Annotated in this window: 102 protein-coding genes and 7 pseudogenes (2 of these 109 cut by a window edge); 49 read left to right on the forward strand and 60 right to left on the reverse strand. The window is 69.0% G+C overall.

Features of this window, described 5'->3' with window-relative positions; genetic code table 11:
- From ACVHNB_RS19025 to ACVHNB_RS19055, 7 genes are all read left to right on the forward strand, one after another.
- A protein-coding gene (locus tag ACVHNB_RS19025; RefSeq protein ID WP_428949942.1) for a LysE family translocator crosses the window boundary here: on the forward strand, nt 1–516 show its 3' portion. It extends 117 nt beyond the left edge of the window; the window shows 516 of its 633 coding nt (coding positions 118–633); the start codon falls outside the window, past its left edge; the stop codon is at nt 514–516.
- 365 nt (nt 517–881) lie between these two features.
- The gene (locus ACVHNB_RS19030; RefSeq protein ID WP_428949941.1) at nt 882–1,292 is read left to right on the forward strand and encodes a DUF1622 domain-containing protein; all 411 of its coding nucleotides are present in this window, start codon (nt 882–884) and stop codon (nt 1,290–1,292) included.
- Between the two features lie 729 nt (nt 1,293–2,021).
- Nucleotides 2,022–2,426, forward strand: coding sequence for a hypothetical protein (locus ACVHNB_RS19035; RefSeq protein WP_428949940.1), 405 nt, complete (start codon nt 2,022–2,024; stop codon nt 2,424–2,426).
- A gap of 215 nt (nt 2,427–2,641) precedes the next feature.
- Nucleotides 2,642–3,034, forward strand: a complete 393-nt coding sequence (locus ACVHNB_RS19040; protein WP_428949939.1) for a hypothetical protein — start codon at nt 2,642–2,644, stop codon at nt 3,032–3,034.
- 260 nt (nt 3,035–3,294) lie between these two features.
- Nucleotides 3,295–4,176 (forward strand): alpha/beta fold hydrolase, encoded by an 882-nt coding sequence (locus tag ACVHNB_RS19045; protein WP_456228712.1) that lies wholly within the window; start codon nt 3,295–3,297, stop codon nt 4,174–4,176.
- Between the two features lie 192 nt (nt 4,177–4,368).
- Nucleotides 4,369–5,751 carry a mycothione reductase gene (locus tag ACVHNB_RS19050; protein WP_428949937.1) on the forward strand — a complete coding sequence of 461 codons (1,383 nt, stop codon included), beginning with the start codon at nt 4,369–4,371 and terminating at the stop codon, nt 5,749–5,751.
- A 167-nt stretch (nt 5,752–5,918) separates the two neighbouring features.
- Nucleotides 5,919–6,476: a Dps family protein gene (locus tag ACVHNB_RS19055; RefSeq protein ID WP_428949936.1), complete on the forward strand. Its 558-nt coding sequence runs from the start codon at nt 5,919–5,921 to the stop codon at nt 6,474–6,476.
- A gap of 243 nt (nt 6,477–6,719) precedes the next feature.
- On the opposite strand, the gene ACVHNB_RS19060 is transcribed toward ACVHNB_RS19055, so the two are convergent.
- From ACVHNB_RS19060 to ACVHNB_RS19080, 5 genes and pseudogenes are all read right to left on the reverse strand, one after another.
- Nucleotides 6,720–7,283, reverse strand: coding sequence for a dihydrofolate reductase family protein (locus ACVHNB_RS19060; RefSeq protein ID WP_428949935.1), 564 nt, complete (start codon nt 7,281–7,283; stop codon nt 6,720–6,722).
- 54 nt (nt 7,284–7,337) lie between these two features.
- Nucleotides 7,338–7,676, reverse strand: coding sequence for a hypothetical protein (locus ACVHNB_RS19065; RefSeq protein WP_428949934.1), 339 nt, complete (start codon nt 7,674–7,676; stop codon nt 7,338–7,340).
- Nucleotides 7,677–8,310: 634 nt separating this feature from the next.
- A pseudogene (locus tag ACVHNB_RS19070) lies at nt 8,311–8,460 on the reverse strand (IS5/IS1182 family transposase); the annotation flags it as partial.
- A gap of 52 nt (nt 8,461–8,512) precedes the next feature.
- The gene (locus ACVHNB_RS19075; protein ID WP_456228713.1) at nt 8,513–9,151 is read right to left on the reverse strand and encodes a DUF6518 family protein; all 639 of its coding nucleotides are present in this window, start codon (nt 9,149–9,151) and stop codon (nt 8,513–8,515) included.
- Between the two features lie 255 nt (nt 9,152–9,406).
- Nucleotides 9,407–10,501: a DUF4184 family protein gene (locus ACVHNB_RS19080; protein ID WP_456228714.1), complete on the reverse strand. Its 1,095-nt coding sequence runs from the start codon at nt 10,499–10,501 to the stop codon at nt 9,407–9,409.
- Between the two features lie 243 nt (nt 10,502–10,744).
- Between ACVHNB_RS19080 and ACVHNB_RS19085 the strand changes: the two genes are divergently transcribed.
- The 3 genes from ACVHNB_RS19085 to ACVHNB_RS19095 all read left to right on the forward strand — a co-directional run bounded on the left by ACVHNB_RS19085 (nt 10,745) and on the right by ACVHNB_RS19095 (nt 13,254).
- Nucleotides 10,745–11,470 carry an ANTAR domain-containing protein gene (locus ACVHNB_RS19085; protein WP_456228715.1) on the forward strand — a complete coding sequence of 242 codons (726 nt, stop codon included), beginning with the start codon at nt 10,745–10,747 and terminating at the stop codon, nt 11,468–11,470.
- A gap of 616 nt (nt 11,471–12,086) precedes the next feature.
- On the forward strand, nt 12,087–12,776 hold the full coding sequence (locus ACVHNB_RS19090) for a restriction endonuclease (RefSeq protein WP_428949919.1): 690 nt from the start codon (nt 12,087–12,089) through the stop codon (nt 12,774–12,776).
- A gap of 283 nt (nt 12,777–13,059) precedes the next feature.
- Nucleotides 13,060–13,254 (forward strand): hypothetical protein, encoded by a 195-nt coding sequence (locus ACVHNB_RS19095; RefSeq protein WP_428949918.1) that lies wholly within the window; start codon nt 13,060–13,062, stop codon nt 13,252–13,254.
- Between the two features lie 56 nt (nt 13,255–13,310).
- Here ACVHNB_RS19095 and ACVHNB_RS19100 read toward each other — a convergent pair whose 3' ends face one another.
- Nucleotides 13,311–14,144, reverse strand: a complete 834-nt coding sequence (locus ACVHNB_RS19100) for a PIG-L family deacetylase (protein ID WP_428949917.1) — start codon at nt 14,142–14,144, stop codon at nt 13,311–13,313.
- Nucleotides 14,145–14,396: 252 nt separating this feature from the next.
- Here ACVHNB_RS19100 and ACVHNB_RS19105 point away from each other — a divergent pair, with 252 nt between their 5' ends.
- Entirely contained in the window at nt 14,397–14,882 is a 486-nt protein-coding gene (locus tag ACVHNB_RS19105) for a DUF2975 domain-containing protein (protein WP_428949916.1), read from the forward strand.
- Nucleotides 14,882–15,103, forward strand: coding sequence for a helix-turn-helix domain-containing protein (locus tag ACVHNB_RS19110; RefSeq protein ID WP_428949915.1), 222 nt, complete (start codon nt 14,882–14,884; stop codon nt 15,101–15,103). The genes ACVHNB_RS19105 and ACVHNB_RS19110 overlap by 1 nt, the downstream gene beginning before the upstream one ends.
- Before the next feature lie 175 nt (nt 15,104–15,278).
- On the opposite strand, the gene ACVHNB_RS19115 is transcribed toward ACVHNB_RS19110, so the two are convergent.
- The 11 genes from ACVHNB_RS19115 to ACVHNB_RS19165 form a co-directional block, all read right to left on the reverse strand.
- On the reverse strand, nt 15,279–17,198 hold the full coding sequence (locus tag ACVHNB_RS19115) for an NAD-binding protein (RefSeq protein ID WP_456228910.1): 1,920 nt from the start codon (nt 17,196–17,198) through the stop codon (nt 15,279–15,281).
- 864 nt (nt 17,199–18,062) lie between these two features.
- A complete protein-coding gene (locus tag ACVHNB_RS19120) occupies nt 18,063–18,659 on the reverse strand; it encodes a GTP-binding protein (protein WP_428949914.1) in 597 nt (198 codons plus the stop codon).
- On the reverse strand, nt 18,640–19,074 hold the full coding sequence (locus tag ACVHNB_RS19125) for a DUF742 domain-containing protein (RefSeq protein WP_456228716.1): 435 nt from the start codon (nt 19,072–19,074) through the stop codon (nt 18,640–18,642). The genes ACVHNB_RS19120 and ACVHNB_RS19125 overlap by 20 nt, the downstream gene beginning before the upstream one ends.
- Nucleotides 19,071–19,535 carry a roadblock/LC7 domain-containing protein gene (locus tag ACVHNB_RS19130; RefSeq protein ID WP_428949913.1) on the reverse strand — a complete coding sequence of 155 codons (465 nt, stop codon included), beginning with the start codon at nt 19,533–19,535 and terminating at the stop codon, nt 19,071–19,073. Before ACVHNB_RS19130 ends, ACVHNB_RS19125 begins: the two co-directional genes overlap by 4 nt.
- Nucleotides 19,532–21,973, reverse strand: a complete 2,442-nt coding sequence (locus ACVHNB_RS19135) for a nitrate- and nitrite sensing domain-containing protein (RefSeq protein WP_456228717.1) — start codon at nt 21,971–21,973, stop codon at nt 19,532–19,534. Before ACVHNB_RS19135 ends, ACVHNB_RS19130 begins: the two co-directional genes overlap by 4 nt.
- Before the next feature lie 146 nt (nt 21,974–22,119).
- Nucleotides 22,120–22,902: an MHYT domain-containing protein gene (locus ACVHNB_RS19140; protein ID WP_428949911.1), complete on the reverse strand. Its 783-nt coding sequence runs from the start codon at nt 22,900–22,902 to the stop codon at nt 22,120–22,122.
- Nucleotides 22,903–23,339: 437 nt separating this feature from the next.
- Nucleotides 23,340–23,681 (reverse strand): chaplin, encoded by a 342-nt coding sequence (locus tag ACVHNB_RS19145; protein ID WP_428949910.1) that lies wholly within the window; start codon nt 23,679–23,681, stop codon nt 23,340–23,342.
- A 251-nt stretch (nt 23,682–23,932) separates the two neighbouring features.
- Nucleotides 23,933–24,718: an aminotransferase class IV family protein gene (locus tag ACVHNB_RS19150; RefSeq protein ID WP_428949909.1), complete on the reverse strand. Its 786-nt coding sequence runs from the start codon at nt 24,716–24,718 to the stop codon at nt 23,933–23,935.
- Nucleotides 24,719–25,008: 290 nt separating this feature from the next.
- Nucleotides 25,009–25,569: a hypothetical protein gene (locus tag ACVHNB_RS19155; protein WP_456228718.1), complete on the reverse strand. Its 561-nt coding sequence runs from the start codon at nt 25,567–25,569 to the stop codon at nt 25,009–25,011.
- A 177-nt stretch (nt 25,570–25,746) separates the two neighbouring features.
- On the reverse strand, nt 25,747–26,454 hold the full coding sequence (locus ACVHNB_RS19160) for a GAF and ANTAR domain-containing protein (protein WP_428949907.1): 708 nt from the start codon (nt 26,452–26,454) through the stop codon (nt 25,747–25,749).
- A gap of 45 nt (nt 26,455–26,499) precedes the next feature.
- Entirely contained in the window at nt 26,500–27,240 is a 741-nt protein-coding gene (locus tag ACVHNB_RS19165; protein WP_428949906.1) for an ANTAR domain-containing protein, read from the reverse strand.
- Between the two features lie 372 nt (nt 27,241–27,612).
- Here ACVHNB_RS19165 and ACVHNB_RS19170 point away from each other — a divergent pair, with 372 nt between their 5' ends.
- Complete coding sequence (locus ACVHNB_RS19170; protein ID WP_456228719.1) at nt 27,613–28,059, forward strand: hypothetical protein; 447 nt, start codon at nt 27,613–27,615, stop codon at nt 28,057–28,059.
- Nucleotides 28,060–28,143: 84 nt separating this feature from the next.
- On the opposite strand, the gene ACVHNB_RS19175 is transcribed toward ACVHNB_RS19170, so the two are convergent.
- The 4 genes from ACVHNB_RS19175 to ACVHNB_RS19190 form a co-directional block, all read right to left on the reverse strand.
- On the reverse strand, nt 28,144–28,692 hold the full coding sequence (locus ACVHNB_RS19175; protein WP_428949904.1) for a GNAT family N-acetyltransferase: 549 nt from the start codon (nt 28,690–28,692) through the stop codon (nt 28,144–28,146).
- A gap of 37 nt (nt 28,693–28,729) precedes the next feature.
- On the reverse strand, nt 28,730–29,014 hold the full coding sequence (locus ACVHNB_RS19180) for a hypothetical protein (RefSeq protein ID WP_428949903.1): 285 nt from the start codon (nt 29,012–29,014) through the stop codon (nt 28,730–28,732).
- Nucleotides 29,015–29,019: 5 nt separating this feature from the next.
- A complete protein-coding gene (locus ACVHNB_RS19185; RefSeq protein WP_456228720.1) occupies nt 29,020–29,514 on the reverse strand; it encodes a DUF5994 family protein in 495 nt (164 codons plus the stop codon).
- Between the two features lie 227 nt (nt 29,515–29,741).
- Nucleotides 29,742–30,710: a DUF5994 family protein gene (locus ACVHNB_RS19190; RefSeq protein WP_456228911.1), complete on the reverse strand. Its 969-nt coding sequence runs from the start codon at nt 30,708–30,710 to the stop codon at nt 29,742–29,744.
- A gap of 459 nt (nt 30,711–31,169) precedes the next feature.
- Here ACVHNB_RS19190 and ACVHNB_RS19195 point away from each other — a divergent pair, with 459 nt between their 5' ends.
- Nucleotides 31,170–31,583: a DUF5994 family protein gene (locus tag ACVHNB_RS19195; protein WP_456228721.1), complete on the forward strand. Its 414-nt coding sequence runs from the start codon at nt 31,170–31,172 to the stop codon at nt 31,581–31,583.
- A 224-nt stretch (nt 31,584–31,807) separates the two neighbouring features.
- Nucleotides 31,808–33,136 carry an MFS transporter gene (locus ACVHNB_RS19200; RefSeq protein ID WP_456228722.1) on the forward strand — a complete coding sequence of 443 codons (1,329 nt, stop codon included), beginning with the start codon at nt 31,808–31,810 and terminating at the stop codon, nt 33,134–33,136.
- Nucleotides 33,137–33,700: 564 nt separating this feature from the next.
- Here ACVHNB_RS19200 and ACVHNB_RS19205 read toward each other — a convergent pair.
- Both ACVHNB_RS19205 and ACVHNB_RS19210 read right to left on the reverse strand, forming a co-directional pair.
- Entirely contained in the window at nt 33,701–34,864 is a 1,164-nt protein-coding gene (locus tag ACVHNB_RS19205) for a hypothetical protein (RefSeq protein WP_456228723.1), read from the reverse strand.
- A gap of 325 nt (nt 34,865–35,189) precedes the next feature.
- The gene (locus ACVHNB_RS19210; RefSeq protein WP_428949897.1) at nt 35,190–35,321 is read right to left on the reverse strand and encodes a hypothetical protein; all 132 of its coding nucleotides are present in this window, start codon (nt 35,319–35,321) and stop codon (nt 35,190–35,192) included.
- Nucleotides 35,322–35,678: 357 nt separating this feature from the next.
- Here ACVHNB_RS19210 and ACVHNB_RS19215 point away from each other — a divergent pair, with 357 nt between their 5' ends.
- Nucleotides 35,679–36,401, forward strand: a complete 723-nt coding sequence (locus tag ACVHNB_RS19215; protein WP_456228724.1) for a dienelactone hydrolase family protein — start codon at nt 35,679–35,681, stop codon at nt 36,399–36,401.
- A gap of 195 nt (nt 36,402–36,596) precedes the next feature.
- Here ACVHNB_RS19215 and ACVHNB_RS19220 read toward each other — a convergent pair whose 3' ends face one another.
- The 4 genes from ACVHNB_RS19220 to ACVHNB_RS19235 form a co-directional block, all read right to left on the reverse strand.
- Complete coding sequence (locus ACVHNB_RS19220; RefSeq protein WP_456228725.1) at nt 36,597–37,625, reverse strand: ABC transporter substrate-binding protein; 1,029 nt, start codon at nt 37,623–37,625, stop codon at nt 36,597–36,599.
- Between the two features lie 41 nt (nt 37,626–37,666).
- Nucleotides 37,667–38,440, reverse strand: coding sequence for an ABC transporter ATP-binding protein (locus ACVHNB_RS19225; RefSeq protein WP_456228726.1), 774 nt, complete (start codon nt 38,438–38,440; stop codon nt 37,667–37,669).
- A complete protein-coding gene (locus ACVHNB_RS19230) occupies nt 38,440–39,540 on the reverse strand; it encodes a FecCD family ABC transporter permease (RefSeq protein WP_456228727.1) in 1,101 nt (366 codons plus the stop codon). The genes ACVHNB_RS19225 and ACVHNB_RS19230 overlap by 1 nt, the downstream gene beginning before the upstream one ends.
- 355 nt (nt 39,541–39,895) lie before the next feature.
- The gene (locus tag ACVHNB_RS19235; RefSeq protein ID WP_428949892.1) at nt 39,896–40,336 is read right to left on the reverse strand and encodes a PPOX class F420-dependent oxidoreductase; all 441 of its coding nucleotides are present in this window, start codon (nt 40,334–40,336) and stop codon (nt 39,896–39,898) included.
- A 127-nt stretch (nt 40,337–40,463) separates the two neighbouring features.
- On the opposite strand from ACVHNB_RS19235, the gene ACVHNB_RS19240 reads away from it, so the two are divergent.
- Nucleotides 40,464–40,862, forward strand: a complete 399-nt coding sequence (locus ACVHNB_RS19240; RefSeq protein ID WP_428949891.1) for a DUF2809 domain-containing protein — start codon at nt 40,464–40,466, stop codon at nt 40,860–40,862.
- 209 nt (nt 40,863–41,071) lie between these two features.
- Entirely contained in the window at nt 41,072–41,578 is a 507-nt protein-coding gene (locus ACVHNB_RS19245) for a DinB family protein (RefSeq protein ID WP_428949890.1), read from the forward strand.
- Nucleotides 41,579–41,580: 2 nt separating this feature from the next.
- Here ACVHNB_RS19245 and ACVHNB_RS19250 read toward each other — a convergent pair.
- Both ACVHNB_RS19250 and ACVHNB_RS19255 read right to left on the reverse strand, forming a co-directional pair.
- Nucleotides 41,581–41,792 (reverse strand): annotated as a pseudogene (locus ACVHNB_RS19250) (IS5/IS1182 family transposase); the annotation flags it as partial.
- A gap of 83 nt (nt 41,793–41,875) precedes the next feature.
- Nucleotides 41,876–42,442, reverse strand: coding sequence for a hypothetical protein (locus ACVHNB_RS19255; protein ID WP_456228728.1), 567 nt, complete (start codon nt 42,440–42,442; stop codon nt 41,876–41,878).
- Nucleotides 42,443–42,660: 218 nt separating this feature from the next.
- On the opposite strand from ACVHNB_RS19255, the gene ACVHNB_RS19260 reads away from it, so the two are divergent.
- Nucleotides 42,661–43,284, forward strand: coding sequence for a TetR/AcrR family transcriptional regulator (locus ACVHNB_RS19260; RefSeq protein ID WP_456228729.1), 624 nt, complete (start codon nt 42,661–42,663; stop codon nt 43,282–43,284).
- Between the two features lie 193 nt (nt 43,285–43,477).
- Here the strand turns inward: ACVHNB_RS19260 and ACVHNB_RS19265 are convergent, their stop codons facing one another.
- Complete coding sequence (locus ACVHNB_RS19265; protein ID WP_428957409.1) at nt 43,478–44,125, reverse strand: TetR/AcrR family transcriptional regulator; 648 nt, start codon at nt 44,123–44,125, stop codon at nt 43,478–43,480.
- A 155-nt stretch (nt 44,126–44,280) separates the two neighbouring features.
- Here ACVHNB_RS19265 and ACVHNB_RS19270 point away from each other — a divergent pair, with 155 nt between their 5' ends.
- Nucleotides 44,281–45,750, forward strand: a complete 1,470-nt coding sequence (locus ACVHNB_RS19270; protein WP_428949887.1) for an MFS transporter — start codon at nt 44,281–44,283, stop codon at nt 45,748–45,750.
- A 201-nt stretch (nt 45,751–45,951) separates the two neighbouring features.
- On the opposite strand, the gene ACVHNB_RS19275 is transcribed toward ACVHNB_RS19270, so the two are convergent.
- Entirely contained in the window at nt 45,952–46,122 is a 171-nt protein-coding gene (locus ACVHNB_RS19275) for a hypothetical protein (protein ID WP_456228730.1), read from the reverse strand.
- Between the two features lie 256 nt (nt 46,123–46,378).
- Entirely contained in the window at nt 46,379–46,999 is a 621-nt protein-coding gene (locus ACVHNB_RS19280) for a TetR/AcrR family transcriptional regulator (RefSeq protein ID WP_428949886.1), read from the reverse strand.
- Nucleotides 47,000–47,223: 224 nt separating this feature from the next.
- On the opposite strand from ACVHNB_RS19280, the gene ACVHNB_RS19285 reads away from it, so the two are divergent.
- Nucleotides 47,224–48,360 carry an oxygenase MpaB family protein gene (locus ACVHNB_RS19285; RefSeq protein WP_456228731.1) on the forward strand — a complete coding sequence of 379 codons (1,137 nt, stop codon included), beginning with the start codon at nt 47,224–47,226 and terminating at the stop codon, nt 48,358–48,360.
- 100 nt (nt 48,361–48,460) lie between these two features.
- Here ACVHNB_RS19285 and ACVHNB_RS19290 read toward each other — a convergent pair.
- A pseudogene (locus ACVHNB_RS19290) lies at nt 48,461–48,742 on the reverse strand (LD-carboxypeptidase); the annotation flags it as partial.
- 225 nt (nt 48,743–48,967) lie between these two features.
- Here ACVHNB_RS19290 and ACVHNB_RS19295 point away from each other — a divergent pair.
- The 4 genes from ACVHNB_RS19295 (at nt 48,968) to ACVHNB_RS19310 (ending at nt 53,340) form a co-directional block, all read left to right on the forward strand.
- Nucleotides 48,968–49,573, forward strand: coding sequence for a hypothetical protein (locus ACVHNB_RS19295; protein ID WP_456228732.1), 606 nt, complete (start codon nt 48,968–48,970; stop codon nt 49,571–49,573).
- Nucleotides 49,574–49,666: 93 nt separating this feature from the next.
- Entirely contained in the window at nt 49,667–50,230 is a 564-nt protein-coding gene (locus tag ACVHNB_RS19300) for an N-acetyltransferase family protein (protein WP_456228912.1), read from the forward strand.
- Nucleotides 50,231–50,450: 220 nt separating this feature from the next.
- Nucleotides 50,451–52,331, forward strand: a complete 1,881-nt coding sequence (locus tag ACVHNB_RS19305; RefSeq protein ID WP_456228733.1) for a glycoside hydrolase family 5 protein — start codon at nt 50,451–50,453, stop codon at nt 52,329–52,331.
- Nucleotides 52,332–52,611: 280 nt separating this feature from the next.
- Entirely contained in the window at nt 52,612–53,340 is a 729-nt protein-coding gene (locus tag ACVHNB_RS19310; RefSeq protein ID WP_428949882.1) for a glycoside hydrolase family 16 protein, read from the forward strand.
- Between the two features lie 66 nt (nt 53,341–53,406).
- On the opposite strand, the gene glgB is transcribed toward ACVHNB_RS19310, so the two are convergent.
- From glgB to ACVHNB_RS19335, 5 genes are read right to left on the reverse strand one after another with little or no spacing between them, the layout of a single operon-like run.
- Nucleotides 53,407–55,659 carry a 1,4-alpha-glucan branching protein GlgB gene (glgB, locus tag ACVHNB_RS19315; protein ID WP_456228734.1) on the reverse strand — a complete coding sequence of 751 codons (2,253 nt, stop codon included), beginning with the start codon at nt 55,657–55,659 and terminating at the stop codon, nt 53,407–53,409.
- Nucleotides 55,660–55,696: 37 nt separating this feature from the next.
- On the reverse strand, nt 55,697–57,025 hold the full coding sequence (locus ACVHNB_RS19320) for a maltokinase N-terminal cap-like domain-containing protein (protein WP_428949880.1): 1,329 nt from the start codon (nt 57,023–57,025) through the stop codon (nt 55,697–55,699).
- A gap of 6 nt (nt 57,026–57,031) precedes the next feature.
- Entirely contained in the window at nt 57,032–58,756 is a 1,725-nt protein-coding gene (gene treS, locus ACVHNB_RS19325; RefSeq protein WP_456228735.1) for a maltose alpha-D-glucosyltransferase, read from the reverse strand.
- A gap of 56 nt (nt 58,757–58,812) precedes the next feature.
- On the reverse strand, nt 58,813–60,786 hold the full coding sequence (locus tag ACVHNB_RS19330) for a maltotransferase domain-containing protein (RefSeq protein ID WP_456228736.1): 1,974 nt from the start codon (nt 60,784–60,786) through the stop codon (nt 58,813–58,815).
- A 36-nt stretch (nt 60,787–60,822) separates the two neighbouring features.
- Entirely contained in the window at nt 60,823–61,062 is a 240-nt protein-coding gene (locus ACVHNB_RS19335; protein WP_428949877.1) for a DUF5133 domain-containing protein, read from the reverse strand.
- Between the two features lie 287 nt (nt 61,063–61,349).
- Between ACVHNB_RS19335 and ACVHNB_RS19340 the strand changes: the two genes are divergently transcribed.
- Nucleotides 61,350–61,832 (forward strand): pep a2, encoded by a 483-nt coding sequence (locus ACVHNB_RS19340; protein WP_428949876.1) that lies wholly within the window; start codon nt 61,350–61,352, stop codon nt 61,830–61,832.
- A complete protein-coding gene (gene glgX / locus ACVHNB_RS19345; protein WP_428949875.1) occupies nt 61,829–63,907 on the forward strand; it encodes a glycogen debranching protein GlgX in 2,079 nt (692 codons plus the stop codon). The genes ACVHNB_RS19340 and glgX overlap by 4 nt, the downstream gene beginning before the upstream one ends.
- Before the next feature lie 54 nt (nt 63,908–63,961).
- Here the strand turns inward: glgX and ACVHNB_RS19350 are convergent, their stop codons facing one another.
- On the reverse strand, nt 63,962–64,585 hold the full coding sequence (locus ACVHNB_RS19350; RefSeq protein WP_428949874.1) for a hypothetical protein: 624 nt from the start codon (nt 64,583–64,585) through the stop codon (nt 63,962–63,964).
- An 89-nt stretch (nt 64,586–64,674) separates the two neighbouring features.
- Entirely contained in the window at nt 64,675–65,412 is a 738-nt protein-coding gene (locus tag ACVHNB_RS19355) for an SDR family oxidoreductase (RefSeq protein ID WP_428949873.1), read from the reverse strand.
- Between the two features lie 270 nt (nt 65,413–65,682).
- Between ACVHNB_RS19355 and ACVHNB_RS19360 the strand changes: the two genes are divergently transcribed.
- A complete protein-coding gene (locus ACVHNB_RS19360) occupies nt 65,683–66,492 on the forward strand; it encodes a hypothetical protein (RefSeq protein ID WP_456228737.1) in 810 nt (269 codons plus the stop codon).
- On the opposite strand, the pseudogene ACVHNB_RS19365 reads toward ACVHNB_RS19360, so the two are convergent.
- The 3 genes and pseudogenes from ACVHNB_RS19365 to ACVHNB_RS19375 all read right to left on the reverse strand — a co-directional run.
- Nucleotides 66,476–67,308 (reverse strand): annotated as a pseudogene (locus ACVHNB_RS19365) (IS5 family transposase); the annotation flags it as partial. The gene ACVHNB_RS19360 and the pseudogene ACVHNB_RS19365 sit on opposite strands and share 17 nt — an antisense overlap.
- A gap of 90 nt (nt 67,309–67,398) precedes the next feature.
- Nucleotides 67,399–67,638, reverse strand: coding sequence for a hypothetical protein (locus tag ACVHNB_RS19370; protein WP_456228738.1), 240 nt, complete (start codon nt 67,636–67,638; stop codon nt 67,399–67,401).
- Between the two features lie 300 nt (nt 67,639–67,938).
- Entirely contained in the window at nt 67,939–70,683 is a 2,745-nt protein-coding gene (locus ACVHNB_RS19375; protein ID WP_456228739.1) for a DUF6585 family protein, read from the reverse strand.
- A 129-nt stretch (nt 70,684–70,812) separates the two neighbouring features.
- Here ACVHNB_RS19375 and ACVHNB_RS19380 point away from each other — a divergent pair, with 129 nt between their 5' ends.
- Together ACVHNB_RS19380 and ACVHNB_RS19385 are read left to right on the forward strand one after the other, a co-directional pair.
- Nucleotides 70,813–71,268 carry a VOC family protein gene (locus tag ACVHNB_RS19380; protein ID WP_428949869.1) on the forward strand — a complete coding sequence of 152 codons (456 nt, stop codon included), beginning with the start codon at nt 70,813–70,815 and terminating at the stop codon, nt 71,266–71,268.
- Nucleotides 71,269–71,705: 437 nt separating this feature from the next.
- On the forward strand, nt 71,706–72,383 hold the full coding sequence (locus tag ACVHNB_RS19385) for a DUF4232 domain-containing protein (protein ID WP_456228740.1): 678 nt from the start codon (nt 71,706–71,708) through the stop codon (nt 72,381–72,383).
- Between the two features lie 168 nt (nt 72,384–72,551).
- Here the strand turns inward: ACVHNB_RS19385 and ACVHNB_RS19390 are convergent.
- Nucleotides 72,552–72,695 (reverse strand): annotated as a pseudogene (locus tag ACVHNB_RS19390) (MmyB family transcriptional regulator); the annotation flags it as partial.
- Nucleotides 72,696–73,052: 357 nt separating this feature from the next.
- Here ACVHNB_RS19390 and ACVHNB_RS19395 point away from each other — a divergent pair.
- The 3 genes from ACVHNB_RS19395 (at nt 73,053) to ACVHNB_RS19405 (ending at nt 75,165) form a co-directional block, all read left to right on the forward strand.
- Nucleotides 73,053–73,541, forward strand: coding sequence for a hypothetical protein (locus ACVHNB_RS19395; RefSeq protein ID WP_456228741.1), 489 nt, complete (start codon nt 73,053–73,055; stop codon nt 73,539–73,541).
- 302 nt (nt 73,542–73,843) lie between these two features.
- Nucleotides 73,844–74,581: an SAM-dependent methyltransferase gene (locus ACVHNB_RS19400; RefSeq protein WP_456228913.1), complete on the forward strand. Its 738-nt coding sequence runs from the start codon at nt 73,844–73,846 to the stop codon at nt 74,579–74,581.
- A gap of 290 nt (nt 74,582–74,871) precedes the next feature.
- Complete coding sequence (locus ACVHNB_RS19405; protein WP_456228742.1) at nt 74,872–75,165, forward strand: hypothetical protein; 294 nt, start codon at nt 74,872–74,874, stop codon at nt 75,163–75,165.
- Between the two features lie 209 nt (nt 75,166–75,374).
- On the opposite strand, the gene ACVHNB_RS19410 is transcribed toward ACVHNB_RS19405, so the two are convergent.
- The gene (locus ACVHNB_RS19410) at nt 75,375–75,962 is read right to left on the reverse strand and encodes a TetR family transcriptional regulator (protein ID WP_456228743.1); all 588 of its coding nucleotides are present in this window, start codon (nt 75,960–75,962) and stop codon (nt 75,375–75,377) included.
- Between the two features lie 95 nt (nt 75,963–76,057).
- On the opposite strand from ACVHNB_RS19410, the gene ACVHNB_RS19415 reads away from it, so the two are divergent.
- On the forward strand, nt 76,058–77,098 hold the full coding sequence (locus ACVHNB_RS19415) for an NAD(P)-dependent alcohol dehydrogenase (RefSeq protein WP_456228744.1): 1,041 nt from the start codon (nt 76,058–76,060) through the stop codon (nt 77,096–77,098).
- Between the two features lie 119 nt (nt 77,099–77,217).
- Here the strand turns inward: ACVHNB_RS19415 and ACVHNB_RS19420 are convergent, their stop codons facing one another.
- Nucleotides 77,218–78,720: an MFS transporter gene (locus ACVHNB_RS19420; protein ID WP_456228745.1), complete on the reverse strand. Its 1,503-nt coding sequence runs from the start codon at nt 78,718–78,720 to the stop codon at nt 77,218–77,220.
- A gap of 280 nt (nt 78,721–79,000) precedes the next feature.
- Here ACVHNB_RS19420 and ACVHNB_RS19425 point away from each other — a divergent pair, with 280 nt between their 5' ends.
- Nucleotides 79,001–79,483 (forward strand): MarR family winged helix-turn-helix transcriptional regulator, encoded by a 483-nt coding sequence (locus tag ACVHNB_RS19425; protein WP_428949862.1) that lies wholly within the window; start codon nt 79,001–79,003, stop codon nt 79,481–79,483.
- Between the two features lie 332 nt (nt 79,484–79,815).
- Here ACVHNB_RS19425 and ACVHNB_RS19430 read toward each other — a convergent pair whose 3' ends face one another.
- From ACVHNB_RS19430 to ACVHNB_RS19450, 5 genes are all read right to left on the reverse strand, one after another.
- A complete protein-coding gene (locus tag ACVHNB_RS19430) occupies nt 79,816–80,433 on the reverse strand; it encodes an SUKH-4 family immunity protein (protein WP_456228746.1) in 618 nt (205 codons plus the stop codon).
- A 134-nt stretch (nt 80,434–80,567) separates the two neighbouring features.
- Nucleotides 80,568–82,277 (reverse strand): WXG100-like domain-containing protein, encoded by a 1,710-nt coding sequence (locus ACVHNB_RS19435; protein ID WP_428949860.1) that lies wholly within the window; start codon nt 82,275–82,277, stop codon nt 80,568–80,570.
- A gap of 246 nt (nt 82,278–82,523) precedes the next feature.
- Complete coding sequence (locus tag ACVHNB_RS19440) at nt 82,524–84,212, reverse strand: WD40 repeat domain-containing protein (protein ID WP_456228747.1); 1,689 nt, start codon at nt 84,210–84,212, stop codon at nt 82,524–82,526.
- 37 nt (nt 84,213–84,249) lie between these two features.
- Nucleotides 84,250–85,119: a nucleic acid/nucleotide deaminase domain-containing protein gene (locus tag ACVHNB_RS19445; protein ID WP_428949858.1), complete on the reverse strand. Its 870-nt coding sequence runs from the start codon at nt 85,117–85,119 to the stop codon at nt 84,250–84,252.
- 241 nt (nt 85,120–85,360) lie between these two features.
- Complete coding sequence (locus tag ACVHNB_RS19450; protein ID WP_428949857.1) at nt 85,361–85,879, reverse strand: hypothetical protein; 519 nt, start codon at nt 85,877–85,879, stop codon at nt 85,361–85,363.
- 460 nt (nt 85,880–86,339) lie between these two features.
- Here ACVHNB_RS19450 and ACVHNB_RS19455 point away from each other — a divergent pair, with 460 nt between their 5' ends.
- From ACVHNB_RS19455 to ACVHNB_RS19465, 3 genes are all read left to right on the forward strand, one after another.
- Nucleotides 86,340–87,317 (forward strand): phage baseplate protein, encoded by a 978-nt coding sequence (locus ACVHNB_RS19455; protein WP_428949856.1) that lies wholly within the window; start codon nt 86,340–86,342, stop codon nt 87,315–87,317.
- A 90-nt stretch (nt 87,318–87,407) separates the two neighbouring features.
- On the forward strand, nt 87,408–88,406 hold the full coding sequence (locus ACVHNB_RS19460; RefSeq protein ID WP_456228748.1) for a sigma-70 family RNA polymerase sigma factor: 999 nt from the start codon (nt 87,408–87,410) through the stop codon (nt 88,404–88,406).
- Nucleotides 88,407–88,520: 114 nt separating this feature from the next.
- Entirely contained in the window at nt 88,521–89,717 is a 1,197-nt protein-coding gene (locus tag ACVHNB_RS19465) for an NAD(P)/FAD-dependent oxidoreductase (RefSeq protein WP_456228749.1), read from the forward strand.
- A 255-nt stretch (nt 89,718–89,972) separates the two neighbouring features.
- On the opposite strand, the gene ACVHNB_RS19470 is transcribed toward ACVHNB_RS19465, so the two are convergent.
- The gene (locus ACVHNB_RS19470; protein WP_428949853.1) at nt 89,973–91,613 is read right to left on the reverse strand and encodes a GMC oxidoreductase; all 1,641 of its coding nucleotides are present in this window, start codon (nt 91,611–91,613) and stop codon (nt 89,973–89,975) included.
- A gap of 407 nt (nt 91,614–92,020) precedes the next feature.
- On the opposite strand from ACVHNB_RS19470, the gene ACVHNB_RS19475 reads away from it, so the two are divergent.
- The 7 genes from ACVHNB_RS19475 (at nt 92,021) to ACVHNB_RS19505 (ending at nt 98,680) form a co-directional block, all read left to right on the forward strand.
- Entirely contained in the window at nt 92,021–93,013 is a 993-nt protein-coding gene (locus tag ACVHNB_RS19475; RefSeq protein WP_456228750.1) for an extracellular catalytic domain type 1 short-chain-length polyhydroxyalkanoate depolymerase, read from the forward strand.
- A 459-nt stretch (nt 93,014–93,472) separates the two neighbouring features.
- On the forward strand, nt 93,473–93,874 hold the full coding sequence (locus ACVHNB_RS19480; protein ID WP_456228751.1) for a hypothetical protein: 402 nt from the start codon (nt 93,473–93,475) through the stop codon (nt 93,872–93,874).
- 351 nt (nt 93,875–94,225) lie between these two features.
- Nucleotides 94,226–94,615 (forward strand): hypothetical protein, encoded by a 390-nt coding sequence (locus tag ACVHNB_RS19485; RefSeq protein ID WP_456228752.1) that lies wholly within the window; start codon nt 94,226–94,228, stop codon nt 94,613–94,615.
- 283 nt (nt 94,616–94,898) lie between these two features.
- Nucleotides 94,899–95,909, forward strand: coding sequence for an SPFH domain-containing protein (locus tag ACVHNB_RS19490; RefSeq protein WP_456228753.1), 1,011 nt, complete (start codon nt 94,899–94,901; stop codon nt 95,907–95,909).
- The gene (locus ACVHNB_RS19495) at nt 95,906–96,805 is read left to right on the forward strand and encodes an NAD(+)/NADH kinase (RefSeq protein WP_428949848.1); all 900 of its coding nucleotides are present in this window, start codon (nt 95,906–95,908) and stop codon (nt 96,803–96,805) included. The genes ACVHNB_RS19490 and ACVHNB_RS19495 overlap by 4 nt, the downstream gene beginning before the upstream one ends.
- 198 nt (nt 96,806–97,003) lie before the next feature.
- Entirely contained in the window at nt 97,004–98,128 is a 1,125-nt protein-coding gene (locus ACVHNB_RS19500) for an NADH:flavin oxidoreductase (protein ID WP_428949847.1), read from the forward strand.
- A gap of 261 nt (nt 98,129–98,389) precedes the next feature.
- The gene (locus ACVHNB_RS19505) at nt 98,390–98,680 is read left to right on the forward strand and encodes a hypothetical protein (RefSeq protein WP_428949846.1); all 291 of its coding nucleotides are present in this window, start codon (nt 98,390–98,392) and stop codon (nt 98,678–98,680) included.
- A gap of 180 nt (nt 98,681–98,860) precedes the next feature.
- Here the strand turns inward: ACVHNB_RS19505 and ACVHNB_RS19510 are convergent, their stop codons facing one another.
- The 3 genes from ACVHNB_RS19510 to ACVHNB_RS19520 form a co-directional block, all read right to left on the reverse strand.
- Complete coding sequence (locus ACVHNB_RS19510) at nt 98,861–99,271, reverse strand: hypothetical protein (protein WP_428949845.1); 411 nt, start codon at nt 99,269–99,271, stop codon at nt 98,861–98,863.
- Nucleotides 99,272–99,521: 250 nt separating this feature from the next.
- Nucleotides 99,522–100,184, reverse strand: a complete 663-nt coding sequence (locus tag ACVHNB_RS19515; protein WP_456228754.1) for a VanZ family protein — start codon at nt 100,182–100,184, stop codon at nt 99,522–99,524.
- Between the two features lie 87 nt (nt 100,185–100,271).
- Nucleotides 100,272–100,844 carry a hypothetical protein gene (locus ACVHNB_RS19520; protein ID WP_456228755.1) on the reverse strand — a complete coding sequence of 191 codons (573 nt, stop codon included), beginning with the start codon at nt 100,842–100,844 and terminating at the stop codon, nt 100,272–100,274.
- Nucleotides 100,845–100,904: 60 nt separating this feature from the next.
- Between ACVHNB_RS19520 and ACVHNB_RS19525 the strand changes: the two genes are divergently transcribed.
- The 3 genes and pseudogenes from ACVHNB_RS19525 to ACVHNB_RS19535 all read left to right on the forward strand — a co-directional run.
- On the forward strand, nt 100,905–101,126 hold the full coding sequence (locus tag ACVHNB_RS19525; protein ID WP_456228756.1) for a DUF7489 domain-containing protein: 222 nt from the start codon (nt 100,905–100,907) through the stop codon (nt 101,124–101,126).
- A gap of 76 nt (nt 101,127–101,202) precedes the next feature.
- Nucleotides 101,203–102,630: a serine hydrolase domain-containing protein gene (locus tag ACVHNB_RS19530; RefSeq protein WP_428949841.1), complete on the forward strand. Its 1,428-nt coding sequence runs from the start codon at nt 101,203–101,205 to the stop codon at nt 102,628–102,630.
- Nucleotides 102,631–102,833: 203 nt separating this feature from the next.
- Nucleotides 102,834–103,088 (forward strand): annotated as a pseudogene (locus ACVHNB_RS19535) (DNA mismatch repair protein MutT); the annotation flags it as partial.
- 64 nt (nt 103,089–103,152) lie between these two features.
- On the opposite strand, the gene ACVHNB_RS19540 reads toward ACVHNB_RS19535, so the two are convergent.
- Nucleotides 103,153–103,533, reverse strand: a complete 381-nt coding sequence (locus ACVHNB_RS19540; protein WP_428949840.1) for a hypothetical protein — start codon at nt 103,531–103,533, stop codon at nt 103,153–103,155.
- A gap of 170 nt (nt 103,534–103,703) precedes the next feature.
- Here ACVHNB_RS19540 and ACVHNB_RS19545 point away from each other — a divergent pair.
- Nucleotides 103,704–104,044: pseudogene (locus tag ACVHNB_RS19545) on the forward strand (oxygenase MpaB family protein); the annotation flags it as partial.
- Between the two features lie 190 nt (nt 104,045–104,234).
- On the opposite strand, the gene ACVHNB_RS19550 reads toward ACVHNB_RS19545, so the two are convergent.
- The 4 genes from ACVHNB_RS19550 to ACVHNB_RS19565 all read right to left on the reverse strand — a co-directional run.
- Nucleotides 104,235–106,766 (reverse strand): ABC transporter permease, encoded by a 2,532-nt coding sequence (locus ACVHNB_RS19550; protein ID WP_456228757.1) that lies wholly within the window; start codon nt 106,764–106,766, stop codon nt 104,235–104,237.
- Nucleotides 106,763–107,560, reverse strand: coding sequence for an ABC transporter ATP-binding protein (locus ACVHNB_RS19555; RefSeq protein ID WP_428949838.1), 798 nt, complete (start codon nt 107,558–107,560; stop codon nt 106,763–106,765). The genes ACVHNB_RS19550 and ACVHNB_RS19555 overlap by 4 nt, the downstream gene beginning before the upstream one ends.
- A gap of 512 nt (nt 107,561–108,072) precedes the next feature.
- The gene (locus ACVHNB_RS19560) at nt 108,073–111,120 is read right to left on the reverse strand and encodes a hypothetical protein (protein ID WP_456228758.1); all 3,048 of its coding nucleotides are present in this window, start codon (nt 111,118–111,120) and stop codon (nt 108,073–108,075) included.
- 155 nt (nt 111,121–111,275) lie between these two features.
- Nucleotides 111,276–112,423, reverse strand: the 3' portion of a protein-coding gene (locus ACVHNB_RS19565; protein WP_456228759.1) for an acyltransferase family protein. It continues 880 nt past the right edge of the window; only the last 1,148 of its 2,028 coding nucleotides appear in the window; its start codon lies off the right edge, out of view; the stop codon is at nt 111,276–111,278.

The following is a 112,423-nucleotide window of genomic DNA, read 5'->3' on the forward strand; positions in this document are numbered from 1 at the left end:
GGTCTGCTCTCCGCGACGGGCATGGCGCTGGGCATGGTCGTCCACGTCACGGCCGCCGTACTCGGCCTTGCCGTACTGCTGCAGTCCACACCCGTGGCGCTGGCGGTAGTGGAGCTGGCGGGCGGCCTCTACCTCGGCCGACTCGCCGTGATCACCCTGCGCACGGCGACGAAAGCTCCCGAGCACTCGCCGGGACCGCCGCCCGAACGCGAGATCCTGCGCCGGGCGGTGCTCACCAACCTGCTCAACCCCAAGACCGTCCTCTTCTTCGCCGCGTTCCTCCCGCGGTTCACCAGCCCGGAGCACGGGCCGCTCTGGCTCCAACTCCTCACACTCGGGCTGATCTTCCTGGCCATGGGCCTCATCTGGGACAGTACGATCGGCCTCTGCGCCGGCCGCTTGGGCCAGGGCCTGATGCACGGCCGCAAGGCGGCCACCGCGGTCAACGTCGCAGCGGGCACTACCTTCGCGACGCTCGCCGTACTCCTGCTGAAGGACGCGGTCGCGGCGCTGTGAGACCCGCTGAGGCCGGGACGAGCAGCCCGCTGTCCGGGCGCGCATCGAGCACCCTGCTCGTCTGCCCGGCGTCACGCGGCGAGGGGACGCGCATCTTCGAGGATCGGCAGAACCTGAAGGTGGCGGAGGCCGCAGCCTTCGAGAACGGCGAGGAGGGCAGTCTCCTCCAGCAGCCTGCCGGGCTATTGCGATTGCCCCGTCACCGCGTTCCTCCAGCAACCGCGGGTGCCGTCCCCTCGTACTCCGTACTCCCGAGTCATCTGTCGCCACCCGAGGCATTGCCACAGAGGCCGTCGGCCCTCCGTGGCCCGGACGGGCGTGAACTCGTCCTTGCCTCTTGGCTATTGGGAGAAGAGCCTCCACCAATGACCCCGTTGGTGGAAAAGCTGCCCGAGTCGAGCCTGCACGAAGTGATCGGTCTGCTGGTCAGGCTGGTGGAGTCCGCGGGCGCACTGGTCATCTTCATCGGTGCTGCGTGGGCGTTCGGGCAGTTCATCCGGGCGGGTGTGCGCGGGCGCGGCAAAGTGGCGGAGTTCAACCGAATCAGGCTGGGCCTGGGGCGGTTCCTCGTCCTGGGCCTCGAGTTCCAGCTGGCCGGCGATGTGCTGCGCACGTCGGTCGCACCGAGTTTCGCCGAAATCGGCCAGATGGCAGCCATCGCGGCCATCCGGACCGGGCTGAACTTCTTCCTCGGACGGGAGATCGCCCAGGAGCAGGCCGAGATCGAACGAGGTGCAACGGCGCGCTCACAGGGACCGGGGGGACTGCCGAAATGAACGGATGGCTGCGTGCCAGCCCGCTCGCACGATTCGACAGGGCGTCGTGGCCGCATCGAAGCGGCTCGTCCTGCCACCCCGCGTAGGACATGATCTTCAGATTCCTGACGCGGCCTCCTACTGATAGCAGTTGCCAGAGCACAGCACGGATACCGTGCCGCTGTCGCCGACCACCGTCGTGGAGACGCTGATGTGGGTGGTGATCGTGGGGATCTTGCTGGTCTCCCAGGGCATGGGAGCGGCCACAGCCTGGGGAGCGAGACCCGCGAAAGCTGCGCCGGCCACGAACACGGCGGCAACTGCTCGCTTGGGCAGACGCGTGTTGACTCCTTGATCGACGAGTGGTCGGCGAGGTCCAGCGGCTGGCGCGCCGAGCGGAATGGCCGCCGTGGCCGGCCGTCAGTCTCGCGGTGCCCGCAGCCACAAGCCAGGATCAGCGGAGGAGTTCGGCGCATCTCCATGCGATCGACGCGAACGGCAGACCGTGTTCCGGCCAGACCCGGTAGCAGCCGAGGTGACTCCCGGATCGCCGCCCGCTGGTACGCCCGCAACAGACTTCACGACGCGACCACTGTCATGTCACGAACGTGTCCTGAGAACGATCAAGGTGCAACGTGGGCAACCACACCACCTGTCTAAGGGGACAGAACCCCACACGGGCGAACACTCGCCCCGCTCACTCGCCCGCCCGCTCCCCAGGAGCGACGGCCCCACGCAGAGGACACCAGCATGCGCACTCGGAAGATCTCGGCACTGACCATGACCGCAGTGGCCCTCTCACTGGCACTGACGGCGTGCGGCAACAACGGCGCCGACCACGCCTCCTCCCCGAGCAGCTCATCGGTGGCCACGAGCACCCCGTCGTCCGGCACGGCGGAGAGCAAGCCGTCGAGCACGCCTGCCACGTCGGACACCAAGTGCACGGACCGGCTCAACTACGCGGGCGACCCGCGTTCCAACGCTGAGATCAACTCCATTGGTGCGGACACGGGTACGTGCCCGCCGGTTCAGAAGGAGCCGTCCGACACCAAGTGCACGGACCAGCTCAACTACGCGGGCGATCCCCGTTCCAACGCTGAGATCAACTCCATCGGCGAGGACACGGGCTCCTGCCCTCCCGTCAAGCAGAAGTGAAGCGCCACAAGTGAAGCGCCAGTACCCCTCGCGCCGGGCCCTCCGCCACAGTTCGCGGGCGAGGTGAGGGACCCGATTCCGCCGCTCTCTGCCGTTCGGGTGAGCGTCTGGTCTGTTGGGGTGGTGTGACGTGACGTTTCTGCCGTGGGCCGAGTTTGGGCAGGTCGGCAGGGTGCACGATGCTCCCACCACGCCCCCCCATACTTGGAGTAACCATGATCCGTAAGGTTCTGGCCGGTGCCGCTCTCGCGTCCGCCGCTGCCGCTGCGACGGTCGGCGCGACGGGCGTTGCCTCGGCGACCGAGGGCGGTCCGCAGGCGGAGACGATGACCAGCGCACACGACGCGAACCAGGCCGCCCGCGCCTCTGTCGGCTCGACCTCCTACGGCACCGGTGCCTCGGAGTTCGCCACCGACAACGGGGACGTCGCCATCGCCGGTGACCCGGGCGGCATCGCCAACTCCTACGGCGCCCCGTTCGTCGACGTCGACCTGCGCTGCGCGGTCCCCGCGGCCCAGGGCGTTGGCGGCAACGTGCTCGGCGGCCCGGTCGCCGCCTGCACGAACGAGCCGGTCGACCAGTTCGACGCGCCTGAGCGCATCCTCTGATACCCCCACTCCCCGGACTCTTCCCTTCGTCCGGGGCATGGGAGCACCGGGTAGGGCCCTTGCGATGATCCGTGTTACTCCTTGCACGGATCGTCGCGAGGGCCCTGCTGTGTCACGGCACACGCAACACAAGGTGGTGGCGGAGTGGGCTGACGTGGCCGGGCCCTGTCCGGCAGATCATGTGCGGACAGGGGCGGGACGTGCAGGTCAGGCGCCATATTCTTGGTGCGCTTTATGGGCGGCCGTGGCAGGCTCCGTGCATGTCGATCGTTGGTGTGTCTCCCGAGGTGTCCATCGCGTACGAGAGCTTCGGCGACCCTGGGGATCCGCCAGTTCTCCTCGTGATGGGTTTCGGCGCGCAGATGATCGCCTGGCACGAGGACTTCTGCCGGGCGCTCGCAGAGCGCGGCCGCTACGTGATCCGATTCGACAACCGCGACTGCGGGCTGTCCACCAAGTTCGACGATCACCCCGTCGACATGGGCGAGTTCATCGACGCCGTCAGCTCGGGTGACATTGCCACCGCCCTTGCGATGGTTCCCTACCGGCTTCGCGACATGGCCGACGACGGCCTTGGCTTGCTCACCGCGCTCGGTATCGAACGCGCCCACGTGGTCGGCGCCTCGATGGGAGGAATGATCGCCCAGACCATGGCTCTCTCCTCCCCGGAGCGGGTGCTGACCTTGACGTCGATGATGTCCTCGACGGGCGAGAGTGAATACGGCCGGCCCAGCCCGGAGGCCCAGGCTGTGCTGTTCAGTCCGAAGCCGGCGGACCGTGAGGGATACGTCGAGGCCGCGGGGGGGGAACTGGTGTGGGCCTCCAAGCGATACGGCAACGCCGCGGTACTGCATGAACTGGCCGCCGAAAGCTACGACCGCGCCTACTGTCCCGCCGGGATCGGACGACAGCTCGGCGCGATGATCCTCAGTGGTTCACGCGCGGATGCACTCCGCGAACTGCGCGTGCCGACCCTGGTGATCCATGGCCTGGACGACACGCTGATCGACCCCAGCGGCGGGAAACGCACCGCGGAGCTGGTGCCCGGTGCCGAACTCCTGCTGGTCCCCGACATGGGCCACGACCGTCCACGCGAACTCTGGCCCGATCTCATCGATGCCGTGGTGGCCCACTCCGGTTGAGCATGCGTCCGCGCATCGCCGCGTCCTGCGCGGGGACGGCTTCAACTCCTGCGCGTGGGGTCGCAGTATCTTCGCCAGCCGTGCCTGGCGTTGACGATGCACGGACACGGCTGCCAGGGACGGGCTGCCTCCTGTCGGAGGCGATCGTGCGCGCGAGGGTGTGAAGGCGGACGATTCGGCTAGGGATCTTTCATGCCACACCATGATCTCGTCGTGCTCGGTGCGGGCACCGGCAATGCCCTCATCGATGACCGGTTCGCCGACCTGGACGTCGCCATCGTCTCGGAAGGCCCATTCGGAGGCACCTGCCTGAATGCGGGCTGTATCCCCAGCAAGATGCTCGCCGCCACCGCCGAAGTGGCTGACACCGTACGCGCCAGCGGACGGCACAACGTGCGGGCCCGTCTCGACGCAATCGTCTGGCCACAGGTTCAGGAGCGTGTCTTCGACCGACTCGACACGCAGTCCCGCGAGGGCGAACAGGGCCGCGCAGACACCGCATGGATCACTGTCTATCGGGGCGCCGCGCGGTTCACCGGAGAACGCGAACTCCTCGTGCAGACGTCGTCCGGCAGCGAGACGATCACCGCTGACCGGATCGTCGTCGTCGCAGGCGGACGCCCCGCTGTGCCGCCTGTCGTGGCCGATTCAGGAGTTGCGTACGAGACCTCGGACACGGTGATGCGACTCGATGAGGTTCCCGCTCGGATGATCGTGCTCGGCGGTGGATACATTGCCGCTGAGCTGGCTCATGTCTTCCACTCCGCGGGCACCGCCGTCACCGTGGTCGAGCAGCGCAACTCCTTGCTGGCCCAGCAGGACGAGTCCCTCGCTCGCGCCTTCACCGACATCGCTGACCGACAGTGGGATCTGCGCTTGGGGAGTGAGGTCACCGGGGTAGCCGGAAACCGGGGCAACGTCACCGTGACGCTCGACGACGGCAGCGAGATCGAGGCGGACACCCTCCTCGTCGCAGTGGGACGACGCCCCAACACCGACAGCCTGGAAGTCGAGAACGCCGGCATCGCCTGCGATGACGAGGGGCTGATCCACGTCGACCCGCAGATGCGCACCAGCGCGACCGGCGTTTGGGCGCTCGGTGACATCGCCGACGCCGGAGCGCCGCTGAAGCACGTTGCCAACCGCCAGGCGGAGATCGTCGCCCATAACCTGCTGCACCCGGACCGGCCGCGTGAGATGTCATACGACGTAGTGCCCTCGGCGGTCTTCGCGCATCCTCAGATCGCCCAGGTCGGTCTCACCGAACAGGACGCGCGTACGCAGGGGCTCGACTACGTCGTCGGAGAGCGCCGCTACGAGGACGTGGCCTACGGGTGGGCTCTCGAGGACACCGACGGATTTTGCAAGGTGCTCGTCGACCGCGCCTCCGGCCGCCTCATCGGAGCCCATGTGCTCGGCCAGGAAGCGGCCGCGCTCCTGCAGCCACTGGTCATCGCCATGACGTTCGACCTGAGCGTGCAGGACGTCGCTGAGCGGCCGTTGTGGATCCATCCGGCCCTGAGCGAGGTCGTGGAAAACGCGCTGCGCAACGCGATCGGGAAGATGGCCGGGTAGCGACGCAGCCCGAGGCTCTGCCATCCGACCCGGCCGAATCGCCGAGGACAGCGTGACTGCGGGCGCCAGTGTTCGCTGTCGTGGTGGACTTCGGCCCGGCTGCTGAGTGTGAACAGCTCGGTCTCGGGTACCGAGAGGTGATATTGCCCTAGATAGGAGTAAGAAAAGTGACATCTTCGCCTGCTCCCCGTTACACGGTGCCTGGCGTCTCCGTTGAGGACGCGCACCTGATCATCGGATTGCTGCAGCAGCGCTTGCACGCTCTCAACGATCTGCACCTCACCCTCAAGCACGTGCACTGGAACGTGGTCGGACCGCACTTCATCGCGGTGCACGAGATGCTGGACCCGCAAGTGAACCGGGTCCGTGACATGGCAGACGACGTGGCCGAGCGCCTGGCCGCTCTCGGTGGTGTGGCCCAGGGAACCCCGGGCGCTCTGGTGCGCGAGCGGACGTGGGAGGACTACAGCGTGGGACGGGCGGATGCCATCGCCCACCTGGGCGCACTCGATCTCGTCTATACCGGGGTCATCGAGTCGCTTCGTGACGCAGTCAAGCAGGTCGGGGCGATCGACCCAGCCACTGAAGATCTCCTGATCGGGCAGCTGCGAGACCTTGAGCAGTTCCAGTGGTTCGTTCGCGCACACCTGGAAACGGCCGGCGGCCGGCTCACCACTGCTGGAGCGGAGACGGAAGCGGAGGCGGCGTCGTCCGCACAGCGGTGATTCGGTGATGGCGTAGCTTCGGGCCCTCGCGTGACAACCCGGGCTCGAAGCTACGCGGACGGGTTACGCGGCCGGTAGCGGTGATGCTCTCCGCCATCGTGGTACGTGCGCCTGCGGGCGGGCGTGGTCCGTCCGACTCGCCTCCACCAGGAGCTGGTTCACGCCGCCTCGCGCAGGTCATGGTGCTGAGAGAACGTCACCGGCCGGCCTGTTCTTGCCAGGACTCGGCGGATCATCAGCCGGCTAGCGCGCCACGCGGTAGCGGAGGTAGACGACTTTCGAGCTGAAGGTGCGGGTCTCGACGAGTTCGAGATCCACCCGGCGCTCGTGCTGGGGGAAGAACGGAATGCCGCCGCCGACGAGCACCGGGTAGACCCTGGCACGGTACTCGTCGATCAGACCCAACTCGGCCGCCTCGGCGGCGAGAGTCGCGCCGCCGATCGCGATGTTGCCGTCCCCCGGCTCGGCTCGCAATCGCTCGATTTCCTCCCCCAGGCCGCCGGAGGCCAGGCGGGCATGGCCCTGTACCGCGGACAGCGTGGTGGAGAACACCACCTTGGGGAGCTGCTTCCAGACCGCGGCAAACTCGAGCGTTGAGAAGTCGAGTGACGGATTCTGGTCAACGGTCTCCCAGTACAGCATCGTCTCGTACAGCCGCCGCCCCAACAGGTGGACACTGGCCTCCCGTACCTCGTCGGTGGCGAAGCGAAAGACCTCCTCGTTGGGCGCCGTCCAGTCGAAGCCGCCGCCCGGCCCGACGATGTAGCCGTCCAGTGAGACGCTCATGGAGTAGGTCACGCTGCGCATCAGAAGTCCTCCTGGGTGACGGGTTCGACAGTACGGTCTGCCGCATTGCAAGCGTCACTCATGGGGACCATCGGGTGCGGGCTCATCGAGATGGCGCAATCCCTCTTCCCACCTCCGCCTACGCGCCTCCTCGTCCTGTTCCCACCATGGCGGCGTACCCCGCTCCCCAAGAGCGACCTTCGCGGCGTTCACCTTCTTGCGCGCGGCGCGCTCCGCCGTGGCGTTCTTCTCTCGGAGCGCGACACCGACCGCCCGGCGAGCGGCCATGAGATGCGAACGTAGGCGTGTCGCGGCGTCTTCGGGCACGGCTGGGTCGGTGGCTCGCCACTTGCGTCCGCGGATCACCACGTAGTGACCGTCGGTTGTGTGCTCGGGTTCGGTGTGTCGGTTCACCTACGGCGTATTCCATGGTTGCCGGATTCCTGAACCCAAGGCGCCGCCTCCGTGTCGTGGAAGAAGGTGGACGGCTTGTTTGTGGGAACGACGAGGGCGCGACGATCCGTATTGGGGACCACAGGGGCGCCATGAACTGTGTCCCTGCGTAGAGATCTGGAACCGGGCGCATGTGTCAGGTCTGTATGGCCAGGACGGGGCTCTGCGGCAGGGGTGGCAGAAGGCGAACTTGAGGGGATTCATTTCGGGAGACCGGCGCTCCGTCGAGCGAGCGACCAACTCAGCGAGCCCGTGCACACCTGCTGCGACGCCGGGCCCTGCAACGGAAGCGCGGCGTGCACGATCTTCGACCTCACCAACGCCGACGTACCCACCGCCCTGAGCGAGCGAGTACGCCTAGCACTTGATCAACGACGTTCTGATTCGCCCATGATTTACACGTTCGACCCGTCACGGCACGGCGCCGGGAACGCGGTCAGTGCCGACAGCATTGCCTTCGGGGCTTCCTCGGCGGGGTAGTGCCCGCACTCGACAAGGACGAGGCTCTGCACGTCGGCGGCGGCCAGCCTCATCGTTGCGCCGACCGACGCGCCCAGGTTCTCCGCGCCCCCGATCGCAAGGACGGGGAGGGACAGCCGTCGACGGCAATCTGGTCGAGCGTGAGCCCAACGATCTGGTCGTAGGACTCCAACGCGATCTCCTTGAGCCGGGCGAAGATGCCGAGCCGGATCCACTCGTTGCGGCCGTTGCGGGTGGTGGTCGCCGAAGAGGTCGTGTCGGAGATCGGGTGCTCACCTTTCCTCGCGGCCCCCCATATCTCCTATCTGCGCAAGTTCTTAGGCGGAGATCTTGTCGAGCAGCCCGTACACGGCCGCGTAGGCGAGGGGAGAGGCGAGGAACGCCGCAGCCACGCTCAAACCTCGCTCTCTCCATGTGCCTGCAAGTAGAAGCGGGAGTGCGCAGGCAACCGAGCCAGTGGCCACCGCCTGACCTGTGTACCCGAGGGTGAGCCATGCATGCAGGCATTCGCTCCCGAACAGGCCACCGAGTGCGCCCAACCCGGCGACTCGCTGCCAACGGAGAGGACTCCGCCGCCACCAGGCGCCAGCGACACCGAACACAGGACCCGCAATGCAGGCCATGACCAGCCAGACCAGCGGAAAGACGAGGCTCCCCATGCCGCCTCGGCCGACTTCCGCGTAGCCGTAGTAGCCGACAACGAGGCCGATCTCTGTCAGTGCTCCGGCTGCAGCGAGACTCCGCAAGCTGCGTATGCGGTGCGCGAGGACTGCGCCGGTGACGAAAGCGAACGCCGACCACACGCCGCCCGAGTTCGCTAGCTGACTCCACGGCCATGGCAGCCAGCCTTGAAGCAGGTTCGTCAGGACACCGAGGCCGAGACCAGCGACGACACAGGCAGTCAGCGTGGTCGTGGTGAGGTTCGTGGCACGTCGCAAAGTCATCGTGGGGGTCACGAGGAAGACTGTACCTTCGATGTATACACGTGGTTCATAGTGGGGTCCTGTGATGCTGGACCTTCTGTTGTGGTATCGCGTTCGGCGCGCAGCCTCGCAGTTCAATCCCGGTCGGCTGCAGTGTGACGGCGGCCGCGAATCTCCGGCCCAAGGAAGCCCTCAAGGCAAGCACAAAAGGCCGCAAGTAGTCGATCATGGTTTGGCCTTTGCAGGGCACCTGTCCTCCCACGACGTTTCCGAATGGCAAGGGGAGATTCAGTGGCGATGCGAGAGCCCGACAGCGTGACAGGTGCGACATTCACCAGCACAAGTGCTGCCGCCACCCGTGGCGAAGGAGGGCGCATGACCGGGCTCGTGGTCCCCCTCGCGCTGATCGGGTTCGTGTTCTGCGCCGGCCTGTTGCTCTTCGTGCGCTTCGCCCATTGGGTCGGGGCACATCCGATGGCGGGGGCCTTCGTCATGCTGCTCACTGGCCCCGTGTTCTACGTGGCGCTGCGGGCGATGCCCCGGGCGCGCGAGCTGCGCCGGGCTGCCCGCGCCGGAATGGCCCAGGCCGACCGTGAGCTGGCGGTGGACCCAACCCGTGCATCGCCACCGGTCCGAGCGGTGGCACGCAACGACGCGGCCGTGCCCGGCCCGGATGCCACGGATGCGGTGCATGACGGGCTGACGGTCGAACTCCACCATCGCCGCCCTGACTTCGGGTAGCCGGCCGGCGCGGTAGATGTCGACCCGCGGGTGGATCACCTCCGCGGCGACACCCGCCAGCGCGTAGCCCAACAGCACCGCCCGGGCTGCGGTTCGGGCCGCGCGCGGCATCGCGGGCAACAAGGCGCCGGGGTCCACGACGTGGGGAGCTGTCCGGTACCAGGACCTGTACGCCAGGACCAGTGCGACCAGCCCCAGAAGAGAGAGCCCTTCCTGGACGAGCTGGGTTCCGCTGTAGGTGCCGATGACCGGGGTGAGACCCCAGTCGACGTACCGGCCGTGAGTGATGTCATAGAACAGCAGATGGGTGGCCGTTCCCAGGACGGCCGACAGCCACAGCCAGCCGAACGCGGCGGGCCCGCGAAGCCGGAACCCGGTGGCCGGCCCGGCAAGCCTGCCCCGCAGCCGAGGTCCGGCCAGGTCCACCAGCGGGCGCTTGAGCAGCGCGTGGAAGACCACCAGCATCAGCGCCGTCTGCAGCGGACAGAAGAGGAGACCCGGAACCCAGTCGTGCATGCCGAGGTTCGGGAACGGCAGTTGGTAGACGTCCGGCATCATCGAGCCGATGACCAGAGCGGACGGCACGAGTCTGCCTCTGAACAGCGGGACGACGGCGGCAGGATGTACAAAGGTCGCGGGCATGCGGGGCTCCGGGGAAGGGGGGACTGGCCCTTCCATCCTCGAAGCGCCCGACCGTCCCTCTCTCGTCCCCGGGCAGGAAAACGACCCTGGACCTTCGGCATAGGTTCCACCGCGACGCTGTGGACCCAGGGCCACTGGCCTGTTCCCCGAGCCCGGCAGGGAGCCTCCGGACGGATTTCGCAGGGTGGCTTGTTCGTGTCACATCCCCTGCGCAGGCGGTGTTGCTGGCCCTAGTCTCAGGAGATGACGCCCCGACAGACGGATATTGCAGAGGTTTTCACGCGGGTGCTGGAACAGGCCGCGGCAGATCCGCTGGATGTGCAGGGTGCGCTGGCCGTGTTCGTGGAGAGCAGCCGGTGGCTTTACGGGGCCCGCGCCGCGCTCGTCCGCTACACGCCGCTCGGCACGACAGTGGTGTGGACGGACGGCACCGACAGCGCGGTCCGGTCTCTGGCGGCGGACGCTGCCGGCTGGGGCGAGGGCCCGGGCCACGACGTACAGGGCTCGGGCTGCGCACTGCTCGACGTGGACGTGACCACGCACTCGGCCTGGGAGCGCTGGCCGCGGTGGGCGCCGCGAGCCGCGAGCCTGGGCTTCGGGCGAGTCACGGTGCTGCCCCTCAGCGGCGATGACGGTTTGGTCGGCGCCGTGGTGCTGCTGGGCGCGCCGGGCAGCCCATTGGATGAACCGGCCCTGGAGCTGGTCCGTTCTCTTGCCGAGGCGGCAGCCGGCATGTGGAAGTTGCAGCGTGAGGTAGAGGAAAGCCGCTCTCACGCAAGCGACCTGCAGCAGAGCCTGTCCACGCGCGTGGTGGTCGAACAGGCCAAGGGGATCCTGGCCGCACGGCACAACATCAGTCTCGAAGTCGCCTTCGCCCGCCTGCGCCTCCGTGCAACCACCGGGCAGCGCACCATCTTGGAGGCGGCCCACGACGTCGTGGAAGGCCGGCAAGAAGCAGTCGGACCGTAGAAAGACGCCTGCGGCTGACGGTGCGACGATTCACGTGGGGCTGCTCAGGGAGTATGTCCTGATGCAGAAACGGGATGAGGACGGCAGCCCGCTGGCTCTCCGTCGATGATGCTCTCGTAGAGCGACCCTGGCCGCAGGGCGCTGTGGAGTGTTCCTCGAGAAGGCCTCGGAGCGCGGCGGAGCCTCCCCGTGAATCCGGGCTGCCACGGTTCTGGCTTGGCGATCACTGCGACGCAGAATCCCTGACCACTTGTCAGTGGGTGATGCCAGCATGGGTAGTTCGTCGGGCAAGCAGTCTCGGAGGGGGAGCCGTGGTCTGGATCGACAGGTGCTGGCGAAGAGACGGTACGGAGGTCAGGGCGCACTCCAGGTGGGCCGCCGGAGCCCGCCGTGAGGTGGCCCTCTTCGTCGGCGTAGCCGTGGTGGTCGTGGCCGCGGGAAGTTCCATGAGCACCACCACCGATTCGCCCGGATCGAAGCCGGGTCCCTCGGGGCGTACGCCCGGACCGACGTCCACGGCGGCCTATCCGGTGCACTTCCCGGGGTGGGAGAAACCGAGGAGACCCACGCCGACGGTCTCGTACCCGATCCGTTTCTCGCGCGGCGGTGAACAGTAATGGGGCGGGCGCCTGCGCGGCGTCGTCGGCCGACCAAGCGTCAGCAGCGCCTGCAGGCGCAACTGCTGACCGTCTTACTAGGAGCAGTGGCCGCGCTCTGGCTGATCGGCGCGGTGGTCGGCTGGCTGCTGGCTCACTGGTGGGTCCTGCTCGTGCTCGCTGCGCTGGCGGGACTGGCAGGCGCGGGGTTCTTCCAGCAGCGGCAGCAGCGGGCCGCGTGGGCGGACGCCCGGCGCCAAGGGCTGCGTTACGCGCTGTCCCAGCTGGACCGGCTTCACCACCGTGAGTTCGAGTACGCGGTGCGGGACCTGATGCTTCGCGACGGCTGCACCGACGCGAAGCAGGTCGGCGGCGCCGGCGACAACGGCGCCGACGTGCTCGCCACCGACCCGCTGGGGCGCAGATGGGTCATTCAGTGCAAGCATCGCAAGGCTGGTGCGGAAGGTTCAGCGGTGGGAACCCCGGATCTGCAGCGGCTGAACGGGACGGCCCGGCCGCTTCACCATGCGGACGTGGTGGTGCTGGTGACCAATGGAAGGTTCTCGTCGAAGTGCCCGCCACTTGCGCAGCAGTTGTCCATTGCTCTGGTGGATCGGCAGGTGCTGGCGGCCTGGGCTGCGGGGTCGCGGCCCTTGTGGGAGGTGTTGCCGAAGGTGCCGCCCCCACGGCGATCGACTCCCCTGAGTTGAGAGAAAGGCAGGCCAGAGCGGCGTTGAAGAGCGAGGCTCCGGGGCGTGTGGCCGCGGAACGCACCAGCCCCTGTTCTTCCGACCGATCTCGCTGACCGGCCCGCGGGGCAGGCCCTCAGAGCCTGCCCCGCGTCGGAAGCCCCGCTTTCACCGTCCGTGTTCGCTCGAGTAGCGGGAGTGATCGTGCGGTCATAGCCTGGCCGTTGTGGCAGCGGCTGGCGTGAGGCTGCCACCGGCGACCGCGGGGCGCACCCGCGACAAGCCGGGACGCGAGGTGAGACCCATGAACGCCCTGCATCTGCCGGTGTTCCTCGTCCTGATCGTGGCAGTGATCTTCCTGCTGCGAAAAGGCGAGGGCAAGCTCTCCCACATCGTGGTGGGCGCCGCATTCGGCTTCTATCTGGCGGGCACGTCGGCAGCGTCCGCCGTGTCCTCGACGCTCGACTCCGCAGTCACGGCCATCAGCTCGCTCATGTGACGACACAGGCGTGTGCCCCGCCTCCAGGTGCGAGCACGCTCGACAGCGCTTGCGGATCAGCGCAGCCCGTCGAAGAGATCGTTCTCGGGTACGGGCGCGCCGGTGGTGTCCTGGACGCGGAGGAAGGTCTCCATGCCCATGAACTCGCCGAACCTCTCCTTGCCCATCTTGAGGAAGAAGATGTTCTCGCCCTGGCTCGCGTGCGCGGCCAGCGCGTCGAACTTCTGATCGCTGAACGCGGTGGTGTCCACCCACGTGGTGATCTCGTCATCGGGCAGGCCGATCTCGGCCATCGCGGCGGCCTCGGCAGGATCGGGCTCCGGCATGTCCGGATGGAACTCGCGCATGATCTCACCGAACCGCTGCATCCCCGAGCGGGGCATCGTCGTCCAGTACACCTTCGGTGTCAGCCCGGTCATCTCCAGCGCTGCCATCGTGATGCGGTGGGCCTGGATGTGGTCGGGGTGGCCGTAGAAACCGTTCTCGTCGTACGTGACGACCACATCGGGTCGGTAGTGGCGCATGAGTTCCGCGAGTCGCGCGGCGCCTTCCTCCACGGGTGTCTGCCAGAAGGATCCGGGGGCGTCGTTGCTCGGCCAGCCCATCATTCCGGAGTCGGCGTAGTCCAGCGTCTCCAGATCGCTGATCTTCAGCGCTTCACAGCTCGCCTCGAGTTCCTGACGGCGCATCGTGGCGACGGCCGCCGGGTCGTGCCCGGGGTCGCCCGGCTTGACGCCCCCCGGCCCGTCGCCGCAACCGCCGTCGGTACACGTCACCAGAACCGTGCGGATTCCCTCCGCCGCATACCGCGCGAGGACCCCTCCGGTTCCGGTGGCCTCGTCGTCGGGGTGGGCGTGCACGGCCATGAGCGTCAAGGGTCGGTCAGTCATGAAACGTCCTTCTGCAGAAAGTGCGTATCGGTGCGGGTGCGCGATGGGCGTACCGCGATCCCAGGGTCCGGAGTCTGTCAGGCGGGCGACCTTGTGGTCCGTGTGTATCCCGTCCGTAGAGCGCCGGCCCCTCGGTCGATGCAACAGTGCCGGGCGGACCAGCTGTTCCCGACGACCCGCCTTCACCTCGACTCTTGATACATCTATCGAGATTCGATAGATTCCCATCGTGAATCGATGGGAGGGTGGGCTGTGGGACAGCTGACAGTGGGGGCGCTGCGCGCCGTGATCGTGGTGGTGCTCGCCGGAACCGTGTTCGTGCAGACGTCGATGGTGTGGGCGTTGGCCTCCGATCCGGAAGACGGGTCGCTCCCGCTCACCCCGCTGCGCGTGATCATGATCCTGGGCATGGTGGCGGCGCAGGTCGCCCTGGTCTGCGTGTGGCGGCTGGTCATGATGGTGCGGCGCGGAACCGTGTTCTCCCACGCTGCCTTCCGGTACGTCGACACCGTGATCGGCGCGATCGTGGCGGCGGCTCTCCTCTGGTTCGCGGTCACGGGCATCAATGCCCCCGGCCAACGGGACGACCCGGGCGTCACCCTCATCATGGGCGGGATCGGCGTGGCCATCCTGGGAGTCGCGCTCATCGTGCTCGTGCTGCGGATGCTGCTCGCCCAAGCCGTGGCGCGCGACGCCGAAGCGACGCAGATGCAGGCCGAGTTGAACGAGGTGATCTGATGCCGATCGCCGTCGACATCGACGTGATGCTGGCGAGGCGGAAGATGTCTGTGGGCGAGCTCGCAGACCGTATCGGGATCACCCCCGCCAACCTGGCGGTACTCAAGAACGGCCGTGCCAAGGCGGTGCGCTTCGCGACGCTCGCCGCGCTCTGCGAAGTACTCGAATGCCAGCCGGGCGACCTGCTGCGATGGGAGCCCGAGGACGCCGTGGGCGAATGAACCGTGTCTGGCGACGCGGCATCGCCGAATACGCCCGCCTGTGATCAACTCGGCGAGCGCCCCGGGTGCTCCCCAAGGGGATCCCGCGGCCGGCGACGATGCCCCGCCCTCGTGATCCGGGTGGAGTTCGGCACGCCCTGATCGCCGTGCGCGCCGACCGCGTACGCGGATCCGGTCACGGTGCCGCTCGGCCGGGCCGCGTCTCGGTGCGCGGGCCGAGGAGTTCGGCAAGGCCCTGGCGGGTGGCGGCGAGGACGACGCGGTCGGTGGGGCGTAGTACGTAGCCGGGGTGCAAGCGCCAGACGAGGCCGGGCGGCGATGCCGAGGCGTCGTCGTCGGGGGAGGCCGCGAGGTCGGGGCGCCGGTCGTCCGGTGCGGTGGAGTCGATGGCCAGCACCCGCCAGGCGCCGGACCGGAACGACTCGGCGACGGTCCGCCCCTCCAGCAAAGGGTGCCCGGCCACATCGAGGGCGGCGAACAGCAGCACCCTCCGTTCGACGGGGATGGCCCCCAGGACCTGACGGCCCATCATCGCGCTGGCGAAGGCCGGGGCGGCGAGCGTGGTGACGCTGCGGCTGCGTGTCAGGGCTCGGGGGTGGGCGGCGCGCAGGGTCCGGTAGACGGCGGTGGCGAACGCGTCGTCGTACAGGCGCAGGGAGACCCGCAGATCGGGTTTGACGGAGCGGGCGTACAGCGCGGCTTCGAGGTTGGTGGTGTCGTGGCTGGTGAGGGCCAGCAGGGCGTGTGCGCGGTGGATCTTCGCGGCCTCCAGGACTCCTTCGTCGCGTACGTCACCAAGGAGGGTCGGCACGCGCAGGCGACGGGCGAGCGGGATGCCGCGGGCGTCCGGGTTCTCCTCCACGCACACCACGGGGATGCCCAGTTCGTGCAGTCGGGCGAGGACGCGGGTGCCCACCTTGCCGAGACCGAGCAGCACCACATGTCCGGACAGCCGTCGGGGCGGGCGGCGCAGCGCGGACGCAGTGCGGAAGGTACCGAATGCTTCGAGGGCGGCGGCGAGCAGGACCGGCAGGAGCAGCAACCCGGCCAACCCGGTGAGAAGTTGGAGTATCTGCCGGGCGGCAGGCTCGCCGATCGCCGGATCGTCGATGGCGAACAGGTCCAGCAGGGTGAGATACCCGGCGCGCAGCGGACGGGGCTCTGTCGTGGCCCAGGTGGCCAGGGCCAGACCGACGACGCAGACCACCAGCCCTGCCAGCGACCAGCGCAGGCGGCGCGAGAACAGCGACCCGATCGGCAGCCCGCGTCCCGTCAGTCGGCGTGGCGGCAGACCGCGACCGGCAGGAGTCACGGCGTCAAGGACCACCGTGCCGCGACCGGTGGCGGCCGCGACCGTGCGGTCGTCGGGCAGCAGCAGCGGTCCGTCCTGACCGGATGCGTCCGAACCCTCCGTTCCCGCGGGATCGTTGGTGGTGGACGACAACAGCGCGAGCGTGCACATACCGGGGTCGGCGACCCCGCCGCGACCTGGTGGGTGGCGTTCCACGGCGCGCAGCAGCAGCCCGTCGGCCTGGACGACCTTGCTGGTCCCGGCCACGGCGGTGGCCGCCAGTGCGGGGGCCGCGGTGTCCGCGTCCGACAGGACGGTCGTCGAGGTGTCCACGGCGTCCGGGTCGAGGCCTGGCTGCGCCAACGCGGCAACCTGGTCCAGGAGTTGGGTCAGGTGCTGCCCGAGCCGGCGGTCGTAGAGCCGGATCACCAGGCGCAGACGGGGGTTGAGGCGGCGGGCGGCCAGTGCGGCGCGGATGTTCGTCTCGTCGTCGTCATGGACCAGGGCCAGAGCATCCGCCCGTACGACGCCGGCCTCCGTGAGCGTGTCCTCGTCCAGCACCGGAGCTTCCAGTACCCGGGGCGTCTGTCCGGCGAGGGAGTCCATGGCCATGGGGGCGGCCCGGTTCATCGCGGCCTGCAGCCGGCTGAGCAGCGCTGCCGCCCGCATCCTGCCCGCGCCGCCGGCCTCGGGCTCGGTAACGGTGCGCGCGGTCGGGACGACGATGGTGACTTGGGTGCGGTAGAGCTCGCGCAGTTCGGCGGCCAGTCGTTCGGCGAGCGCGTCGTCACCGCAGACGATCATGTGGCCGGGCAGAGGGGGCTGTTGGGTCTGATGGGGAAGCGGCACAAGGATCATGGTGCGGGGAGTTCACTGGGGGCGTCCACCGGATCAGCGTGCGGGGGAAGGCAATTCTTCAAGTGCTGGCACCGGAAGGGCGGTCGGTGGGGTGTTGAGAGCGTGGCCATGGCTGCCGTGGAGTCCCCCCTCGTATGAGGTCAGCAGAAAGGAAATCCGGCTGCCAGGAGGGGAGTTGCCTGCGGGGCGTCGGGCCCCCAGGTGCGCCGCCGGTGGCCGCCGCGATGCCCGGACGAGGTGCGGCTCGTGGCCTCGCCCCGCGTCGACTTGGCCGACATGAAGCAGGTCTACGACCTTGATGGATCGGGTCGGCGAGAGAGGCGGCTCTAAGCTGACGGTCAGCCGGCGTCAGGCGGGAGGGCGGTGTCACGCGATGCCCGAGGACTGGGCGGGGATTCATCCCTCCCACCCTGACTTCGGGTGGGCTCTCCGTCACCCGCTCCTACGAGCTCTGCCTCTCGACGCGCAGCCCCGGCAGTGCGACGAGGTAGAGGTCCCCGTCGCACTGCGCTCTCTCGTGTTGTCGCCGGAGCACGACGCATCCGAAGCGGATCGCTCGCGGGCCGTCAGTGCGGGGCTGATCGGCCTGCTGGCCGCGATGACGACGGGCACATCACCCGGGCAGCAGCGCCAGTTCAGCCACTCGCCCCAGACCAAGGCAGCAGCTCCAGCAATCCCCAGTCCTGTCCTTCGCCGCATGCGGCGACTCGAGGGGACCTAGGTATCAGGCAGCAGAGGTAGCAGAGGTACCAGTCGCCCTTTCGGCGTCGGACTCCTGGTTTGCGCCGCGCGGGCCGCCCGCGGCAGGCGTCATCGGGTGACCAGCTCCCGGCTCAGGACATGCTCGACCAGGGAGATCAGGACCTCCTTGCCGGACTCCCGATCGCGTACGTCGCAGAGCAGGACGGGCGTGTCCGGGTTCAGGTCGAGCGCGCGGGCCACCGCGTCCGGGCTGTGGCTGCGGATCCCGTCGAAGCAGTTCACCGCCACGATGAACGGGATGCCGCGGCTCTCGAAGTAGTCCACAGCGGGGAAGCAGTCCGCGAGCCGGCGGGTGTCGGCGAGAACAACCGCGCCGAGGCAGCCCGTGGCCAGTTCGTCCCAGACGAACCAGAACCGGTCCTGGCCGGGCGTGCCGAACAGGTAGAGGGCGAGGTTCTCGCGCAGGGTGATGCGGCCGAAGTCCATGGCGACTGTCGTCGTGGACTTGGTAGCCACCCCCTCCAGGCTGTCCACCGGGCGCGAGGCCTCCGTGAGAGGTTCTTCGGTGCGCAGGGGACGGATCTCGCTGACCGACTCCACCAGCGTGGTCTTCCCGACGCCGAAGCCGCCGGCGATCAGAAGCTTGAGCGCGGTGAAGTCGGCGGGCGCCGCATGCGGGGCGCGGTCAGAGTGCGCGGAGGCCATTGATCACTTCTCGCAGGAGATGGGCGGGGGGACGTTCTTTCCCGGTGGCGGAGGATTCGGGCGGGGTGATGTGGATCAGGCCCTGCGCCGTGAGGTCGCCGAGCAGGACGCGGACGACACCGAGTGGCAGGCCCGAGTCCGACGCGAGGTCCGCTACGGGGCGCGGGCCGTGGGCGCACAGGGCCAGCAGCGCGCGCTGCTCGGGCGGCAGCGGGCCGCGCGGGGTGGCCGCGGTGGGCCGGGCGATCGCCATGAGGTCGACGCGTTCGGCGCCGTTGTGGGTGCGGGCGCGGCCGGCTGTCATGGCGTAGAGCCTGACCAGAGGGCCGGCCTCTTCGTCGTAGCGGTCGGTCCAGGCCTCGTCGGAGCGGTCGCCCGGGCCGCTCGCATAGCGGTTGGGAGGTCGGTCCGTCATGAGGCTCCACCATCCGGCGCCGGTGTGCCGTCCGCGCGCAGGGGCACGGTGAGGTGCTCGCGCACCCGGTCCACCAACAGGGCCATCTCGTACGCCACCAGACCGATGTCGGCGTGACCGTCGGTGAACACGGCGACGCACGAGCCGTCGCCGGCTGCGACCACGAAGAGGAAACCACCTTGCAGTTCGACCATCGTCTGGACGACGCCGCCCGCGTCGAAGTGCCGGCCCGCCCCCTTGGCCAGGGAGTGGAAGCCGGAGGCGATGGCGGCGAACCGCTCGGACTCGTCGCGGCCCATCCCGTGCGACGCGCCGACACACAGACCGTCGGTGGACAGCATGACCGCGTGCCGCACCTCCGAGACGCGGTCGACGAGGTCGTCGAGGAGCCAGTCGATGCCGCTCGCGCCGTGGTCGCTGTTCTGGTCGCCCACGGTGGTCACGGAGTAGGTCGGCGTCATCGGTCTCGGAACCCTTCGTCGTTCGCTGCGTGGTGGTGGGGCAGGTGGCCCAGGGTGCCCGGGCCGGCCGGTTCCTCGCGGGACGCGGAGGCGCGGCGCCGGCCGGAGCGCAGGGACGCCATCGTGGCGCGGGCTGCTTCCGGGGAGCGGACAGCCTGGCTCTGGGCGGGGTTCGGGCCCGCGCTCGTGTCCTCGTCCTTGCGCAGTTCGGGGGCAAGGCTGGCCTGGCGCACCCGGCGCGGCAGTCCGTCCTCGGCGTCGTCCGCGTCCGGTACCGGTGTGGGTCGCGCGGTGGGGGAGGGCTGTGGAGGTGCGGCATGCCGGGCGCGGGCGGGGAGTTGGCGGGGCGCCAAATCGCTGGGCGACATGCCGGGCTCCGTCTCGGGTGCGGTCGCCGGTTCCTGGCCGTAGTGCCGTTGGGAGGGGATGCGCGCGACGGTCGGTTCGGCAACCGGTGCGAGGCCGGGCTCCACCGCTCGTAGCGGCTCCGGGTCCGGCTCCGGTTCCGGTTCCGGCAGGGGCCGCAGGCCCGGGTGCGGGGCTTCCAGGAGCTGGTGCGGGAGGAAGACGACCGCGGTGATGCCGCCGTAGACCGAGCGGCGCAGGGTCACATCGACGTGCTGGCGCTCGGCGAGGCGGTTGACCACGAACAGGCCGAGCTGGCGCGAGTCGAGCAGGTCGATGTCCGCGGCCTGGATCTTCTCGTTGGCCGCGGCGAGCGCCTCGTCGCCCATGCCGAGACCGCGGTCCTCGATCTCCAGGACGGCGCCTGCCCCGACCTCCTCACCACGCACCACCACAGGGGTGTGCGGCGGCGAGTACGAGGCGGCGTTCTCGGTGAGTTCGGCGACGAGATGGATGAGGTCGGCGACCGCCGTGCCGGCCAGGCTGAGGTCCGGGATGTCGTGCAGCTGGACCCGCTCGATGTCCTCGGTCTCCGCGATGCCAGCGCGCACCGCGTCGATCAGCGGGACCGGGTTGCGCCAGGCGCGGCCGGGCGCGGAGCCGGAGAGGATCAGCAGGGACTCGGCGTGGCGGCGCATCCGCGTCGTCAGATGGTCCAGGCGGAAGAGGTCCTCCAGATCCGTGGGGTTCTCGGTGCGGCGCTCCATGGTGTCGAGGAGTTCCAGCTGCCGGTGCAGCAGCACCTGGCTGCGGCGGGCCAGGCTGACGTACACGCCGGACACCCCCGTCAGCACGGCGGCGCGGCCCGCGACGGCGCGCAGCGCGGCCCGCTGCACCGTGGTCAGCGCCGCGCCGACCTGCCCGATCTCGTCCCGGATCGGGTCGTGCGACAGCGGGGCCTCCTGCTCCAGGTCGAGGCCGTCGCCGCCGTGGATGCGGCGGATGGCGGCCGGGAGCCGGTGGGCGGCGAGTTCCAGCGCGGAATTGCGCAGGCGGGTCAGGTCATCGACGAGGCCGCGCCCGATGCGTACGGAGAGCAGCAGCGAGAGGATCACACCGAGCAGGCCGAGGAGTACGGCAAGGCCGGAACTGCCCAAGTTGGACAGGGAGTACGGCTGCGCGTCGGCGCCCGTGTCGATCGCGCCCCGCTCCGCGGCGGCGAGCCCGGACAAGGTGGGGCCGGCGACGGAAGTCCAGTGCCCTGCGCTCACCACGGTGGCGGCGGAGGAGGGGCCGGCGGCAAGGACGGCGTCCTGGGCGCCGACGAGGTCGATCGCACTGCGGGAGCGGAGCACCTTGCGGTAGGCGGCGGCGTCCTCGGCCCGCAGGTCGGACACCGCTGCGTCGGCGAAGGCACGCTGCTCGGCGACATCGCCGACGAACGTACGGTACTGGGCCGCGGACATGTTCCCGCGCGCCTGCGCGGCGCCGAGCACGGCGTCCTGGCGGCTCAACGCCTCGCGGGATCGGGCCAGTTCGAGCACGGTACGGGTGTCGGAGGCGCGATCGGGCTGGTCGGCGCCCGCGAGCTTGGAGCGAAGGGCGAAGGCCCGGTCGACGGCCGTGCCGTAGCCGGAGAGCACGGCGGAGGCGCTGCGGCTGCTCTCGCGCCGCTCACCGAGCGAGTCGGCGCCGGCGAGCAGGGAGCGCAGTCGGCCGGGCAGCGCGGCGTCGAGCGCCGCGAGGTCGGTGCTACTGGAGCGGACGCCCGCGCGCAACGCCGTGACGGCCTTGTCCGTACGGGCTTTCGCGGCGTCGAAGTCGTGACGGGCGGTGCCGCCGGGCGCGGCCCGGTACTTCAGGGCCGCCGCCCGCTCGTCCTGCACCGCGGAGGTGAACCGTGCGACGGGCCCCACCAGGGTCGAGTCGATCTGGCGCAGTTGCTCGGTGGCCGAGACCTGGGAGGCGGTGGTGACGGCCGCGTGTCCCCACAGCGCCATGAGCGAGAGGACCGGCACGGTCAGCAGGGTGACGACCTTCGCGCGGATCGATTTGGGGCGCCAGCGATCGGGCACCAGAGGGCGTGCGGGCATGACGAAGCGGCTCCTTGGCGGTGCAGGAGTGTGGGCGCGCGCAGTGCGTCGGGCCCTGGGGAACGCGCGGAGCCCGACGTGCGTGACGTAAGGGCGTGCCGCGGTGGGGAGTGTGACGGTGCGGGCCGGGGAGAGCCCGGCTGCGGTCAGGCGACCGGGAGTTCGACCTCGTGCAGCGGGCGGGCCGCGGCCTCGCTCTCGGCGCGTTCGCGCGCCGTGGGGGACAGCGCGACGAACGCGCAGGTCAGGAAGAGGAAGGAGCCGAGCAACACGGCCAGCGGCAGGATGAAGGCGGTGGCGCTCGCGCCCTGCAGGGGCGCGGTGCCGGCGTGCACGTCCACCGTGACGGCGGCCATGCCCGTGTAGTGCATGCTGCTCACCGCGAGGCCCATCACGAGCGAGGCGACGGCCGCGACAGCCGGCCCCTGCACGGACAGCGCGGCCCACAGAGCGGCGGAGGCGGCGGCGATCGCGATGACGACGGAGATCGCGACGAGCGCGGGGTCGTACGAGATCGAGCCGTTGAGCTGGACGGCGGCCATGCCGATGTAGTGCATCGCGGCGACGCCGAGTCCGGTGCCGGCGCCGCCGAGCACGATGGAACGCACCCGGGAGTTGCCGTATCCGGCGGTGAAGACGCCCGCGCCGACCACGGCGATGGCGACGACCAGGCTGAGCAGGGTCAGCGGGATGTCGTACCGGATCGCGGTGCCGTCGACGGTGTAGCCGAGCATCGCGATGAAGTGCATGGTCCAGATGCCGGCGCCGATCGCGACGGAGGCACTGATCAGCCAGTTCCGCTTGGACCGCCCACCGGCTGCCAGCGCCCGGACGGTGCAGCGCAGTCCCAGCGCGGCGCCGACGACGGCCATGGCGTACGACAGGACCGGAGTGGCCCAGCCTCCCGCCATGTGGTGCATGTGACCCACGGAATTCCTCTCACGTCGCTGTGTCGGCCCCCCGGCGACCCGGGACGCTAGCACGCAGTGGATCTCCCGCCAGGGGACACGAAAGCTACGGATTGTGAGGGCTACTGATCAGTAAAGCCCGAGTTCACAGGGATGCGCGCTCATGGAGTCATCACCGATCGCACACATAGGTGCGACTCTTGTCACGCCGCGTATCGAGCCCCTCGCGACACCGAGGACGAGGCGCGCAGTTCCGGATATCGGCGACATGTTGGTGCAGTTTCCGCTCGGCGGACGGGCGGTGCGCGCGGGTCCCGCAGGGCGCGTATCCGGAGGCACGTTGCGGTACGGGCCCGCACCCGGATCAGATCGGCGCCGGGACGGTGCTCCGGCCGATAGTGCCTGGGCGGCGGCCCGCGCCCGATCCGGCAGGACGCGGGCCGCCAGGTGACTGGGGGTCACATGCTCCAGGGGCCGTCGTCGCTCATTCCGTAGCCGTCGTCCATGGCGCCAGGCTGTCCCTCGTGTCCGCCCTGCTCCATGCCGTCCGGGGTCCACTGCTCACCGTTGACACAGGTGTTGCCGAAGGCCGGGTTGAGCGCGCCGATCACGTTGACCGAGTTGCCACACGCGTTGACCGGCACGTGGACCGGGACCTGCACCACGTTGCCCGACAGCACGCCCGGGGAACCCACCGCGGCACCCTGCGCCTCGCTGTCGGCCGCAGCGACACCCGCACCCGCCAGCATCGCGCCGCCCATCGCCAGCACGACCGCAGCAGTCTTCACTACACGCATCATGGAAGATCCCTCACTCACCGAAGCACGCCGGCCCGTCCGGCCGGCGCGGAGGACTGACTGCCCTCACCTGACCCATCGGCAACAAAGCGCCCCAGGAGCGCTCCGGAGCGGATACTTCACTCTCCCGGCGCAGTCCCGGCGAATCCCTCATCTCCGGGACTGCGAGCCATAAGTCCCCGGTGCGGGTGGCACACGATCGCCGACTCCGAGCCTCGCGGGCTACCTCAAGAGGCTCAGGCGCAGGGCTCCGTCTACAGTTTGTCGCCGGGAATCCTGGCGTAGCCGTCACGCAGTGCGTCGAGGACGGAGTGGTCCTGCGGGAACTCCACGTCGTCGAGCGCGCTCACGGAACGCACACCGATCGTCGTGTTCGTGGCGAATGCGGCGGCCATGCCCGGGACATCGACAAGCCGCACCGGAGCCGTGACCTGCTCGGTGAGGCCGAGGCTCTGCAGCAGAAGCATCGTCGTGCCGGGGAGGACAGGAGCATCCGGCCATATGACCGTCCCGTCCTGGTCCACGAAACCGAGGTTCCACGTGCTGCCCTCGGAGACGCGACCGTCCGGCTCGACGAACACCGCATCGTCGAAGCCGGCGCGCTGTGCTTCACGTCGGACCCGCAGCTGCGAGTAGAGCCCGATGTGCTTCACGGCCGCGTTGTCACGAGTGAAAGTGAAGGACTTGGCAGTGAGCGGCGGCGGGGGCGTGGCGCTTGCAGGCCGCAAGTGCACGAGAACGTGAGGATCCTGGGCCTCGCCGGGACGGCCCATATCGATCGCGGGATCAAAGACCGTGACCCGCACACCCGCGACACCTGAGACACCAGCGGCCGCCTGCCGGATGTAGCTCAGCGTCTTCTCGCGATCCAACTCGACGCCGAAGACGAGCCGGCAGTCCCGCACCAACCGGTCCAGGTGAAGCGACAGGCCCCGAATGGTGCCGTTCTCCATACGCATGGACGTGAAGTGCCCGTAGTTCGTGAGGGCGAGGCTCTGGAGCTCGTCGAGGGTCACGGGTCTTCCGTCCAGTTCAGCCATGCGACCAGTCTGGCAGTCACTCACGGGCCGCCGACAACCTGTTCAAGCGGCCCCGAGTGCGTACGCGTCGTTCGGGCCTCGGCCCGGCCCAGGCCGACGTTCTCGGCAAGCCAGTGCGGTTCGGCGGCGGCCGGGCCACCCGTCCGGCCCCTCCCGGTCAGAGCCGATGACATCGCTCCCCGCAACAACCATGGGCGTACGGGCTGTGGGCGTTCCTACCCGGCTGCCGACGCACCCGAGGGCGACCCGATGCCGACGTCGTGCCCAGCGGCCGCGGCGTGTTCTGCTGCTCAAGGACAGAGCAGCAGAACACGCCGCGGATCCAACTCCGTCATCCCGTAAAGGTGTCCGGACGTGCTCCGCCATCCCCAGGAGCGCAGCGCTGCCAGCTTCCTCGCGTCGCTGCGCTCGACCAGGGTGACGCCAATGGCGTCGCCGTGATCGCCGAGGAGTCGCCGTTGCAGTCGCCGCGACAGGTTCCAGTCAAGATGCGGGGATTGCTCTCGCACCCATTGCGGAACAACGATCTCCCTGAACTCGAAAAGCCCCGCGCGCAGGCGGAACCCATACGCACACGCCGTAAGTGCCGTGTTCTCCGCCACCAGCAGGCCGAACCCGGGGCGCCGGATGTCGAGCACCAGACGCCGCAGGAAAGCCCGGCTCAGCCCTTCCCATTCTCTGGGCTCCGTGCCGGAGTTGACCGCGTACAGCGCGCCCAGTTCCTGGAGGCGGTCGGCGACCTGGCATCGGGACAACGGGCGGACCCGCTCCGCTTCCAGGGGGGACGGGCTCTGTTGCCGCACCTGTGGACGCGGCTGCGCATCGACCGGTCGGAGCGCATGCTCTGCCATGAGACGATCCCTGTCCCGAACCCGCCGCAGCGGGTCGGTGTCGTCGATCGCCGAGAACGGCACGGGCGCCGTAGCCGATGCACGGGGGACTCTCGGTCCTTTCACCGTACTCCGAACCGAGGCAACCTCTTCCGGGAGAAGCGGCCCCCGAGCGCCGAAGCTCGACAGGATAGGGAGTCAACTGTCCCCAGTGTCGTCGGTGTTCAAGTGCAGCTGGTGGTCGAGGACCTGGCGGGCGATGGTGAGCAGGCGCTGGTCATTGCGGAAGGCGTGGCCGCGCAGCCGGGCCAGCGCATGGGCGCAATCGATGCCCAGTTGGGCGGCGAGCATTCCGGTGGCCTGATGGACCTCGGCGAAGTGCAGTTCGGCGCCGTCCAGGAGGCGGCTCACGTCGCCGCGGGTGCTGCCGCGGTGGATGAGGTACTGGGCGAGCAGATCGGCCACGATCAGCGCGGAGGCGAGCTGGTCGGCGGTCATCGGCCCGGGTGTGGTGCGGTGGCCGGTCAGGACTCCGATCGCGATGACCCCGATGCGTAGCGGGAAGGCGAACACGGCACGTATGCCCAGCTGCAGGACCGATACGGACAGGCCGGGCCAGCGGACGGGGTCGAGGGCGGCCATGTCGGAGATGAGGATGCTGGTGCCGCTGAGGGCCACATCAGGGCTGGGGCCCTGTCCCTGTGTCAACTGCAGGTCCTCCAGAGGTGCAGTGCGCTCACCGAAGACCTGTACGAGTTCGCCGGGCCTGCCGCCGGGAGCCAGCAGAAACGCCAGCCCGTCCAGTCCGAATTCCCGGCTGGCCTGCTTCAGCGGCAAGGCAGGCAGCCCCGGACCCCGGTGTGAGTCCAGGGCGCGCAGCAACGAGGTCGCGATCCGATAGGGCATGGTGTTTCCCGCCTCCACCGCTGCCGGGCCGGCCCGGCAGCGGTTTCACGCGCCGGGATCCAGCAGGCTGGTTGCGGCGGTGCCGTTCAGGACCTGCCGGGCCACGTCGGTGAGTTTGACCCCTTGGCGGCGGGCATGGCTGCGCATGCGGGCAAATGCCTCGTCCACGGTGGTGTGCCGGCGGTGGGCGAGGTATCCCTTGGCCTGTTCGATGATGATCCGTGAGTTCAGTGCGTGTTGCAGCTGTGCGATCACGGCCGTCTGCTCGTGTGCCGCACGTTGCTGGAGGATGCCGATGGTGGCGGTGTCCGCCAGTGCCTGGGCCAGGCGCAGCTGGCCCCCGCCGAGGTGACCGGGCCGGTTACGGAACAGATTGAGCGCCCCGATCACCTGTTCCTGCCAGCGCAGTGGGGCTGCCACCACCGAAGTGAAGCCCAACTGCCGGGCGCGCGGGGCGAAGTGGGGCCAGCGATTGCCGGCGGCCATCGTGTCCAAGGAGATCTCGGCGATGGAGGCGCGGGCATGGAAGCAGTCCCGGCACGGGCCTTCGTCCCACTCGACGCCTTCCAGCTCCAGCGCGCGGGTGAGTTCGTCGGAGGCCGCGGCCTCTACGACCTGGCCCTGTGGGAGACCCAGCAGGACACCGGCCGCCTGTACATCCAGCAGGTCCACGCAGCGGTCGGTGAGTGTGTGGAGCAGTCCGATGACGTCGAAGTCGCGCACCATGGTGTCGGCGAGTTCTACGAAGGCGAACGCGAGTCGCTCCTCACGCGGTGTCTCGGGCATGGCGGCTGCACCGCCCTTTCCCCAGTAGCACACTCCGCGAGGCGCCCGCAGTCGTGGACTGCACAGGCCGGTCAGGCAACGGACCGCCCAGCGGTGAGTGAATCGTCGGCCGCACAGGACCGTGAATATCCGCTGGCGAAAGTTCGGTCTCTCTCTTCATTTACGTATCGTCGCCGAACACCGGCATCACGAGGGATGAACACGTTGGTGGAGGCATCCACGGAGTCACCACCAGACTACTGCGAATCGCCGCCGCACAGTAGGCCTCCGCCTGCGGGTCCGCAACCGGTCTCAGCCACGACCTGGTCCTGCCGTCACCCGTTCGCCACGTGCCCGCGCGCTGGACGCCGGATTGGCGCGTTGCATGAGCGCATGACGTCTCCTCGCAGCCTCTCTCGTCGTCTCTCCGTCACTGTTGCCGCCGCCGGCGCGGCCGCGCTCCTACTGGGGGGCTGCTCCGACGACGACAGCACACCCAAGGAGGAGGCCTCCAAGAGCGCCCAGGCCCTGTGCGACAGCCTCGGCGACCTCAAGGAAGACACCGCGGACCTGACCACGCTCGATTCCGACAGCACCCTCGATGACATCAAGGACGCCCGCGAAGACATCGCCGAAGACCTCAAGGACATCAACAACGATGCACAGGGCATCGGCAATGCCAAGACGGACGCCATCTCGAATGCCTACGACGACTTGAAGAAGGCGATCGACGGCCTCGGGGGCGATACGACAGCATCCGAGGCCGCGCAGAAGATCCAGCCCCAGGTCGAACAGCTCAACAAGGCGATCGTGGCTTCGCAGGCATCGGTCCGCTGCTGATCCGCTGCGAGACCTGTAGCCGTCGACGGCTCAGGACAGGTGCCGCGCCCGCACCAGAGCCGAGTTCTGAGCCCCCTGGCCGACTCATTGCACAGGCCCTCGCGCCCACACCTCACGGCCCGACGCCTCCGCGTCCGGCCCCGCTGCAGGCAGTTCCTTCCAGCCCCAGGCACGGAGCAGCTCTCCGATCCCGGCCGAGGCCTTGTCCCGGTCGATGCCGGCCACCACCAGTTCCTGGGGGAGGCGTGCGAGCAGCAGCTCCCCGAGGCGGGTCGCGACGCCGCGGCGGCGGAACGCGGGGAGCACCATCAGCTCGGTGAGCGCGAACACCCGCCCGGACGCAGTGAGTTCCTCGGTCTGGGGCGTCACCTCGACAGGGAAGTCGCCCCACCACGCCCCGTCGCGATCCAGCCGGTACCCGTAGGCGCAGCCGACGAGGCCCGGTGCGTCGGCGACGGCCATCTCGAAACCGTCGTGCCGTACATGCTGCTCGTAGCGGCGCAGAAACCTGGTCCGGTCCCGGTACTCCGCCCCGGCGGCGCCGCGGTACGCCGTGACGTACACATCGGCGATGGCTTCGCGTTGCTGCTCGGCCTGCCATCGGGTGAGCCTGCGCAGATACACCTCGGCCATCCGGACTCCCTTCGCGGTCCCTTCGAAGAGGCCCGGTTCAGCGGGCCTGTTTGTGTGTGGTGCGGTCACGGCGGCGGCGCGCCGGGAACCGCCCGCGGCCTCCGTCGCGATGGTCGTGCCGGTCGGCCGGGGCGCCCGGCGGGAGCGTGGGAGGCGGCGGGCCGCCGCCTCCCGGATCGGTGGGGGCCCGGTGGTCGGGCGGAACGCGGTGGTAGGTACGCAAGGTGGTCCCTTCGGCGTGCTGGGTGTTGCGGCGCTGGATCACATGGGCGGTGACGGTGATCAGGAGCAGGAGGGCGGCTGAGGTGAGTGCGGCGTCCATGGCGGTCACCCCCTCCTGGTCGTCGCGACGGGATGGGTGGAGGTCGCGCCACCCTCGTACTCCCACGATTCCTCCGCGCTCTGCGGCCGGTCGCCGACGGCGATGTCGTGGCTGCGTGCGGCCTCGGCGGTGATGAGACCGGTGGCGGTCAGTCGGGGCCCGTCCGGGTCGCAGGTGATGCTCATGAGCCGGGCGGCGCTTGCGGGACGCGTCTCGGGCGGGATGACCAGGAGGTCCCAGCGGCCGATTCCGTAGGACAACAGCAGCTTGTGCGGGTCGAGTTCAGGGGTGAACCAGCCGACCTTCAGCACGTGATCGCCGACGGTCACCTTGCGCGGGACGACGGGCCACAGCATCGGATTGACGGCGACGCGGGTCATGCGGCCCCACAGTGGATCGAGAACGGCCGCCAGGGGAGGCAGTTCGGCGACCAGGTCGCGCGAGCGGGGCCACCAGGCGCCGTCGAGCAGGCCGCAGCCCGTCGGGAGTTGCAGTGCCACACGGGCGGCACAGAGGGGAGGCGGAGAGGCTGCGCGGGTGGACGTGGTGATCGCGGCCATGATGCGAACCCGTCTTCGGAGCGACGCGCCGGTCGTCCCCGATGTTGTTGCTCACCGAGGACGAGACCCGCGTGGATGCCGGAGTGCGAAATGCCCTTGGTGCTCCCACGGTACTCCTGCCGACGCGCTCGGCGGCGACCTCGTCGCCGCCGAGCATGAGCGCCGGGTCACCCGGACGGGCCTCCGATCGCCATCAGGGCGGTGCCGGTGAGGCGGAGGGTGGGGTCGGCCGCCGCGGTCATCAGCCGGGCGGCCGCGCCGGCCTCGCTGTGCGGCGGAACGACGAGCAGGTCCCAGCGGCCGGTGCCGTACGAGAAGAGCCGGATCGTGTGCGGGTCGAGGCCGGACGCGTACCAGCTGGCCGTGACCGTGTGACCTGTCACGGGGAGGGTGCGCGGCTCGTTCGGCCAGCTTCCGTGGTGGGACGCGATCCGGGTCACGCGGCCACGGGATACGTCGAACACATCAGTGAGTGCGGCCAGTTCGGCGGCCAGGTCATCGGTGCGCGGCCACCAGGCCCCGCACACCGGCCCCGGGGGGAAGGTCGGAGGACGCAGGGCGAGCCGGACGGGCGGGCACGTGGTCGGCTGCCTGGATTCGGCTGAACTGCGCCGGGCGGTATGTGCGTTCATCACGCACGCCCCTCTTCGGGCCGCCATGTCGGCGCGGCCCGGTGTCGTGGTGCGCCGGAAGCGACGCCGAGCGGAGTCGGCGTACGAGGAGCACCCGGTGGTCCCAGCATACGTCCCGGTCCTTCTTCGTCCGGCAGGAGTATGTTGAAGGAGGCGAGGATCCCTGTATGCCGGTGCCCGATCACCTGGAGCACCCCATGCCTCGCCGTCCGCCCACTCAGGGGCAGCCCCCGACCCCGGCCGCGCCATCCGCAATCCGGCCGAGGAGCCCTCATGTCCCTGACATCCGCCTCGCGCACCTCCGAATCCCCGTCGTGCGGCTTCCGGTCGCCGCAGGACCATGAGGTCAACTCGCTTGCACAACAAGGCAGTTGGTGGCCTCCGCGCAACAGTGGACGTCACCAGTGCATGACGGTGACGGCGGTGATCGTCACGCCGCTGTTCGTGGCGCTCGGAGTCGCCAGACGACTGTTGTGGGGGGTGTCTGATCCATCCTGCGGACATCGTGCTCGGGTGCGCCCCATGGGCGGTCACGGGCCTCGGTGTCGCGGTCGGCTTCCACCGTGGTTCGCTGATGGCGGTTACCGGGGCGTCTGTCCTGCGCGCAGCACCTTCATGGCGGCCGGGTCGATGAGCTCGCTCTCGGCTGAGTGATCGGAGTCGGCTTGCTCCACGGCGTCACCGCCCTGCTGTGGGCGGGACTTGGTCGGAGCGAGCTGGCCACTGGCCCTGCTCTCCTCCGGCGACAGCTGGCACAACCTCCACCACGCCGACTCCCCAGCGCGCCTGTCACGGCGCGAAGCGCGGTAGCCCGGTCCGTCGGTCGCTGTCATCAGCCTTCTGGACAACTCGGTTCGGTGCACGGCGCGCACAGGCCGAGACCGGCCCGCAACGCGGCCCGCCGCACGCGAGGCCCCTCTCAACTCCCCATTCGCGCACGTCAGTCGGCAGGAGTCACACATCATGGCCCTCGCACCGCACCCCCCGCTTCCCTCCCGGCCTCTGCTGCGCCTGCGCCTTGCGCCCCACGCCGGCGGGCCCCGCGCCATCGATGGAGCATGGTGGCCGCGCTCGTACGATCTTCTTGCCGAACTGCCTGTGCTGCTCGCCGGGTTGCCCCGGACCTGGGGTCACATCGCCAGCATTGTGCTCAACGGTGAAATGTGGTCACCGATGCCGGGCCGGATGCTCGTCGCCGGCCAGGTCGTCAGCCTGCACAGGCGTCCGGCGCCGGGGGCCGCGCACACTGTCGTCCTCGTCGCCCCCGGCCATGGACGCTGGGATCTGCTCGTCGTCCCCCCGGACACGACGGAGGAGGAGGCGGTCCAGATCATGACGCGTGCGTCGGACGCGTACGGCGACCGACGTCCCGCGTGACGGAGGCCGGCTGGGAGTACGACACGGAGCCGATGCGGTCATCAGCGTGGGAATGAGGGAAGACCGAACCTGCCGTCGACGGCGCGCCGGGTGAGGTCCGTGGGCCAGGCAGGTGCCCGGCCGGGCCACGTCCGGGCGTGCTGCAAGAGTGATCGGCCCGATCGCGGCCCTCATTAGGGTGCGTGGGTACGCCCAACGTCCCGTCTCCGGAGGCCCACGCCCTCATGGATCCCGTCCCCGTGGACCCACTGCTCCGCCGTCACCGCATTGCCTTGCAGCTGTGCTTCGTGATCCCCGGCCTGTCGCTCGCCACCTGGGTGACTCGCACCCCCGATGTCCGGGACCGGCTCGATGCCTCCACCGCGGAGATGGGCCTGGTGCTCTTCGGCATGTCGATCGGCTCGATGCTCGGCATCCTTGTGGCCGGTGCCCTCGTGGCACGATTCTCGACCCGCCCCGTCATCATCGCCTGCATGTCCCTCGTGCTGGCCGGTGTGGGCACGGTGGCGCTGGGCACGGCGGCAGCCACGGCACCGATGGTTGCCTGCGGGCTCCTGCTCTTCGGCGCCGGCGTGGGCATCTCGGAAGTCGCCAGCAACGTCGACGCTGCTGAACTGGAACGGCAGCTCGGCCGGCCCGTGTTGCCGGCCATCCACGGCTGTTACAGCCTGGGCACCCTCATCGGGGCGGGCCTCGGAGTGGCCGGTGCTGCGGCCGGTCTCCCGGTGCCATGGCACCTGACGGTCACGCTGCTCGTCGCGGTCGGGCTGTTCGCCTTCGCGGTGCCGCGACTGCGCCCCGGCACCGGGCGCCGCCCCCGGACCGCCGACACCGCAGCCGCCGGGGCCGCGTCCACCACCCGCCCCGCCGACCCGGAGGCCACCGCGGGAGCCAGGGAACGGCGGCTGTACCTCGACCCGCGACTACTGATGATCGGCGGCGTGGTGCTCGGCATGACGCTCGCCGAGGGCGCCGCCACCGACTGGCTTCCGCTGCTGATGGTCGACGGCCACCACATGCCCGCCGGACTCGGCTCGTTGGTGTACGCAGGGTTCGCCGCGGCCATGGCGGCCGGCCGCTTCGCCGGCGGCCCCGTGGTCGCCCGGGCCGGCCGGCCCACGGTCCTCCGCGGCGGCGCGCTGCTGACGGCCGCCGGCATCGCCCTCGTGTCCTTCGTGGATTCACCGGTGGCGGCCGGCTGTGCCGTGGTGCTCTGGGGGCTCGGCACCTCTCTCGGCTTCCCGCTGGCCCTCTCCGCAGCCGGCGAATCCGGTCCGGACGCCCCCGGCCGAGTCGCTCTGGCCTCCCGGATCGGCTACGTCGCGCTGCTGGCCGGACCGCCGGCACTCGGCTTCCTCGGCGAACACCACGGGCTGCGCGCCGCGATGGTCCCGGTCCTGCTGCTCATGCTCGTCGCCGCCGCTCTCTCACCCGCCACCGCACCCCGGCCCACCACCGCGGCAACGGGTGAGCCCGAGACGGACGGCTCCGCCCTGGCGGCACCCCGTCAGGACGTCGGCAGCGGAACGCGTCCCACCCACAGTCAGCGGTAGCCGTACGCTCTCGATCGGGTCCGGACCGAACGCCGTGCGTGTGCCCGCGGAATCGCCGACTCTCTGTTGCTCACAGCCCTTCCCGCACCACAAGGTCGATGTGGTGCGGGTCGAACGTGATCCACCGGGCCGCCGTGCTGCCGGACGGACGAAGCAGGCACATCGTTACGCCGGAGTCAGTGGTGAACCACCCGAGCACGGTCGCCGGCCGAGGCCAAGGCCCGTCCCCGTGCACCAGGGCAGGACGGTAGGCAGATTGCACGCGGCCGTCCGGAGGTGCCCAGCCGTCAACGGTGGGGTGTGTGGCTGGAGATGGGCGTGTGTGTGACGCGAGCATCCGTCTGTCTCTCTGCCGGGGCGGCAATGATTTCCTATATTGCGCAAGTGCGCAATATAGACTGGAGGTGCAGAGGCGGATGCACCGCCCGCCCGGGCGCGCGTGACGTGTCAGGCGGCGACGTCAGCCGGTGTGTGAGCCTCCCTCTCGCCTATGAGCGGCCCCGTGTCGGGCGGAAGCGCCATCGCGATGCAGCCGGGCGGGGTGCGCCCGGCTGCATCGAGGGGTCAGGACCGGACCGGCGGGTGCAGGGGAAGGTCGAGCCAGGCGAGGCCGACATCGCGGCCCATGTGTGAGGTGTCGTCGGCAGCACGGCCGTCGTAGAAGACGGCGAGTCGGCCGTCAAGGGGGACCACGGACGGCAGACCGATGACGTACGGCGACCAGGCGCAGTTGTTGCGGTCCAGGACGACCGCCTTGTCGGTGGGGTCCCATTGGTCGAGGTCGCGCGTCCAGTAGACCCAGATCGCGTCCGTGTACTCGCCGTGCTCGTCGAGACCGACGTGGTTGGTGAACAGGAACCACGTGTCGTTGACGTGCTCGTAGTAGAGCGACGAGTTCTCGACCTGCTCCGCCAGCGGTACCACGGGCTGGTCGTCGAGCTGCCAGGTGCCGTCGAGGTCCCGGGTCCGTGCCCGTCCGATGGTGCGGTGCGTGCCCTCGGCGTCCTCGGTGGAGGCGCTGAAGAACTGCACGTACTCGCCGTGATGGCGGACGATCTGGCCGGGGCTCGCCGTCACGGAGTAGTACGTGTCGGGCGCCGGGCGGAAGGGGACCACGTCCGGCGCCTTGGTCCAGGGTCCGGCCGGCCCGGGGCCATGGGCCTTGAGTGTCATGTAGGGAAAGGCCGGGATGCGATCGGGCGGGGGAGTGGTGTGGGGGGTTCCCAGATAGAACATGTGCCAGTCGCCGGGAGCCTTGCGATAGGTGACGCCGTAGCTCGCGGACCCGCTGTCGTCGGAACCCGGTTCTCCCAGGTCGAGGACGGGGCCGTGCTTGGTCCAGCTCACGCCGTCACGGCTGGTGGCCAGGGCCGCCAGCCAGCCCCGGTCCCCGGCGGCGTCGTAGTTCATGTAGAGCGTGTCCGCGTCGCGGTAGACCCAGACGTCACGAGCGCCCAAGCGGTCACAACCACCCGGACCGTCCCCGTACTTGAGGACCGGACCGCTGTCGCGCGCATCGAGCCGCAGCGTCGCCACCGGGCGACCGTCCGGGTACGAGGGGATCCACGGCCCTGCGCCGGAGCGGCCCCGACCACGGGACACGCTCGGCTGCTGGTATGGGGCGGCGGCGCTGGACGGGGCTGCCATGACGGCGACAGCTGCGCCCGCCGCGGCCCCGGCAGCCAGAACGTGGCGGCGGCTGAGTGGTGAACCGGGCTGCTCGGGCATGGAGACGGTTCTCCTTGTCGGTCGACGAACGGCGGCGGCGAGGCTGAACGCAGCGACCCGCCGCACCAATTGCCACTGGCTCGCTGGAGCACTCGTCCCGCGCCTCGCATCCTGCATGGAACGTTTCAAAGGAACGTAGGCATCCGCCTCGGCATCGTCAACCCCTATGCGTTTCATGATGGTTGGGCGCTCTGGCGTGACGGACGTTCAACGACACGGCCAGCGGTACGAGTGGGCGTTGTGCGCCAGGGCCTGAAGGGGAGGGGCGGCCGGGGTCGCGCACGGCGGGATCACGCTGCAGGTCCAGGCCTCGTCAGGCGTGCCGTCACCACGGAATAGTGGTCGACTTCGGTACTGAGAAGAGGATCCAGAGCATGATCGGCAGGAGTATGAGAAGGACGATCGCGGCGAGGGCCTTCGCCCATGTCGCCGACTTTCCTGGTTCCTGTGAGGTCATGACTGGAGCCTGCCAGGCGGAACTTCATTCGTCATGGGGCTGATGGCGCTGGAGACCCCGGCGTGACCGTAGTGGGCCAGGAGCCGTCCTGCCGCGGCCGGTCCGTAGGCGAGCCACTGGCTGCTGCCCGGGCAGGGGATGCCCCCAACGCGAGAAGTCAGGCTTTCGGCCATCGGTCCTGCGCAAAAAACCCGTTGGTGGGTTACGGCGACCACTGCTAGGTTTTCGGAGGCCGTGCGAGAGAACGAGGAGGTGGTACCCGTGAACGTATTCACATGGGTGCTCTCCTCCGGGGTCACGGTCGGGCGATAGGTCGTCCGGGAGCGCCGTCCAGCAGCACTCCCGAAAGGCACGACCATGCATTTCACTTCTGAGCAGCGCCTCGACGACGGCCTGCTCGAACGCGAATTCACCCTCGGCGAGATCCCCGGCACCCTGTGGACGCCTGAATCCGACGCGCCGGCCCCGCTGGTCCTGATGGCCCACAACAACGGCCTGCCCAAGGCGCAACCCCGGCTGGTGGCCCGGGCCCGGCACACCGCGGCGAACGGCTACGCGGTGGCGACCATTGACGCCGCCGGGTGCGGTGACCGGCCCCGTTCGGCCGCCGACGAGCAGGCCCGCGCCGAACTGCGCCGGGCGATGCAGGCCGGCGAGCCGGTCGATGAGATCTTCGAGTCCCTTATCGGCCCTCTGGTCGACAAGGCGGTCCCGGAATGGCGGACCACCCTGGACGCGCTTCTTGCGCTGCCCGAGATCGGCGGCCCGGTCGGGTACTCGGGGTGGACCGCCCTCGGCATTCGGCTGGCCGTGGTCGAGCCACGCATCTCGGCCGCCGGCTTCTTCGCCGGGGGGTACGTGCCCCGCGCCCAGCGCGAGGAGGCTCGGCAGGTCACCATTCCGCTGCTCTTCCTGCTGCAGTGGGACGACGAGGGAAACCCCCGGCAGCGGGCCCTGGACCTGTTCGACGGCTTCGGTACCAAGGAGAAGACGCTGCACGCCAACCTGGGCGGGCACACCGGTACCCCGTGGTTCGAGGTGGAGAACGGAGTCCGGTTCTTCGGCCGGCACCTGAAGTGAGGCCAGGCCGTCGGCCCGACAGCGGATGGTAGGAGCTGTCAGCCAGGTCGCTGCTCATCGAGGGCCGGGACCCGTCCTCGATGAGCAGCGACCAGCAGGAGCGCAACCGCCCGATTGCGGCGGTCCCGGCCGGCCGGGGCGGAGCTCGGCCACCCGCGCCTGCAGCAGTTGGGCTCAGGCGTGGGCACTGCGAGTTCAGGAGCGGAAGCTTCTCAGCTTCGCCGCGAGTGAGCTGATGGCGGCGGGGTTGCGCGGGCTCTCGACGAGGTCGACGTAGTCGAGGACGACGATCCGGTGGTTCTTGATGGCGGAGACGTTCGCGAGCGGCTTGTACGACGTGAGGAACTTCCGCTTCTGATCCGCGGTGGTGTCCCCGTAGTTGTTGATCACGATGACCTCCGGGTCGCGGGCCACGACCGTTTCCCAGCCCACGGTGGTCCAGCTGTCCTTGACGTCCTTCGTGATGTTGTCGCCGCCGGCCTTGGTGATGATGTCGTGGGGCCCGGCGTAGGCGCCGGACGTGAACGGCTTGTCCTGGCCGCTGTCGTAGAGGAACACCCGTGGCCGCTCGGCGCCCTTCAGCGCCTTGGCCTGCGCTTGGGACACCTGCTTGCGGAACGAGGTGATCAGGGCGTCGGCTCTGTCCTCGACGTCGAACAGGGTGCCCAGGTTCTTCAGGTCCGTGTACAGCGCGTCGAGGGGCGCCATCACCCCGCGGGCTGTGCCCTGCCCGTTGCGGCACGACTCGCTGAGCACGTATGAGTCGATGCCGACTTCTTCCAGCGCGTCGGGTGTGAAGCCTTCTCCCTCGTTGAACCCGTAGTTCCAGCCCGCGAAGACCAGGTCGGCGCCGGCGTCCAGGACCAGCTCCTTGTTGATCTGTTTCTTGGAGAGCCACTTGGTCTTCTGGTAGCCGCCCTTCCACGGCACTGTGGTGAGGTCCCCCTTGTCGTCGGGCATGACATAGCCCGCCATGTGGTCCTCGAGGCCGAGGGCGAACATGATCTCGGTGATTCCGACGTCGTTGGTGACCACGCGCTGCGGGGCCTTCTTATAGGTCTTCTTCTCGCCGCAGTTCTCGATGGTGACGGGGTAGTGGCTGTCGGCTGCACGGGTGCCCTCTCCCTTTCCCCGGCCCTTCTCGGGCGTCACGTCCGCGCCACAACCGGTGAGGGCGAAGGCCAGAGCGAGGGCGAGGGCAGCGGGACGTGCGCGGTTCTGCATGGTGGCGGTGGCTCCTTGGAAGGGGACGGTGCGATGGCGGATCAAGGGGAGGGGAGACGGTCGAAGAGCAGTTGCACCGCGCCTGTTGCGGGGTGCGGCACCCGATGGGCCCGTACCTTGAAGACGTCCGCCAACAGTTCGGGCGTGAGGACGTCGTGAGGGGCGCCGGACGCGACGATCCGCCCGGCATCGATGACGTGGATGAGGTCGCAGTGCAGTGCGGCGAGGTTGAGGTCGTGCAGAGCCGTGAGCACGGTCAGTCCGCCGGCTCGTACGAGGGCCAGGACTTCCAGTTGCTGGGCGATGTCCAGGTGGTTGGTGGGTTCGTCCAGCACCAGCACCCGGGGCTGCTGGGCCAGCGCGCGGGCGATCAGAACACGTTGCTTCTCTCCGCCGGAGAGCGTGAGGAATCCGCGGTCCGCGAGGTGGCCGGCGCCGACTCCTTCGAGTGCCGCTCTGCAGGCGCGCCGGTCCTCGTCGGTGGTCCGGGCCACCGCCCCCTGGTGCGGCAGCCTGCCCATGGCCACGACCTCGGCGACGGTGAAGTCGAACTCCGCGACCGCCTCCTGCGGAAGGGCGGCGAGTCGGCGCGCACTCTCGCGTGCGCTCAGTGACAGCAGGTCCTCGCCATCAAGACGGACCATGCCGACTGTGGGACGCAGGGCCCGGTACACGCACCGCAACAGGGTGGATTTGCCGCTGCCATTGGGACCGACGAGCCCCACGAACTGTCCGCTGCCCGCTCGCAGGGTGACGTCCTGCACCAGCCGGGCCCCTGAGATGTCAACCGTCAGAGCGTCGACGTCGACCCGCATCACACGCCCCCGAAGGTGTAGGTACGCCGACGCATGAGCAGCACGAAGCACGGCACGCCGATCGCCGCCGTCAGTACGCCCAGCGGCAGTTCGGCGGGCGCGAGAACCACGCGCGACAGGATGTCCACCCAGATCAGCAGCACGGCACCGGCCAGCGGTGCGACGGCCAGCAGCCGACGATGATCCGCTCCCACCAGCATGCGCGCGGCGTGCGGAACCATCAGACCCACGAAGCCGATCGCCCCGCTGACCGCGACCACCGCTCCGGTGACGGCGGCGGCGGTGAGGAAGAGCTCTTTGCGCAGCCGCCCGGGATTCACTCCCAGCGCGGCGGCGGTCTCGTCGCCCATCGCCAGGACGTTCAAGCGCCGGGCCGACCAGCCGAGATGGACGAGGCCGCCGAACACGGCGCCCGCGGCGATCGGCACGGAGGCCCAGTCCGCGCCGCCCAGACTGCCGAGCATCCACATCATCGCGGAGCGGGCCGCTTCACCGTGCTCGGCAGCGAACACCATGAACGTCGTCACCGCCGAGAAGCCGTAGTACATCGCGGTACCCGTCAGCACGAGCCGCAACGGGGTCAGCCCCCGAGGGCTCTGGGCGATCGCGTACACGAGCACCATGGCCGCCAGCGCGGAGAGGAACGCCGCCGTCGACAGCGCCCAGACACCGAACGCGCTCAACGCCCCGAAGATGAGGACGGCGTTGGCGCCGACGGCCGCGCCTGAGGAGATGCCGAGGACGAACGGGTCGGCGAGAGCGTTGCGGACCATGGCCTGGACAGCAACGCCCACGGCCGCCAGGCCGGCACCGACGACGGCAGCCAGCACGGCGCGCGGGAAGCGGATCTCCCAGACGATGACGTACGAGGAGACCTCGTCCGGAGCGATGGATCCGCCGGTCAGCCCCGCCCACAAGTAGTGCAGCGCCTCGCCCCATGAGAGCCCCGACGCACCGATGCCCGCCCCGCAGGCGAGGGAAAGGGGGAGCGCGACGCACAGAACGGCCACCAGTAGGGGCAGCGAGACGCGCTGGGGTGGGGGCTCACCGTGCGTACTTCGGGGCAGCAGGGCGGGTATGCGGTCGCGGAGCGTGGCCACAGGCGGATCGCTTTCGCCTCGGGCCGTGCACCTGCGTGATCAAGAAGGAGCAGCTCCGGACGGGCGCCGTGTGCAGCACCTCTCGCAGTCCACGGCGATTGACAGGAGCTTCACCACCGTGGGTAATCGGGCTTACGGAACCTGAGTTCCGCCTACCGTTGCGGGTCAGCGCCGGACTTCGACCGGACTTCCCCCACGAGGCGCTTGCAGCTTAACGGGTATCCGATGCGGCTCGATCATTGAGGTCTCGCCTTGCGCGGCCGCGGCTTCAAGCGGGGCTCCTGGCCCCAGCCGTTGCGAGGGGCGAGTGTGTCAGGGAGGTGTGCCACGCAACGCACGTCATCCCAGGGGATGTTCAGCCCACGGGCTGGCCGTAGGCGCGTTCCACATGGAGCGTGAGCAGAACTCGCTTGTCGCGGACCATGGCGCTGCGGAAGTCGTCCCAGTCGGGATGCTCGCCATTGCGGTCGCGGTACAGGGAGATGAGTCCCTCGACGGTCGCATCGTACGGATCCGTGGCGACGGGCGTCAGCTCGGCGGTGCCCTCCGCGACGGTCCAGGCCGAGCGGTCCTGGTTGGTGACGTGATAGCTGGCGCGGGGGTCGCGGCGGAGGTTCCTCGTCTTGGCGCGGTCGTCGGTCATGGAGACACGGATGGTCTTGGCTGCGGGGGCGTACACGTGCCACACGTTGGACAACTGCGGGCGGCCATCGCGCTTCAGAGTGACCAGGATGCCTTCCTTGGTGTCGGCGGCGAGCTGGAGCAGTGCGTCATCGTGCGCCTGAGAGTCCGTCATGGCCAGCCCAACGACGCGACGGCACCATCGATTCCCCGCTACCCCTCCCGCGGGCGGTGGGCACCGTGCGCGGAGACCGAGGGAAGGAAACCCGTCAGAGCTCGGCGCAGCGCATAGGGTGCCGGTGATGAACAGACGGTGGTGGGCTTGCGGCGCAGCGGTGTTGACCGTTGCGGCTGGTCTTGGCGTGCGGTCGTGGGCCGGTGGAGACTTTGCGAAGTACGCGGGGGACACGCTCTATACGGTGCTCGTGTGTGTCGTCGTGGTCATGGCGGCGCCCCGCTTGCGGCCCGCTGTCGCTGCCGGCGTCGCGCTGGGATTCAGCTGGGCCGTGGAGCTGTTGCAGATCGTCGGGATCCCGGCGGTGCTGCAGCCGCTGCTCGGGTCGACCTTCAACGCACCGGATCTGTTCTGGTATGTCGTGGGAGCAGCCCTGGGATGGTGTCTCGCTGCGTGCGGATGGGGCCAAGGAGTCGACAGCTCGGCTGGTCCTCGTCGGCGCAGTCGCGTCCGGATCATCGACTGAGTTGGTGTCGCAGTCGTGGCGAAAGGCGGGGAGCGCAGAGTTGACGACGCGAGCTGTCCAAGAGTGGCTGGACGCCTACGTCACCGCCCTCATCGACGATCTGGGCTGAGCCGAGCCAGCCCGGAGGCACGCCGAGTACAGCTGGAGCAGGTGGGGCCCGTCGATAATTGCCTCGACATCGGTTGCCATGATCGGGGAGGCTTCGCGCGATGACCAGAATCGACGACACGCCGCCCGCGTGGGACGAACGCACCCAGCTCACCACGTTTCTCGACTACACACGTGCCACCGCGCGCGCCAAATGCGATGGCGTTTCCGAGGAGAACGCACGTAAGGCGCTCCTGCCGGGCTCACCGCTGATGACCATGAGCGGAGTGATCAACCACCTCCGCTGGGTCGAGTACTACTGGTTCCAAGTGGTCTTCCTCGGCGAGGAGGACCGGGCCCCCATGACGGATGAAGACCCCGACCGCGAGATGCGTATCGCCGTCGACTTCCCGCTCGCGCAGTTGCTCGACGAATACGCCGAGCAGAGCGCCCGCTACCGCGAGCTGGTGGCCGGGGCCGGCCTGGGCGAGCAGGCCCAGCGAGCCATCCGCAACGGCCTCCACGTCGACCTGCGCTGGATCCTGCACCACCTCATCGAGGAGACGGCCCGCCACAACGGCCACCTGGACATCCTGCGCGAGATGCTCGACGGCACGACCGGCAACTAGATCCGGCGTGGGCGGTTGGCCCGCTGGTTCTTCGGTTCGGGGACGGTGTGCTTGATCTGGCGCCGCCGCAGGTAGCGGCGATGGCGCCGGAGGAGTACGCCTTGTCCCCGCCGAGATGGTCGGGCCGCATGCGCGGGTCTCCGCTACCGAGGCCGCCGACACGGATGCGTTCCATGACCGGGATGGCCAGTCCGCCGAGGTGGCCCGGTGGGACAGCTCATCCCCGGTCGGAGCGAGCGATCGGCCACAGCCCGGTCCGGGGCCGGTGATCCACGCGCTCACGCGGGCCGTTCAAGCTCATGCGGTCTTGTCGGCTCGTCCCAAGCGGAGGGCGGAGATGAGGAAGAAGACCCCGCCGAGGAAGGCGTATCCGGCCAGGGTGCTCAGTGAGGCATCGTCCTTGCCGGCCTGCGCGATGAAGGAGGCTCCGGCGAGGGTGGAGATGGCGCCGCTCGCGATCATCGCCCACTGGCCTCCCATGCTGCGTCGCAGGACGCCGACGATCAGCTGGACGAGCCCCGCGGTGATCGCCCAGGCTCCCCATACGCGGAGGGCGGCAGGGATGCCGGAGGACGCGGCGGCGACCAGACCTGCTGCGGTGAGGGTGCTGAGCGCGATATTCGCGTAGAGACCGCGCACCGGTCCGCCGTTCGCTTTGGCGGCCCTGGCATCGACGACGGCGCACGCCACGTCGAACAAGGGATAGATCACCAGCAGCGTCGCGCTGAGGGTGCCAAGGGTGTGGGCGGATGTGAACAGCAGGACGGCCCAGGCGGCGGCGAACGCGAAGCGCACGAAATACAGGTGGCGCAGCGCTGCGGAGGCGCTCGCGGCAGGGGCGGGGGCTGCGACGGAGGTGTCCATGAGGATCCCTTTCGGTGAAAGCGGCGTCGTGTGAGCGAGGTGGCCATCGGGAGCCGTGTGCTGTCCGACCGTGTGCTGTGCGGACCTGCCGCAATGCGTCGCCCGGAAGTCATCCACTCCGATGAGGGAGAACGTTCGGTCTCGCTATTCATCTAAGGGTGCCCGCATCCCACTGTCAAGACCGAACGTTCTCCCTCGCAGGCTGATACGGTGGCGCCATGAGCGCGAGCAGAGAAGGTGGGAGCACGTCCGAGGCGCGGTCTCGCCTGCTCGACACGGCGACCCGGATCTTCTACGCGGAGGGAATCCACTCCGTCGGCGTGGACCGGATCATCGCGGAAGCGCAGGTCACACGCGCCACCCTGTACCGGCATTTCAAGGGCAAGGAAGAGTTGATTCTTGCCTATCTCCAGCAGGCCGACCACGGCATCCGGGCGCAGGTCGCGGCCACCCAGGTGGAGGGCAGGTCAGCGGCTGACACGGTCCGGGCCGTCAGCCGGACCATCACCGAGGGCATCCAGTACTCCGGGTTCCGCGGGTGCGCCTTCCTGAACGCTGTGGCCGAGTATCCCGACCCGGCGCACCCGGTCCACCAGGCCGTGCTGGCGCACCGTCAATGGTTCCTGGAGACCGTCACGCAGTTGCTGGCGCAGGCGGGCTGTGAGCCCGCCGACGCGGCAGGACGGCACTTCGTCATGCTCCGGGACGGGGCCATGGCGGCTGGCTGTCTTTTCGATCCGGTGCTGATCTCTGAGACGTTCCTGCACGGTGTCGAAGGCATCTTGTCCTCGCGCGCGACCGCCGTCCCGGAATCGGATATGGCGCCCGCCCCGCAGGCGTGAGGCCCGATGGTCGCAGCGGCCCGGGGTGCCGGGTCGCCAGGTGCTGAGCTGTGACAGATCCCCACGCTGCGACCGCGCCGACGATCACTCAGGGCCGGTGGATCGCCGTGATGGTGGCTCGCGGCTGAATCACGGCAACGTCGACTGACGACGCACGGCGCATCGCGGGTGGCCCCGCAGGCGGGTGACCGGCTCAGGCGCCGGCTTGCAGGCGCAGGCCCGTCAGGGTCAGCTCCAGCGCGGAGCGGAACTGGTCGACATCGTCGTGGCCGTCGAACTCGTCGACGATCTCGTGCACGAAGGGGAACTCTTCGGGGTCGAGCTCCCGCCAGGTCCGGGCGAAGCGGCCGAGGAACTCGTCGCGGTCCACGGCGCCGCCGAGGACCTCCTCGGGCGGCTCCTGCCCCAGGTCGACGGCGGAGCCGACCACGACCCCCACGATCGCGGACACGGCGTGGAAGCGCTGGAGCGCGGTGAGGTCCAGGCGCAGGGTCTGCCGGCCGAGCTGCTCGTACAGGCGCAGCGCGTTGCCCTGGACGTCGGTGTTGCGCATGAAGTAGGCGCCGAGCCAGGGTCGCTCCACGATCGCGTCGAAGAGAGTCAGGGCCATCGCGCGCAGGTCGTCGATCGGGTCCTCGGTGCGCGGAAGCTTCTCGACGGCGGCCAGTACCTCGCCCATCACGTGGTCGGTGGCGCGGTCGAGCAACTCGTCCTTGTTCGCGACGTACCAGTAGATGCTGGCGACGCCGCCGCCGAGGCGCTGTGCGAGCGCCCGGAACGTCAGCGCCGGTGCCCCGGCCTCATCGAGCAGGGCCACCGCCTCGGTGAGCACGGACTCCATCGAGTGCGAAGCCCGTCGGCGTCCTCCGCCGGCGCGGTTCTGCTGGGGTGCCATGGCTTCATCCCATCACGTTTTGCTTCGTATCGAACGTTGTTCTATCGTAGCGTATCGTACGTTGTTCGATACCCGAACGGCGTTCGATCGAAAGGGCTGCCATGACTACTGCCACGCTCGAAAACCCCTCACGTACCTATCCGTCCCTGCGCGCGGCGTGGATCCCGCTGGCCGCCCTCTGCCTGGCATTCTTCGTCGAGATGGTCGACAACACGTTGCTGTCGATCGCGCTGCCGACGATCGGCCGCGATCTCGGCAGCGGGACCACCGCGCTGCAGTGGGTCACCGGTGCGTACTCACTGACCTTCGGCGGCCTGTTGCTCACCGCGGGGTCGATGGCCGACCGGCTCGGCCGCCGCCGGGTGCTGCTGATCGGACTCGCCGTGTTCGGCTCGCTGAGTCTGTGCGTCGTCCTCGTCACGACAGCAGGCCAGCTCATCGCCCTGCGGGCCGCGCTCGGCATAGCCGCCGCGGCGATGGCGCCCATCACGAACTCGCTGGTCTTCCGTCTGTTCGACGACAAGGCCCTGCGGATGCGCGCCATGACGGTGATGATCGTCGTCGGCATGTCCGGCTTCGTCCTCGGGCCCCTGCTCGGCGGCACCGCACTGGCCCATGTGCGGTGGGAGTGGCTGCTCGTCGTCAACGCCCCGATCGCACTGATCGCGTGCATCGGCGTCCGGCTCGGCGTCCCGGCCGACCGGCCGGAAGACCTGACGAAGGACGCGCTCGACGTGCCCGGCGCCGCGCTCAGCGTCGCCGCCATCGGGCTCGCCTGCTACTCGCTGACCAGCGGTGTCGAGCACGGCTGGCTCTCCGCGATCACCCTCACGTCGATCGTGGGTGCCGTCGCGGCCGCAATCGCGTTCGTCCGGCACGAGCGCCGCAGCGCGGCACCCATGCTGGATCTGGGCCTCTTCTCCAACGGCACCGTCCGCGGCGCCGCTCTCGCGCAGATCGGCACGTCCATCGCGATGGCCAGCGTGATGTTCGGACTGATCCTGCACTTCCAGTACGCCTACGGGTGGAGCCCGGTGCGGGCCGGCCTGGCCAACCTCCCGATCATCGTGACGATGCTCGTCGCGACCCCCCTGTCCGAGTGGCTCGCGCGCCGGTTCGGCCACCGCATCGCCTGTCTGGTGGGCGCGGCCTGCCTGGCCGGTTCACTGGCGGGTCTCTCCTGGGGCGTCGACCACGGGTACGCCGTCATCGCGGTCTGCATGGTGCTCATGACCGTGGGGCTGCGCACCGTGATGACGATCTGCGCGGTCGCACTCGTCGACGCCATGCCGAGCAACCGCACCTCGATCGGCGCCGCCCTCAACGACACCGCCCAGGAGGTCGGCTCCAGCGTCGGCACCGCTGTGGTCGGCACCTTGATCGCCGCGTTGGTCACCACCCAGCTCCCCGCGGGCACCTGGAGCAGCGACCTCGTCGCGTCGTTCTTCCACGGCGAGCGGATCACCTACGCGCTTCTCGCGGTCGTCGTCGGACTGATCGCGGCCGGCGGCGCGCTGAGCCTTACTGACTCCCACACCATTGAGGAGCCTGCTGCCGAGGAAGCCGCCTGAAAACGGGGGGTGTTGCTGATCAGGGCGCGGGTCTCGTACGGCTTGCCCGGTGAGAGAGTGATCTGCCCTTTGAGCTGCGGGACCGCGTCGACGATCCGGGTGGCTTCTGCCTCACCGAGGTCGGCCAGGGCGGTGATGAGGCCGTGGCCGGTGGAGTCGGTCGGGGCGCCGTGCCGACAGGGCTTGCCTGGCTGCGCCGTGTCAGTCGCGGAGTGTTCTGAAGAAGGCGCGGATGTCGTCGACGAACAGGTCGGGAACCTCGAACACGGGGAAGTGTCCGCCTTCGGCGTGCTCCCGGAAGAAGACGGAGCTGTCGCCGGGGCCGAGCACCTTGCGGACCAGCAGGTCGCTGGAGAACAGCGAGGAGGCCATGGGCACACTTGAAGAACCGCCCCAGCCCGGGTTGTCGGCGTGGGCCAGTTCCCAGTAGAAGTCGCCCGCCGCGGGTCCGGTCCGATGCCGACAGGATGCCGTGATCCCACTCCGATGCGGCGCCCGCCACCGAGTACGGCGATCGGGTGCGCGCCAGACGATCATGCAGGTCATCGATATCGGCCTGCGGGATCTGGATCCGGAAAGGGCTCGATCGCGGCCGTCGTCATTCCGACGCCCAGGCCGTGCTGACGAGTCAAGCCGTCGCTCTGAGGTAGCTCAGCGTCAGCTGGGTCAGCTCCGCCAGGAAACGGTCCCTGGGGATGGGCGGGCGGTCCAACAGATAGCGGACCGTCAGATGCTCGACCGTGCGGACCAGCATCCAGGCCGCCGCGGGCAAGGAGAGATCCGGGCGTAGTTCCTCGCGTCGAGAGGTGAGATAGGCCAGGACCAGTTCGCCGATGCGGTCCTCGAAGACCCGCAGGGCGCGGCCGTCGTCCAACCGGGGACCGTAGACGATGGCGGCGCGCAGAAACGGCGGCTCCACGTCGAGACCGTCCAACAAGGTCGCGAGGGTGGCGCGGACGATCACCGGTGCGGGCTGCTCGAACTGACCCGTCATCTGGGCGGTCACCCCGGCCACCAACTGGTCGCTGTAGCGCTCCAGCACGGCCAGGACGATCGCGTCCTTGTGCGGAAAGTACTGGTACAGCGAACCCGGACTCAGGTCGGCCGCCGTCGCTATACGGCTGGTCGACGCGCCCTCGTAGCCATGCTCGGCCAGGACCCGCTCGCCCGCCTCCAGGATGCGTTCAACCGTCGCCCGCGAGCGCTCCTGACGCGGAATCCTGCGTGGAGACACGCGAGTGCGCGGCACGCGCCGGGCGTGGTCGCCAGGCGATGACGTGGGCATCAGAAGACGAGTTGAACGCGAATATGAAAGACCGTCAGCATCGACTCATGGTCGCACACGAGCCTTCACCGCGAGATGACTTGGCCGAGCCGAACCGGACAAGGACGCCCCCGTCCACGTACCCACAACGCTTCCGCGAGACAGAACGTCGCAACCGTCGCGTAGGGCGGCCGCTGCGCTTGTTGCGCGTGAGCCGCGGCCGCGTCGATGACCGTCTGCTCGCCACCATCGGCGAGCGGTTGACCGCACGCGACGAGATCGGCGCCGCCCTGGCGAGCGCCCTGCGCATCACCGACGCCGCGCACCCCGACAAGGTCACGATGAGGCAGTTCCGGCGCGCGCTCGTCGACGGCATCGACTCGGTGGCCAACCCGCCCCGAGCCCTTCGGGATTTCTTCGCCGCGGTCGACCCGGTGCCGGACTGGGTGGACTTCGACCTGATCGACGAAGGCGGGCGGGTGGCGCGCAGATTCGGTCGTAACACCGCTGACGTGATGCTGCAGCTCGCGCTGATCGGCTCTTACCGGTTCGACGGACCGCCGCGGCTGCTGGTCGAGACGGGCGCGCTGGTCGGCGGCTCCGCACTGCGCAGGATCGCCGAGACCCAGCAATGGGCGACCGCGGTCACCGCTCCCGGCGCCCTGCGTCGCACGGGGGACGGCTTCCGCCTCACCGTGCACGTACGGCTCATGCACGCCCTGGTCAACCACCAGTTCGAGCACAACGACCGGTGGGACGCCGGGCGTTGGGGCCTGCCGGTCAACAGGACCGACCTTGCCGCCACCCTGGGTCTGTTCAACGCCGTTCAACTGCTCGGCGTCCGCCTCCTCGGCGTGCGCGTGACCCGCGCGGAATCACGCGCCCTCATGCACCTGTGGAAATACGTCGGCCATCTGATGGGCGTCGACCAGGACTGGCTCTGCGATCACGAGTCCCAGCAACACCGCCTGAACTACCATCTGCTGCTCACCCAGAGCTACGGCGGAACAGCCGGCCCGCCCCTGGCCGGCGCCCTCGTGGAAGCACAACGCCAGCTGCACTTCCCCCACTTCGCCCACCTGCGCCGCGCCTACACCCGGGCCCGGCTGCTGAGCATGCTGCGCTACTTCCTCGGCCGCCAGGGCATGCGCGACCTGGACCTGCCGCCCGCCCTGCCCTGGGCCGTGCCGCCCCTCATAGCCGCCAACGTCCTGCGCTATCAGATACTCGGCCGCACCGAGGCGGGCCGCGCACACCTCGAGCGCCGCGGGGACCGTTTCATCGAGCGGCACCTGCGGCGACACTTCCACGAACGGACGCCGGATGTCGCGGCGCTCGACGTCTAGAACATGACCTACTCGCCCTCACGCCCACCGCCCGTTATGGCCCCTCCGGCCTCGTCGCCGGGCGGTCGGTTGTGCATGGGGAGGAGCGCGAGTCGATACTTCAGAGCCTGGTCCGGGTGAGTTCGCTCCGCTCGATGTGTGGACCAGGCGGCCGTGCGCCCCATTTGGTGACCGGCATGTACGGCGGCACATGTCCGCATTCCACGTCGGCGATGATCGGTACATTCAATGGGCCGAGCGCGTCCAGCACGGCCTGGTGCTGGGACAGCGAGGGGGCGCCTGGTGCCGAGGTCCGTCCGACAAGCACAGGATTTGCCGCGTCGAAGAAGCCGGCCAGGTGCATGCCGTGCAGGTTGCGGCAGATGGCGAAGGCGTCGTCACCAGCGGGCCGCGTAGTCGTCCCAGCCCGAGGACCTGTTGTGGCCGGGCGGGTATCGGCGTGAAGGGCCCCGCGCTGTGCCCTCCCGGACCCCTGGCTCTTGGCGTCTGCGCAACGCCCTATAGGGTCCTGACCACCGAGGCAGTCGTGTCCACGCCGCTGAGGCGGCGGGCCAACTGCCCCGCAGAGTAAGGCAGTTCCAGCTCCCGCCCGCAACGAAAGGCAACGATGAACTCGGCCCCGGCTCCGACTTCCGCCACAGCGCCGGAGAATCGCGCCGCACGAGTCATCACGGACCTCTTGCAGCCCCGCAACGTACTGGTGGCGGGCATGCTCGCCATCGGCGTCGCCGCTGCTGGTGACCTCTCCGGCCTGCCATGGGGACTGCTCGGCGCACTGTGCGCAGGCATCGTGCCCGCGAGCTACATCGAGTACCACCGCAGGCGGGGCACCTGGGGAGACCGCCACGTCGTCGACCGCACCAAACGAGCCCCCATCTTCCTCGTCATCCTGATGTCGATCGGGGTCGGCGTACTGGTCATGCTGGCGGGCCATGCCCCGCCGGACATCCTGAAAGCCATGATCGCGCTGTGGATCATGACTGTCGCGCTCCTGAGCGTCAACACCGTATGGAAGATCTCGGTCGACTCCGCGGTCGCCTCGGCCGTCGTGGCGCTGCTCGCTGTCGTCCATTCTCCTTGGTGGCTTCTGGGCTGCACCGTCACCGCCGCGGTGTGCTGGTCCCGTGTGGCCTTGCGCTATCACACGGCGCCGCAGACCGTGGCAGGCGCCGTGTGCGGAGCACTCACCACCGTTGCTTGGGTCGTGGCCTGACGGCGAACGGCTGCCCGGCCGTTCACACCCTGCCAGGGAGCAGGCCCATGCCTGGGCACGGGGCTGGCTAGGCTGGAGATCATGAATGCGGCCATGAACAGCGGAATCACCACTGAGCCTGCCATCCTCGACGCCCGGGAGCTGGCGTCCGATCCGGAGCTGGAGGCCCGGTTCGCGGAATCGGCCCACCAGATCCTGGCGGACCTGGTCGGTGGAGGCGCCGCGCTGGGCTGGGTCGAACCGCCCTCGAAGGATGAGGTGGCGGAACTCGTCGGCCACGTCATGGCTGCGGTGCAGTCCGGAGACGGGGCCCTGCGCGCCGCTTACCTCGGCCGACGCCTTGTCGGCCTGGGGTACTGGCTGCGCTACGCCCGGCCGACCCACCGGCCGCACGCCGATCTCGAAAAACTCGCGGTGGACGCCGCTGCCCATGGCCGCGGTGTCGGGCGGGCACTCACCGATTCCCTGATCGCCGACGCCCGCGAGGCAGGCATCGAGGTCCTCACCTTGGACGCCCGGGGCGACAACACCCGCGCCCTGCAGCTCTACCGGTCCCTGGGCTTCACCGAGTACGGCCGACTGCCCGATTTCGTCGCCGTCGGAGAACACCGCTATGACAAGGTCTTCTACATGCTCGACTTCCGTCAGCAAAGCTGACCACGGATGGCTGGGCGAGTGAGCCGACGGCAGGCCGGTCGGGCCGACTTCGGGATCTGAGTCAGGGACAAGTCGGCCGATGCCGGCGTACGCAGGTACCTGCCCGCCGCTTCTCGGGCACTCTTGCGTCCAATCCACCCTAAAGATGTCGGTGTCCCTTCAATTCTGCGTAGTGCGGCTCTAAGGTCGGGGCGATCCTTCCCCACAGAGGAGTCGCCCAGTGCGCTCGCGCTTGCTGCTCGTTCTTGCCCTGCTGGCGACGTGGTTGTTGCTCGGCCCGTCCGCGGTCATGGCTCAGCCGGCCAGGACCACGCCGAACGCCACAGCCGATGCACCACCCGCCTGGAGCGCACCGCTCAGCACCCGAGGTCGCTACATCGTCGATGCGGACGGGAAGCGGTTCAAGCTGAAGTCGGGCAACTGGCATGGCTCCAGCGGCACCTGGGACGGATCGGGCTCGCCCGACGATCCGGCGCACAACCACGCGGGGGAAGTGGGGCACCGGGCGCCACTCGGGCTGGACCGGGTCCCGATGAGCCGGATCATCGCCGACTTCCAGGGCCTGGGACTCAACAGCGTGCGCCTGCCCTTCTCCGACGAGATGCTCAGCGACACCCAGCCGGTGGCCGGGCTGACAGCGAACCCGCGCCTGAACGGGCTGCGCCCCCTGGAGGTGTTCGACGAAGCGGTTCAGGCGCTGACCGATGCCGGATTCGCGGTCATCCTCAACAACCACACCACGACGACCCGTTGGTGCTGCGGCGTTGACGGCAATGAACGCTGGAACAGCGGCCAGAGCACCCAGAAGTGGCTCGACGACTGGGTGTTCATGGCGAAGCGCTACCGTTCCAACCCCCGCGTCGTGGGGGCCGACCTCCGCAACGAAGTACGCCGCGATGTGTTCGACGACCCCAACTGGGGCCTGGGGGACGCCCACGACTGGGCCGCAGCCGCACAACAAGCCGGCGACCTGATCCTCAAGGACGCCAATCCGGACCTGCTCATCATGGTCGAAGGCATCAACTGGGCCGGCATCCCGGTGGACGGGTTCTGGCACGACCGACCGCTCCTCAAGCCCGTCGCCGCCCTGTCGAACACACTGGTGCGCTCCCACAAGCTCGTCTACGCCGCCCACTTCTACGGCTACACGGGACCCCGGCACAGCGGTGCGACCGGCACCGGCGAGACCACTGATGCCCGCTACCGCGACCTCGGCCGCGACGACCTGTTCTCGGTCATGCGCGACACGGCCTCCTACGTGGCGGACACTCCCGACCGGCACTTCACAGCCCCTGTGTGGATCAGCGAGTTCGGCGTCGCCAAGGACGCCGACGCCAAGGAGCGCACCTGGTTCGCCAACACGGTGGACTTCCTCATCGACCACGACCTCGACTTCGCCTACTGGCCGGCCGTCGGCTTCCACGACAACGACCAAGGCAATCGGTGGGGTCTGATCCGCTACGACACCGCAGGCACGGCCCGCAGCATCCTCGACGGCGACGACTGGCGCGCGACCGCCTGGCGCAAGCTCACCGCCGCTCCAGGGCGGGAGGGGACGGTGCCGCAGGTGCGTACCTGGTCGATGCTGAAGGCCACCCATGCGGACGCCAACCGCGCACTGCGGGCCGCAGCCGACTGGGACAGCGGAGCACGCAAACTGTCCTGCCCCGACGACCAACGGCTCATCGGCATCAGCCAGCGAGGCCAGGGCGCCTTGTGCACCGACGCAGGCGCCTCGGCTCTCGCGGCCTCCGGGGCACCGGTCAAGGTTGCCTCGCAGGCGAACGTCACCGCGGACTGGGCGAGCGGCTTCACCAAGTACCAATGCGCCGAAGCACAGTTCATGATCGGGTACAGCGTCCGGGGCAACCGGGTGTCCGCCGTGTTGTGCTCACCCGCACGCATCACACTCGCAGGCGCGGGCCGCACACTGTGGGACGACCGAGGCGACAGCCGCCCCGCCTCCGGCGAAGGCGGCGACTACGCCACAGGCTTCTACAAGGCGCAATGCAACGCCGACGAGTACGCCGCCGGCATCGCCTTCTCCACGGCCATCGGACGCGGCGGAACAGCCGATGCCCTGTACTGCCGCAAAATCTAGCCCTTCGACCGAACCCCTCTGCCGGTAGTCGAAGCTCCGTCCGGCAGCGGAGTTGCCGCCCGGGCCCTTTCGGAGTGCAAACCCTGAGAGTTGACACATCCGACGCGATGCGGTCGCCAGAAGTGCGCAGGAATCCCCACCTCATGTCTTCAACTAAAGAAGTCAGCTGAAATCTGCTGCCGTGAGTCTTGTCAGGTATTGAACGGACTTCTACAGTCCGCTACTGAAGTGGCCGTGGGACCGCTCCCACGGTCAATGTCATCCGAGCAATGGAGCCGCGATGTCATCCGCACTTCTCAAGCCGGCCAGACTCATCACCGTCGTCCTCGCCTCGCTGTCGCTGCTTCTCCTCGGCCAGCCGCGAGCGCACGCGGGAACCTGGGGAGCGCCGCAGACGGTCAACTCCTGGAACACCATCAGCGGGAGATGGACCGCCAACAACGAGTTGGAGACCTACACACCGGACTGCGTCTGGTACGACGGCGGCACGCTCATGATCAAGACGTACAAGGCCGCCGACGGGACGTACTACTCGGGTCGCGTGGAGTCGAAGGCGCTCTACGGCTACGGCACCTACAGCTTCACCGCGAACATGCCCAACGGCCAGGGCCTTCTGCCCGCCGTATGGGCGGCGTACCTGAACCCGTGGCTGCCCGAGTTCGACGCCGCCGAGATCGTCGGGCAGAACCCGAACACCGTGTACCAGACCTTCCACGACCCGAACAACGCCCAGACGCAGTTCTCGAAGGGCAACTCCTCGGGCTGGACCAATGCGTTCCACACGTACTCGTTCACGTGGTGGCCCGACCACATCGACTTCACTGTGGACGGCACCATCACCGGCACGAAGTGGTACACCACCGCTCCGGGTGTCGGCATGCGCTTCATCGTGAACACGGCAGTCGGCGGGGACTGGCCGGGCAACCCGGACTCCTCGACGTGGGCCACAGCAGACGGGGCCAGGTACCTCAAGGTCTCGTCGATCACCTACACGCCGTACACGCCGTGACAGCAAGATCCGCCGCACGCGCCGCATCTTGAGAGGCCTTCCTCGCCAACGCCTCGACGGCGGCGGTCAGGCGAGCCCGGGGGCTCCGGGGCTGAGCCAGAGCGCCGCCAACGGCGGGAGGCGCAGCGTGATCGAGGCGGGGAAGCCGTTGTGGGCGCGGGGCTCCTGGGGGAGGGGCCCCGCGTTCAGGACGCCGCTGCCGCCGTAGCGCAGGGCATCGGTGTTGAGGATCTCGCGCCAGGTCGACGGGGCAACGAGAGGGACACCGATCCGGTAGTCGTCGCGTACCTCGGGGGAGAAGTTGACGACGACCAGGAGCGGGTCGCCGTCGGCGGAGTGGCGGAGGAACGCCAGGACGTTGTCGTCCGCTGCGTCCGCCTCGGTCCAGGAGAACCCCGCAGGAGTGCAGTCCTGCTCCCACAGGGCGGGGTCGGCCGTGTAGAGCCGGTTGAGGTCGGACACCAGACGCTGGACGCCGCGGTGGTCCTCGTGCGCGGGGTGATGCCCGTCGAGCACCCACCATTGGGGTCCGTCGGCCTCGGACCATTCGGCGCCCTGCGCGAATTCCTGCCCCATGAACAACAGCTTCTTGCCGGGGTGGGCCCACATGAAGCCCAGGTAGGCGCGGTGGTTGGCGAGCTGCTGCCACCAGTCGCCGGGCATCTTCGAGACGAGTGAGCGCTTGCCGTGCACGACTTCGTCGTGGGAGACGGGCAGGACGTAGTTCTCGCTGTACGCGTAGACCATCGAGAACGTCATCTCGTGATGGTGGTACTTGCGGTGGACGGGGTCGCGGGCGAGGTAGGCGAGGGAGTCGTGGGACCAGCCCATGTTCCATTTGAGGCCGAAGCCCAGCCCGCCGAGGCCGCCCGCTGCCGGTTGGTCCGTCGGCCGGGTCACGCCGTCCCACGCGGTCGATTCCTCCGCGATGGTGACGATGCCCGGGCAGCGCCGGTAGAGAGTCGAGTTCATCTCCTGCAGAAAGGCGACAGCGTCCAGGTTCTCCCGTCCGCCGTGCGCGTTGGGCGTCCAGGTGCCGTCCGGGCGGGAGTAGTCGAGGTAGAGCATGGAGGCGACGGCGTCGACGCGCAGGCCGTCGATGTGGAACTCCTGACACCAGTAGACGGCGTTGGCGACGAGGAAGTTGCGCACCTCGCGGCGCCCGAAGTCGAAGACGAGCGTGCCCCAGTCGGGGTGGGCGGCCTGTGCCGGGTCCTGTGGTTCGTACAGGGGGCGCCCGTCGAACCGTGCCAGCGCCCATTCGTCGCGGGGGAAGTGGCCGGGAACCCAGTCGAGGATGACGCCGATACCCGCCTGGTGCAGGGTGTCGACGAAGTACTTGAAGTCGTCGGGGGTGCCTAGGCGCGCGGTGGGGGCGTAGAAGCCGGTGACCTGGTAGCCCCAGGAGCCGCCGAAGGGGTGCTCGGCGATCGGCAGGAGTTCCACGTGCGTGAAGCCCAACTCCCTCGTGTACGCGGCCAGTTCATCGGCCAGATCTCGATAGGTCGCACCGGGTCTCCATGAGGCGAGGTGCACCTCATAGACGGACATGGGCGCCGTGTGGGCCGGACGGTCGGCGCGTTGCCTCAACCACTGCGCGTCGCCCCAGCCATAGTCGCTGTCCGCCACGATCGAAGCGGTCGCAGGCGGCGGCTGTGTGCGACGGGCCATGGGGTCGGCACGCTCCAGCCTCGCGCCGTCGGGACCCGTGATCTCGAACTTGTAGAGGGCTCCCGCGCCGACTCCGGGGACGAAGAGTTCCCAGACGCCGGAGCTTCCGAGCGAGCGCATCGGCAATGCTGTGCCGTCCCAGTGGCAGAAGTCGCCGCGCACGCGTACGCCCCTGGCGTCGGGCGCCCAGACAGCGAAACGCGTGCCCGAGACATTTTGTTGCTCCAGCACATGGGCGCCGAGCACGGTCCATAGTTCCTCGTGCCGTCCCTCGGAGATGAGGTGGAGATCGAACTCCCCGAGCGTGGGCGGGAAGCGGTACGGGTCGTCGACCTCGACGACCGCGTCCGCATAGGCCACGCGCAGACGGTGCGCGCCGCTGCTTCCACCCGGGATCGTGCCTGCGAACAGGCCGCCGCCCTCGTCGTGCAGGGCCCACGCGGTGGGCCCTGCGAGGACACAGACGGCGAGCGCGTCCGGCCGCAGGCAGCGCACGATCAGACCGTCGGGCCGCGGGTGCGCGCCCAGGACGGAGTGCGGATCATGGTGCTCGCCGCGCAGCAGCCGGCCGCGGTCCTCCGCGGCCAGAGCCGGCGCGCGGTGCGCGCGGTGGGTGGCGGTGGTCGGTGCCACGTCGGCGACGGCCATCTGCGGAACTCCCTTGCTGCGGTCGTGTGAGGAACGGTCAGCCGACGCGGCACAGGCGTGCGACGGCCGTCATGGGAACGGTGATCCAGTCGGGGCGATGGGCCGCCTCGTAGACGACCTCGTAGACGGCCCGGTCCGCCTCGTGCCCGCGCAGCACCGCCGCGATGGCGTGCGGATCGAACCGCCCCGATTCGGCGTACCCGCTGCAGAACGCGGCGCGCGTGCGCTCGGCCCACCGCGGCCGGGGCGAGGCGCCGACATGGGCCGCGTAGTCGAACGACCGCAGCATGCCCGCCACGTCACCGACCGGGGAGTGGTCACCGCGCCGTTCCGCCGGCGGCTTGGCCGGTTCGCCCTCGAAGTCGACGATGTGCCAGGCGCCACGGGTCCGCAGCACCTGCCCCAGATGGAGGTCGCCGTGGATCCTTTGCAGCGGCAGATCACTGCTCGCCAGCGCGAACTCGGCGAAGACGTCCCTGAGTCGCGGCACGTACGCGCGCAGCGACGGCACGAGGGAGGCCGCGCGCCGCAGGCGATGGGTCATGGCGTCCGCCAGTCGCAGGGCGTGGTCCGAGGGGGCCGCGGTGACGGGGAACGCCTCGGACAGGGCCACGTGCAGTGCGGCCGTCGCGCGGCCCAGGTCCCGGGCCTCCTCGACGAAGTCCGTTCGTTCCAGGGCCGATTCGAGCGCCAGAGTCCAGCCGTCCGTGGCATCGGCGAGGTAGGGCTGGACGACGCCCAGTGTCGCGAAGAACGGGGCGGACGTGTGGAACCAGGCAGTGGGCGCGAGGACCTGCGTGCAGCCGTGCCGCGCCAGGACGGCGGGCACCTCCAGGTCGGGGTTGATGCCGGGCTGTACACGCCGGAAGAGTTTGAGGATGAGCCGGTCGCCGTAGACGATCGAGGTGTTCGACTGCTCGACGTCCAGGACGTGGGGCGTCAGGTGGCTCGGGACGCCTGTGCGCGGGAACGACTCGAAGCGCAGAGTGCCCAACCTGCCGCCCCTGCGGATGCGGTCGAGGAGCAGTGCCGCCGCGCGGTGGTCGTGCACGGCGTCGTACACCAGCAGGCCCTGCCCGGCAGCCCCCTCGACCTCGCCGAGGACGCGGCTCCGCAACCGTGGTGACACGTCGGTGGCCGCGCCCAGCAGCAGCTGGTAGTGGACGCAGTCCTGTTCGCCGCCGTGCTCGACCCTGACCAGCAGGTGGAAGCAGTCGGCCGTGAGTTCCGTCGCCGCGACCACGGACAGGCTCGTGATCTTGTGGTCGCGGCCGGTGAACCACCGCTGGTCGGGCAGCCAGCGGGCCAGAAGCGCGGCGAGCCGCGCGGGTGTGACACCCGGTTCGGTCAGCAGGGGCGTGGTCATGGCGGATCAGGTCCAATCGTGGTGAGCGACACGGGGTGTGAGGGATGTGCCGCGCAGCCGGAACCAGTAGAAGCCGTGTCCTGCGAGGGTGAGCAGGTAGGGCAGTTCACCGATGGCGGGGAACTGGACGTCTCCGATGAGTTCGACGGGATGCCGTCCGTTGAAGGCCTGGAGGTCGAGTTCGGTGGGCTGGGCGAAGCGGGAGAAGTTGTGGACGCACAGCACCAGGTCGTCGCCGTACTCGCGGAGGAACGCCAGGACGGCGGAGTTGGAGGAGGCCAGTTCGCGGTACGAGCCGAGGCCGAACGCCGGGTTCTGCTTGCGGATCTCGATCATGCGTCGGGTCCAGTGCAGCAGCGACGACGGGGAGGACATGGAGGCCTCGACGTTGGTGACCTGGTAGCCGTAGACGGGGTCCATGATCGCGGGCAGGGACAGGCGGCCCGGGTCGCAGGAGGAGAAGCCCGCGTTGCGGTCCGGGGTCCACTGCATCGGGGTGCGCACCGCGTCGCGGTCGCCCAGCCAGATGTTGTCGCCCATGCCGATCTCGTCGCCGTAGTAGAGGATCGGCGAGCCGGGCAGGGACAGCAGCAGGGCGGTGAAGAGCTCGATCTGGTTGCGGTCGTTGTCGAGGAGCGGGGCCAGGCGGCGGCGGATGCCGATGTTCGCGCGCATCCGCGGGTCCTTGGCGTACTCCGCGTACATGTAGTCGCGTTCCTCGTCGGTGACCATTTCGAGGGTGAGCTCGTCGTGGTTGCGCAGGAAGATGCCCCACTGGCAGCTCGACGGGATCGCCGGGGTCTTGGCGAGGATCTCCGAGACCGGGTAGCGGGACTCCCGGCGCACCGCCATGAAGATGCGCGGCATGACCGGGAAGTGGAACGCCATGTGGCACTCGTCGCCGCCCGACTGGAAGTCGCCGAAGTAGTCGACGACGTCCTCGGGCCACTGGTTCGCCTCGGCGAGGATCACCACGTCCGGGTACTGGGCGTCGATCTCCTTGCGGACCCGCTTGAGGAAGTCGTGGGTGGCGGGGAGGTTCTCGCAGTTGGTGCCCTCCTCGGCGTACAGGTACGGGACCGCGTCGAGGCGGAACCCGTCGATGCCGAGGTCCAGCCAGAACCGCAGCGCGGCCAGGATCTCCTCCTGGACGGCCGGGTTCTCGTAGTTGAGATCCGGCTGGTGGGAGAAGAAGCGGTGCCAGAAGTACTGCTTGCGCACCGGGTCGAAGGTCCAGTTCGAGGCCTCGGTGTCGACGAAGATGATCCGCGCGTCCTGGTACTGCTTGTCGTCGTCCGCCCAGACGTAGTAATCGCCGTACGGCCCCTCGGGGTCGGAGCGCGACTGCTGGAACCACTCGTGCTGGTCACTGGTGTGGTTCATGACGAAGTCGATGATGACGCGCATCCCGCGCTGGTGCGCCGCGTCCACGAACTCGACGAAGTCGGCCAGGTCACCGAACTCCGGCAGGGCGGAGATGTGGTTGGCGACGTCGTAACCGCCGTCCCGCAGCGGTGACTTGAAGAACGGGGGCAGCCAGAGCGCGTCGACCCCGAGCCACTGGAGATAGTCCAGCTTCGCCGTGAGGCCCTTGAGGTCACCGACACCGTCTCCGTTGCTGTCGTAGAACGAGCGCACCAGCACTTCGTAGAAGACGGCACGCTTGAACCAGTCCGGATCCCGTCGCCTGTCGGGAGTGGGCGGGGTCAGCATCGGTTCATGGACGGTCATGGTGATCTCCCTCCATTGCCGCGTCCTTGCGCGTCCTGGCAGAGCGGGCCGGGTGTTCAGTCGAAGGTGAAGATGTGTGCGGGTGACTCGCCAGGAACCAGGCGGACGTAGTTGGTGGCGCCCCAGGTGTAGGTCGCGCCCGTCAGTTCGTCGCGTACGCGGAACGAGGCGTCAGGGGCCAGGTTCAGGTGCGCGCAGTCGAGCGACACCGTCGCTTCCTGCGTGTGGTGCGGATCGAGGTTCACGACCACCAGGACCGTGTTCGAACCGCTGCGCTTCGAGTACACGATCACTTCGTCCTTGTCGGCGTGGTGGAAGTGCACGTCGCGCAGTCGGCGAAGGGCCGGGCTGCGGCGCCTGATGTCGTTGAGCGCGCTGATCAGCGGGGCGATGCTGCGTCCCTCGCGCGCGGCCGACTCCCAGTCCCGTGGCCGTAGTTCGTATTTCTCGGAGTGCAGATACTCCTCGCTGCCGGAACGCAGCGGAGTGTTCTCGCAGAGTTCGTAGCCGCTGTAGACGCCCCAGGCGGGCGAGAGCGTGGCCGCCAGCACCGCCCGCAGCTCGAAGGCCGGGCGGCCTCCGTCCTGGAGGAACCCGGGCAGGATGTCGGGCGTGTTCACGAAGAAGTTCGGTCGCATCACCGCCGCCGACTCCCGAGCCAACTCCTCCACATAGTCCGTGAGTTCGCGCTTCGTGTTGCGCCAGGTGAAGTACGTGTACGACTGCTGGAAGCCGACTTCGGCCAGCGTTCGCATCATCGCCGGACGGGTGAACGCCTCGGCCAGGAAGATCACGTCGGGGTCGGTACGGTTGATGTCCGCGATGACCTGCTCCCAGAAGACGACCGGCTTCGTGTGCGGGTTGTCCACCCGGAAGATCCGCACTCCGTGCGCCATCCAGTGCCGCAGGATCCGCGTTGTCTCCGCCACCAGTCCCAGCATGTCGCGGTCGAAGGCGATCGGGTAGATGTCCTGGTACTTCTTGGGCGGATTCTCCGCGTACGCGATCGACCCGTCGGGCCGGTGGCGGAACCACTCCGGATGTTTGTCCACCCAGGGATGGTCCGGCGAGCACTGCAGCGCGAAGTCGAGGGCGATCTCCAGACCCTGCTCCCGCGCGCGTGTCGCGAACGCGTCGAAGTCCTCCAGCGTCCCCAGATCCGGATGCACCGCGTCGTGCCCGCCTTCCGGCGAACCGATCGCCCAGGGCACCCCCACATCATGAGGATCCGGCGAGAGCGTGTTGTCCCGTCCCTTGCGGTGCGTCGTCCCGATCGGATGGATCGGCGGCAGATACACCACGTCGAAACCCATCTCCGCGATCGCCGGTAGGCGTCGTGCCGCCGTCCGGAACGTCCCGCTCACCGGTGGCTTCTCGGCCTCCAGCACCGCCCCCTCGGAGCGCGGGAAGAACTCGTACCAGGACCCGTACAACGCCCGCTCCCGCTCCACCAGCAACGGCAGCGGTTCGCTCTCGGTGAGCCGCTCTCGCAAGGGATGGGACTCCAGTACGGCGAGGACCTCCCGCACGGTCGTCGCCGCCAGCCGGTCACCTGCGTGACGGCGCCCGTCGCACAGCACGTCGAGGGCGGTGCGCAGCGTGGCCGCGGCCGGGGCGTCGTCGGACGTGCCGGTAAGGATCCGTTCCAGGAGCACGGCCCCTTCTTCGAGCGTGAGGTCGGTGTCCACGCCGGCCTGCACTTTGACGGCGGCATCCCGTTGCCACGTGGCCACGGGATCGCACCAGGCCCGGACGCAGAAGCTCCACGTGCCGGGCGCGGACGGGGTGACCTCCGCGCTCCAGCGGTCCTCGCCCGGGCTCGTCTCACGCATCGCGCGGTACTCGACGGCACTGCCGCCGGGATCACACAGCACGGCCTGAGCACGGACGACCGCGGATCCTTCGACGAACACCGTGGCCGTGACCGGGAAGGTCTCACCGACGACGGCCTTCGCCATGCCGAGGCCCCCTTCCACCCGGGGGCGTACCCGCTCGATCGACACGGGCACGGGATGCGGCACCGTCGTCATCCGTCTCACCTCTCGCGTTGTGCACGGCAGTTGGGGTCACACGAGGGTCGTCGTCGCGGTCCGCTCGCGCATACCTTCGGCCCGCAAGCGGCGTTCCGCCGTCACCGCGGCCTCCCGGCCGCACCGCTCGCCGGTCACGGCGCACAACGCCCCTGCGGCCCGCTCGAACCGTGCGCGGACATCGGCGTCGGCGGGAGCGGCGAGGAAGCGGCGCTCCCACTGGCGGTAGCGCCGCAGGCGCCGGCCGAGCTCCGTGTCGGTACGCGATGCGTCCATGGCATCCGTCGACCTCCTGGGCTCCGCGCCGCCGGGCCCGATGGGCCCGCACACCGTGCACGGAGAGGGAGCGGCCGGTCACACGCGGCAGCTCCTCCACCATCGTGCGCGGCCGATCGCCATCCGTCCTGTTGAGCCCAGCGTCACGAGACGAACACGCTCGTGTTGCACGAATGGAGTAGTGGGGCGAGGCTGAATCCTGACTCTCGAACCAGCAGTGCTCACGCTCCGTGCGCACGGCCCCGTCGTGTCGACGGGCGCGAGCTCCGCGATGAGGAGCAGAAACCATGAACCGGACAGTGCCCCGCTACTACCACGTCGAGGTGGATCCCGAGCCGGAGCGCGTCGGCCAGATGCAGCGCATCGTCGCCGCGCACCTGCGGTACTGGGGGCTCGAGAAGCTGGTGACGCCCGCGACCCGGGGGGTCGGGCTGCTGATGGAGGCCGCGGTGGGCGGGGGCCCTGTGACGATCGAGACGTGGTGGACCGGCCAGCACTTGATCACCGCCGTGTCGCATCAGGACGCCGCCGGAGCCGACCAGCGGTCCGCCGCTCTGGCCTGCCTGAGCCGTATCGCGGCACTGAGCGACGGCTGGGGCAGCTGCACCACGCACGCCCGGCGCATCGTCTGGTTCTCCCTGCGCAGCCGGAACAGCGTCCGCGAGCCGCTGGCCCCGAAGCGTCCTGTCCCGTCCGCGGGCGCCGAGCGGCAGGTGCCGCGTGCCGTCCCGACGGCCGACGGACCGCTGACGGCCGGGGCGGTTTCGTGACCGCACCCGTGCGCACCGGCCGCCCCTACCCGTTGGGGGCGGCCTACGACGGTCACGGCACGAACTTCGCCCTGTTCAGCGGCGTGGCCGACCAGGTGGATCTGATCCTGGTGGACCCCGATGGCTCCGAACGGACCGTGACACTGCCCGACGTCGACGGATTCGTCTGGCACGGCTACGTGCCCGGCATCGGTCCCGGGCAGCGCTACGGCTACCGGGTCCACGGCCCCTGGGAACCGACGTCCGGACATCGCTGCGACGCCTCTGCCTTCCTGCTGGACCCCTACGCCCGAGCGATCCACGAGCAGGCCGCCCCCGACGGCGGCTTCGCCCAGGGCCTGTGCGGAGTCGTCGTCGACCCGGCCTTCGACTGGGAGGCGGACGAGTCACCCCGGCACCCCTACACCGACTCCGTCATCTACGAGGCGCATGTGCGTGGCCTGACCCGCACACATCCAGGGGTACCGGAGGAATTGCGCGGCACGTATGCCGGCCTGGCCAGTCCGGCCGTCCTGGACCATCTGACATCCCTGAAGGTGACGGCAGTCGAGCTGATGCCGATCCACCAATTCGTCCAGGACGGTTTTCTCCTGGACCGAGGGCTCTCGAACTACTGGGGCTACAACACCATCGGCTTCTTCGCGCCCCATCACGCCTACGCCGCCACCGGCACACTCGGCCACCAGGTCGACGAGTTCAAGGGCATGGTCAAGGCCCTGCACGCGGCCGGGCTCGAAGTGATCCTCGACGTCGTCTACAACCACACGGCCGAGGGCAACGAGAACGGCCCCACGCTCTCCTTCCGCGGCATCGACAACGCGTCGTACTACCGGCTTTCCGACGAGGACTTCAGCCGCTACTACGACACCACAGGCACTGGCAACAGCCTGCTGATGCGCCACCCCAACGTCCTTCAGCTGATCATGGACTCGCTGCGCTACTGGGTCACCGAATGCCACGTGGACGGATTCCGCTTCGACCTCGCGGCGACCCTGGCACGACAGTTCCACGAGGTCGACCGGCTGTCCGCCTTCTTCGACCTCATCCAACAGGACCCCGTCATCAACCGCGTGAAGCTGATCGCCGAGCCCTGGGACGTCGGCGACGGCGGCTACCAGGTAGGGAACTTCCCGCCGCTGTGGTCCGAATGGAACGGCAAGTACCGCGACAGCATCCGCGACCTGTGGTGCGCCCGCGAACATTCACTCCCGGAGTTCGCCGCCCGCCTCACAGGCTCCGCCGACCTGTACCAGCGCGATCGGCGCCGGCCGCGCGCCAGCGTCAACTTCATCACCGCGCACGACGGATTCACACTGCGCGACCTGGTCTCGTACGACTCCAAGCACAACGAGGCCAACGGCGAGGACAACCGCGACGGCGAGAGCAACAACCGTTCCTGGAACTGCGGCGCCGAAGGCCCCACCGACGCTCCCGACGTGCGCGCGCTGCGCTGCCGGCAACAGCGCAACTTCCTAACAACCCTCATGCTGTCGCAAGGCATCCCCATGCTCAGCCACGGCGACGAAGTCGGCCGCACGCAGGACGGCAACAACAACGCCTACTGCCAGGACAACGAACTGACCTGGATCGACTGGAACCTGAGCGACGAGGAGTCGTCCCTGCTGGACTTCACGCGGCGGCTCGGTGAACTGCGCACCGCGCATCCCGTCCTGCGCCGGCGCCGCTTCTTCCAGGGCGAGGTCGCCCCGCACGAGTGGCAGGGGCTGCCGGATCTGGTGTGGCTGCGCCCGGACGGCGCCGAGATGACGCACAAGGACTGGCGATGGCCCGATGCCCACGCGCTGGCCGTCTTCCTGAACGGGGACGCGATCACGGAGCCGGACCCCTGCGGCGACCGGGTCGTGGACGACTCCTTCCTCATGCTCTTCAACTGCTATTGGGAGCCGATGGAGTTTCAGCTCCCCGGCCCCGCGTACGGAGTGTGCTGGACCACGAAGATCGACACGGCGGAGCCGGCCGGCGAGCCCGACGAGAAGGAACACAAGGCCGAGGCACTCCTTCAGGTCGAGTCACGCAGCCTGGTCGTGCTGTCACGGCCGTCGGTCGACACATAGCGTGGTTGTCGCCGGTGCTGTCGCCGGCGGCATCCCGGGCACGGAAGGTTGGGTTCACTGGAGAGCACCGATGCGCCTGCCCTCGTCGAGCAGGGCCCTGACCAGGGCGGAGTTCGCACCCGGCGCCACGAACCAGAGGGGCGCGGCGGAGCGGCTTCTGAACATTTCGATGCGATGGCAGCCCACAACGAAACCCACCACCGTCGTCTGCTGCACACCCGTCACCTCGCTCCACGCCACGGAGTCGCGCACCCGGCCGAATCGGCTGGTGACGGCCACGCCCTCCGCACACAGGTAACACCTGTTCACACCGGACCAGGCCGTCATCCGCCGCCATCCGAACTTCAGGGCGTACACCGCGGCCACCACGGCTGTCGCGACAGCGGCATTGCTATCGACCGCGGACGGGTTGACGACCGTAGCCACGAGCAGGGCGCCCCAGCCAAGCAGCAAGAACCCCCGTAGCACCTGCATCATGGCGCCTGTCGCAGGATTGATGACGGCGTAATCGCCGCGGATCTCACCGAGCCCCATGCCAGCAACCCTGTTGCGCACCGAAGCCCCCCGGTCGAAGCCGAATCCGCGCATATGACGTGCGCGCGGCAAGACATGGCATACCCGCGCCGCCGGTACGTCGAACAGGGTTGGCGAGGTGAGTTCCTGGTGCCTTATCTCCAAGTCTCCTTAACCATAAGGCAGTTGCCCTATGTGGGCCGCGGACTCACCATGCTCGGTCGCGGGCCAGGAGTGAGGGCGACTGCCCCGGCTCAGGCCTGCTGACCGGTGGCGGCGAGGACGATCTCGCGGACGCACACCTGGGGCGGCTGTCCGTAGGCGAACGCCACGGCCTCGGCGACCGCCTCGGGGGCGAGGGCGCCGCCCGCGGACTCCTTCCACGCCTCGTAGTCCGTCTTGATCTGCTCGTCGCTGGTGTGTGAGAGCAGCTCCGTCTCCACGGCCCCGGGCGCGATCGTGACGACTCGGACCCCGCGGTCGGCGACCTCCTCGCGCAGATTCTCGGACATGGCGTGCACGGCGAACTTCGTTCCCACGTACGCGGTGTGGTTCGGGAATGTCTTGCGGCCCGCGACCGAGCTGATGTTCACGATGGTGCCGGCGCGGCGCTCCAGCATGCCGTTCAAGACGGCGTGCACCCCGTTGAGCAGGCCCCGCACGTTCACATCGAACATCGTGTCCCACTCCTCGGGCGACTGCCGGTCCATCTGCCCGAGGAGCATCACCCCGGCGTTGTTGACCAGGCCGTCCACGGGACCGTACGCCGCCTCGCCCTCCGCGACCGCCGCCGCCACCGCCTCGCGGTCCGTCACGTCGACGGCCCGGCACAGGGCGTGCGGAAGCCCGAGCTCCGTCATCCGTTCGGCGCGACGGGCGAGCAGCAGCAGGGCGTGGCCGCGCTCCGACAGCAGTCGTGCGGTGGCGGCGCCGATACCGGAGCTGGCCCCGGTGACGACGACGAGCGGCCGGGTGGGGGCGGAGGTGGTCATGCGGTTCTCCTGTACGCGGGTATGGCGCAAGGCCGGGGGCTTCCAGGAGATCACCGGCTGCGGCGTCGCGCGCGTTGTGCGGCGCGGACGTCGTCCCCAGGACGCCGGACGAGGAGCGGCCGCTGGGGGAGTGGCTTACAGCGCCTAACAGAATGAGGTGACGCTGCTCTCGCTCCAGGTAGGAGATGGGTGCCCGACCCCTCGACGTCGAGCTCTATGAGTATCCGTACGGGTAGCAGCGGTTCGTGCGGCTAGCGAATCATGGCCGTCATGGCGACCACCTTCTGGATCTTGATACTCGTCCTGGCTGTTCTTCTGGCTACTGTCGCTGCGGCCTGGCTCGGCCTGCCGGCTTTGAGTCGACAGCAGAGATCCTGGATACGTCGTGTGTTCGGGTTACCTTTCACTATCACCTTGGTGCTTGTTCTCGCAGCGTGCGGGCGCGCGACCAGCGAGAAGACCGTGCGCAAGCTGGCTGGCAGTCCTGAAGCCCTGAAGGCACGGCAGGAGGTTGAGTTGGCCAGTCGGGACGTCATTGCCGTCTGGGACGCCGAAACGCCGCTCACGCTGGGGCTGGTTGTTCTGGAAGACGTGTGTGTTGGCGGGAGCGCGAAGGAGCTGTTTTTTCCGACAGGCTCCGACAGGTACAAGATCAAGTGCACCATGTCCGTTGCTGCCTACTTTGGGGCAGATCCCCGCAGGATGGCCGACACCATCGACGGAGTGCTCAGCGCAGGAGACCGTACGGGACCTCCCATCCCCTTCGACCACGACTTCCACTACGCGCGCGCAGTCGTCGACTACTACCGCGGGAAAGCAGGCGACCCACAAGGACCAGGAACCGGGGAACCAACAGAGCTCTTCAGCGCAGGCACCATCAGTCTGAGCTGGGACCAGGTGCGCAGTGGGAACACAGGTGAGGTGATTGAAGAGCCTCGCTCATGTAGCCCCCATGATCCGCCAGTGCGACGTTGCCTCAGAGAGCCCGCCTCGACCAGCGTGGCGGATCTGCGACGCGAGTACGGGATGGTCTTCAAGATCACTATGCCCGTCACGAACTACTTCACCGTCTGGAAGTAGCCAGATTTGTCTCACGGGCCGGCATCGGCCCTCGCAGTGAGCCGATCTGTCGATGGGTGATGAGGCAGCAGGCGAGTTTGAGGAAGGCTTCGTGGATGTCGGCTCGGCGTTCCCAGCGGATGCGGATGCGTTTGAAGCCGTGGAGCCAGGCGAAGCTGCGTTCGACGACCCAGCGGTATTTGCCCAGTCCGGTGCCATGGGGGGTGCCGCGGCGGGCGATAGCCGGGACGATGCGGCGCTGGCGGACCTGATCGCGGTAGATGTCGTGGTCGTACCCGCGGTCGGCGAAGAGTGAGTCCGGCCTACGTCGCGGATGCCCGACCCGGCCCCTGATAGCTGGGATGGCGTCGATCAGGGGCAGGAGCTGGGTGACGTCGTTGCGGTTGCCGCCCGTGAGGATCACGGCGAGCGGTGTGCCGTGTCCGTCGGTGATCAGGTGGTGTTTCGATCCGGTTCGGCCGCGATCGACCGGACTCGGTCCCGTCCGGCTCCCCCATTTATGGCCCGCACGTGGCTGGAGTCGACCACCGCACGCGACCAGTCGAGACGGGCCGCCGCGTTGAGTTCGGCCAGCAGTACTTCGTGCAGTTGCTGCCAGACGCCCGCCTCGTTCCAGTCCCGCAGCCGCCGCCAGCAGGTCATGCCAGAACCGAAGCCCAACTCCTACGGCAGGTACTCCCACTGGATGCCGGTGTGCAGAACAAACATGATTCCGCACAGCACCTGCCGGTCCGGCAGCGGCTTGGGATGCCGAAACCGACGTTCCTTGCGCGGCAGCAGGGGCTCGATCCGCTGCCACAGGTCATCCGACACGATCCACGGCGAAGTCCCCATTCCCAGACAACGCCCGACTCCTGACGCGGACACGGCTAACAGCGCCGATCCGCGTCATCGTGTTAGCCGTTGTTACTCCTCCGGGGTCGGAGGATGCCGAACGGTCTGTCTGACTTGCTTCTCGACCTCGTACCGGTTGAGGTCGTTGCGCGCGGCGTAGTCGGAGACCGCCGCCTGGGATTTCGCCGCCGCTGCGAACCAGACCTCGCGTTGCTTCTCGCGTTCGCCGTCGTCGAGGTGTTCCAGTTTCCGGCCCTCGTCGTCGGCCGCGCGCTGCAGTTCGAGCAGCTCATCAGGTAGTTCGCTCACCATGAGCGGATCTTAGGACTCGATGCGTTCGAGTTCTCCCCTTCGCCGCCGGGGTCGTTCGTAGTGTCCGCCTTCGGAGTAGTAGAGCCACGGGCGGCGACGCATCCGGCGGTACATCTGAAGGCGGGGGCGCCGGCGTCCGGGCTCAGTGTCTGAGCAGCCACACGACTCGGTCCCACGACCGCACGTGGTAGAAGATCGGCACGCCGGCGAGCGTGGTGGCCGGAACAGTGGACCCCGCCGCGTACAGCGCTGCCGCGCCGCCGAAGAGATCCCCTCCCCGTCGGGGCCGGCGATTCCGATTCAGCGGCGGCCGCCGCCTCCGGAGCCTCCGCCCGTGCTGGATCCGCTGTTCGGGGAGTTGACACAGCCGGCGCACGGGCCCGTGCCCTGCTGCAGGTACCGGTGCTGGTTCGCCAGGTCGATCGCGGGTGTCAGCGAGGTGTCCTCGCTGGGGACACCGATGCCGAATCGGCCGTAGAAGGCGAGCAGGCTGGCGTCGGCGCGTTCGACCATGGCCCGGGTGCGGTCGTAGGCCACTGTGGTCAGGCGGCGGACGTCGATGCGTACGAGCTGATCGCCGTCGGGCGGGGGCTCGCCGATGCGTTCACCCCACCGGTGGAAGATCTTCTTGACCGGGCCGTCCTCCACCAGCCCGCCGAGGTACTCCTTGACGAGTTGCACGGCTTGGTTGTCGCCCAGGTCGAGGGCGTCGAAGGTGCGGGTGATCGCGAGGGAGGCGAGCTCGGCGAACCGGTCGGTCTGTCTCTCCCGCTCCGCGGTGCGCTGTTGGCTCTCGTCGAGCTGATCGAGTTGTCCGTTGAGATCGTCGGTCTCCGGTGTCCGGGAGGGTTGGGGCGGCGCCTGGTCGTCGGGAGCGAGAGTGCCGGCCTGGAAGCGGCCGACCTGCCGAGCGATGTCCAGCGCCGTCCGGTTCACGGGTCCGCCAGGTGGCGAAGGCGCGGCTCGGTGCGCGGCAAGGATCACGGCTCTCACCCGGGCAGCGGTCCGGGGATGCAGCGTGACCTGCCGGTAGATCTCCTTGTACGCGGCCGCGGCGCCCTCGGCGTACTGCCGACGCTGCACTTCGAGCGCGTATCTCTTGGCCACGGGCTGTTTCCAGGTCCCCTCGGTCACAGGAGCGAGAACGACGACGAACAGCAGGCCGACCATGATGCCGATGTTGATTCCTGAGAGGGACCGCCGTCCGAAGTTGGCACCGAGGCCCAGGGGGAGCCGGGCTCCGCCGAAGCGGGCCGGGCGCAGTCGCCGTCTGACCCGCGCGACATGGTCCGGCCAGCGGAGTGTGACGTAACTGCCGACAGCGAGCAGCGTGTATGCCGCCAGCCAGTACAGCCAGTGCACTTCCGTCAGCCCTTGGACCTTCTCCAACAGGGCGCGTGCGACTGTGACTTGGGGTGGCGTGAACGACAGGACGTTTGCCAGCCACACCATCAGCAAAGTCAGCACGAGGCCGAGTTCCACCGATACGACGATGTCGGCCACCGCCTGCACCGTCGGACGCGTGGAGTCCTTCAGCTTTCCCCAGCCGCGCCAGGAGAGCCAGACGGCGAACGGGAAGAAGAGGCCGGCAGCCGGTGTGACGGTCAGTACGTCGCCGGAGACGAGCTGCTCGACGGCGAGGACGACCAGGAACACCCCAGGGAGGTGCGGCAGATGCCGTACGACCAGGCGCTCGGACGTGCCGCACCACTTCACCGCGAGCAACAGCGCCCAGCCGCCGAAGAAGAGCAGCGCCACCAGCGGGACCAGGCGGGAGGGGAATTGGAGGAATAGTACGAGGAGCAGTGCCGGCGGGGCAGTAAGGACCAGTGCTAGGGCGGTCGACGCGACGTACCGTCGATGCCGGATCCAGCGGATCAGGGGCTCGATGAGGAACTCGCCCACCACTCTCGGCGCAATCATGACGGCTGCCGCGAGGACCAGGCCGAAGGCCGCCCCGACAACTCCGCCGAGAGCCGCCGCGCAGACGGCGAGGAGTACGGACCCCAACCCGTCGACGTCGTGCCGGGTGCCGAGGCGCCAGGCGGCCCACGCGCCCACGCCGAAAGCGACGTACAGGGCCAGTAGTTCTGGTACGTCGCCGGTCGTCTCCTCGTCATCGCGGGGCGTGGGTGGGGGTTCTGGTGTGGGCGTGAGTGTGGGTGTGGGTGTGGGTTCTGTTGGAGTCGGTGCTGCCGGAGTGTGTGCGGCCCGTGCCCTGCGTCCGTGCAGTCGGCCGGAGAGGTCGAGAAAGATGTCCAAATTGGGTATCTGGTATCGGGGTTTTACGTAGTGAGTCGGGAAGTCGCTTCCTCGCGAGGTGATGGAGAGATTGCCTTCGGCCGTGAGGGAGAGCGAGTCGACATCCTCCCAGGTCGTGAAGTCGTCCCGGCCGCGCCTGCGCCGGACGGTCAGCCTGTCTCGGCTCAACACGATGTCCCCGAAGGGGACTTCACCGCCGGCCAGAGCGGTCTGGGTGATCGACGCAAGCTGCGCGTTCCGGACGCCCTCCAGGATCGCCCTGCCCCACTCCTCCTCCTGCGGGAGTTGGGCGCCCCTGATCGCTGCACGGGCGCGAAGACCACGGATCTTCACCCCGTTGAGCAAGGGCCCACGGTGCGCTGCTCCGAGGGTGACGACCGTCCCCTCGGCATTGGACAGCTTGTAGCGATTCCAGGCGTCCGTGAAGACCGTGGTCGACGGCCAGGGGAAGATCGTCTCCGTACCGTTGGCCGCGATCGCGACGAGACCGTGCTCGTAGAGGCGGAGCTCCACTTTTGTGTGCCGCCAGTACCACAGAGCCCTGACAGTGAAGGGCCCCAGCAGCGCCAGCCCGCCGACCACTTCGGCCGCAGCTGTTCCCTCCCAGTCGAAGAACACACCGAGGAGGATCGTCAGGAGACAGGCCAGGGCCGAGAAGGGGAGCAGCCGCAGCAGAAGCAGCACGTACGCTGAAGGCTTCTTGCGCTGCGGGCGATAGGTGTGGCGATGGCGCCCCAGCCCCGGGCGCTCCGTGTCGGCCTCCGCGCCCGTAGTCTCATCCATCTCGCGAAGTGTTCCGCACAACACCGCTTGAATGAAAGCCAGTTGAGCTTGCGCGGCACGATGGCGTTGCAGCACAGTCCTGCTGCCAGGCCGCGCATCACTGTCAGAGGTGTCTGTCAGGCTCTGGTTATGGACATGACGCTGCAACTGACGATCGACTGTGCCGACCCGCAGAGGCTGGTCGCGTTCTGGAGCGAGGCTCTGGGATACGTACCCGAACCTCCACCGGGCGGCCATGCCACGTGGCGGCAGTACTGGGCAGCCATGGGGGTGCCCGAGGAGGAGTTGCCCGTAGGTGCGGGCGACATCCCGGAGTCGATCGTCGATCCCGCAGGACAAGGGCCCCGGGTGTGGTTCCAGCAGGTTCCGGAGCCCAAGGCCACCAAGAACCGCATACATTTCGACCTGAAGGTCGGCGGCGGGCGCGACGTCCCGTTGGCGGTCCGTAGGCAGCGGGTCACCACCACAGTAGAGAGACTCGTCAAAGCCGGTGCCAGCGTGCTAAGGATCGCGGATGAGCCGGACTCGGGGCAGTACGCCGTCCTGCTGCAGGACCCGGAAGGCAACGAGTTCGACGTTGTGTAGGAATCCCGCATCGACGCAGGAAGGCGCGGATCCTGCGGGAGCCGCATGCCTTGTCGGCACGAATCGGCAGGGGCGGGTGCGTGGGCGGCCCGGGCCGAGCCGGGACACTCGGATCCGCTTAACCACTTCCTCCACTGGCAGGTCGCCAGGCCGCCAGAGTGCCTGCGGTCAAGCGCTGTCGGGTTACGGATTCGTCCCAGCGGACGGTGGCTGCGAACAGTCGCGGAGCCCCGGTGGAAGCAGCCTTCCACACCGGCCGGCGGCGCGCTGCCGGCGATGGCGCTACGGGTGCCTCTCCGTGCGTGTAACAGGAATGTATTAGCGAGCGGCTGGACGGAACGTGCCCCCGGACCGTGCCGCTCTAGGTGATCAGAAACGTTCGCTCGTACCGACACGGAACGAGCGGCCGGACTTTCGATCGATACGGGGATGAATCAATGCGCGTTCGCAAGCTGACCTTTGCCGCCCTGGCCGTTGCCGCGGGGCTCTCGCTCACTGCCTGTCAGAACGACGATGGCGACATGGGGAAGGGCGACCCGTCGCCGGCAGCCACTGCGTCGTCCTCGGACGGTGGTTCGGGCTCGGGCAGCTCCGATCAGGGAAGCGGGAAGGACTCCGGGGGGAAGAACTCGGGCGGGCAGAGTTCCGGTGGGAAGGGCACGGCCGCCGGGACCGGCTCCCACACGAACAGCAAGGTCGGCAAGTGCCGCACCGACCAGCTGGAGATCACGGCCTCGGACAACACCATCGATGGCGACCCCGACAACACGGTCGCGGTGACCTTCAAGAACAAGAGCGGCCGCGACTGCGCGATCTCGGGATACGCGGGCGTCGACCTGAAGACCAACTCGGGCGCGCTGTCCGCGAAGCGCACCGGTGAACAGGCTCCTCAGGGCATCCTCAAGAACGGGGAGTCGATGGCTTTCGGCATCCACTACCCGAGCAACACGTCCGGCGGCTCCGGTGTCCGTATCACGGGGCTTGTGGTGACCCCGCCGGACGAGACGAAGTCGGTCACCCTCGCCTGGCCGGGCGCCGCCACGCTGCCCGTGACGGACGGCTCCGGCAGCCCGGTGCAGGTCGGCCCGATCGGAAGCGCCGGTCAGGGCGGCTGACCTCCCTGTCGCCCCGCGGCAGCTGTCGGCCGGCGGCTGTGGGTCGAACGCAGCGTTGGGAGGCGCCACCTTCGGCCCGGGTGCGAGTGGCTCCCGAGGTACGCCAGGTGCGGCCGTGGGGCAGTCGGGTCCGGGGTGCAGCAGCAGGACTTCCAAGCCGCTGCCGGGCACCGGGAATTTCTCGACCAGCAGGTCCATGGGCCCGACCCGGGGATGCCGTCTCCTGAACGTCACGTCGTGCGCGGAACGCACATCGTGACGCCCCCACAAACGCCCCCACAACTGACGGAACCGGTCACTGTTGAGCGACAACTCCCCGAGCAGCGCGTAAAGCCGCTCGTCGTCGAACAGACCTTCGCGCTACTCCACCAGTTCCAGCGCCTGGCAATGCGATGGGAACAACGCCTCGAACTCCACGACGCCTTCGTCTTGTTGACCTGCAGTCTCATCTGCTGGAGACGCCTCAAGAAGACCCAGCCATGATCGCGTCACGAGTTCTACGGGAACCGCAGCTCGGGGCGAGCGCTTTCACGTAGCCCGTCGCGCACACGCCCTTGAAAGGGGGAGGCGCACTGTCGATGTCCTCGGCGTCGAAGTGCAGCTCGCGGGTAAGCCGAAGGCGGGAAAAACCGGATGCGTCGGTCGGCCTGAGCCGCTTACCGTTTGCTCATGCAGGTCGTCTTCACCAAGGGCCCGGGAACCAGCTACCGCATCGCCGTGCAGCGCGACGCCGGTCCTGCTCTCGCCCCGCGCAACGGGCCGGGAGGCCATGACTATCTCCCTCATGACCTGGTCCATCTGCTCGTCGAGGCAGAGGCAGGGATCGAGCTTGGAGTGTTCGGACAGCTTGCCGCAGGTGACAACGGCATGTTCTGGCCTGCCGACCCGGCGGAGCGCACCAAGGCACTGCGCCGCCGCAAGATGAAGCGGACCACATCCTCCGCGCGTGAGCGCGCCGACATGATCAGGTCGGAGGAACTGGCGGGCATCACACTGCCCGTGTGGGAAGTACGCCGCGGCCACGCCGCGGACCTTCCGGCCTACGTCACGGCGCAGCACATCCCGCCGGTCGTCGATCGGATCGTGGCTCGCTTCGACGAATACGCCGGGCGCTGGCACGCACTTCCGGTGGGAGGAACGCTGAACGTGACGTGGTGAGCGTGGCCGGCCACCGGCCACGCCGAGCCTGCGGCACTGATCGATTCGTGAGCAGGCTGACTGCCACCCGCTCAACCTGGATCCGCTCCACACCGACGCCATGGGGATAGGCCGTGCGTGACGTGTGAGCAGTCAGTTTCGCCGCCGTCGGCTGCGGCTCCCGGAACGACACCGCTTCTTCGACCCCCGATGCCAAGAAAGAGTCGAACACCGCCGCCCCGCAAAAGGCAGAAGCGATGGACGTGACGCTCGGTGTGGAAATGAAGATGCGTACGGTCTCGCGACGGTGTCAGGCTGCGCCAATGAACCGCGAACAGATGTCACGGATCGCGCATGCCAACCATCCGATCAAGTCCCCGCTCGACGACGATTCGGTGCGCGCACTGCTCGAGCACGGAATCTCCCGACAGGACGCGCGTGTGCTCGACCTCGGTTGTGGGGGAGCGGAGTGGCTCCTTCGTGCCCTGGCCACCAGTCCTCGCCTGCATGCCGAGGGCGTCGACATCTCTGAAGACGCACTGGCGCAAGCTCGTGAGGCGGCAACCGGGCTGGGCGTTCAAGAGCGCCTGACTCTCCACCATCAGGCAGCAGCCGACTTCTCCTCCGTGCACCCGTTTGACTTGGTGTTGAGCGTCGGGGCCGCCCATGCCTTCGGCGGACTGCTGCCCACTCTCGCGGCGGCACGCAAGCATCTGGCTCCGGGCGGATCCGTCCTGGTCGGTGACGGATTCTGGGAGAAGGAGCCTTCTCCTGAGGCCGTGGAGATGTTGGGCGACTTCGCGGACCTGGCGACCACCTTGGACCGTGTGACCGCTGACGGCTGGACGCCCGTGCACGGCCACGTGAGCACCCGCCGGGAGCTGGACGACTACGAGTGGGCGTGCTGGGGATCGCTGGCCGCATGGGCCTTGGACCACCCTGATGATCCGGACAGCTCCGAAGCCCTCTCCACAGCCGCCACCCGCCGCTCAGAATGGCTGCGTTCTTACCGGGACAGCTTCGGCTTCGTCTGCCTGGTATTGCGCCGGACCTCCGACTGACCTTGACCGGCTCCAATCCGTAGGACCCTGAGGTGCCCGAGGCAGTGGCGTGCCCCCACGAGACCCAGAACCTGAGACCGAGCTATCCGACGCGAGCGTGAAGAGCTCGCCCACGACGGACGACGCGTTGCCCGGCCCGGCGGTGGTTCAGCCCACCACTACCGCGGTCCCCGCTGCCCGCACGGCCAGGCGGAGTCGCGTGGCCTGTTCGGGGGCGGGGATCGTGACCAAGGCGGGGCTCAGGGGTTGAGCAGGCGATGTCCTGTCGTCCTCTCATCAAGGAGACCTTCATGCGTATCCGTACCGCCACGGGCGCCGTCGTCCTGGCCCTGGCCGCGTCCATCGCCTGGTCAGCCCCGGCCCTCGCCGCCGACCCCGACCCCGGCACCGGCACCGTCGTGCTGTCGAACGAGGCGTACGACAGCTTCGTCGGCGCGGACGACGACGAGCAGGAGCTGCTCCTGACGAACCCGTCCTACCGTCAGGCGTGGCTCTTCTGCCTGCGCTCCACGGAGCCGAGCCATGTCGAGCGGAACGCGTGGGGCCGGGGATACGTGTGCATTCCGGACGGGGCGGTTCAGTAAGGGCCGTCGTAGAGCGGTTGTTGTGATTCCGCAGCGTGGAGCGCCCGTGCCGGCTACGGGCGCTCCACGAAGTGGAGGCGCTCGCGCCTGAGCCAGCTGTACGGGCGTCCGACGAGCTCGAGGCCCTCGATCTCCGCAGCGCCCGGTCAGCGGCGCTGCAGTGTCGGCGGGGGAGGGGCCCGTGCTGATGCCGACCGTGTCAGCCGGCCTCAGGCGGGGGTGGTGGCTCCCCGGACGCACTCTCGGAGCAGGGCCCGGCGCTGTTCGTGCACGGCGTCGGGCTCCTCGCTGGTGGCCGCGTACACGTTGCTGACCGGCGACCAGGCCATGGACATGGCGATCACCATGGCCATGATGTCGAACGGGTCGCCCGCCCGGACACGTCCGGCCGCCTGGGCCTCGGCAATGGCCGCCAGTTTGCGGTCGTCGTAGCGCTCACGGGTGTCGACCAAGTGCCCGTCGGGCCGACGCTCCAACCGCGTCCAGGTCGCGAGCCGGATCAGATCAGGGCGGCGCAGGTACTCGTCGTAGAGACGCACGGCCCAGTCCGGAAGATCGTCGGCGTCGATCGGCACGACATTGGTGATGCGCTCCAGCGAGCCGAGGAAGATCGCATCGAAGAGCTGGTCCTTGTCGCCGAAATAGGCGTACAGCTGGGCCTTGTTGGTGCGGGCTGCCTTCACGATGCGTTCGATGCGCGCTCCGGCGATGCCGTGCTGCGCGAACTCTTCGGTGGCGGCATCCACGATGCGCTGATACGTCGCCGCACCACGCGCGGTCTGGGGTTGTTCCGGCATGTGCCGATTCTACTCAACAGAACAGTCGGTTTGTTCAGGGCGCCCAATGGGTCTACGCTCCAATAGACCGAACAGTCTGTTTGAAGAGGATCGAGATGCGTACAACCACCGGATGGAAAGCGACCGGCCCCGGCTCCGTGGAGCGCACACAGCTCACACGACGCGATCTGCGGCCGGACGACATCGCGGTGCGCGTGGACTACTGCGGGGTCTGCCACACCGACGTGCACACACTGCGCACCTACGATCCACACGCCGAAAGCTTCCTGGTGCCAGGCCACGAATTCACCGGTGTGGTGACCGAGACCGGTGCCGACGTGACCGCCTTCTCGGTCGGCGACCCGGTCGCGGTCGGCAACATCGTCGACTCCTGCGGCACGTGCGCCATGTGCGCCGCGGGACAGGAGAACTTCTGCCACACCTTCCCGACGCTCACCTACGGCGGCACCGATCGGCAGGACGGCTCGACCACGTTGGGCGGCTACTCCCGCGAATACGTCGTCCGCGACACGTTCGCCTACCCGCTGCCCACCGGCCTGGACGCGGCAGCGGCCGCTCCGCTGATGTGCGCCGGAGTCACCGTCTGGGAACCGCTGCGCTCTCTCGGCGTGGGCCCGGGCAGCCGGGTCGCGGTGGCAGGGCTCGGCGGCTTGGGCCACCTCGCCGTCAAGATCGCCGTGGCACTCGGGGCCACCACCACCGTCATCAGCCGCAGCACGGACAAACGCGACGACGCGCTGCAGCTCGGGGCGCACGACCTGATCGCCTCCACGGATGCGCAGCAGATGGCCGCGGCGCGCGACACCTTCGACGTCGTCATCGACACCGTTTCCGCACCCCATGACCTGGCTCCGTACCTGAAGCTGGTCGCGATGGACGGCACCCTCTCCCTCGTGGGATACCTGGGGGAGCTCACCATCGAGGCCATGGACCTGCTCGTGGGCCGCAAGAAACTCAGCTCGGCCGGCAGCGGCGGGCGGCCCTCGACAGCCGAGATGCTCCGCTTCTGTGCCGACAACGGCATCGGCGCCGACGTCGAGGTCCTCCCCTCGGCCCAGGTCAACACGGCGCTGGAGCGCCTGGCCCGGAACGACGTCCGCTATCGCTTCGTGCTGGACATGTCGGACCTGACCTGACGAGACCGGGGCGCGACCGGCTGCGGTGGCCCCACCGCGGCTCCCGCGCATGCGAAGTGCGCAAGGCGAAGGGGTCCGTACGGCCTGTCGGCCGTACGGACCCCTTCACTCGGTGGGTGTCAGTGCGCGCCGTGGCGGACCGGCTTGGCGTTGACCAGGAGAGCCGCCGCACAGCCGGCGAGCAGCATCGCGGCGACCGCGTAGCCGATCGCGTGGGTGTAGCCGTGGACCACGCCTTCCGCGACGACCTGGGCCTTCTTCGACGGGTCGGTCAGGTGGCCCGCGATGTACGTCGACGTGGCCGAGGTCGCGATGGTGTTCAGCAGGGCCGTGCCCAGCGAACCGCCCACCTGCTGCGAGGTGTTGACCATGGCCGAGGTGACGCCCGCGTCCTGCGGGCGCACGCCGTGCGTGGCGGTGGAGAAGACCGGCATGAAGGTGAGACCCATGCCGAGGCCCATGATCAGCTCGGCCGGCAGGACGTGCGTCGCGTAGGCCGAGTCGACGCCGAGCTGCGTCAGGATCAACAGACCGCACGCGGCGAGCAGCATGCCGGGCACCATCAGGGCGCGGGCCGGGACGCGGGGCAGCAGACGGGCCGAGATCTGCGTCGAACCGATGATGATCGCGACCGACATCGGCAGGAACGCCAGGCCCGTCTTGACGGGGGAGTACCCGAGGATGCCCTGCAGGTAGTACGTCATGAACAGGAACAGGCCGAACATGCCGATCGTGGCGAGGCCCATGGTGAGGAAGCAGCCGGCGCGGTTGCGGTCACGCAGGATGTGCAGCGGCAGCAGCGGCGACTTCGCCCGGGCCTGCCACAGGACGAACGCCAGCAGCGCCGCGACGCCACCGACCAGCAGCGAGACGACCAGCGAGTCGCTCCAGCCGCGCGGCTCGGCCTCGGAGAAGCCGTAGACGATGGCGACCAGGCCGCCGCAGCCCAGGATCACGCCGGGCACGTCGAGCTTGACGTCCTTGTGGCCAGGACGGTCGTGCAGCAGGATCCTGGCGCCGATGACCGCGACGATCGCGATCGGGATGTTGACGTACAGGCACCAGCGCCAGTTCAGGTACGAGGTCAGCACGCCGCCGAGCAGCAGGCCGACGGCGCCACCGGCGCCGGCCAGCGCGCCGTAGATGCCGAACGCCTTGCCGCGCTCGCGCGGGTCCGTGAACGTCGTCGTCATCAGGGACAGCGCGGACGGAGCGAGGAGCGCGCCGAAGACGCCCTGCGCCGCGCGGGCGGCGAAGAGCATGCCGGAGCCCGTCGCGGCACCGCCGACCGCGGACGCGAGGGCGAAGCCGACCAGGCCGATCATGAAGGTGCGCTTGCGGCCGACGAGGTCGGCCACGCGGCCGCCGAGCAGCAGCAGACCGCCGAAGGCCAGGGTGTAGGCGGTGATGACCCACTGACGGTTGCCGTCCGACATGCCCAGGTCGGTCTGGGCGGACGGCAGCGCGATGTTCACGATGGTCGCGTCGAGCACCACCATGAGCTGGGCCAGGGCGATGATGACCAGACCCCACCAGCGCCGGGGGTCGGGTGCCTCGAGCGCGTCGGGGGAGCCGGAGCCCGGCGCCGTCCGGTTGGCGCCGGTGGTTATGGAGTCGCTCATACGGAGGACGTCTCTTCCTTGCCGAGAGTTGTGCGGTGCGCTGTGCGCGGCGGCCCGGAGCCGGGCGCCGTGCTGCGGCGGGACGAGCCGCGCGCACAGTGCGTTCCTGCGGGGATGTGGGCCGGGACGTCGCTGTCCCGGTGAGGTGACCGCGTACCCGGGGTGAGCCTGGGCGTGAAGGTCTGTCTGCGGTGCGTGCGCCGAGCGATTCGCGTCGCCTTCGGATGCGCGAGGAATCGTCAGTGCAGCTGATTATCAGGAACAGGATACGCTATCGGGCATGACGGACGAAGTCGGATTGGCCGACGTGCTCACGCATCGGCTCGGCTACCTGATGAAGCACGCGTTTCTGCGGCTGGCCGACCTGATGGGCGAGGCGCTGGCCCCGTACGACGTGCACCCCAAGGAACTGGGCGTGCTCTCAGTGATCGCAGCCGACGGTGCCGAGCGGTCGCAGAACGAGCTGGCGTCGGCGATCGGCCTGGACCGCACGACGATGGTCGCCGTCATCGACGGCCTGGAGGGCAAGGGCCTCGTCGAGCGCCGTCGCAGCGACCGGGACCGCCGCCGGAACGTGGTGACACTCACCGAGACCGGCACCGTCTGCCTGCGTGAAGCCGAACAGGCCCGCATCGAGGCCGAAGCGGCGTTCCTCGCCCCGCTCGACGAGGACGCGGCGCGCCGGCTGACGGTGGCGCTGCGCACCCTGTACGACGCACACGAGACGGGCCCCGCACCCGCGGACAGCGTCCGCGATTCATGAGGGTGGCGATGAGCGCCCGCGTGAGGTCTGCCCCGGGCTCGCGGGGTGAGCCCGGACGGCTTGTTCCGCCGCTGGTACCGGGAGTTAGCGGGGGAGACTGTCCCATCTCCCCGGCCCGGGCCTATGGCCGTGGCTACTCGTCGGCGTCGCGGCAGCTCTGATCTGCCACCGGCGCCCCATCAATGGAGCGGCGTGCAGGCCACGCGCCTACTGGGCCGGGGCGCATGCGGCGTGGGGAGTTCGTCGGACAGGTTCAGGAGAAGACGGGTCCGCAGGAAAGAGGCCCGTGCACGGCGCAGACCGCGCGGTGCACGGGCGACATCGGAGAACGATCAGCCGTAGAGCGAGCGGGCGCCCGGGCTGTCGCCCTGGAAGCGCTGGCCCGCGGCGATCTCTTCGCTGACCGTCGACCAGACGGTCTCGTCGTCCTGGAAGGGGAGCGGGTCGATGTCGCTCGTCTCCTCGCGGATGCGCTCGACCTCGCCTTCCAGGCGCTCGAAGTCGGCTTCTTCCTCGTCCTCGCCGCCGCTGAAGGTGAACTCCTCGAGCAGGCGCTGGAGCCTGGCGGTGACCTGGACGAGGGAGGAGACGTCCGCGTGGAGTTCCTGAGCGGTCTCCTCGTCCTCGTCGAAGGCGTGCACCGCGCCGGAACCCGGGTCGAGGGCGAGGTGGGCGTTGAGCAGCCAGCCGATGACGGGCCAGTCACCCGCGCCTTCCGCGGCGTCCTCGAAGTCCTCGATCCGGACGACGTCCTGGACGAGGGGCAGCCGGCCGTCGTCCTCGTCGGGCTGACGCAGCAGGAGCGTCCCGGTGGGGACGCCGACGGTCTGCAGGAGGCGGGCGCCCTCGGTGTCCGCGGCGGCGGGCGGGAAAGCGTCGGCGGGCAAAGTCGCGAGCCGGTCCTCGCCGAAGATGTCGACGAGCTCGCTGCGGGTGACGTCGAAAAGCACTGCCAAAACTCCGAACTCGGCGGCGGCACAGGCGCCGTGGGACTCTCAGTTGATAAAAGCGGTCACAACAACAGCGTTGCGGATCGAGACGCCCTTGGCGACCCCGATTCCTTCCCGCCGGCGGGCCCGCCCTCTTATGGAACGAACTTGTTGTCCGAGGGCGAGAAGTTCATCACCGTATCAGTGCGCCCGCCCTCGACACCGTGCTGGTCCCACTGGTCGTGCAGCCACTTGACGTAGGCGCGGTGCTCCCTGTCCTTCTTGTAACCGGAGAGCTCCTTGCCGTCCGGCCCCTTCTCGGACTGGTCGTACTTCTGGCTGTGGGTGACGTCGAGATTGTCAGGGAATTCCCTCGCGAGATACTTGTCGCACTTGGGATTCTTCTGGCACGGCTCACGTTCCGTGTAGAGCTCGCCGACGTTGCCCTCGTGGCCCTTCTTGATCAGCGGGTGTCCGATGGAACGTTCCGAGTGTGCCTTACCGCTGGCGCCGACCAAGATGAAACGGTTCCCCTTGCCGTCGTCGTGCAGCGCTGAAGCGTAGTTGCCGCCGGGGATGTAGGAGCCGGGGCGCTCGGTGCGGTTGGCGAAGCGCCCGAGCTGGGTGGCGCGGGCCAGGTCGGTGGAGCCGGGCGCGACCTTCGTGGAGCCGACGCTTCCCTTGCCGGGCTTGTCCTTGCGCTGCTTGTCCCCCTTGTTGTTCCACGGGTACCAGGCCTTGTCGCCGAGTACGTCGTTCACTCCGGAGGAGTCGTTGTGGGGGACGGGGCTGGTGGTCCCGTTGTGATGCAGCTGGCGGATCGAACCGTCGTCGCTGAGAAGGTACATGGGCGTGCCCCCGTCACGCTTGACCTTCTTGACGTCGACCTTGTCGGCCTCGTCGCGGACGTCGTAGTCCTTGCGCTTCTGATGCCGGGAGGCAGCCTTCACGCGGTCCGGAACCGTGTCCGTGACGTGGTCGGCGACCTTCTTCGTGGCCTTTTCCATCCCGTCGATGGCGCCCTCGAGGATGCCGTCGAAGACCTCGGTGAAGGGGTCCTTGCCCTTGGTCTTGCCGAAGGAGGTCTTCGACTTGCTGAGGTGGATCCCGGACTGGCTGCTCATGTCGCTGCCGTGGCGGGAGACCTTGCCGGCGCCGTCCTCGAACTCGAAGTGGTCGATGACCGTCTTCTTGCCCGCGCTCCCGGAGCCGCCGCTGTCGCTGTCGCCCGCGGAGGCCAGTGTCATGCCGCCCGGCTTGTCCCCGGGGTTGAAGGCTCCCTCGGCGAGGTCGAGGGTCATGTCCGAGACGAGCTCGGCGAGTTTGCCGGTGACGGGCTCGGTGACCTTCGTGATGAGCGCGTCGACGATCTGATCGACCGCCTCGTCGATGAGCCGCTTCACGATGGTGCGCATCAGCGTGATCTCACCGGCGGCGACCGCGGCGGAGATACCCAAGGTGAAGGGAGCGGCGGCGAGTTCGGCGACGATGGTGCCCGCGAGAATGCCGAGCTCGACACCGGCTTTGACCTTCAGGCCGCGGATGATCTCGCCGACCCCGTCGCAGGCGTCCGCGAACAGCCTTGCCACTTCGGGGATCTTGTCCAGGTGACCGGTCTTCACGTGCGACCAGTGCTTCTGCATGGACTCGACAGCCCAGCCCTCGGAGGAGTTGAGGATGCGGGTCACGGCCTTGTCTGCATCACCGCCGCGCCCCTCGAACTCCTCGGCGAAGTCCCGCATGGACGTCGCCATTTCGAAGTAGTCGTCCTCGTCGACGTTGGGCCAGCTGACCCCGATGAGGTCGAGTGCCTCGTCGATGACGCTGGGCAGTACCAGACCCATGGCCGCGTGCTCCGTCCCCATGAACTACAAGATCTTCTGCCCCAGGCTAGCTGGACGGGTTGTCAGGTGCACAAGGGGAACCCGGACGCGTCACGGATCTGTGACAAGAGTCCCATCTGGCGCTGATGGCGGCGGAGTTGACCGAGAGGGCGCGGAGAAGCGGAATGCAACGAAATGCAACCGCCAGACGCATTGCTGGTCGCCCTTTGGCGCGTACCTCAGTGATCGACGCCCTGGAGGTCCCCGCCGCTCACCGCCCGGTCGTCGTCACCGACCCCGCAACCGCACGAGCGCCTCGTCCGTCCCCACCACCAAGTCCCCTTCCGCCGTGAAGGCGAGGGCGTGAGCCTGGCCGCCGGGACGGAAGGTACGCAACCGGTCGTCGTCCAGGGCGCGTTGTTCCACCAGGCCGTCGGCCCAGGCGATCGCGAGGACGAGCCCGGCCTCGGTCGTCGCCACCGCGACCGCGTTGACAGCACAGTCGCGGGCGGCCACCGGCTCGGACATCGGGTCGGTGTGGGGGGCCCATGCGCGTACGGTGCCGTCGGCGCCACCCGTGTACAGCAGGGTGACGGTGTCGCCCTCCGAAGAGACGGGCAGGGCGGTTCCGGCGACCGCGGTGACCTGCCCCCGGTGCAGAGCGGCGGTGCGCGGCTCGGCGCCGACGGTCACCGCGTGTACGGTGCCTGCGGCGTCACCGAGGATCACGTGGTCCCCTGCTGTGCTGACCGCTGTGACCGTCTCCTGCTGACGCTGCGTGTAGTCCTGTACGGCTTCGAGGACTTGCTCATGCCCGGAGGGACCGTCGTCGAGGAGGGCGGCTAGCCCCTTGGGCTGTGCGGACTCGGCGGCGCGCTGGGTGTGCAGGAGGCCGTGTTCGTCGAGGACGCTGACAGTGCCGTCGCCGTGCACGGCAGTGGCACGGGCGCCGTGCGCGGAATGCGGGAGGCGACCGGCGGAACCGGCGCTCTCCGCATCGAGGACGCGCACGGTCCCCTGGTGGTCAGCGGCGACGAGTTGCCCCGCCAGCGGGCCGGTGCCGGCTGCCAGGGATCGGACCGGGCCGGGCCACGGCGGGGTGACGTCGCCGCGCACCCGATGCCACACGACGGTCCAGGAAGCTTCTCGGGCGGCCAAGCTGAGGGCAGCGGGCAGGCGCGGATCACCGGCGTCACCGAGAGCGGCGAGGAGAACCAGGGCGCGTTCGGCAGCCGGCTGCTCGCGGGTCAGAGAGGCGCCGGCCCGGAGCCAGGCGGCGCGCAGTCCGCCGTGGCTCTCCTCGGAGCGTTCGTACGCGGTGGTCACACTCCAAGGGTCGGCGGCGCAGACCGAGACGGGATCATCCAGGTCGAACGGTTCAATCGACTCCGGGTCCTGCTCCGCGAGCCCGGCCGGGCCGACGGGGTGCGCCGCCTCCCAGGACTCGCGCCGGGCTTCGTCGGTCCACTGGGGCTCGTCCAGGTCCATGCGGGCGCAGGGTCCGGCGGTGAGCGCCTGCGCCCATTCCGTACCGGAGCGGACCTCGACCAGGACACGGACATGCTCCAACGAGGCCAGATCCAGGACGAGTTCGACGAGAGAGTTCGGCTCCTCGGCGGAGTGCAGGTCGGGCAGCGCGATGACGGTGCGGCGCCGGTCGGCGGCAACCGCGGCCAGCAGGTCGCCGGGGGAGGAAGCGGCGATCGACAACTGCTCGCCGAGCATCCAGGCAGCCGTGGTCGCAGTCTGGCCGGGCAGCGGTACGAAGCCGTGAACGCGACGCTCCTCGGCAGTGCCGGGCTGTGTTCCGTGACCGATCAGCCATGAGAGGAGCCGCGACTTACCGCTGCCCTCGGCGCCGGTGACCACGGCGAGACCGGGGGCGTGGGGGTCAGCGAGCCAGGCGAGCAGGGCGGCCGCGGCGGGCTCCCGCCCGGATGCGGGTCGGGGCCAGCCCGTGGCGGGGTCGGCGGTCATCAACCCATCTCCATTCCTGCGGCACCCGGGCGGCGCATCACTGCTGGGCCTGCTGCGCGGCGTGCGTGATGAGTTCCTTGAGGCCTTCCTCGCGTGACTCCGCGGTGTCGCCGTAGTCGAAGCTGTGTGTGAACTCGGCGTGCGGGAGCACGACTTGGAGCCAGGCGGCGCAGTAGTGACCCGGCATCATGCACGGCTGGAGTTCGCAGTAGACGCGGCGGACCTGCTCGGGCTCCACCCCGGCGGAGGAGAGCTGCTGCCACAGCTGCTCCTCGGGGTGCATGCGGCCAGGGCCGGTCTGGGCGGTGACGATCTGCTTCGTGCCGTCCTTGCCGACGTACTCGAAAGCCGACGAGAACGGGAAGTTGAGGGTGTGACGGACGTCGTCGAGCACCCGCGGCCACCAGTTCTCCCGATCGGCGACGGCCTCCGGGTCGACCTGCCGGATCTCCTGGACCAGCGCGGTGAACGCCTCGGCGGCGGACTGGAGCCCGTCTGATGCGGCAATCACCGGGAGGGCGCGATCCAGGACGGCCGCACAGTGCGTGAAGGCGGCGATGTCCGAGTTGACGAACAGCGCGGCCTCGTCACGGCCGAGGAAGAGGGCCTGCACCGAGCCGTCGGTACGGACACACAAGCTCGCCAGGCGGTCGGTGCCGATGCGCACCCACTCCGCCCAGTCGCCCTGGAGAGCGACGCCGCGGTGACCGGTGTACATCCCGAGGGTGGGTCCGTCGGTGTCGTCCGCCGCGATGAAGTACGGGCCGACGTGCAGCGGCACACCGACCTGCGCGAGATGGGTACGGGCCGAGGCCGGCACGGTTCCGTACGAGGCGGGCACGCTGATACGGCGCAGCCCCTGGGGGCCGAACTGTGCGACGGCGGGATCCGAGGGGAGCTCGGGCATTACAGACCTCTCGCGCTGGCGGACTTACCGGCTCCACCCTATGTGCAGGGAAGGTTCGGCCGGGCAGGGGCTGCGAGGAACCCGAGTCGGGACCGCGACGGGCTCTCCCCGGACGGGGCTCACGGCCGAAGCATGCTCAGGAAGCAGCTGACGGTGGGCCTTCGCCCTCGGCTGCGGAACCGCTGAAGGTTTGCTGAACCCGGGGCGCGGCACTCTTGACGGCGCTGATGTGAGGAGCCGTTCAGTCTGTTCGGTGGCGGCCCTTGAAGAAGACGGCGCGTGCGGCGCGTATCCGTTCGGCCTGCCGGTCCGGATCCAGCGCGCGATCGAGCGCGGTGGCCAGGTCGTCGGACGCGGCGAGGGTCCCCGCGCCGTTCGGCGCGGTCCGCCACATGTACCGGTGGTGCCGCTGCACGCCGGTGATGGCGTCCGCGAGCGGGGACGGGACGGTCAGTGTGTCGCCCGCACTCAGGATCGTGGCTCCCGACTGCCGGCGGCGGGTGCCCCAGGCCTCGGCCGTGCCGGGCTCGGCCAGCACGTAGATCCAGGGCTTGGGGCGCGCGTGCTCTTCGAGGACGGGGATGCGGCTTCGGTCCCGGGCGAGCTCCCAGAGGAGCGTGAGGCCCAGCATCTGGGGCAGACGCAGCGCGTCGAATCTCCGGCCCAGGGGGATCTCGGCGAGGTGCGGGGGTTGTTCCCACTGGGTGTAGGCCGCGTCGGGCGTGGGGTGGCAGGACGCCAACCAGTGTTCACCGTCCATGAGTTGACCCTAGAGCCTCACTCTCTGTGCGTCAGCCGGATCGGTCGATCTCCGCTCGAACAGGCAGAAACAGTGCGATAGCGCATGTTCGGTACGCAGAAGCCACTGAGCGGGGTCACGGCCCGGTGACTCCTGCGTACTTCTTCCAGTGCTGGCTGACAATTGGATGCGGGCGTGACGCCCTTCGTCGCGGTCGGTCCTGGGCGCTGCGGCGTGCTGCTTCAGCAAGGGGGATTCTCGTCAGGGCGTGTGTCACGGCGTGGGTCTCGCGGACGTGGTTGTGGGTGTCGCCGCGCTCACCGCCGGCGGGCCGGAGCGGCTTCGGGCGACTCCACTTCGTGCTCGGCCGAGCGGCGATCCGACGCTCAACTGCGCGCTGGGGCACGGCACTCCGTCCTCCCTCCTGCGGCGGATAGCATCACGTGTCCCTTTCCTTCACTCCATGCCTCTGGAGTCCCTCATGAACCGCAACCCTGGCCCTTCTCTCTCCCGGCGCGGCCTCATACGCACCGGCGCCGGCGTCTCCCTCGCCGCGCTCGGGCTCGGTGCCGGCGCGCAGACCGCCTCCGCCGCCGTGGCCGCCACCAAGCGGTTCGATCTCACGCAGCCGTCGTACGACCTGTTCCGGTCCAAGGACCTGCACGGTCCGCGGGTCCAGCAGAGCTTCGCCTTCGACTGGGTGAACAAGTTCCTGTTCGTGGCGACCAAGCGGGACGGAAGCGCCGAGTCCGCCGGTGACCTGTGCATCAACAAGATGGACTTCGACGGGAACTACATCTCGTACATGCACCTCAACGGCTTCGGCCACGGGGTCGCCTTCGCCGCGCTGCCGGATGGCTCCGGCACCGAGCTGTGGATCGAGTGCGCCACGAACACCGGCGGGTTCGGCACCGCGCTCGCCCCCATCCGCTACACCGCCGACACCACGCTGAACTCGCCGGCCGCATCGGCCGCCTTCCGGCCGATCTCCGGGGCCAGCGAGTACACCTGCTCCGTCGACCCGGTCTACGAGCGCGTGATCGTCCGATACCACACCAGCGCCGGCAAGCGGATCGCCGTGTATCCGCTCTCCGCCTTCCAGGCACGCACCTTCGGCACACCGCTCGTCGACTTCAAGCAGCCGACGATCTCCGGCACTGCGCAGGGCTACACGCTCTACGGCTCGTACATGTACTACCTGACGGGTGACGCCTACCCCGGCGACGGGACCCCCACTGGCGACGGCAACACGTACGTCACCAGCGTCGACATCAACACGGGCGCCGTGAAGCAGGGCCCCGTCCTCACCAAGGCAGGCTCCACCCTCCACCACCGTGAGCCCGAGGGCCTGGCGGTCTACCGCACCGACGCCGGCGAGGCCCGCCTTTTCATCGGCTTCGCCACCGGCCTGGAGGGCGACCGCCGCTCCAGCATCTTCTACAAGAACGCCCTGGTCTGAGCCATGCCCGCCCGGCGGTGGCTCGCGGCCCTGATGGCCCCTGCCGGTGTGGCCGTGAAAGCGAGCACCCCGACGGTTAGGATCCGGGGCATGGCCCTGACCCTGAGTGACGTGGACCGGTTCGAGGCGGCCAGGCCGCGTCTCGAGGCCATCGCCTACCGCATGCTCGGCTCGGCGAGCGAGGCGGAGGACGCGGCACAGGAGACCTATCTGCGCTGGCAGGCCGCCGATGTCGAGCGCATCGAAGTGCCCGAGGCCTGGCTGACCAAGGTGCTCACCAACCTGTGCCTCAACCAGCTCACTTCGGCCCGTGCGCGCCGCGAGACCTACGTCGGCCAGTGGCTGCCCGAGCCGCTGCTCGAAGGCGACCCGATGCTGGGCCCGGCGGAGACGGCCGAGCAGCGTGACTCGGTGTCGTACGCCGTGCTGGTCCTGCTCGAGCGCCTCTCGCCCAACGAGCGCGCGGTGTACGTGCTGCGCGAGGCGTTTGCGTACTCCCACCGGGAGATCGCCGACATCCTGGACCTCAGCGAGGCGGCCAGCCAGCAGATCCTCCATCGCGCGAAGAAGCATGTGGCGGAGGGCAGAGCGCGGGCGGCATCCGGAGGGGGTGCTGCTGGTGGAGCGGCTTCCGGCGGGGCACGGGCCGACATCGACGAGGCGGCTGTGCGCCGTGTCGTCGAGGAGTTCCTCGCTGCGGCGACCAGCGGCGAGACGCAGCCGCTGATCAGGCTGCTGACCTCGGACGCCATCGCGGTCGGCGACGGCGGCGGAAAGGTGCCGGCCCGGGCCAGCGCCTTCGAGGGCGCACTTGCCGTGGCGAAGTTCCTGCGCGGGATGTTCAAGCCTGCCAAGGCCAAGCGGGATCTGGTCGGCGGTTCGCCCGACCTCTACGCCACCACCGCCAACGGCGGCCCCGCGATCGTCGCGGTGGTCGACGGCCGGGTCTTCGGCGTCATGTGCCTGGAGCAGACGCGGGAGGGCATCGTCGCGATCCGCAGCCAGGTCAACCCGGACAAGCTGGAGCGCGCGACGGAGCGCTGGGCGGCGGGCGATTTCGGTGCTCCGGTCCTGACCGAGGCCCTCTGATCCACCTTGTGGCGCAGGTCACACTCCTCTCCTGTCAGGAATCAGCGGGCTACCCGGTTCAAGGGGCGTGACCGGGCCAGAAGGCGCCGGAACCGCGCAGACAGGAGCAGGAACATGCAGCACCGCATCATCGTCCTCGGCGCCGGCTACTCCGGAGCGATCGCGGCCGGCCGGCTCGCCAAGCGGCTCCGCCGCGAGGACGTCGCCATCACCCTCGTCAACGCCGAACCCGACTTCGTCGAGCGGGTCCGGATGCACCAGCTGGCCGTGGGCCAGGACCTGAAGCCGCGCCCGCTGCGCGAGATGTTCGCGGGCACGGGAGTCGAGCTGAAGCTCGCGAAGGTCACGTCGATCGACGTGGACCGCAAGACGGTCGCCGTCGACAGCGCCGACGGCTCGGCACAGCTGCCGTACGACACCCTCGTCTACGCCCTCGGCAGCGGCGGGAACGACAACGGTGTCCCGGGCGTCGCCGAGCACGCCCATGAGATCGCGAGTCGCCCCGGCGCGCTCCGGCTGCGCGAGCGCCTGGCCGGTCTCACCGAGGGCGAGACGGTCCTCGTCGTGGGCGGTGGCCTGACCGGCCTGGAGTTCGCCACGGAGGTGGCCGAGATCCGCCCGGACCTCGACATCGCGCTCGCCGCGCGCGGCGACCTCGGCGACTGGCTCTCCCCGAAGGGCCGCGCGCACCTGCGCAAGGTCACCGACGGGCTCGGTATCACCGTGCACGAGAACGCCGAGGTGACCGCGGTCGAGGCGGACCGGGTCACGACCGCGGACGGCAGGACCGTCCCGGCCGCCGTCACCGTCTGGACCACGGGCTTCGCGGTCCACCCACTGGCCGAAGCCACCAGCCTGGAACTGGCGGACACCGGCCGGATCGTGGTCGACGAGACGATGCGCTCGGTCTCCCACCCGGACGTGTACGCGATCGGCGACTCCGGCCACGCTCTGGGCGCAGGCGACAAGCCCCTGCGCATGTCCTGCGCCTCGGGCACTCCCATGGCCTGGCAGGCCGCCGACTCCATCGCGGCCCGTCTGACCGGAGGCAAGCTGCCGAACGCCCCGCTGCGCTACTTCAACCAGTGCATCTCGCTCGGCCGCAAGGAGGGCTTGATCCAGTTCGTCACCGCCGACGACCGTTCCGTGGACCGCGCTCTGACCGGCCGCTTCGCGGCGCGCTACAAGGAGTTGGTCTGCAAGGGTGCGGCCTGGGGTGTCGCCAACCCGACGATGGGCATTCCGGTGCGTCGCCGGCGTGTGGTGGCCGACCGGGCCGCGTCGGAGGGGACGGCACGCGTGGCGGCTTGAGGAGAGCCTGTTCGCTGCGCCGAGAACCGCTGTCCGAAGAGGTGTCTGACCTGGGAGACGATGACTCGCGTGGCGCCGCCGAAAGCTCCCGCCGGGCGGGAAGCGGCGGTGCGCGATCACTCGTACGGGGAAGCAGGTGGCGACACTGGGAACGGTGCGGGCTGGGGCTGTTCTCGTCCTTGTCGGTGCTGAGGTGTGCTGCGTGCGTTCGTGGCCACGAACATCAAGTGCTGAGGAACTGAACAGGACGCGGTGTCACAGGTCGGTCGCGATGATCCTCTCGATGTTGCGTTCGGCGAGCGCGGTGATGGTGACGAACGGGTTCACGGTCGTGTTGCCGGGGATGAGGGCACCGTCGATGACGTACAGGCCGTTGTAGCCCTGCAGGCGGCCGTAGTTGTCCGTGGCCTTGTCGAGGACCGCACCGCCCAGGGGGTGGTAGGTGAGATGGTCGCCCCAGATCTTGTTGGATCCGAAGAGATCGGACCGGTAGATCGTCCCCTCCTTCTTGTTGATCTTGTCGAAGATGCTCTTCGCCATGTTGATGGAGTCCTGTTTCCAGGCGGTCTGCCAGGACAGGTCGACCTTGCCCGTCGAGGCGTTGTACGAGAACTCGGCGCGATGCGTGTTCTTCGTGATGGACAGGTAGAAGGACGCGAAGGTCTCGATGCCGGTCGGCAGCGGGGCGACCTCGGCGAACGCGCCTCCGGCGTCCCAGTTGTCGATGCCGGAGCAGGGGATGGTCGACTGGACGTCACCGGTGGGGTCCCACAGGTGGTTGGCCCGGCCGCACATGACGTTGCCGTTGTCGCCCCAGCCCTTTCCGACCTCGTTGTTGAGGTTCGGCAGCGCGCCGGTGGACTTGAGCTTCACCAGCAGCTTGCTGGTGCCGACACTGCCGGCGGCGAAGAACACCTTCCCCGACGTCACCGTCTTGGTGGCCACGGTGTCGCCCGCGGTGTTGAGCTGTCTGATGGTGACCGTGTAGCCGCCGCTCGAAGCCGGTTGGACCGAGGTGACCTCGTGCAGCGGTGAAATCGTCACCTTGCCCGTCGCCTTGGCCTGGGCGAGGTACGTCTTGGCCAGTGTCTTCTTGCCGTAGTTGTTGCCGTAGAGGATTTCCTGAGCGAGTGCCGACTTGGGCACGGTGCCGTTGTCCTCGGCGACCATGTAGTTCCAGTCGTACACGTCGGGGACGAACGTCCAGGCGAAGCCGGAGCGTTGGGCGTGCTTACGCCCCACGCGCGAGTACTGGTAGTACGAGGTCCGCTCGAACCAGGCCGGGTCGATCAGGCCGACGCCGAGCCCGGAGTTGGCCCGCGGGTAGTACGTGTTGTACATCTCGTCCGCGTTGACCGTGGGCAGGACCCCGGCGAAGTTCTGGCGCTTGGGCGTGACGGCCATGCCGCCGTTGACGAGGGAGCCGCCTCCCACGCCGCGCCCTTGGTAGACGGTGATCCCCGCGAAGTCCTCCGCGTCCAGGATGCCCGCGTACTTCGGCACGTTCTTGTCGATCGGGAAGCCGAGGAAGTTGCTGAGCGGCGCCTTCGTCTTGGTGCGCATCCAGAACGACCGGTAGTCGGGGCTGGTGACCTTCGGATGGATCAAGCCGTCGGGACCGGGCGTGACCCAGTCCTGCCCCAGCTCCACCATGTGGACGTCGATGCCCGCCTGGGCGAGACGCAGCGCCGCCACCGCACCGCCGTAGCCGGTGCCGATGACGAGGACCGGAACGTTGGCTCCGCTGGGGATGTCCGCGGCGGCCATCGGGCGCGCGTACGCCGCGGAGCTCTGCCCGATCAACGCGGAGGCTCCGATTATGGAACCCGTTCCAACGATGAGTCTTCGACGTGATATCCCGTCAGGTCTGTTCTTGGGCTGGCCATTTGTCGTCATGTGATCTCCCTCACGTTCGGACGAACGGGAACGAGTTCTACTGCCAAGTGCTAGGGAAGTCACGGCATACGGACAAGTAACTTCTGTCCGATCTTGTTACAGGGAGAGCCGCTCTGAGCTGTATTACCGGATGGATGATCAACGCCGTAAACGTCCCTGTCTGGGCCCTGCGGATGCGCGATGGCATCTCTGGCCCGTCGATGCAGGGGCATCGAGCCCGATGTGGTTCCCCTGACTGATGTCTCAGTCCGCGGCCTGTCCGCGGGGGATCGGTGGAGGCCGCCGTCCGACGGCAAGGTGAGGCGTCACAGGATCCGGCGGCCGCCGTTGGGCGCGTGCCCCTGGCTGGTGACAGAGCCGGGGACTCAGGATGTGCGGCATCTGATCACATCCACGGGAGGCCTGTGATGGGAGAGAGGTTCCGGCGTGCGCTGGTCGTCGCGGCGGCGATGGGAATGGCGCTGCCACTCCTGACGGACACGTCGTTCGCTGCCGCGGGACATGACGAGCGCGGCGTCTACGCCAATGCCGCGGGGAGGGTGGAGTACGAGGTACACCTGCCGCCCGGCTACCGGCCGGACAAGAAGCTGCCGGTGGTGGTGGCGCTGCACGGCTGCGGTATGACCGGCTTCGGCGGCAACTCGATGAAGGATATGACTCGGTTCAACCAGGTGGCCGACACCAAGGAGTTCATCGTCGTCTATCCGTCGCAGGACCCGCTGCGCAATCTGGGGCGCTGCTGGAACGCGATTCAGCCGAGGCACCAGCACCGGGGCAGCGGTGAGCCCTCCTTGATCGCGGGCGCCACCCAGGCGGTGGTGGAGCGCTACCGCGCCGACGCCCAGCGCGTTCACGTGGTCGGAGCCTCCTCGGGCGCCGGTCTCTCGGTCGTCATGGCGGTGACCTACCCGGACGTGTACGCGTCGGCGGCCTCGCTGGCCGGTGGGGAGTACGCCTTCGACAAGGTCAAGCCCGACCCGGACAAGGTCAGCCCGGTGGACACCGCGAAGCTGGCTCATGCCGAGATGGGTTCGCGTGCCCGGCAGGTGCCGATGCTCATCGAACAGGGCGACGCCGACTCGACAGTGCCGCCGTGGATGGCCAATCGCCTGGCATCGCAGTGGGCCGCCGTCGACGACCTGGCTCCCGACGGCAGGCTCGACGGGGATGTGGACGACATGCCCGAGACCACCGAGCGGGTGGATGCGCCGGGGGAGCGCCCCTACACCCGCACTCGGTACACGGCGCGCGGCGGAGGTCAACCGCTGATCGAGAAGTACGACGTGGAGGGGCTGGAGCACAAGTGGCCCGGCGGCGGCACCGGCCCGTTCGCGGACCCGCTGGGCCCGAACATGAGCTCCCTCATGTGGGAGTTCTTCGCCCAGCAGCACTTGCCCTGACGGAAGCAAGGAGGTCCTGCCCCGACTGCCATGATCAGCGGTCCTGTGTGGTGTGCGCGCCGGCACCGAGGGCACCTGCTCATCTACAGGACCGCTACGGGACCGCGCTGTGCTGCTCAACTAGTGTGACGCAGAGCCAATGCGCCCGGTGCGAGGCGCTGCATGCTGCCTGCGCTGGCGGCGTGCTCGTACTGAACAACTGTGGAACGACCTCCGATGCGAAGGGCGCCGTCAGATGCTTCAGCACCTCACGATTCCGCGCGGGCCGATCCATCTCGCCGCCGGGCACTGCCCTATCCCGAACGCGGGGTTGCGCCTTCACAGAGCTCGGCTTCAGCTGACTTGCGCCCTCCGAGCCGTCTGCACATAGCAACAGCAACCCTGTCGACAAAGCCTGTACCACGCGCTGGCCGCAGCGGATGCGCTCACGGGTGAGCGCCGCTGCTAGGTTCTTTCGCCATGCGATCACGCGAGTACGACCTTGACTTCAGGGACAGGAATGGGCGGATACGTGCCTGGGGCGTCGGCTTGCTGGTGGTGGCAGCGCTGCAATGGGCATGGTGTGCCCTGTTGCTGCTCACGCCGTACGAGGTCGACAGGGAGCCCGACGACCACTATCCGGCGGAGTGCGAATCGCGGCTGCTGACCGAACGCGGTACGGCCAACAATGGTCTGCAGCGCGGGGATTGGTGTCAGAACGAGCGCGACTGGCCTGAGGCCCTCGGTGTGTTGGGGCTGTCCGTGCCGGTGTCGATTGCTGGTGTCGCGCTCTTCGTCAGCGGCAGTGTGAGTCTGCGGATGAGTGCTCATGCCGAGGCGATGCGTGAACTCGACAAGATTGCTGACAGACGGCAGGCGTAGGGGGCGAGCGGCTCCGACCGGATTCTGCGGCGGTGAGGGCGCGGGGGAGTTGGGCGCGAACGAGGGCACGCCAGGGGCCAGTCCGCCGGTCCGGGTCTGTCGGTTCGGGTCTGTCGCCGAATGCGCGTGGGTTGCACCGGGCGGGGGACATGTACACGTTGAGTACCGCGAACCAGCGATGTTCCCCGCGCGACCGTCACCGACTTCATGAAGCCGATCGAGGACGTGGATTCTGACTTGCCGTGGGCGACTGACCTGCGAGGCGTGGTGTCCCGTGGGCTGGCCGCCTTCCCTCTTGGGGGTGATCTCTGGTGCCCGGGTCGCGCACACCCCGGTTGGTTGATCATGAAGATGATCCGAACCGCTGCCGCCGTCGCCGCCGTGATGTGCGCGAGCGTCATCACGACCGCGTCCCCGGCCGCAGCTGACAGCAGCGCTTGTACCCACCACTTCTCCGGGCCTCAGGTCTGCATCCGGCTCGTCGGGCACAACGGAGGCAACAGTGAGACGGGCTTCTGGTCGAACCCGCCCAAGTCTGTGAAGAGCCGCGGGGTCTACCTGCCCCTCAACGGTCACAACTACGGCAGCCCGTCCACGGCCAAGCGCGTCGGCAAGACGATCTCCTACACCTGGTCGAGTTTCGCCATGGACACCGACACCAAGGTCTGCGTCCGCTTCAAGGGCATCAACCGCATTGCCTGCCAGACCACCAAGTACAAGGGTGTGCCCGGTCCGGTCTGAGGTGTGACGCGTGAGGGTGGCCGTGGGCCCGAAGTCCAGGGCGGCCACCAAGGACGAGCAAGCCGGAAGCGGTAGACGGGCGGCTCCCCGAGTCTGGGCAGCCGCCTGATCCTTGAGGTCAGCAAAACGGCTGGCCGCCTCCCTGCCTGTCGGTCGGGGTGCGACCGGACGGGCTCTCGCCGCTGTCCTGAGGTGCCTTGCTGACTGACCCTGTTTTCTCGTCCCCTTGACGACAAGCATCTCTCTATTTAGAGTCCTAATGACTCAAATCAAGGGGGTTCTCATGGCCGACATCACCAAGCGCTTCGGCTGGCGCCATCTGCGGACGGCGCCCACGTCCCACGTACGGCACCACCGTTCAGGCAGGCTCGCCCACGACGGCTCGGGGCTGAGCTTCTGGTTCCGGCCCCTCACGGCCGCGCTGTCGGAAGTGCCGGTGGACGACCGGGAACTGGCGATGACCTTCCACGCTCGTACCGCCGATTTCCAGGATGTCGCCGTGCAGGCCACGGTCACGTACCGGATCGCGGATCCGGCTGTCGCGGCCGAGCGGCTCGACTTCTCCGTCGACCCCGACACGGGCGTGTGGCGCGGCGCCCCGCTGGAGCAGCTCGCCACCCTCCTGACCGAGAGCGCCCAGCAGCACGCCCTTGAAGTGCTCGCCCGCACCCCGCTGGCCGCGGCCCTCGCCGACGGTGTGCCCGCGGTGCGCGAGCGCATCACCCAGGGCCTGGGCGAGGAGCCGCGACTGCCCGCCACCGGCATCGAGATCGTCGCCGTCCGCGTGATGGCGGTGCGCCCTGAACCGGAGGTGGAGCGCGCACTGCGCACCCCGGCCCGGGAGCTCATCCAGCAGGAGGCGGACCGCGCCACGTACGAGCGGCGCGCGGTCGCCGTGGAGCGTGAGCGCACCATCGCCGAGAACGAACTGGCCAGCCAGATCGAACTGGCCCGGCGCGAGGAGCAGTTGGTCGAGCAGCGCGGGGCCAACAGCCGGCGCGAGGCGGAGGAGAAGGCGGCCGCCGACGCGGTACGGGTCGGCGCGGAGGCCGACCGGGCCGTCCGGCTCGCCCGGGCGGAGGCGGAGGGCGCCCGCGAGGTCGGCGAGGCCCGAGCTCAGGCGCAGGCGGCCTGGCTGCGGGTGCACGGCGACGTCGACGTGGCGACCCTGCACGCCCTGACCGGCACCCGTCTCGCCGAGAACCTGCCCCGCATCGACAGCGTGACCGTCTCCCCGGACGTGCTGACCGGGCTGCTCGCGCGGCTCGGCGCGCACCAGGAGCCGGGGGCATGACCCTCGCGCCCCGCGCCGTCATCGTTCACCGCACCACGGAGTACGAGGAGCTGGTCGCCCGGCACGGCACCCACGGGCAGGCTGCCTTCTTCCTCTCCTCACGCGGTCGGTCCATCGACGAGGTCGTCGAACGGCACCATCGGGCGCGACAAGCGCTCGCGCAGGTGTCGGCCGCGGTCCCGCTGAACTGGCGGCGCGCGCAGGTGGAGCGGGCGGATCTGGACCGGTTCCTGTTCGGCCCCGAGGACGCCGTGGTGGTGGTCGGACAGGACGGGCTCGTGGCCAACACCGCGCAGTACGTCGGGGCCCAGCCGGTACTCGGAGTCGACACCGATCCCGGCCGCAACCCGGGCGTCCTGGTGCGCCATCGCCCGGACGACGTGGCCCGACTGCTGCCCGCAGCCTTCACCCCGACGACCGGTGCGGACGAGCTGACGATGGTCGAGGCCGTCACCGACGACACCCAGCGCCTGGTGGCACTCAACGAGATCTACGTCGGTGCGGCCGGCCACCGCACCGCCCGCTACCGCCTGGGCCTCGACGGTGACAGGGGTACCGTCGAGGCCCAGGCCTCCTCCGGAGTGCTGATCGGCACGGGGACGGGCGCGACCGGCTGGCTGCGCTCGGTGTGGCAGGAGCGTGCCACGCAGCTACGGCTGCCGGAGCCGACGGACGACCGGCTCGCCTGGTTCGTACGGGAGGCGTGGCCGTCACCCGTCACGGGGACGCACCTGAACGCGGGCGAACTCACGGCCGACGCACGACTGTCGGTGACCGTGGAATCCGAGCGGCTCGTCGCTTTCGGGGACGGCATGGAGAGCGACGCGATCGAGCTGACCTGGGGCCAGACGATCCGGCTCGGCCTGTGCCCCACGAAACTGCGGCTCATCGGTTGAACGCGCCTGCGTGGTCCAGTGGATCCGTGTCCAGTGGATCCGTGTCCTGTGGGTCCGTGTCCTATGGGTTCGTGCATCTCACCCTGGATGTGCTGTCCAAGGAATGCAGCCGCCGCGCACGCCGTTACTTCAGAGGATGTAAGAATGCATGCTCACATACCAACCGGTTTACCCTGCGAATCCTGAGGAGCCCCCCACGTGACCGGCACCACGCTGACCTCCCGCGCGGCCCAGATACTGGGCCGCCCGATCGCGCTCAACGGCCTCACCGTCCCGAACCGGATCGTGATGGCGCCGATGACGCGCATGTTCTCGCCCGGCGGCGTTCCCGGTGATGACGTGCGCTCCTATTACGCCCGCCGCGCCGCTGCGGGGGTTGGGCTGATCGTCACAGAGGGAACGTATGTCGGCCACGAGTCGGCCGGGCAGAGCGACCGAGTGCCGCGGTTCCACGGTGAGGACCAGCTGGCGGGCTGGGCGAAGATCGCAGAGGACGTCCATGCGGCCGGCGGCACCATCGTGCCGCAGCTGTGGCACATCGGCATGGTGCGCGCCCAGGGCGACGCCCCCTACCCGGAGGCTCCCGCAGTCGGACCGTCCGGCCTGGTCACCGCGGGCGCGGAGCCCACGGGCAAGGCCATGACCCAGAAGGACCTGGACGACGTTGTCGCCGCCTTCGCCCGGGCCGCCGCAGACGCGGAGCGCATCGGCTTCGACGGCGTCGAGCTCCACGGCGCACACGGCTACCTCGTCGACCAGTTCCTGTGGGAGGGCACGAACCGGCGCACCGATGCCTACGGTGGCGATCCGGTCGCACGGACGAAGTTCGCCGCGGAGATCGTTGCAGCGGTCCGCGAGCAGGTCTCCCCGGGCTTCCCGATCCTCTTCCGCTACTCGCAGTGGAAGCAGCAGGACTACACCGCACGGCTCGCCGAGACCCCTGAGGAACTGGAGGCCATCCTCACCCCGCTCGCCGCGGCCGGCGTCGACGTGTTCCATGCCTCCACCCGCCGCTACTGGCTGCCGGAGTTCGAGGACTCGGACCTGAACCTGGCCGGCTGGACGAAGAAGATCACCGGCAAGCAGGTCATCAGCGTCGGCTCCGTCGGCCTCGACGGCGACTTCGTGAACGCGTTCCAGGGCGAGGGCTCTCCCGTCAAGAGCATCGACAACCTCCTCGACCGCCTGGAGGCGGAGGAGTTCGACATGGTTGCCGTCGGCCGCGCGCTGCTCCAGGACCCCGAATGGGCGGCCAAGGTGCTCGCCGACCGCTTCGGCGAGCTGAAGCCGTACGACGCTGCCGCGATCAAGACGCTGAGCTGACCCCACTGGCGTGCGTGGACGGGACGTTCCGAGCCTTTTGCTGATCGGGCGAACCGTCCGCGCTCCGTGGACGCGCGCCGCGCATGCAAAACCCGATGCCTGGGACCGAGCATCCCGCTGCTGTCGGGCGACCTGTCGATGTGGAGGGTGAGCTTTTCGCTCGGGTCCAGTCACGGGGGGTGTGGGCCGAACTCGACTCCGTCGGCAGCCGGTTCCGGTTTGCCGCGGACGCCGAGCCCTGAATTCACGCAAGCTTCGCGGATGGGCCCGACGGTCAGCTGTCGTGATCTTCGGGTGCGGGGGTATCCGATCCGGATGAACCTGTCCAGGAGATCGCGGGATGCCCTGATCGTCATGGCGGTCTACGCCGTAGCCGTGCTCGTCATGCACTACTCGGGTGACGGCGTCAGTTGGCCGATGTCGCTGCTGCTGGGCCTGGTGGTGACGCCGCTGGCGTTCTGGATGGGGTGGCTACGCCGTCGCTTCACCGAGCGTGCGGTGGAAGCCGGGCGGCGTCGATTTCGACCGTGGCCCGAGGAGCGACGGCGCTGAGAGGTGCGCGGCGCGTGCTTACGGGGCGTACACGGTCGCCGTCGCGGCAGCCTCGAACACGGCGTAGAGCGCTGGAGCGCTGAGTCGGCCGCGCCGACGAGGGCGCAGGCCGTCGCGGACGCGGGCGAGACAACGGTCCAGCGCTCTACGCCATGTTCGCGCCCAGCCGGATCCTGCCGGTCAAGCGGCGTTGCTCCTCGCCGAGGCCATCCGGCACCTCGGATCGTGGGTCCTGTCACGTGAGACGAACGCGTCGGAGCAGCAGGCGTTCTGCAGTTCGGCGTCCGGGTCGTGAGGGCTCAGACATCCGGGCCCGTGAACCTCACCGTCGGACACGTTCCACAGTTGGCAGCATGGGAGCCCGTCATCGATCAGCTCGCCCAGGGCGATACGCCGGGCTCTGTCGTGCTGGACGAGGATCCGGCGGTGATCCGCGCGGGATCGCTGAGCGCAGTAGGCGAGCAGTGCTGCGACGTACACGGCGGCGATGGCCCACCACACCCTGGCTGTGGCGGCGAGGTAGGCCCCGGTGGCGCAGGTGAGGACGGCGGCGGCGATGAGGGCGCGGGCAGTACGGATAGCGGGTGTCATGGGGTCCTCTTGCCCGGGTAGTTGGGCGGCATGCTGTGGGGGAGAGCGGCTGTCGTGTCGTTCGTCGGAGGAATGGATCCGGGAGGGCGTAGGCGCCCCTGCGATACTCGACGGCGCGCGCGATGCGGGCCGGGCCAGGTGCAGCGCGGCGATGCGGACGAGGCCGCGACGGCAGTTCGTCATCCTCCCACCGAGCATCGCCGATCTGCCGCGGGTGGTCGCCGTGCGGCGCGGCCCAAGTCTTCGAGAATCAGGGCCGCTTCGTTCGGAGCAACGCGGGGAGCTTCCTGCGGGAGCGCTTCGGAGGGGTGGCATTCTTGGCGTCCGGTGCAGGACGGGGGTTGCTCCTGCGCCAGGCCCACATCCAGCGGCTCCGGTCCTTCTCTGCCGCTGCGGTCGGAGCCGGTTCGGTGCGGCGTGGGTGCCACCAATGGGCGCGGCGCGGATGCAACGCCCGGCCGAGCCTGCGGCCCAGGACGAGGTACCCGAAGAAGGCCCCCGCCGAATTGAGGATCACGTCGTCGATGTCGAAGGCTCGCCCGGCGACCAGCAGCCCCTGTGCGATCTCGACGGTGAGCATGACGAAAGCCGTCATGAGGACCACCCGGACCAAGCCCCGGGTGCGCGGGAAGAGAACCGGCAACAGGAACCCGAACGGAACTCCCAGGAGGATGTTCCCGCCGACCTGCTTGATGGTGTCACGCCAGTCCGGCTGCTCCAGGTAGAGGCGAATGGAACTGCCGGGGTGCAGGTTGTTGTGTGTCAACGGCACTGACGCCGGCGACGGGACGAGCGTGACCTTCGCCAGCGCGACGGCGAACGCCACCATGCAGACGAATCCCAGCGCCATGACGAAGGCGCGCACCAGTCTCCAGCCCCATGTGTGCCGCCGCAGGCGACGTTCGCGTTCCATGCGCCGCCAGATACCCCGGAGTTGGCCTCCCACGCCCTGAACGCCGGGGCAGGGGTTCGACGACATTGAGGAAGACGTACGACCGGGTCACTCGGTCGTACGTCGACTGGATTCCCGTGCTGTGCGCTTCTCTCGGGAGTCCAGGTAGGCGAGGGTGAGGACCAGCAGCGGGGTGATGCAGGCCAGCAGGGCGATGCGGAACGCTCCCGACGTCAGCCCGGCGATCGCGGCGATCACCACGGCGACAAGAACGAAGCGCAGGAACTCCTTCCAGGAAGCGAACCCCCCGGGTGCACTGCGCGATGTGGGCTCGTCGTCCCCGAGCTCGTGCAGCGCGGTGTGAGCAGGATGTCTGTGCCCCTCCGACTGGGCCTGCCGCCAGGCGAAGAACCAGCGCCCCAGGAAGTAGAGCGTGAGAGCGCCCAGCATGAGTCCCCACTCGGCGGGTGTGTCCGGTAGTGATCGGGCAAGAATCATGGCTGGCGGATGCCCGTGGCCGGCAGGAGTAGCCGCCTCCGGAAGTGCAGTTGTGCCGGCTCCGCGCTCGATGGCCAGATGGTGCTGGTGCGAGACAATGGCCTGCTGTACGTGATCGGCCCATTGCCGGCGGCGCAGCGAGGCGCACCACAAATGTTCCGGATCGGGAATGACATATGTCATCTCCAAGAGGGGATCTGAAGCCCTGCACCGGCGACCATGTGGCTTCGTAGAATCTCGAATATGTTCACATCACGCAAAGTAAGGCAGGACGACGCTTGGGAAGGCGCCGTCACCGAGAAGTCCCGGGGCATGCTCGACGGCTCGAACATGTATCACTTCGTCAAGGTGCGCCGTGCGGACGGCGAAAACGTGAAGGTCCGCGTCAGCCGCCGGCTCTGGAAGGCGGTCGCAGTCGGTGACCGGCTCGTCAAAAGGCCGGGATCCGATCCGGTCAAGGAGTGAACTGAAACGCCTGGGCCGAGGCCGGCTGCCCACGGGTAGTCGCACCTGGTCATCCGGGATCTGTTAGAAAGTCGGAATGTCTTTCCAGCGTGCTTTGCTGCCGCGTTCGGCACCGACTGCCTCGGGTATCTCGTCCCGTTCGATCGCCGCGTTGTTGGACCGGCTCGAGGATCGATCCGTCGAGTGCCACTCGATCATGGTCGTGCATCGCGGTCACGTCGTCGCCGAAGGCTGGTGGGACCCGTACTCGGCGGACCGCCCGCACCTCCTCTACTCGCTGACCAAGTCGTTCACGTCGATCGCCGTGGGGCTCGCGATCGCCGACGGGCTTCTCTCGCTGGACGATCGAGTGGTGGACGTGTTGCCGGACCACGTCCCTTCCGACGTCTCGGAGCAGGGAGGCCGCATCACCGTTCACCATCTGCTGTCCATGTCAGCCGGGCATGCCACGGACAGCCTTGCCGAGGCATGGGAGCTGGAACCCGACGACCTGGTGAAGGGTTTCCTGCGTTTGCCGTTCGCCGCGACCGAGGGCACGCGGCACACCTACGACAACTCGACCACCTTCATCCTGGCCCGGATGGTGGAACGGGTCACGGGCTGCGGTCTTCCGGAGTTCCTCGACGCACGCCTGTTCAAGCCGATGGGCGTCGACCACGCCGAATGGGACCGGGTGGCCAGCGGTGCCGCTTTCGGATTCCACGGACTGCACCTCACGACCGAAGCCATCGCCGCCTTCGGGCAACTGCTGCTGAGTGGTGGCCGTTGGGACGAGCAGCAGCTCGTCCCGCGCGCGTGGGTGGAGCTCGCGACCAGACGGCACATCGACTGCGTCTGGGACCTGGACGAGCCGAACCAGGCGGACTTCCGCTGCGGCTACGGCTACCAGTTCTGGATGTCGCGTCACGGGTACCACGGTCACGGCTCCTTCGGGCAGCAGTGCGTGGTGATCCCGTCGCATGATCTCGTGGTCGCCGTGACCGCCCAGGGGGACGCTCAGGAGGTACTCGACTCCATCTGGGAGTGCCTGCTGCCCGGTGTGCAGCATTCGGCAAGCGCCGGGGAAGACGAGATCCTCGCCGATCGGCTGCGGCGGCTGTCGTTGCCGCCGACGCCGGGTTCGGCCGGTCCGGGGCGCTCGGTCAGTGCGAGACTCGACGCCTCCTCCGAGGATTCGGCCCTGCCCGACGGAACGACAGTGACCATCGACCCCACCGACGGCGGATGGCTCGTACGATTCGACTCCCTCCTCGACGTCGAGATCGGCCACGGCGCCTGGCGAGAAAGCTCCCCGCTCGGCCGGCCCGTTGTCGCGGCCGGCGCCTGGCAGGGAAGCACATTCGCCGCCGACCTCTACGTCATCACCACCCCGCACCGGGTTCGCCTCGTCGTCGACACCGAAGCGGGGACCGCAGCGGCGACCTGGAGCACCGTGCCCCTGACCGGCCCCAGCTTGGAGCTGCATGTGCGGTCGCCGCTGATGACACGACCTGACGTTGCGTAGCGAAGGTCACCGGCCGCCGCAGTCCTCCATCCAGCGCGCTGCGGAATGGGTAACTGGTCAAGCGACCGGAGCCCTTGTGCGCCCGCGAGATGACGCTTGGCCTGGAGAAAGGCTGGGCGATACCCAACGTTCCCGGGTGACGCGTCGTTTGCATCCGAAACGATCCGGCAGGCGATGTCAGTGGCTCTTGCCAGGATGGACGGATGCCGGCATCAGACCCCACATCCGTCACCGAAACAGACCGCCTACGGTCTCAACTCCTGGAATCGGTACGGGGCATCGGCCCGTGGGACGACTTGGAGCGCACTCACCTGGAGACCGCTACGGAGTGGATCGCCGGCGGTGCCCCGCTCTACCGCACTCGCAAACCCGACGTGCCGGCACAGCACCTGGTGAGCTACTTCGTCGTCCTCGACGAAACGCACGAGCGGGTGTTGCTCGTCGCGCACCGCAAGGCGGGCCTGTGGCTTCCCCCGGCCGGTCACGTAGAGCCCGGCGAGGACCCGTGGACCACCGTGGTCCTCAGCAGGTCAAGCGACGTTCGGCGCTCTCGTAGGTGGCGAGGTTGGAGTCGACGCCCACGACGGTCTTGTAGGTGTAGGTGCCAGAACCCGTGCAGTTCCAGTACGCCAGCTTGGTGCCGCTCTCCAGCGGGGTCCAGTCCATCTCTTCCCAGCCGTACCAGCGGTGACGCTGCAGGGAAATGGTGGCGTCCGTGCAGCCGCTGCGGGTTTTTCCGGCCTTGCCGATGATTTCACTGATGCCCTTGTAGGGGGCGGAGATGCTGTAGCAGTTCCGGTCCCAGTCTGAGGCGGCGGCCGGAGTGGCCGGCATCAACAACGTGGCCGCGCAGCCCAGTGCGAGAGCGACGGATGACTTTCCGGCGATTCCGAGAGTGCTCATGAGAAACGTTCCTTGTCTGCGAAACATGCGGGATGCAACATACGAAGACACCCCTACACCGGGGCCGAGGCAAGATCAAGTAGGTGCCGCCATCTTGATCGATGTCGTCCGTGCCCTCCACGCCGCCGGCTTGGTCGCCCGCAGGCGCCTTCGTGGTCCACCTTCTCCACATCAGTGCGAGCGCCCGCCACGGTCGGCGAGGTCCGTTGTGTGCCGCGGGCTTCCTGACGGCAGGGCTGTCGCCTCCGACGCCGTCCGCCATCGTGCCCCACCTCCTGGGCGTACTGGAGACGATCGAGGACCGCTCCCCAGTCGGCGCCCGGGCGTTGGACCGTCTCGGCCATCTGGCCAGAGTTCTGGAACTGTCCCCCCTCACGCGTGGACGCGTCACGCACGACGCCATCGCTGAGCAACTCAAGACGGATTTCGGCGTATCCCCCACGATCCCCGCACGCACCGGTGGACCCTACCGGCCGCCACGGTCGACGTCTCAACGGATCGATGTCCGTAACGTAGCCGCATTCCCTCTGACCGAAGCGCGCGCCCGCACCCTTCGACGCCGGACGGCTTCTCGGTTCCCATTCCGATACGCAACGCACGTTTCGTTCCTGTCGGTTGGCCCAGCGCGCGGAGGCCTCTGGTAGCGACAGCTCGCGCACAGTGTTCCGTGGGGCGGTACCCCTGATCCACGTCATGCGCCGCTACTCCCGCAGCCCCGCCGCGTCCTGTGGCCGCCCCCGCAGCACCGCCCCCGCGGCGAGCAGCGTCGTCAGCAGAGTCAGGGCTGCCGCGCCGGCGATCACCGTGATCAGGATCCACGGGGACCCGCCGGGCAGGACCGTGCCGAGGACGCTCATGCTCAACGGAACCAACGTCGCCCCGGCGACCAGGAGGCCGAGCACGATCCCGGCCAGCGCCACCAAGGTCGCCTCGACCGACATCATCTGCAGGATCTGACGGCGGGTGGCCCCGATGAGCCGCTGCAGCATGAACTCCTTGCGCCGTTCGGCCGTCGCCAGGACCTGCGTGTTGATCAGAGCGAGCGTCGCGTAACCGACGACCACACCGAGCACCAGATACGCCATCCAGGCCTGCGTATGGTCCGTGTCGGCCTGAGCGGCTTCCAGCACCTGTGTTCCGGACACCTGGACCCCGGGCTGGAGATCATCCAACTTCGTGAGAGAAGCGATGAGTTGGGTTCGGTCCGTGCCGTCTGCCGCACTCACCACGATCTGCGGGACGAGCCCGCCGTCCGTGTGCCCGATGAGGAGTGACGCCGGGACAAGTGCCGTCTCGTAGCCGCGCCGCCCGTCGATGGTGGCGACCAACTTCAACGTGACCTGGGTGCCGTCGCCGAGGCGCATCGGGACCGGGTCGCCGAGCTTGTGGTCCTTGGCGTACGCGGTGGGGAGTGCCACGGAGTCGCCGCTCAGGGCGGTGAGGCTGCCGCTCGCCGCCCGGTACGCGGTGGTGCGGTCCAGGCCCTGCGGAGTCACCCCCTGCATCGACAGCTCGATCGGCTGCGGGCCGGTGTCCTCACCCTCGCTCGGCCGCATCGGCTCGTCCGGCTCGATGTAGCCGGTCGTCGGGATCTGCGCGGACGCCGCGACCACTCCCGGCTGTTCGCGGATCCTGCCGACGAGGTCGAGGGGGAGACCGCCAGAGGCCGACGTCACCACGACGTCCGCGCGCAGGTTCTCGTCGAACGCCCGCTTGGCGCCGTCGGACTGCGTCGTCTGCATGTAGACCAGGCCGACCGCCAGGCCGCTGGCCAGCATCACCGGCATCACGGCGGATGCCAGCCGCGCCGTGCGCGCCCGCGCGTTGTGCGCGGCGAGCTCACCGGCGAGCCCGAACGCCCTCCCGACGGGACGGCGCAGCACTGCCACGAGGGCTCGTACGACGACGGGTCCCAGGAGACCGAACGCCGCGGCCCACACCATCGCGGCCGGTGTCGCGACCCCCGCCGCGTCAGGGCCGGCCGCACCCGTGGTGCCCCAGGCGAGGGCCGCACCGCCGATGAGGCACAGCAGCCCGACGACCAACCGGAACGCGCTGAACCAGCGCCGGTGCAGCGTCGCTTCGGCCAGCGCCTCGGTCGGCCGGGTGCGCGCCGCGGCCTGCGCCGCGATGTACGCCGAGCCGAGCGCGGTGAGCAGCGCGGTGGCTGCCCCGACGATCACCGGCACGGAGCCTGCCCGGTACGCGATCGAGTCGGGCACGACGCCCGCGTTGGAGAAGGCGTCCAGCAGCCGCCGCCCGAACCAGGGCCCGGGGACGGCCGCGAGACCGGTGGCGATGACGGCGAGGAAGAGGGTCTCGCCGAGGATGAGCCGGCGCAGTTGCCCCGGTGTCGTACCGATCGTGCGCAGCAGCGCCATCTCGCGCTGTCGCTGCTGGACGGAGAGGCCGAGCGTGCTGGCCACCACGAACACCGTGACCATCGCCGACAGACCGCCGAACGCGGCGGCCAACGGGATCAGGTCGCTGCCGTCGGCGATGACGCCCGGATCCTCGGCACGGCCGCCGTCGTCCCCGGTCAGCACGGTGATCGGCGAGCCGTCCACGGCCTTGCGCACAGTGGAGGCGACGTCCTGCACCTTCGCACCAGGGGCCGGGAAGACCCCGATGTTGTCGATCCTTCCGACACGGTCCGCGGCCCGGGCGGCCTCCGTGTCGGCCAGGAACACGGCGCCGTCGTCGTCCGCACCGGCGGCCAGCCCCGAGACCTGGTAGCTCTCCTCGGCGCCGTGGACCAGCAGTCGTATCCGCTCGCCGGTCTTCAGTCCCGTACGGTCCGCGAGCCGTTCCCCGAGGACGATCTGGCTGTCCCCGACGGGTGCCCTGCCTTCGGTGAGGTGGTACGGGGCGAGCTTGGCGGAGGACCAGCCGTGGCCGGTGACCTCGCCGCCCCGGGCGAGAGCCGCCGGGAAGGAGAGGTCCTGGACCGAAGAGCCGACCCCCGGGAGCTTGGCGAGCTTGTCTCCCAACTCGGCGCCCATGTGCAGGCGTTCGGGGAAGACGAGCTCCTCCTGGGTGTACGCGTAGCGCTGATCGCCGGTGACGACGATCGGCGCGGCGGCGAGGCGATGCGGTGGCGCCGCGTTGTGGATGCCGGTCTCGAGAAGACCGCCGGAGCCGATGACGATGACGGCACCGAGGAACAGCGCCACGAACGATGCGATGAAGCCGCCCTTGTGGAAGCGCAGGGTGCGCAGCGCGATACGGATCATCGCTGCACCCCGTACCCGGTCTGCTGGAGCGCGCCACGGTCGTCCCACGTGCCCAGCTTCTGCATCTGCCCCGTCACCTGCTCGACGCTCGGCCGCTCGAGCGCACCGATCAGCCGTCCGTCGGCGAGAAAGACGACCTGGTCCGCGTACGCGGCGGCCACCGGGTCGTGCGTGACCATGACGATGGTCTGGCCCGCTCTGTCGACCGACTGCCGTAAGAGAGTGAGGACTTCGGCCGCGGTGCGCGTGTCCAGGGCGCCGGTCGGCTCGTCCGCGTATATCACCGCAGGCCGTGTGACCAGCGCCCGTGCGATCGCGACCCGCTGCTGCTGGCCACCGGACAGCTCGCCCGGCCGGCTGGCCCGCTTCCCGCTCAGTCCGACCTGCTCGAGGACCTCGTCCACGACTGCTCTGGCGGGCCGAGTGCCGGCCAGGCGCAGGGGCAGCGTCACGTTGTCGACGACGTTCAGCGCGGGCAGCAGGTTGAACGCCTGGAACACGAAGCCGATGCGCTCGCGGCGGAACCTGGTCAAGGACCGCTCACGCAGCGAGGCGAGGTCCACGCCGTCCAGACGCACGGTCCCCGACGTGGGCCGGTCCAGGCCCGCCGCACAATGCAGCAGGGTGGACTTGCCCGATCCGGACGGACCCATGACGGCGGTGAAGGTACCCGCGTCAAGGCAGATGCTGACGTCGTCGAGCGCGGTCACCGGGTTCTTCGCTCCGCCATAGACCCGGCTGACGCAGTCGAGCCGGACAACCGGCTCGGCATGCGGATCCCGGGTTCTGCTCATCGTCGTTGCACCTGAATTCTTCATGACAGCCATGCTGGTCGCGGAGGTGTGACGCCGACAGCGGCGACCGGTTGAACCTGGGGTCCGCCAGTCGGTGGACTCTCGGCCCGGAGGACGTCGGCGGAACTCCTGCTCTTCACCGCCCCGTACTCGCGACGCGAGTACGGGGCGCGGTGTCGGCCCGTACGCTCGCCGAGGTCGAGAACCGGGTGCCCCTGCCGCAGTTCCGGATGCTGGCGGTCCTGTCCTCGCGCGGGGCGACCCAACTGGGCTGCCTGGCAGACCTGTTGGGGGCGCGCCGCCGACCTCGATGCGCATAGGGCGAAGTCGAAGCCGTCGAGCAGGCGGCCGGTCCACGTCCCGGATGGCGCGCGAGGTGCTCGCCGACGAGCCGACGCGAACTCGCTCTCAGGGCGGGGGAGACGCCGAAGTGCACGCCGGCGAGGAGGGGTCGGAGCCCGTCTCAGGCTGAACGCGCCTGCCTCCCATGCCGCCCTAGTTTCCGGACGCCCTCACCTCGAGACCTGCCCCGCCCTCCGCTCGGCGCCGGATGTCTCTTCCGCCGACTCGCCTCTCCGACGGACCGTCACCAGCAGGGCCGACGCGACCGTCACGACCGCGGCCGCGACGGTGAGCGTGCGCGGGACCGTTCCCGGGATGCCCAGGTACTCCGTGAGGCCCAGGATGCGGTGCAGGCCCCACGGCAGCAGCGCCATCTGGTCGTTCCAGGTGCTGAGCGAAGTTTCCGTGCCCACCGCCCAGGCCACCAGAGCACCCACCGAGACAGTGCTGCCCACGGCACCGAGGAGCCAGCCCCAGGCCCGCCGGGCGCTCAGCCGGTAGCCAAGACGAAGGGCCCACCAGGCGGCTGCGCACACCCAGAGGAACAGGGCCCACGCCACCATCACGTACAGGAAGCGGCCCGCTGCCGAGGTCCAGAACCCGAACCAGTAGAAGCCGGGCCCGCGCACGGCGAGCACGCCCAGCAGGAGCAGCGTCCGTAGAAGAGCGGCGCCGCCCACCGCCGCCGCAAGCCGGTACCCATGACGCCCCACCGCGCAACGCAGTACGCCCGCGAAGACCACCCAGGCGCCCATCGTCACCGCCACGTGCACCGGCGCCAGGAACCAGGTCTGCACCGCGCGACTCAGCACGAGGACCAGTCCCGGGAGCATCCACACCACGAGCCGGTCAAGCCGGCCCGGCGGCTCGGGGAGCGTCCGCACCTGCCACGGGCGCAGCGAGGCAGTCAGCAGTGCCCGGACCCCAGCGGCTCCGGGCAGCCTCCTCAACGTCACGGCGGCCACGGCAGTCAGGAGCAGGGCGAGCAGCAGAGCACGCGCCCACCAGGCCATGGCCGGATCGCGGTCCGCCCGCCGCAGACCCCCATCGGCTGCCGTGAAGTTGTAGGCCGGCAGCGCCAGATCGTCGCCGTAGCGCTGCTCGTGGTCCTTTGCCGCTGCCCGGAACCGATGCTCGGCCGCGTGCCATCGCCTGCTCGCGTCGGCCGATCCGGTGTCGAGCCATCTCTGGTGCCACAACACGGCACCGCGGTACTCGCCCAGCACCGTGAGCAGGTTCGTCTGGTAGGCGAGTGCGTCGGCAAACCGTTCGCGCAACTGCGCGTCGCGCCAGGTGCCGGGGTCCGTCCCTGACAGAAGCCGTTGCTGACGGCGCGAGAGCTCCACTGCCCTTTGTGCGTCGGCCAGCGCCTCGGGCATCCGGGTGCGGGTGGCGGCGTAGATGCTGGAAAGGGCGGCGCTGTCACCGGTCGCGATGTCCCACTCGAAGATCCACATCATCGGCGGGGGTTCGAGACCGAGTGCCTTGGCCGAGGTGTCCGCGTACGGACCGATGTACAGCCCCTTGGTGATCGTCGCGCGCGACAGCCCCAGGATCCGGCCGATCGCTGCCACGGTCGCCGGATCGTCCGAGAACGTCCGGCGGATCCACGCCGTACGAGCCTTGGCCACGTCGGTTTCGGGATCCTGCGCCAGGCGGGCGGTCAGATACACGTTCACGTCCCACAACTGCCAGAATCCGGTCCGCAGGTACAGCGAGCGCGGACCGGCGTACAGCGGTCCGCCCGTCTGCGCCCAGGTCCACACGCCCTCGATGTGAGGATTGGCGGACAGAAAGCGTCGCAGCGCCGTCTGTTCCAGCTCCGCCAGGTCATCCGGCAGGGCGCCCTGCCCCTCGAACTCCCGGCGGGCCTGGAACTCCACGATGCGCCGCTGGGAGCCACCTAGCAGCGTCGGGTTGAGCGGCAGATGCGAGTAGAAGTCGCCCTGGGAGTACTTCGTCGACACGATCAGCCGAGGATCGTCCATGCCGTCCAGCACCGCTCTGTACGAGGCAGGGTTGGTGTGCAGATCGCCGACGGCGCCGACGCCCACGCTCCACGTACGGAAGATCACCTCTCGGTCGCCGCCTGCCCGTTCGGCGGCGCCCAGGAGCGACCGCAGCATGGCGCGCACCGATCCGGCCGTCGTCACCTCGATCGCCGAGGTGTAGTCCCAGCCCGGCAGCCGGTACGCGGATCCGCCTTCGCCGGTACGGATCATCACTCCGGACGCGAACGGCATCGCGTGGAACAGTTCCTCGAGCCCGGCCGCGTACACCGACCACAGCTTCGGGTTCTCGGTGTCCAGCCTGCCGAACTCGCGCTCCAGATAGCGGCGAAGAGGCGGTGACAGTGCCAGCATGTCCGTCTGGAAGTAGACCCGCATGCCCGCTTCGTGGGCGTACCGCCACACCGGCGCGAATGCCTTGACCATCGCGCGGGCCCGAGCGACGTGCACGTCGTCCGCCGGGTACACGGACCGCCCGTCGCCGACGCCGGAGAAGGTCACGTACTCGAGGAAGCCGGGTACCACCACGCCGTTGTAGCCGTCTCGCACCGCGTGCCGGACGAGTGTCCGGAACTGCTGCCCGATCCGCCCGACCTCGGCGCCGTCCACCCAGGGGGCCCGCGGCAGCAACGCCCTCCCCACGACATCGGAGTTGAGGGAGTAGTCCTTGCCCCCGACGAACCGGGCGCGATCGGCGTCCAGGCCGACGGCACCGGTGTCGATCAACCGGAGCCCCAACTTCGGCGCCACGACGCGCCCTCGGTCCGCCTGGACGTCCTCGCCGCCGCGGACGCGATCCGCGAACCGATACAGACCCGCCGCGGCACCGGCCGCCGACGCCGCATCCAGGACGTAACCACGCCCGGTACGCCTCAGCCGGTACCGCTCGTCGGACCCGCCACCGGAGAGGCCGCCCACCCGCACGGCCAGCGCGTCGCCGGCGGCCACGTCGTCGCGGCTCGTCCGGATCGCGGGCGCGGCACGACCGCGGGCTGCGAGCGCGTCACCGACCGCCTCGCCGGCGAGCCGCAGTCGGGTACCGGTGACACCGGTGATCGCACGCAGCGTCGGCGCCGCCCGCGGGGTGCGCACCGGCTCCTGCCGGGCCTGTTCCACGGGTACGGCCTTCGCCGTGAACGACAGACCCAGAGCGCCGTCGAGCGCCCACGCCACCATTGCGCCGGACAGCAGAAACACGAGCACTGTCACGACAACGGAAACTCGCAGTCTCACGCATCCCACCCGCCCCCAGCGTTCATCGCGTCATCGTAGGAAGAACAAGCTCCGGGCAGAAGGCCCGCGCTCTGTAGGGCGCTGAACGGGGAGCACGCCTGGTCGACCAGGCCTGAGGGAGTACCGGGGGATCACGGCATTCCGAACCGCCGGGTGAGCTCGGCGCCGAGGACCGGGGACAGAGCCCGCGCGTAGGCCTCCGCCATGTGGCCGTCGTCGCGGTACACGAGTGTGTCGGCCACCAGCACCGGACACACCCGGGGCGCGCACAGCCATCGGCCCGGATCGACGGCCGAGGCCCCGGTCGACGCCGCAGCCGCCCGTACCGCGGCGGCCTTGTGAGGGTCCTTCACCGCACGGCCGGGCGCGGCAGCGCACCGCCCCAGACGCAGCGAATACGTCGCCGCGCAGTCCACCGCGTCCGACACAGGCCAGGGCGTGTCGAGGAGCGCCACCACCCGTGCCCCGCTCGCCCGGATCGACCGGTACGTCCGCTCGAAGCCCGACGTCCACTGCCGCACCGCGCCCTCGGCGCCCGGGCGCGCGGCATCGCCCGCCTCCGACGAGGAGGCGATCACCAGGTCGGGCCGCAGGTCCGCGATCCGCGCCAGGACCTTCGAGCGCCACGTGTCGCACGCGGTGTACGGTGCGCCCGCGCTGACGATCGTGACGTCGGCGACCTTGCACGAGGCCTTCGTCCAGGAGACGAGCCGCCAGTGGCGCTCGCGCGCGAGGCGTTCGAGAGCCGGGAACCACTGGGCGGCGTGCGAGTCACCGAAGAGCACCACCGTGGTGTCCGACGCAGGGTCTCCGTACACGCACGGCGGCACGTCGACCGAGGCCGGGCCGACGTGGCAGCCGTCCCGGTACACCGCCGAACGACCCGCCTTGATCTCGGTGAGGCCGGGCGAGAGATTGCCGGGGACGACGTCGTTGGGCGCGGCGAGCAACCGGGCCAGGCGTGCCTGCGGGTCCGGTGCCCGGTCGAGGGCCGCGGCCAGACCCGGCGCCGGACGACCGGAGCCGATCGCGGGCGGAAAGAGCGCCGCGACGAGCGCGAGCGTCACGATCCCCGCCGTCGAACCGGCGCCCAGGCCCAGCGCCCTGCGCGGCCGGTCCCGGAACACGGCGCCGAACCGTATCGGGTTCTCCACGAGCCGAAGCGTCAGCCAGGCCGGCACCAGGGCGAACACGCACACCGCCAACCGGGCCGGTACGCCGGCCGCCGGGCGGTCCAGGGCGACGGGAAGAATCACGAGCAGCGGCCAGTGCCACAAGT

The organism is Streptomyces sp. YJ-C3, assembly GCF_053891275.1.

Excerpts from the sequence above, each read along its gene's own strand:
- ACVHNB_RS19030 (WP_428949941.1), top strand. The coding sequence starts at position 882 with ATGACCCCGTTGGTGGAAAAGCTGCCCGAGTCGAGCCTGCACGAAGTG.
- ACVHNB_RS19035 (WP_428949940.1), top strand. The coding sequence starts at position 2,022 with ATGCGCACTCGGAAGATCTCGGCACTGACCATGACCGCAGTGGCCCTC.
- ACVHNB_RS19040 (WP_428949939.1), top strand. The coding sequence starts at position 2,642 with ATGATCCGTAAGGTTCTGGCCGGTGCCGCTCTCGCGTCCGCCGCTGCC.
- ACVHNB_RS19045 (WP_456228712.1), top strand. The coding sequence starts at position 3,295 with ATGTCGATCGTTGGTGTGTCTCCCGAGGTGTCCATCGCGTACGAGAGC.
- ACVHNB_RS19050 (WP_428949937.1), top strand. The coding sequence starts at position 4,369 with ATGCCACACCATGATCTCGTCGTGCTCGGTGCGGGCACCGGCAATGCC.
- ACVHNB_RS19060 (WP_428949935.1), bottom strand. The coding sequence starts at position 7,283 with ATGCGCAGCGTGACCTACTCCATGAGCGTCTCACTGGACGGCTACATC.
- ACVHNB_RS19080 (WP_456228714.1), bottom strand. The coding sequence starts at position 10,501 with ATGCCCGCGACCTTTGTACATCCTGCCGCCGTCGTCCCGCTGTTCAGA.
- ACVHNB_RS19085 (WP_456228715.1), top strand. The coding sequence starts at position 10,745 with ATGACGCCCCGACAGACGGATATTGCAGAGGTTTTCACGCGGGTGCTG.
- ACVHNB_RS19090 (WP_428949919.1), top strand. The coding sequence starts at position 12,087 with ATGGGGCGGGCGCCTGCGCGGCGTCGTCGGCCGACCAAGCGTCAGCAG.
- ACVHNB_RS19095 (WP_428949918.1), top strand. The coding sequence starts at position 13,060 with ATGAACGCCCTGCATCTGCCGGTGTTCCTCGTCCTGATCGTGGCAGTG.
- ACVHNB_RS19100 (WP_428949917.1), bottom strand. The coding sequence starts at position 14,144 with ATGACTGACCGACCCTTGACGCTCATGGCCGTGCACGCCCACCCCGAC.
- ACVHNB_RS19110 (WP_428949915.1), top strand. The coding sequence starts at position 14,882 with ATGCCGATCGCCGTCGACATCGACGTGATGCTGGCGAGGCGGAAGATG.
- ACVHNB_RS19115 (WP_456228910.1), bottom strand. The coding sequence starts at position 17,198 with ATGATCGTCTGCGGTGACGACGCGCTCGCCGAACGACTGGCCGCCGAA.
- ACVHNB_RS19120 (WP_428949914.1), bottom strand. The coding sequence starts at position 18,659 with ATGGCCTCCGCGCACTCTGACCGCGCCCCGCATGCGGCGCCCGCCGAC.
- ACVHNB_RS19125 (WP_456228716.1), bottom strand. The coding sequence starts at position 19,074 with ATGACGGACCGACCTCCCAACCGCTATGCGAGCGGCCCGGGCGACCGC.
- ACVHNB_RS19130 (WP_428949913.1), bottom strand. The coding sequence starts at position 19,535 with ATGACGCCGACCTACTCCGTGACCACCGTGGGCGACCAGAACAGCGAC.
- ACVHNB_RS19135 (WP_456228717.1), bottom strand. The coding sequence starts at position 21,973 with ATGCCCGCACGCCCTCTGGTGCCCGATCGCTGGCGCCCCAAATCGATC.
- ACVHNB_RS19145 (WP_428949910.1), bottom strand. The coding sequence starts at position 23,681 with ATGATGCGTGTAGTGAAGACTGCTGCGGTCGTGCTGGCGATGGGCGGC.
- ACVHNB_RS19150 (WP_428949909.1), bottom strand. The coding sequence starts at position 24,718 with ATGGCTGAACTGGACGGAAGACCCGTGACCCTCGACGAGCTCCAGAGC.
- ACVHNB_RS19155 (WP_456228718.1), bottom strand. The coding sequence starts at position 25,569 with ATGGCAGAGCATGCGCTCCGACCGGTCGATGCGCAGCCGCGTCCACAG.
- ACVHNB_RS19160 (WP_428949907.1), bottom strand. The coding sequence starts at position 26,454 with ATGCCCTATCGGATCGCGACCTCGTTGCTGCGCGCCCTGGACTCACAC.
- ACVHNB_RS19165 (WP_428949906.1), bottom strand. The coding sequence starts at position 27,240 with ATGCCCGAGACACCGCGTGAGGAGCGACTCGCGTTCGCCTTCGTAGAA.
- ACVHNB_RS19170 (WP_456228719.1), top strand. The coding sequence starts at position 27,613 with ATGACGTCTCCTCGCAGCCTCTCTCGTCGTCTCTCCGTCACTGTTGCC.
- ACVHNB_RS19175 (WP_428949904.1), bottom strand. The coding sequence starts at position 28,692 with ATGGCCGAGGTGTATCTGCGCAGGCTCACCCGATGGCAGGCCGAGCAG.
- ACVHNB_RS19180 (WP_428949903.1), bottom strand. The coding sequence starts at position 29,014 with ATGGACGCCGCACTCACCTCAGCCGCCCTCCTGCTCCTGATCACCGTC.
- ACVHNB_RS19190 (WP_456228911.1), bottom strand. The coding sequence starts at position 30,710 with ATGTCCGCAGGATGGATCAGACACCCCCCACAACAGTCGTCTGGCGAC.
- ACVHNB_RS19195 (WP_456228721.1), top strand. The coding sequence starts at position 31,170 with ATGGCCCTCGCACCGCACCCCCCGCTTCCCTCCCGGCCTCTGCTGCGC.
- ACVHNB_RS19200 (WP_456228722.1), top strand. The coding sequence starts at position 31,808 with ATGGATCCCGTCCCCGTGGACCCACTGCTCCGCCGTCACCGCATTGCC.
- ACVHNB_RS19205 (WP_456228723.1), bottom strand. The coding sequence starts at position 34,864 with ATGCCCGAGCAGCCCGGTTCACCACTCAGCCGCCGCCACGTTCTGGCT.
- ACVHNB_RS19210 (WP_428949897.1), bottom strand. The coding sequence starts at position 35,321 with ATGACCTCACAGGAACCAGGAAAGTCGGCGACATGGGCGAAGGCCCTC.
- ACVHNB_RS19215 (WP_456228724.1), top strand. The coding sequence starts at position 35,679 with ATGCATTTCACTTCTGAGCAGCGCCTCGACGACGGCCTGCTCGAACGC.
- ACVHNB_RS19220 (WP_456228725.1), bottom strand. The coding sequence starts at position 37,625 with ATGCAGAACCGCGCACGTCCCGCTGCCCTCGCCCTCGCTCTGGCCTTC.
- ACVHNB_RS19225 (WP_456228726.1), bottom strand. The coding sequence starts at position 38,440 with ATGCGGGTCGACGTCGACGCTCTGACGGTTGACATCTCAGGGGCCCGG.
- ACVHNB_RS19235 (WP_428949892.1), bottom strand. The coding sequence starts at position 40,336 with ATGACGGACTCTCAGGCGCACGATGACGCACTGCTCCAGCTCGCCGCC.
- ACVHNB_RS19240 (WP_428949891.1), top strand. The coding sequence starts at position 40,464 with ATGAACAGACGGTGGTGGGCTTGCGGCGCAGCGGTGTTGACCGTTGCG.
- ACVHNB_RS19245 (WP_428949890.1), top strand. The coding sequence starts at position 41,072 with ATGACCAGAATCGACGACACGCCGCCCGCGTGGGACGAACGCACCCAG.
- ACVHNB_RS19255 (WP_456228728.1), bottom strand. The coding sequence starts at position 42,442 with ATGGACACCTCCGTCGCAGCCCCCGCCCCTGCCGCGAGCGCCTCCGCA.
- ACVHNB_RS19260 (WP_456228729.1), top strand. The coding sequence starts at position 42,661 with ATGAGCGCGAGCAGAGAAGGTGGGAGCACGTCCGAGGCGCGGTCTCGC.
- ACVHNB_RS19265 (WP_428957409.1), bottom strand. The coding sequence starts at position 44,125 with ATGGAGTCCGTGCTCACCGAGGCGGTGGCCCTGCTCGATGAGGCCGGG.
- ACVHNB_RS19270 (WP_428949887.1), top strand. The coding sequence starts at position 44,281 with ATGACTACTGCCACGCTCGAAAACCCCTCACGTACCTATCCGTCCCTG.
- ACVHNB_RS19275 (WP_456228730.1), bottom strand. The coding sequence starts at position 46,122 with ATGGCCTCCTCGCTGTTCTCCAGCGACCTGCTGGTCCGCAAGGTGCTC.
- ACVHNB_RS19295 (WP_456228732.1), top strand. The coding sequence starts at position 48,968 with ATGAACTCGGCCCCGGCTCCGACTTCCGCCACAGCGCCGGAGAATCGC.
- ACVHNB_RS19300 (WP_456228912.1), top strand. The coding sequence starts at position 49,667 with ATGAACAGCGGAATCACCACTGAGCCTGCCATCCTCGACGCCCGGGAG.
- ACVHNB_RS19310 (WP_428949882.1), top strand. The coding sequence starts at position 52,612 with ATGTCATCCGCACTTCTCAAGCCGGCCAGACTCATCACCGTCGTCCTC.
- glgB (WP_456228734.1), bottom strand. The coding sequence starts at position 55,659 with ATGGCCGTCGCCGACGTGGCACCGACCACCGCCACCCACCGCGCGCAC.
- ACVHNB_RS19320 (WP_428949880.1), bottom strand. The coding sequence starts at position 57,025 with ATGACCACGCCCCTGCTGACCGAACCGGGTGTCACACCCGCGCGGCTC.
- treS (WP_456228735.1), bottom strand. The coding sequence starts at position 58,756 with ATGACCGTCCATGAACCGATGCTGACCCCGCCCACTCCCGACAGGCGA.
- ACVHNB_RS19330 (WP_456228736.1), bottom strand. The coding sequence starts at position 60,786 with ATGACGACGGTGCCGCATCCCGTGCCCGTGTCGATCGAGCGGGTACGC.
- ACVHNB_RS19335 (WP_428949877.1), bottom strand. The coding sequence starts at position 61,062 with ATGGACGCATCGCGTACCGACACGGAGCTCGGCCGGCGCCTGCGGCGC.
- ACVHNB_RS19340 (WP_428949876.1), top strand. The coding sequence starts at position 61,350 with ATGAACCGGACAGTGCCCCGCTACTACCACGTCGAGGTGGATCCCGAG.
- ACVHNB_RS19355 (WP_428949873.1), bottom strand. The coding sequence starts at position 65,412 with ATGACCACCTCCGCCCCCACCCGGCCGCTCGTCGTCGTCACCGGGGCC.
- ACVHNB_RS19360 (WP_456228737.1), top strand. The coding sequence starts at position 65,683 with ATGGCGACCACCTTCTGGATCTTGATACTCGTCCTGGCTGTTCTTCTG.
- ACVHNB_RS19370 (WP_456228738.1), bottom strand. The coding sequence starts at position 67,638 with ATGGTGAGCGAACTACCTGATGAGCTGCTCGAACTGCAGCGCGCGGCC.
- ACVHNB_RS19375 (WP_456228739.1), bottom strand. The coding sequence starts at position 70,683 with ATGGATGAGACTACGGGCGCGGAGGCCGACACGGAGCGCCCGGGGCTG.
- ACVHNB_RS19380 (WP_428949869.1), top strand. The coding sequence starts at position 70,813 with ATGGACATGACGCTGCAACTGACGATCGACTGTGCCGACCCGCAGAGG.
- ACVHNB_RS19385 (WP_456228740.1), top strand. The coding sequence starts at position 71,706 with ATGCGCGTTCGCAAGCTGACCTTTGCCGCCCTGGCCGTTGCCGCGGGG.
- ACVHNB_RS19395 (WP_456228741.1), top strand. The coding sequence starts at position 73,053 with ATGCAGGTCGTCTTCACCAAGGGCCCGGGAACCAGCTACCGCATCGCC.
- ACVHNB_RS19400 (WP_456228913.1), top strand. The coding sequence starts at position 73,844 with ATGAACCGCGAACAGATGTCACGGATCGCGCATGCCAACCATCCGATC.
- ACVHNB_RS19405 (WP_456228742.1), top strand. The coding sequence starts at position 74,872 with ATGCGTATCCGTACCGCCACGGGCGCCGTCGTCCTGGCCCTGGCCGCG.
- ACVHNB_RS19410 (WP_456228743.1), bottom strand. The coding sequence starts at position 75,962 with ATGCCGGAACAACCCCAGACCGCGCGTGGTGCGGCGACGTATCAGCGC.
- ACVHNB_RS19415 (WP_456228744.1), top strand. The coding sequence starts at position 76,058 with ATGCGTACAACCACCGGATGGAAAGCGACCGGCCCCGGCTCCGTGGAG.
- ACVHNB_RS19420 (WP_456228745.1), bottom strand. The coding sequence starts at position 78,720 with ATGAGCGACTCCATAACCACCGGCGCCAACCGGACGGCGCCGGGCTCC.
- ACVHNB_RS19425 (WP_428949862.1), top strand. The coding sequence starts at position 79,001 with ATGACGGACGAAGTCGGATTGGCCGACGTGCTCACGCATCGGCTCGGC.
- ACVHNB_RS19435 (WP_428949860.1), bottom strand. The coding sequence starts at position 82,277 with ATGGGGACGGAGCACGCGGCCATGGGTCTGGTACTGCCCAGCGTCATC.
- ACVHNB_RS19440 (WP_456228747.1), bottom strand. The coding sequence starts at position 84,212 with ATGACCGCCGACCCCGCCACGGGCTGGCCCCGACCCGCATCCGGGCGG.
- ACVHNB_RS19445 (WP_428949858.1), bottom strand. The coding sequence starts at position 85,119 with ATGCCCGAGCTCCCCTCGGATCCCGCCGTCGCACAGTTCGGCCCCCAG.
- ACVHNB_RS19450 (WP_428949857.1), bottom strand. The coding sequence starts at position 85,879 with ATGGACGGTGAACACTGGTTGGCGTCCTGCCACCCCACGCCCGACGCG.
- ACVHNB_RS19455 (WP_428949856.1), top strand. The coding sequence starts at position 86,340 with ATGAACCGCAACCCTGGCCCTTCTCTCTCCCGGCGCGGCCTCATACGC.
- ACVHNB_RS19460 (WP_456228748.1), top strand. The coding sequence starts at position 87,408 with ATGGCCCTGACCCTGAGTGACGTGGACCGGTTCGAGGCGGCCAGGCCG.
- ACVHNB_RS19465 (WP_456228749.1), top strand. The coding sequence starts at position 88,521 with ATGCAGCACCGCATCATCGTCCTCGGCGCCGGCTACTCCGGAGCGATC.
- ACVHNB_RS19470 (WP_428949853.1), bottom strand. The coding sequence starts at position 91,613 with ATGACGACAAATGGCCAGCCCAAGAACAGACCTGACGGGATATCACGT.
- ACVHNB_RS19475 (WP_456228750.1), top strand. The coding sequence starts at position 92,021 with ATGGGAGAGAGGTTCCGGCGTGCGCTGGTCGTCGCGGCGGCGATGGGA.
- ACVHNB_RS19480 (WP_456228751.1), top strand. The coding sequence starts at position 93,473 with ATGCGATCACGCGAGTACGACCTTGACTTCAGGGACAGGAATGGGCGG.
- ACVHNB_RS19485 (WP_456228752.1), top strand. The coding sequence starts at position 94,226 with ATGATCCGAACCGCTGCCGCCGTCGCCGCCGTGATGTGCGCGAGCGTC.
- ACVHNB_RS19490 (WP_456228753.1), top strand. The coding sequence starts at position 94,899 with ATGGCCGACATCACCAAGCGCTTCGGCTGGCGCCATCTGCGGACGGCG.
- ACVHNB_RS19495 (WP_428949848.1), top strand. The coding sequence starts at position 95,906 with ATGACCCTCGCGCCCCGCGCCGTCATCGTTCACCGCACCACGGAGTAC.
- ACVHNB_RS19505 (WP_428949846.1), top strand. The coding sequence starts at position 98,390 with ATGGGCCCGACGGTCAGCTGTCGTGATCTTCGGGTGCGGGGGTATCCG.
- ACVHNB_RS19510 (WP_428949845.1), bottom strand. The coding sequence starts at position 99,271 with ATGACACCCGCTATCCGTACTGCCCGCGCCCTCATCGCCGCCGCCGTC.
- ACVHNB_RS19515 (WP_456228754.1), bottom strand. The coding sequence starts at position 100,184 with ATGGAACGCGAACGTCGCCTGCGGCGGCACACATGGGGCTGGAGACTG.
- ACVHNB_RS19520 (WP_456228755.1), bottom strand. The coding sequence starts at position 100,844 with ATGACATATGTCATTCCCGATCCGGAACATTTGTGGTGCGCCTCGCTG.
- ACVHNB_RS19525 (WP_456228756.1), top strand. The coding sequence starts at position 100,905 with ATGTTCACATCACGCAAAGTAAGGCAGGACGACGCTTGGGAAGGCGCC.
- ACVHNB_RS19530 (WP_428949841.1), top strand. The coding sequence starts at position 101,203 with ATGTCTTTCCAGCGTGCTTTGCTGCCGCGTTCGGCACCGACTGCCTCG.
- ACVHNB_RS19540 (WP_428949840.1), bottom strand. The coding sequence starts at position 103,533 with ATGAGCACTCTCGGAATCGCCGGAAAGTCATCCGTCGCTCTCGCACTG.
- ACVHNB_RS19550 (WP_456228757.1), bottom strand. The coding sequence starts at position 106,766 with ATGATCCGTATCGCGCTGCGCACCCTGCGCTTCCACAAGGGCGGCTTC.
- ACVHNB_RS19555 (WP_428949838.1), bottom strand. The coding sequence starts at position 107,560 with ATGAGCAGAACCCGGGATCCGCATGCCGAGCCGGTTGTCCGGCTCGAC.